At 33.5% G+C, this 115,343-nt stretch carries 90 protein-coding genes and 1 other RNA gene (2 of these 91 running past the window's edge); 52 read left to right on the forward strand and 39 right to left on the reverse strand.

All coding sequences use genetic code 11. The features are described 5' to 3' along the window. Positions 1-1,915, reverse strand: partial view of a dipeptidyl-peptidase 3 family protein gene (locus NNH57_RS09030; RefSeq protein ID WP_108807801.1) — the 5' portion only. It extends 137 nt beyond the left edge of the window; the window shows 1,915 of its 2,052 coding nt (coding positions 1-1,915); it begins with the start codon at positions 1,913-1,915; its stop codon lies beyond the left edge, outside the window. Positions 1,916-2,007: 92 nt separating this feature from the next. Between NNH57_RS09030 and NNH57_RS09035 the strand changes: the two genes are divergently transcribed. From NNH57_RS09035 to NNH57_RS09055, 5 genes are all read left to right on the forward strand, one after another. Next, positions 2,008-3,042, forward strand: a complete 1,035-nt coding sequence (locus NNH57_RS09035) for an SRPBCC family protein (protein ID WP_074408775.1) — start codon at positions 2,008-2,010, stop codon at positions 3,040-3,042. A gap of 148 nt (positions 3,043-3,190) precedes the next feature. Beyond that, positions 3,191-3,556 (forward strand): fluoride efflux transporter CrcB, encoded by a 366-nt coding sequence (crcB, locus tag NNH57_RS09040; protein WP_024772137.1) that lies wholly within the window; start codon positions 3,191-3,193, stop codon positions 3,554-3,556. Between the two features lie 41 nt (positions 3,557-3,597). Further along, on the forward strand, positions 3,598-3,936 hold the full coding sequence (locus NNH57_RS09045) for a P-II family nitrogen regulator (protein ID WP_074408776.1): 339 nt from the start codon (positions 3,598-3,600) through the stop codon (positions 3,934-3,936). A 321-nt stretch (positions 3,937-4,257) separates the two neighbouring features. Then, positions 4,258-5,367 carry a porin gene (locus NNH57_RS09050; protein ID WP_108807858.1) on the forward strand — a complete coding sequence of 370 codons (1,110 nt, stop codon included), beginning with the start codon at positions 4,258-4,260 and terminating at the stop codon, positions 5,365-5,367. A 173-nt stretch (positions 5,368-5,540) separates the two neighbouring features. Further along, the gene (locus NNH57_RS09055; RefSeq protein WP_074408777.1) at positions 5,541-6,653 is read left to right on the forward strand and encodes a porin; all 1,113 of its coding nucleotides are present in this window, start codon (positions 5,541-5,543) and stop codon (positions 6,651-6,653) included. Between the two features lie 50 nt (positions 6,654-6,703). Here the strand turns inward: NNH57_RS09055 and NNH57_RS09060 are convergent, their stop codons facing one another. Continuing rightward, positions 6,704-7,318, reverse strand: a complete 615-nt coding sequence (locus NNH57_RS09060) for a DUF1684 domain-containing protein (protein WP_082994958.1) — start codon at positions 7,316-7,318, stop codon at positions 6,704-6,706. Between the two features lie 134 nt (positions 7,319-7,452). Here NNH57_RS09060 and NNH57_RS09065 point away from each other — a divergent pair, with 134 nt between their 5' ends. Together NNH57_RS09065 and NNH57_RS09070 are read left to right on the forward strand one after the other, a co-directional pair. Next, positions 7,453-8,667, forward strand: coding sequence for an MFS transporter (locus NNH57_RS09065; RefSeq protein ID WP_074408779.1), 1,215 nt, complete (start codon positions 7,453-7,455; stop codon positions 8,665-8,667). Positions 8,668-8,692: 25 nt separating this feature from the next. Beyond that, positions 8,693-9,448 (forward strand): DJ-1/PfpI family protein, encoded by a 756-nt coding sequence (locus NNH57_RS09070; protein WP_074408780.1) that lies wholly within the window; start codon positions 8,693-8,695, stop codon positions 9,446-9,448. A 299-nt stretch (positions 9,449-9,747) separates the two neighbouring features. On the opposite strand, the gene NNH57_RS09075 is transcribed toward NNH57_RS09070, so the two are convergent. The 3 genes from NNH57_RS09075 to NNH57_RS09085 form a co-directional block, all read right to left on the reverse strand. Next, positions 9,748-11,169 (reverse strand): hypothetical protein, encoded by a 1,422-nt coding sequence (locus NNH57_RS09075; protein ID WP_074408781.1) that lies wholly within the window; start codon positions 11,167-11,169, stop codon positions 9,748-9,750. Between the two features lie 55 nt (positions 11,170-11,224). Further along, positions 11,225-11,758, reverse strand: a complete 534-nt coding sequence (gene sigZ / locus NNH57_RS09080) for an RNA polymerase sigma factor SigZ (RefSeq protein WP_074408782.1) — start codon at positions 11,756-11,758, stop codon at positions 11,225-11,227. A gap of 391 nt (positions 11,759-12,149) precedes the next feature. Further along, positions 12,150-12,614 (reverse strand): Lrp/AsnC family transcriptional regulator, encoded by a 465-nt coding sequence (locus NNH57_RS09085; RefSeq protein ID WP_074408783.1) that lies wholly within the window; start codon positions 12,612-12,614, stop codon positions 12,150-12,152. A gap of 250 nt (positions 12,615-12,864) precedes the next feature. Between NNH57_RS09085 and NNH57_RS09090 the strand changes: the two genes are divergently transcribed. Continuing rightward, positions 12,865-13,248: a hypothetical protein gene (locus tag NNH57_RS09090; RefSeq protein WP_074408784.1), complete on the forward strand. Its 384-nt coding sequence runs from the start codon at positions 12,865-12,867 to the stop codon at positions 13,246-13,248. A 43-nt stretch (positions 13,249-13,291) separates the two neighbouring features. Here the strand turns inward: NNH57_RS09090 and NNH57_RS09095 are convergent, their stop codons facing one another. The 3 genes from NNH57_RS09095 to NNH57_RS09105 form a co-directional block, all read right to left on the reverse strand. Continuing rightward, positions 13,292-14,839: an alanine/glycine:cation symporter family protein gene (locus NNH57_RS09095; protein ID WP_074409110.1), complete on the reverse strand. Its 1,548-nt coding sequence runs from the start codon at positions 14,837-14,839 to the stop codon at positions 13,292-13,294. A gap of 93 nt (positions 14,840-14,932) precedes the next feature. Further along, on the reverse strand, positions 14,933-16,051 hold the full coding sequence (locus tag NNH57_RS09100; protein WP_074408785.1) for a helix-turn-helix transcriptional regulator: 1,119 nt from the start codon (positions 16,049-16,051) through the stop codon (positions 14,933-14,935). 240 nt (positions 16,052-16,291) lie between these two features. After that, positions 16,292-19,726 carry a methylmalonyl-CoA mutase family protein gene (locus NNH57_RS09105; protein WP_108807800.1) on the reverse strand — a complete coding sequence of 1,145 codons (3,435 nt, stop codon included), beginning with the start codon at positions 19,724-19,726 and terminating at the stop codon, positions 16,292-16,294. 283 nt (positions 19,727-20,009) lie between these two features. Here NNH57_RS09105 and purU point away from each other — a divergent pair, with 283 nt between their 5' ends. Beyond that, positions 20,010-20,864 carry a formyltetrahydrofolate deformylase gene (gene purU, locus NNH57_RS09110; protein ID WP_074408787.1) on the forward strand — a complete coding sequence of 285 codons (855 nt, stop codon included), beginning with the start codon at positions 20,010-20,012 and terminating at the stop codon, positions 20,862-20,864. A gap of 67 nt (positions 20,865-20,931) precedes the next feature. Here purU and NNH57_RS09115 read toward each other — a convergent pair whose 3' ends face one another. After that, positions 20,932-22,395: an ankyrin repeat domain-containing protein gene (locus NNH57_RS09115; protein ID WP_132066078.1), complete on the reverse strand. Its 1,464-nt coding sequence runs from the start codon at positions 22,393-22,395 to the stop codon at positions 20,932-20,934. A gap of 200 nt (positions 22,396-22,595) precedes the next feature. Continuing rightward, entirely contained in the window at positions 22,596-23,552 is a 957-nt protein-coding gene (locus NNH57_RS09120; protein WP_074408789.1) for an MBL fold metallo-hydrolase, read from the reverse strand. Positions 23,553-23,681: 129 nt separating this feature from the next. Between NNH57_RS09120 and NNH57_RS09125 the strand changes: the two genes are divergently transcribed. Next, a complete protein-coding gene (locus NNH57_RS09125; RefSeq protein ID WP_074408790.1) occupies positions 23,682-24,395 on the forward strand; it encodes a DUF4197 domain-containing protein in 714 nt (237 codons plus the stop codon). 138 nt (positions 24,396-24,533) lie between these two features. After that, complete coding sequence (locus NNH57_RS26545) at positions 24,534-24,710, forward strand: Lacal_2735 family protein (protein ID WP_108807799.1); 177 nt, start codon at positions 24,534-24,536, stop codon at positions 24,708-24,710. Between the two features lie 122 nt (positions 24,711-24,832). On the opposite strand, the gene NNH57_RS09130 is transcribed toward NNH57_RS26545, so the two are convergent. From NNH57_RS09130 to NNH57_RS09140, 3 genes are all read right to left on the reverse strand, one after another. Continuing rightward, positions 24,833-25,618, reverse strand: a complete 786-nt coding sequence (locus NNH57_RS09130; RefSeq protein ID WP_108807798.1) for an ABC transporter substrate-binding protein — start codon at positions 25,616-25,618, stop codon at positions 24,833-24,835. Positions 25,619-25,934: 316 nt separating this feature from the next. Then, a complete protein-coding gene (pyrF, locus tag NNH57_RS09135; protein WP_108807797.1) occupies positions 25,935-26,747 on the reverse strand; it encodes an orotidine-5'-phosphate decarboxylase in 813 nt (270 codons plus the stop codon). 28 nt (positions 26,748-26,775) lie between these two features. Next, on the reverse strand, positions 26,776-27,984 hold the full coding sequence (locus NNH57_RS09140; protein WP_074408793.1) for an NAD(P)-dependent oxidoreductase: 1,209 nt from the start codon (positions 27,982-27,984) through the stop codon (positions 26,776-26,778). Positions 27,985-28,133: 149 nt separating this feature from the next. Here NNH57_RS09140 and ssrA point away from each other — a divergent pair. After that, positions 28,134-28,531: a transfer-messenger RNA gene (gene ssrA, locus NNH57_RS09145) on the forward strand. Between the two features lie 354 nt (positions 28,532-28,885). Here ssrA and NNH57_RS09150 read toward each other — a convergent pair. Together NNH57_RS09150 and NNH57_RS09155 are read right to left on the reverse strand one after the other, a co-directional pair. Beyond that, positions 28,886-29,206, reverse strand: coding sequence for a hypothetical protein (locus tag NNH57_RS09150; RefSeq protein WP_074408794.1), 321 nt, complete (start codon positions 29,204-29,206; stop codon positions 28,886-28,888). A gap of 217 nt (positions 29,207-29,423) precedes the next feature. Beyond that, the gene (locus NNH57_RS09155) at positions 29,424-30,125 is read right to left on the reverse strand and encodes a DsbA family oxidoreductase (RefSeq protein WP_074408795.1); all 702 of its coding nucleotides are present in this window, start codon (positions 30,123-30,125) and stop codon (positions 29,424-29,426) included. A 563-nt stretch (positions 30,126-30,688) separates the two neighbouring features. Between NNH57_RS09155 and NNH57_RS09160 the strand changes: the two genes are divergently transcribed. Next, positions 30,689-32,137 (forward strand): glycosyltransferase family 2 protein, encoded by a 1,449-nt coding sequence (locus NNH57_RS09160; protein ID WP_108807796.1) that lies wholly within the window; start codon positions 30,689-30,691, stop codon positions 32,135-32,137. Between the two features lie 75 nt (positions 32,138-32,212). Here the strand turns inward: NNH57_RS09160 and NNH57_RS09165 are convergent, their stop codons facing one another. The 4 genes from NNH57_RS09165 to NNH57_RS09180 form a co-directional block, all read right to left on the reverse strand. Further along, a complete protein-coding gene (locus tag NNH57_RS09165) occupies positions 32,213-32,566 on the reverse strand; it encodes a hypothetical protein (RefSeq protein ID WP_074408797.1) in 354 nt (117 codons plus the stop codon). A gap of 101 nt (positions 32,567-32,667) precedes the next feature. Next, positions 32,668-33,282, reverse strand: a complete 615-nt coding sequence (locus NNH57_RS09170; protein ID WP_074408798.1) for a response regulator — start codon at positions 33,280-33,282, stop codon at positions 32,668-32,670. Further along, positions 33,279-35,093, reverse strand: coding sequence for a sensor histidine kinase (locus NNH57_RS09175; RefSeq protein ID WP_074408799.1), 1,815 nt, complete (start codon positions 35,091-35,093; stop codon positions 33,279-33,281). The genes NNH57_RS09170 and NNH57_RS09175 overlap by 4 nt, the downstream gene beginning before the upstream one ends. A gap of 49 nt (positions 35,094-35,142) precedes the next feature. Further along, positions 35,143-35,835 carry a hypothetical protein gene (locus tag NNH57_RS09180; RefSeq protein WP_074408800.1) on the reverse strand — a complete coding sequence of 231 codons (693 nt, stop codon included), beginning with the start codon at positions 35,833-35,835 and terminating at the stop codon, positions 35,143-35,145. A gap of 473 nt (positions 35,836-36,308) precedes the next feature. Here NNH57_RS09180 and NNH57_RS09185 point away from each other — a divergent pair, with 473 nt between their 5' ends. The 8 genes from NNH57_RS09185 to NNH57_RS09220 all read left to right on the forward strand — a co-directional run bounded on the left by NNH57_RS09185 (position 36,309) and on the right by NNH57_RS09220 (position 47,755). Next, positions 36,309-37,520, forward strand: coding sequence for a caspase family protein (locus tag NNH57_RS09185; RefSeq protein WP_108807795.1), 1,212 nt, complete (start codon positions 36,309-36,311; stop codon positions 37,518-37,520). 57 nt (positions 37,521-37,577) lie between these two features. Then, the gene (locus NNH57_RS09190; protein WP_108807794.1) at positions 37,578-40,844 is read left to right on the forward strand and encodes a hypothetical protein; all 3,267 of its coding nucleotides are present in this window, start codon (positions 37,578-37,580) and stop codon (positions 40,842-40,844) included. 131 nt (positions 40,845-40,975) lie between these two features. Continuing rightward, positions 40,976-41,743 carry a hypothetical protein gene (locus tag NNH57_RS09195; protein WP_074408803.1) on the forward strand — a complete coding sequence of 256 codons (768 nt, stop codon included), beginning with the start codon at positions 40,976-40,978 and terminating at the stop codon, positions 41,741-41,743. Between the two features lie 236 nt (positions 41,744-41,979). Then, positions 41,980-44,232: a S9 family peptidase gene (locus NNH57_RS09200; RefSeq protein ID WP_108807793.1), complete on the forward strand. Its 2,253-nt coding sequence runs from the start codon at positions 41,980-41,982 to the stop codon at positions 44,230-44,232. Between the two features lie 152 nt (positions 44,233-44,384). Next, a complete protein-coding gene (locus NNH57_RS09205) occupies positions 44,385-45,014 on the forward strand; it encodes a Crp/Fnr family transcriptional regulator (RefSeq protein ID WP_108807792.1) in 630 nt (209 codons plus the stop codon). A 107-nt stretch (positions 45,015-45,121) separates the two neighbouring features. Beyond that, entirely contained in the window at positions 45,122-45,955 is an 834-nt protein-coding gene (locus tag NNH57_RS09210) for an alpha/beta hydrolase (RefSeq protein WP_199915411.1), read from the forward strand. A gap of 210 nt (positions 45,956-46,165) precedes the next feature. Further along, positions 46,166-46,789, forward strand: a complete 624-nt coding sequence (locus NNH57_RS09215) for a Crp/Fnr family transcriptional regulator (protein ID WP_074408806.1) — start codon at positions 46,166-46,168, stop codon at positions 46,787-46,789. A 72-nt stretch (positions 46,790-46,861) separates the two neighbouring features. Then, positions 46,862-47,755 carry a hypothetical protein gene (locus tag NNH57_RS09220; RefSeq protein ID WP_132066166.1) on the forward strand — a complete coding sequence of 298 codons (894 nt, stop codon included), beginning with the start codon at positions 46,862-46,864 and terminating at the stop codon, positions 47,753-47,755. A gap of 69 nt (positions 47,756-47,824) precedes the next feature. Here the strand turns inward: NNH57_RS09220 and NNH57_RS09225 are convergent, their stop codons facing one another. Beyond that, on the reverse strand, positions 47,825-49,123 hold the full coding sequence (locus tag NNH57_RS09225) for a S28 family serine protease (protein WP_108807790.1): 1,299 nt from the start codon (positions 49,121-49,123) through the stop codon (positions 47,825-47,827). Between the two features lie 143 nt (positions 49,124-49,266). On the opposite strand from NNH57_RS09225, the gene lhpI reads away from it, so the two are divergent. Further along, positions 49,267-50,226: a bifunctional Delta(1)-pyrroline-2-carboxylate/Delta(1)-piperideine-2-carboxylate reductase gene (gene lhpI, locus NNH57_RS09230; protein WP_074408809.1), complete on the forward strand. Its 960-nt coding sequence runs from the start codon at positions 49,267-49,269 to the stop codon at positions 50,224-50,226. Continuing rightward, positions 50,219-51,283 carry a proline racemase family protein gene (locus NNH57_RS09235; RefSeq protein WP_074408810.1) on the forward strand — a complete coding sequence of 355 codons (1,065 nt, stop codon included), beginning with the start codon at positions 50,219-50,221 and terminating at the stop codon, positions 51,281-51,283. The genes lhpI and NNH57_RS09235 overlap by 8 nt, the downstream gene beginning before the upstream one ends. 66 nt (positions 51,284-51,349) lie before the next feature. Here the strand turns inward: NNH57_RS09235 and NNH57_RS09240 are convergent, their stop codons facing one another. The 6 genes from NNH57_RS09240 to NNH57_RS09265 all read right to left on the reverse strand — a co-directional run bounded on the left by NNH57_RS09240 (position 51,350) and on the right by NNH57_RS09265 (position 61,669). Then, positions 51,350-52,570: a M24 family metallopeptidase gene (locus tag NNH57_RS09240; RefSeq protein WP_108807789.1), complete on the reverse strand. Its 1,221-nt coding sequence runs from the start codon at positions 52,568-52,570 to the stop codon at positions 51,350-51,352. Between the two features lie 24 nt (positions 52,571-52,594). Next, positions 52,595-53,887: an aminopeptidase P family protein gene (locus tag NNH57_RS09245; RefSeq protein ID WP_074408812.1), complete on the reverse strand. Its 1,293-nt coding sequence runs from the start codon at positions 53,885-53,887 to the stop codon at positions 52,595-52,597. A gap of 277 nt (positions 53,888-54,164) precedes the next feature. Further along, positions 54,165-55,748, reverse strand: a complete 1,584-nt coding sequence (locus NNH57_RS09250; RefSeq protein WP_108807788.1) for an aldehyde dehydrogenase (NADP(+)) — start codon at positions 55,746-55,748, stop codon at positions 54,165-54,167. Positions 55,749-55,831: 83 nt separating this feature from the next. Then, positions 55,832-56,761 carry a dihydrodipicolinate synthase family protein gene (locus NNH57_RS09255; RefSeq protein ID WP_108807787.1) on the reverse strand — a complete coding sequence of 310 codons (930 nt, stop codon included), beginning with the start codon at positions 56,759-56,761 and terminating at the stop codon, positions 55,832-55,834. Positions 56,762-57,018: 257 nt separating this feature from the next. Then, positions 57,019-58,455, reverse strand: coding sequence for a SusD/RagB family nutrient-binding outer membrane lipoprotein (locus tag NNH57_RS09260; RefSeq protein ID WP_108807786.1), 1,437 nt, complete (start codon positions 58,453-58,455; stop codon positions 57,019-57,021). Positions 58,456-58,459: 4 nt separating this feature from the next. Then, entirely contained in the window at positions 58,460-61,669 is a 3,210-nt protein-coding gene (locus NNH57_RS09265; RefSeq protein ID WP_074408816.1) for a SusC/RagA family TonB-linked outer membrane protein, read from the reverse strand. A 973-nt stretch (positions 61,670-62,642) separates the two neighbouring features. On the opposite strand from NNH57_RS09265, the gene NNH57_RS09270 reads away from it, so the two are divergent. Next, positions 62,643-65,717 carry a basic secretory protein-like protein gene (locus NNH57_RS09270; protein WP_108807785.1) on the forward strand — a complete coding sequence of 1,025 codons (3,075 nt, stop codon included), beginning with the start codon at positions 62,643-62,645 and terminating at the stop codon, positions 65,715-65,717. 69 nt (positions 65,718-65,786) lie between these two features. Here the strand turns inward: NNH57_RS09270 and NNH57_RS09275 are convergent, their stop codons facing one another. After that, on the reverse strand, positions 65,787-66,242 hold the full coding sequence (locus NNH57_RS09275; RefSeq protein WP_234423366.1) for an Lrp/AsnC family transcriptional regulator: 456 nt from the start codon (positions 66,240-66,242) through the stop codon (positions 65,787-65,789). 488 nt (positions 66,243-66,730) lie between these two features. Here NNH57_RS09275 and NNH57_RS09280 point away from each other — a divergent pair, with 488 nt between their 5' ends. The 7 genes from NNH57_RS09280 (at position 66,731) to NNH57_RS09310 (ending at position 80,831) form a co-directional block, all read left to right on the forward strand. After that, on the forward strand, positions 66,731-69,886 hold the full coding sequence (locus NNH57_RS09280) for a SusC/RagA family TonB-linked outer membrane protein (RefSeq protein ID WP_074408819.1): 3,156 nt from the start codon (positions 66,731-66,733) through the stop codon (positions 69,884-69,886). 107 nt (positions 69,887-69,993) lie between these two features. Beyond that, the gene (locus NNH57_RS09285) at positions 69,994-71,670 is read left to right on the forward strand and encodes a RagB/SusD family nutrient uptake outer membrane protein (protein ID WP_108807784.1); all 1,677 of its coding nucleotides are present in this window, start codon (positions 69,994-69,996) and stop codon (positions 71,668-71,670) included. 162 nt (positions 71,671-71,832) lie between these two features. After that, entirely contained in the window at positions 71,833-74,832 is a 3,000-nt protein-coding gene (locus tag NNH57_RS09290) for a GH92 family glycosyl hydrolase (RefSeq protein ID WP_108807783.1), read from the forward strand. A 79-nt stretch (positions 74,833-74,911) separates the two neighbouring features. Further along, positions 74,912-75,820: an ROK family protein gene (locus NNH57_RS09295; RefSeq protein ID WP_074408822.1), complete on the forward strand. Its 909-nt coding sequence runs from the start codon at positions 74,912-74,914 to the stop codon at positions 75,818-75,820. A 94-nt stretch (positions 75,821-75,914) separates the two neighbouring features. Continuing rightward, a complete protein-coding gene (locus NNH57_RS09300) occupies positions 75,915-77,213 on the forward strand; it encodes a sugar MFS transporter (protein ID WP_074408823.1) in 1,299 nt (432 codons plus the stop codon). 87 nt (positions 77,214-77,300) lie between these two features. Continuing rightward, positions 77,301-79,643 carry a GH92 family glycosyl hydrolase gene (locus NNH57_RS09305; RefSeq protein WP_074408824.1) on the forward strand — a complete coding sequence of 781 codons (2,343 nt, stop codon included), beginning with the start codon at positions 77,301-77,303 and terminating at the stop codon, positions 79,641-79,643. A 276-nt stretch (positions 79,644-79,919) separates the two neighbouring features. Then, positions 79,920-80,831 (forward strand): ROK family protein, encoded by a 912-nt coding sequence (locus NNH57_RS09310; protein ID WP_074408825.1) that lies wholly within the window; start codon positions 79,920-79,922, stop codon positions 80,829-80,831. Positions 80,832-80,880: 49 nt separating this feature from the next. Here the strand turns inward: NNH57_RS09310 and NNH57_RS09315 are convergent, their stop codons facing one another. The 4 genes from NNH57_RS09315 to NNH57_RS09330 all read right to left on the reverse strand — a co-directional run bounded on the left by NNH57_RS09315 (position 80,881) and on the right by NNH57_RS09330 (position 82,915). Further along, complete coding sequence (locus NNH57_RS09315) at positions 80,881-81,276, reverse strand: rhodanese-like domain-containing protein (protein WP_074408826.1); 396 nt, start codon at positions 81,274-81,276, stop codon at positions 80,881-80,883. A gap of 11 nt (positions 81,277-81,287) precedes the next feature. Then, complete coding sequence (locus NNH57_RS09320) at positions 81,288-81,605, reverse strand: rhodanese-like domain-containing protein (protein ID WP_074408827.1); 318 nt, start codon at positions 81,603-81,605, stop codon at positions 81,288-81,290. A 116-nt stretch (positions 81,606-81,721) separates the two neighbouring features. After that, on the reverse strand, positions 81,722-82,348 hold the full coding sequence (locus NNH57_RS09325; RefSeq protein ID WP_108807782.1) for a thioredoxin family protein: 627 nt from the start codon (positions 82,346-82,348) through the stop codon (positions 81,722-81,724). A gap of 39 nt (positions 82,349-82,387) precedes the next feature. Next, a complete protein-coding gene (locus NNH57_RS09330; protein WP_243721249.1) occupies positions 82,388-82,915 on the reverse strand; it encodes a TlpA disulfide reductase family protein in 528 nt (175 codons plus the stop codon). Positions 82,916-83,242: 327 nt separating this feature from the next. Between NNH57_RS09330 and NNH57_RS09335 the strand changes: the two genes are divergently transcribed. The 12 genes from NNH57_RS09335 (at position 83,243) to NNH57_RS09390 (ending at position 93,204) form a co-directional block, all read left to right on the forward strand. Next, positions 83,243-83,614, forward strand: a complete 372-nt coding sequence (locus NNH57_RS09335; RefSeq protein WP_328515239.1) for a MarR family winged helix-turn-helix transcriptional regulator — start codon at positions 83,243-83,245, stop codon at positions 83,612-83,614. 30 nt (positions 83,615-83,644) lie between these two features. Next, entirely contained in the window at positions 83,645-84,211 is a 567-nt protein-coding gene (locus NNH57_RS09340) for a YceI family protein (RefSeq protein ID WP_074408831.1), read from the forward strand. Between the two features lie 223 nt (positions 84,212-84,434). Beyond that, entirely contained in the window at positions 84,435-85,832 is a 1,398-nt protein-coding gene (locus tag NNH57_RS09345; protein WP_108807780.1) for an anthranilate synthase component I family protein, read from the forward strand. 242 nt (positions 85,833-86,074) lie between these two features. After that, complete coding sequence (locus NNH57_RS09350) at positions 86,075-86,647, forward strand: anthranilate synthase component II (protein ID WP_074408833.1); 573 nt, start codon at positions 86,075-86,077, stop codon at positions 86,645-86,647. Positions 86,648-86,735: 88 nt separating this feature from the next. Continuing rightward, a complete protein-coding gene (trpD, locus tag NNH57_RS09355) occupies positions 86,736-87,731 on the forward strand; it encodes an anthranilate phosphoribosyltransferase (RefSeq protein ID WP_108807779.1) in 996 nt (331 codons plus the stop codon). 67 nt (positions 87,732-87,798) lie between these two features. Further along, positions 87,799-88,320, forward strand: coding sequence for a hypothetical protein (locus NNH57_RS09360; protein ID WP_074408835.1), 522 nt, complete (start codon positions 87,799-87,801; stop codon positions 88,318-88,320). Between the two features lie 82 nt (positions 88,321-88,402). Next, a complete protein-coding gene (gene trpC, locus NNH57_RS09365) occupies positions 88,403-89,188 on the forward strand; it encodes an indole-3-glycerol phosphate synthase TrpC (protein WP_074408836.1) in 786 nt (261 codons plus the stop codon). Further along, complete coding sequence (locus tag NNH57_RS09370; protein ID WP_234423365.1) at positions 89,185-89,826, forward strand: phosphoribosylanthranilate isomerase; 642 nt, start codon at positions 89,185-89,187, stop codon at positions 89,824-89,826. Before trpC ends, NNH57_RS09370 begins: the two co-directional genes overlap by 4 nt. A gap of 28 nt (positions 89,827-89,854) precedes the next feature. Next, positions 89,855-91,036 (forward strand): tryptophan synthase subunit beta, encoded by a 1,182-nt coding sequence (gene trpB, locus NNH57_RS09375; RefSeq protein ID WP_074408838.1) that lies wholly within the window; start codon positions 89,855-89,857, stop codon positions 91,034-91,036. Positions 91,037-91,102: 66 nt separating this feature from the next. Continuing rightward, entirely contained in the window at positions 91,103-91,864 is a 762-nt protein-coding gene (gene trpA, locus NNH57_RS09380) for a tryptophan synthase subunit alpha (RefSeq protein ID WP_074408839.1), read from the forward strand. A 90-nt stretch (positions 91,865-91,954) separates the two neighbouring features. Beyond that, complete coding sequence (locus NNH57_RS09385) at positions 91,955-92,560, forward strand: hypothetical protein (RefSeq protein ID WP_108807778.1); 606 nt, start codon at positions 91,955-91,957, stop codon at positions 92,558-92,560. 53 nt (positions 92,561-92,613) lie between these two features. Then, positions 92,614-93,204: a DUF1287 domain-containing protein gene (locus tag NNH57_RS09390; RefSeq protein WP_408608252.1), complete on the forward strand. Its 591-nt coding sequence runs from the start codon at positions 92,614-92,616 to the stop codon at positions 93,202-93,204. A gap of 7 nt (positions 93,205-93,211) precedes the next feature. On the opposite strand, the gene NNH57_RS09395 is transcribed toward NNH57_RS09390, so the two are convergent. The 3 genes from NNH57_RS09395 to NNH57_RS09405 form a co-directional block, all read right to left on the reverse strand. Continuing rightward, a complete protein-coding gene (locus tag NNH57_RS09395) occupies positions 93,212-94,552 on the reverse strand; it encodes a flotillin family protein (RefSeq protein ID WP_373419398.1) in 1,341 nt (446 codons plus the stop codon). A 104-nt stretch (positions 94,553-94,656) separates the two neighbouring features. Next, positions 94,657-95,235 (reverse strand): hypothetical protein, encoded by a 579-nt coding sequence (locus tag NNH57_RS09400; RefSeq protein WP_074408843.1) that lies wholly within the window; start codon positions 95,233-95,235, stop codon positions 94,657-94,659. A 229-nt stretch (positions 95,236-95,464) separates the two neighbouring features. After that, on the reverse strand, positions 95,465-96,391 hold the full coding sequence (locus NNH57_RS09405; RefSeq protein WP_132065824.1) for an endonuclease/exonuclease/phosphatase family protein: 927 nt from the start codon (positions 96,389-96,391) through the stop codon (positions 95,465-95,467). A gap of 191 nt (positions 96,392-96,582) precedes the next feature. On the opposite strand from NNH57_RS09405, the gene NNH57_RS26510 reads away from it, so the two are divergent. After that, positions 96,583-96,870, forward strand: coding sequence for a 30S ribosomal protein THX (locus NNH57_RS26510; RefSeq protein WP_074408845.1), 288 nt, complete (start codon positions 96,583-96,585; stop codon positions 96,868-96,870). 14 nt (positions 96,871-96,884) lie between these two features. Here the strand turns inward: NNH57_RS26510 and NNH57_RS09415 are convergent, their stop codons facing one another. After that, entirely contained in the window at positions 96,885-97,538 is a 654-nt protein-coding gene (locus NNH57_RS09415) for a uracil-DNA glycosylase family protein (protein WP_108807775.1), read from the reverse strand. 224 nt (positions 97,539-97,762) lie between these two features. On the opposite strand from NNH57_RS09415, the gene NNH57_RS09420 reads away from it, so the two are divergent. The 6 genes from NNH57_RS09420 (at position 97,763) to NNH57_RS09445 (ending at position 107,779) form a co-directional block, all read left to right on the forward strand. Beyond that, a complete protein-coding gene (locus NNH57_RS09420; protein ID WP_108807774.1) occupies positions 97,763-100,912 on the forward strand; it encodes an RHS repeat domain-containing protein in 3,150 nt (1,049 codons plus the stop codon). Positions 100,913-100,917: 5 nt separating this feature from the next. After that, positions 100,918-105,528: a DUF6443 domain-containing protein gene (locus NNH57_RS09425; RefSeq protein WP_234423364.1), complete on the forward strand. Its 4,611-nt coding sequence runs from the start codon at positions 100,918-100,920 to the stop codon at positions 105,526-105,528. Positions 105,529-105,592: 64 nt separating this feature from the next. Then, positions 105,593-106,051: a hypothetical protein gene (locus NNH57_RS09430; protein WP_132065826.1), complete on the forward strand. Its 459-nt coding sequence runs from the start codon at positions 105,593-105,595 to the stop codon at positions 106,049-106,051. Positions 106,052-106,501: 450 nt separating this feature from the next. Beyond that, positions 106,502-106,651, forward strand: a complete 150-nt coding sequence (locus NNH57_RS09435; RefSeq protein WP_159099205.1) for a hypothetical protein — start codon at positions 106,502-106,504, stop codon at positions 106,649-106,651. Next, positions 106,651-107,127: a hypothetical protein gene (locus NNH57_RS09440; protein ID WP_108807772.1), complete on the forward strand. Its 477-nt coding sequence runs from the start codon at positions 106,651-106,653 to the stop codon at positions 107,125-107,127. The genes NNH57_RS09435 and NNH57_RS09440 overlap by 1 nt, the downstream gene beginning before the upstream one ends. Positions 107,128-107,398: 271 nt before the next feature. After that, on the forward strand, positions 107,399-107,779 hold the full coding sequence (locus tag NNH57_RS09445; protein WP_074408854.1) for a VOC family protein: 381 nt from the start codon (positions 107,399-107,401) through the stop codon (positions 107,777-107,779). Positions 107,780-107,909: 130 nt separating this feature from the next. On the opposite strand, the gene NNH57_RS09450 is transcribed toward NNH57_RS09445, so the two are convergent. The 3 genes from NNH57_RS09450 to NNH57_RS09460 are packed head-to-tail and all read right to left on the reverse strand — an operon-like array spanning position 107,910 to position 112,336. Beyond that, the gene (locus NNH57_RS09450; protein ID WP_108807771.1) at positions 107,910-109,568 is read right to left on the reverse strand and encodes an MBOAT family O-acyltransferase; all 1,659 of its coding nucleotides are present in this window, start codon (positions 109,566-109,568) and stop codon (positions 107,910-107,912) included. Next, positions 109,561-110,841, reverse strand: coding sequence for a GDSL-type esterase/lipase family protein (locus NNH57_RS09455; protein WP_082994943.1), 1,281 nt, complete (start codon positions 110,839-110,841; stop codon positions 109,561-109,563). The genes NNH57_RS09450 and NNH57_RS09455 overlap by 8 nt, the downstream gene beginning before the upstream one ends. Next, on the reverse strand, positions 110,828-112,336 hold the full coding sequence (locus NNH57_RS09460; protein ID WP_132065828.1) for a GDSL-type esterase/lipase family protein: 1,509 nt from the start codon (positions 112,334-112,336) through the stop codon (positions 110,828-110,830). Before NNH57_RS09460 ends, NNH57_RS09455 begins: the two co-directional genes overlap by 14 nt. Before the next feature lie 157 nt (positions 112,337-112,493). On the opposite strand from NNH57_RS09460, the gene NNH57_RS09465 reads away from it, so the two are divergent. Together NNH57_RS09465 and NNH57_RS09470 are read left to right on the forward strand one after the other, a co-directional pair. Continuing rightward, on the forward strand, positions 112,494-113,594 hold the full coding sequence (locus tag NNH57_RS09465; RefSeq protein ID WP_108807770.1) for a response regulator transcription factor: 1,101 nt from the start codon (positions 112,494-112,496) through the stop codon (positions 113,592-113,594). A 117-nt stretch (positions 113,595-113,711) separates the two neighbouring features. Continuing rightward, positions 113,712-115,010, forward strand: a complete 1,299-nt coding sequence (locus tag NNH57_RS09470; protein WP_108807769.1) for a TlpA family protein disulfide reductase — start codon at positions 113,712-113,714, stop codon at positions 115,008-115,010. A 142-nt stretch (positions 115,011-115,152) separates the two neighbouring features. Here NNH57_RS09470 and NNH57_RS09475 read toward each other — a convergent pair whose 3' ends face one another. Beyond that, positions 115,153-115,343 carry the end of a CDC27 family protein gene (locus tag NNH57_RS09475; RefSeq protein WP_074408858.1) on the reverse strand. It continues 532 nt past the right edge of the window, so the window shows 191 of its 723 coding nt (coding positions 533-723); its start codon lies beyond the right edge, outside the window; its stop codon occupies positions 115,153-115,155.

Here is a 115,343-nt window from a genome sequence, read left to right on the forward strand (position 1 = left end):
AACCACTATATGGTGCAGATGTAAATTGCTTGTTACGTTCTAATACTTCTGCATGCACTGCCTGATCAACTTTTACACCATATCCTTCTACCAATTCTTCTGCTGCTTTATAATCTCCTTCAGATTTGATACGTTGCGTCTCTCTTAATAAACGTCCAAAAATTTCGCGCAACTTAGCATAATCATTAATATTAAAGTAGGTTTTTCCTTCTCTACTTACTTTTTCGATGACATTATCTTTCTTTCCTTGCTCAAAAGCCCAGCCACTTACCCACTGGCGATTACGCATATGAGCTTCTTCTACATCATCGCCAAGGTTTAAACGAATCAATTGTGTCATTAATCCATTTCTAATATATCCATCATAAGCAGCTTTACCTGTCTTTTCCCAATCTTCAACTAATCCTAGTTCTTGTAATTTTGGATCCATTAAGTAGTATAACCCAACTAAATCAGCACGACCTTCTTCCATAGTAGAAGCATAGTTTTTTAATGTTTCTTTAGTTTCTCCTACTCCAGGATTTAATTTTCCAGATGCATGACCAACTACTTCGTGTAATGCCGTATGTAATTTATCTCCTAATTGCCCATATTTTTCTTCTAGTTCGAACTCTTCATCATCATGTACAAACTCTTTTAAACGTCCTGAACCACCAGCATTATTATAAGCACCAATAATATTTCCTAAGGATACAGATTTAGAACCAACAGCAGCTCTAATCCAATTTGCATTAGGAAGGTTTACTCCTATAGGTGTGCTTGGCGATGCATCTCCTGCTTCTCCCGCAACAGCTACTACTTTATACGAAACTCCTACCACACTATCTTTTTTATGAGCATCCATTAATGGAGAATTATCTTCAAACCATTGCGCATTTTCTGATAGTACAGACATTTTTTTAGACATATCAAAATCCTTGATCTGTACAATAGTTTCATAAGAACCTCTATATCCTAATGGATCATTATATACCTCAATAAAACTATTAATGTAATCTATATTACCATCAGTAGCTGCTGTCCATGCCACATTATAATCATCCCAGGTTTGTAGATTTCCCGTTTTATAATATTCGATCAATAATCCCAAAGCATCTCCCTGAGCTTCATTTTCTGCTACACCTTTTGCTTTTTCTAACCATTTGATAATTTCGTCGATTGCAGCTCCATATAATCCTCCTGACTTATATACTCGCTCTTTTAATTTTCCATTCTCTTTTACCAACTGAGAGTTTAAACCAAAGGACAAAGGTTTCTCTTCATTCGGAGATTTCATTTTACCATAAAACGAAGTAACATCGTTATTGGTAACGCCAGGCCCATAAAAATTAACTGCAGATAGCGCTACATTATCAACTCCTTTTGCTTGATTTACTTTTTTAGCATCTTGATCATTAAAAATCACTTCATATACCTCTTTAGATACTTCTGTACCTGTAGTTGCAAGAAGAGAGCTAAAATAATCCTGGCTAAATTCTGGCTTGATTTTATCATTACTATAATGGTGATGAATCCCATTAGAGAACCAAACTCGTTTTAGATACGTTTCAAAAGCTTTCCAGTCTGCATCACTCTTATTACCTTCATAAGAAGTGTAGATTTTTTCTAATGCTTTTCTAATAGTAAGATTATGACGGTAATTCTGATCCCACATAATATCTCTTCCACTTAACCCAGCCTTAGTAAGATAATATACTAATTTCTGTTCTTTCAAAGTAAGATTATCCCAGCCTGGTATTTGGTATCTTAAAATTTTAAGATCTGCAAATTGCTCTACAACATAATCAAACTTTTCCTCTGTTACCTCCTGCTTTTGTTCCTGTTGGTCAATTTGATCCTTAACACTTGGATCCTTTTTACATGCAATCATTAAACTAGTGATCGCTATAAAAAATAATATTCTGTCGAGTTTCATTTATTTTATTTTATTGTTTTGACAAATGTAACAAAATAAAAGGATGTTAAAATTGTTTATATTAGCTGACCAAACAATCTAAACTAACTAACATGAAAATAGTAAAATATTTATTTTTTCTATTATTATTAGTAATAATTGGCGGAGCTGTTTATGTTGCTACCATAGACGGTGAGTTTCAAGTAGAAGAAAGTAGAGTAATCGATGCTCCTGATGAATTGTTATTTACTACAATCAATGAGTATAGAACCTGGGATAAATGGGGGCCTTGGATGGATGAATCTGATGATTTTATTATGGAGTATCCAGAAAAAACAAGTGGTGAAGGTGCTTCTTATAGTTGGAAAAGCGAAACAGAAGGAGATGGTAAAATGGAGACCATAAAAACTTCTCCATTTACCAGCATAGATCAAAAAATTACCTTTATCACTCCTATGGGTGAAAGCAAAAGTGATGTGTACTGGAAATTTGAGAAAATTGAAGGTAAAAAGACTAAAGTAACCTGGGGTATGAAAGGTGAACAATCTTTTATGGAAAAAGCATTCTGGGCTACTCAAGATAGTAGTATATCGAAAATGCTAAAACCTATGTATGCTCGCGGACTCGAAAAACTCGATGCATTTACTGATGAAAAAATGAAAAAATATACGGTTCATGTAGATGGAATCACAGAACATGGGGGCGGTTTCTATATGTATAGTGCTACTGCTTCTTCAATAGCCATAATTCCTGAAAAAATGAAGGAAATGATCCCCGCAGTGGATACGTATATGAAACAAAACAATCTTCCGCGAACAGGAATGCCATTTACACTATATAACGAGTATAACGAAGAACAGGGAACTGCAATTTTCTCTACTGCAATACCAACCAGAGATAAAGTAGTTACGCCAAAAGAAAGTGCTATTCTTTGTGATTTTTTACCAAGGCAGAAAGTGGTTAAAACCACACTTAAAGGAGATTACAATAATCTAAAAGAAGCATGGGAAGCTGGTTATAAATATATTGCAGAAAATAACTTAGAACCCAATACAGAATCTGCAGCTTTTGAAGTATATCGGGTAGAACCAACATTACAACCAAATCCTGCTGAGTGGGTTACCGAAATTTATATTCCAATAAAATAACACCTTATAAACTGCATTCTATGATTTGATAGAATGCAGTTTATACATTAGAATATATAGAGTAATTAATTGATAGTATATCGTTGAAAACTCTATGCAAACATACATTAATGCTACCCTGGGCTTAAAAAAACAATAGATAAAACAGATGAAACAAATACTCTTGGTATTTATCGGAGGGGGCACAGGTAGCATCGCACGTTATCTTATAAGTAAATACCTTAATAGTTCTTCTACAGGAATCCCATATGGTACCTTTACAGCTAATATTTTAGGCAGTCTCTTTATTGGGATTATTCTCGGGCTAGCTCTTAAAAACAATGTAATATCACAAAACACAGTTACCCTTTTGGCAACCGGTTTTTGCGGGGGATTTACCACCTTTTCTACATTTGCTTATGAAAATCATGTGTTACTAAAATCTGGAGATTTTATCAATTTCATCATCTATGCTGCTGGATCATTTGTAGTTGGAGTTCTTTTCATATTTTTAGGGATGTTTATAGTAAAATAATACTATAAAAATAGACCAGAGATCAATTCTAATAAAGGCTTATGAAAAAAATTGAAGCAATTATACGCAAATCAAAATTCGAAGCTGTAAAAGAAGCTTTACATAAAATTGAAGTAAATTTCTTTACCTATTGGGATGTAACAGGTGTTGGTAATGAAAAGAAAGGCCATGTATACAGAGGGATCACCTATAATACATCTGATATACCACGTAGATACTTATCCATAGTGATCTCTGATGAATTTGAAGAAAAAACAATTCGTACACTAATTGATTCTGCCAAAACCGGAGAGGTCGGTGACGGAAAAATATTTGTATCAAATATTCAGGATGCTTACAGAATTAGAACTGAAGAAAAAGGCAATCAGGCATTATATTAAATTTTTAATGTATTAATCTCCTCAATACCTTTTACCTAAATATACCTATATCGTTTTTTTGATCACCTTCTACTTTCTAATGTATTTATTAAAGTCTTTTTAGATCAAAACAAGCACATATCATAAGAAAAGCTCAAAAACACGCTTTTAAATCCTTAAAATACACTAAAATAAAAACTATACCCTAATTTTAATAGGGTATAAATTACAAAATTTGTAAAAATATACATATATACCCTATTTTTTAATGGGTCAAATTTGTTTTTATATAGTTTTATCGTTCCAATTAAAAACTAATTATAACGGTAATCAATGTTTATTATGAAAACAAAAACCACCACATTTTTAAAAAAAGTAACTCTTTTTACTTTAATCTTATTAAGTTCCAAAGTTATTAGCCAGGAAGAAAAACCAGAACCAACATTAGATAAGTTATTATCTAAAATAAACTTATCAGGATCTATTGACGGATACTACAGGTACAATTTTGAAGCTCCTAATAACAACTCGGTAGCTCCAAAAACATTATTCGCAAACGATAATGGTTTTGCATTAAGTATGGCTAATACTATTTTGGAATATGAAGGCGAAAAAGTTGGGTTTGTAGCCGATCTTGTCTTTGGACCCAGAGGAGAAGATGCTGTATTTAATTCTGATGATTCTGCTCAAATTATTAACCAGTTATTTGTCTACTGGGATGTAACCGAAAGCATTAAACTAACCTTCGGTAATTTCAATACTTTTATAGGGTATGAAGTGATTTCACCAACTGGAAATTTTAATTATTCTACTTCGTATATGTTTTCATACGGCCCTTTCTCACATACTGGCTTGAAAGCAGATATTGCAATAAGTAAAAAATGGTCTGCTATGCTTGCTGTAATGAACCCTAGTGATTATACAGACAGTAATCCATTTGACACCTATATCGCTGGAGCACAAATAGGATATACCCTGAATAATGGTAGTGCTTTTCTAAATTTCAGATATGGTAATGAAGGAGAACCAGGAGAAGTAGGCCCTACTTTTCAGGTAGATCTTACTACAGGATGGGATCTCACACAAGATTTTTATCTTGGTGTAAATACAACCTATGTAACTACAGAACCACAAGAAAACGGAGATGCTTCTGGGTTTTATGGAGTAGCACTATATCCTCAATACAAAACATCTAAAAAATTCGCTATAGGAATAAGAGGAGAATATTTCTCGGTTTATAATGGTGGATTAACAGATGTAATTGGACTAAACACACAAGGTGATGGAGATGTTATTACAGCTACCCTAACAGGAAATTATACGATTGGAGAGTTAACGCTTAAACCAGAATTAAGAATCGATGCTACTTCTGAAGATTCCTTTTTAGATAATGATAGAGAAGCTACAAAAAGTCTTTCTTCTTTTGTGCTAGGAGCAGTATACAAATTTTAATATATCTATTTTATAGAGCAAAAGCGTCCTGAGCAATCAGAACGCTTTTTTTTATTAACACTCAGAACACTTTTGTTATTAAAGACACTTACAACTTTATCCTTTCGGGTTCAAATTCTTTTACATAGTTTTACACCCCTAATCAAAAACAATTACAACAATTACAATTAACTATGAAAGTAAAGATTATCACAGAGTTTTTAAAAAAAGTAGCTCTCCTTACTTTATTTCTTTTGAGCTTTAATGCCATTAGTCAAGAAGAAGAACCAAAATCAACACTAGGTAAATTATTGTCTAAAATAAACTTATCAGGATCTATTGACGGATACTACAGGTACAATTTCGCAGCTCCTAATGACAACTCGGTAGCTCCAAAAACTTTTTTTGTAGATGAAAGCGGTTTTGCATTAGGCATGGCTAATGCTATTTTGGGATATGAGGGTGAAAAAGTTGGGTTTGTAGCCGATCTTGTCTTTGGACCCAGAGGAGAAGATGCTGTATTTAATTCTGATGATTCTGCTCAAATGATTAACCAGTTATTTGTTTACTGGAATGTAACCGAAAGCGTTAAGCTTACCTTCGGTAATTTTAATACTTTCATAGGGTATGAAATGATTTCACCAACAGAAAATTTCAATTATTCTACTTCATATATGTTTACCTATGGCCCTTTATCTCATACTGGTTTGAAAGCAGATATTGCAATAAGTGAAAAATGGTCTGCTATGCTTGCTGTAATGAACCCTAGTGATTATACCGAAAATAACCCTTTTGATACTTACATCGCTGGAGCACAAATAGGATATACTCTGGATAACGGCAGTGCTTTTCTTAACTTTAGATATGGTAATGAAGGAGAACCCGGAGAAGTAGGTCCTACTTTTCAGGTAGATCTTACTACAGGATGGGATCTTACACAAGATTTTTATCTCGGCGTGAATACAACCTATGTAACTACAGAACCACAAGAAAACGGAGATGCTTCTGGGTTTTACGGAGTAGCACTATATCCTCAATACAAGACATCTGAAAAATTCGCTATAGGAATAAGAGGAGAATATTTCTCGGTTTATAATGGTGGATTAACAGATGTAATTGGACTAGACACACATGGTGATGGAGATGTTATTACGGCTACCCTAACAGGAAATTATACGATTGGAGAGTTAACACTTAAACCAGAATTAAGAATCGATGCTACTTCTGAAGATTCCTTTTTAGATAATGATAGAGAAGCTACAAAAAGTCTTTCTTCTTTTGTACTAGGAGCAGTATACAAATTTTAATATATCTATTTTATAAAGCAAAAGCGTTCTGATTGCTCAGAACGCTTTTTTTATTTATTCTCTGGATATTTCTTATATGCCTTAACACCTACAGGAATCTTTACATCGAGATGATTTGCTTCTGGTGGTATTGGACAAGAATACCTGTCATTATAAGCACAATAGGGATTATACGAAGTATTAAAATCAATAATAATATAATCTCCTTCAGGGATTTTTAAATCTATAAAACGTCCTCCTGCGTAACTTGATTCTTCATTAGTTAAATCTGTAAAAGGGAGAAATAAATAATTTTCAAATTCTGGCTGAGTTTTTAATCCTTGATTTTGATATATCTGTAATACATAAGATTTTTTCTGTAATATAAAGTGAGCCTCTCCATATTTGACATATATAGGTTCTCTTCCTGTAGTGGTTTTCATCACAAAAGGTGTTTCATACGGTGTACGAATAAATTTTGCACGGATACAAAAAGAAGTATCGATTTCAAAAAAATCAAGCGTTTTAAAACGTTCTAAATCTTTTGGTGTTAAAGGTGAAGTTTCTTCAGAAGCAAAATCCTTGTTAAGTTCTTCCTGAAAAGACAATATTTTTTTTATCGCTATAGAATCCTGAGCAATTATATTCCCAATAAAAAACACAAATAAAATTGATATCCTGAACACTTCCCCTTTGTTTTTTTGCAAAAGTACAATTTACAATTAGTTAACTAATTAATTTTAATAAAATTATGCTTAAATAATAGATAAAAAACTACTTTTATCTATTAATTGGATGTCTAATACAAATCACGAATACATTGCTAAAACTTTTACTTCATTATTTCAACTCTTTTTCTGGGCTATCAAAAGAGGTGTGGTGGTTAGCTCTGATCACTCTAATCAATAGAGCCGGGGCAATGGTCATCCCCTTTTTATCTTTATACTTAACCGATGACTTAAATTTTTCGTTGCAACAAGTAGGTTGGATTATGACCAGTTATGGATTAGGTTCTTTTTTAGGCGCCTGGTTAGGAGGTAAACTAAGTGATCAAATTGGTTACTACAAGGTCATACTTATTTCTTTGTTATTAACGGGTGTCTCATTTATAACTATTCAATATTTTACTAGTTTCTGGAGTATTTGTGTCGGTTTCTTTGTTCTAATTGCAATTGCAGATATGGCCAGACCTGCTTTTTTTGTAGCATTAAGTGCCTATAGTAAACCAGAAAATAAAACCAGATCATTAACTTTTATTCGACTTGCAATTAATCTAGGTTTCTCTGCCGGTCCTGCAATTGGTGGGCTAATTATAGCATCTATAGGATATTATGGTTTATTTTGGGTAGACGGGATTACTTGTATTATAGCCGGATTTGTGATGATACAAACGTTACATCCCAAAAAAGCAAAAATACAAGACAAAGAAGTTGTTGTCGAAAATCCGGTAAGCGCTCATAAGGACGGTATTTATGTCCTGTTTTTAATAGCATTGGCTTTATTTGGATTTATATTTGTTCAGTATTTTTCTACAATACCATTATATTATAAAGAAATACACCAACTATCAGAACAAAAAATCGGATTATTACTTGCTTTAAATGGCGCTTTGATATTTTTCTTTGAAATGCCATTAATTGCATATCTGGAAAAGACAAAATTATCTAAAATAGGGAATGTTATTGGCGGGTTTGTTCTAACAGGCATAAGTTTCCTACTGTTATTAGTTACTCCGTGGGCAGGAGTTTTGGTTATCGGAATGATTATCGCCACACTTGGGGAGATGGTTGCATTTCCATTTGGAAATGCTTTTGCTCTAGACAGATCAAAAAAAGGAAGACAGGGAGCATACATGGGATTGTATAGCATGTCTTTTTCTTTAGCTCATATTTTTGGTCATAACTCAGGGATGCAATTCATAAATAATTTTGGATTTGAAAACACCTGGATTTTTATGGCGCTGATTGCTGCTTTAGGAACATTTTTATTATATATCGTAAAACGAAAACTTAATCAGGAAAAAGTACCTGGTTAACCAATTATTTATAAAACCTATACCAATGAAAAATTTCTTTTTTACCTTTTGTATTATACTAATTTATAGTTGTACCCAAGTACAGCAAGAGAAACAACCTGGCACTATAAAAATAGAAGCAATAGAAGAGAAAAAGAGCTTTCCTAAATTAGAGCCTAACCGATATAATGTTGCTTTCCTTATTATGGATGGCACCTATAATACTGAATTTACGGCACCGTTTGATATTTTTCAACACACTCAATATCGTAAAAACATAAAACAAATGAATGTTTTTACTGTCGCAAATACAGACCACCCAATAACTACATTTGAAGGTGTAAAAATTATACCTGATTATAATTATGTAAAAGATTCTTTGCCTCAAATAGATATTTTGGTAGTTCCTAGTGCCGAGCACCATTTAGACACCGACTTAGATGATAAAGTGATGCTTGATTTTGTAAAACAAGTTGATAAAACTGCTTCATTTATGACCTCGCATTGTGATGGAGCATTTGTTCTTGCCAAAGCCGGAGTTCTTGATAATGTAGTATCTACTACTTTTCCTAGTGATATAGATCAAATGCGAAGTACGTTTCCTAACCTGGATATTAGAAAAGAAGTCCTATTTGTACATGACAAAAAGTATATAACTTCTGCCGGAGGTGCCAAAAGTTTTGAAGCTGCATTATATTTATGTGAATACTTATATGGTGCAGAAATTGCAAGGTCACTTGCAAAAGGATTAGTGATTGATTGGAATCTGGAAAAGGTACCTCATCTGGTGATCAATAAATAAAAATAATAAAAGCGACCTTATTCAGATCGCTTTCAGTATTTAGGGAAAATTACGTACTCTCTTTAGCTTCAAGATTCGGGGTCTTTAGACTAATGTCCTCACACTTAATTTATCCCTGATGTATTCCAAACTAATATTTTAAATCCGTATCGTCATACAGTTTAAAATGTTAATTCTGGACGACACATCAAGTATTTTTTACTATTGTAAATATAATGTAAAAAAATCATATATACCAAAAAAATGACGACAAAAAACACATAAATTCGATGAAATACACAAAATTTTATGATTTCAATTTATTTTGAAAAGAAGTATTTAGAATTTCCGAGGTATTTTTTTATTAATTTATTATACTTTTCAGACATTTTTAAGGCCAATGTCCCTTCTATGGTGTACAATGCGTTTAGATCTTTATATCCGTTTTTCAACATTTGTTCTAAATAAAACAAAGCTGTTTCATTATCCTGATCCTGGGCGCTTAATGAAATCACTTTTCGATACGATTCAAAATCTTTTTTATCGACTAGTGTACTTAATATATTAAGAAATAAATTTCCTTCCAGGTTTTCTTCTTCTTTAACAAGTTGGTTTTTATAACTATCAACCAGATACTTCACATACCCTTTCATTCTATAGGCCATATGACGAGCTAGTTTTTCTTTTCCTAAAATCAAGGTATCTAACTCTGACATTTGATACTTCCACCATCCTAGATTTTCAAATTCTTTTACTTCGATATCTTCTTCCATTGAAAGCAAATATGCTTCTCTAAGAAAATTTTCCTTGTTCAGGTATTTTGTTTCCAGCCGTTTCTGTTGCTTATACTCCTTAGTTTTTCTAATTTCTTTCTGCTTTTCTTTTAGATCATTAGTATTAAAAAAGGTGCCATATTTGAGTCGTATACGTTTTACTTCATCAAACGCATTTAAAAACTTATCTTGATTTAGATACAATTCTACTTGTTTCATTTCTCTCTTAAATAAATTCTTAACCCAAATAGAATCTTTTGGTATCCTTCCTTTATTCATTGCTCGCAATGTGAAATCCGAAAGTGCTTTTTTAATCTGTTTATTGGGCAATAATCCAGAATCTTTTTCATAAACATAAACATCGGCAGGAACCGCCCTGTTTTTTAAGTACTTTTTAATATTGAAAAAATCCTGGTACTTATGATTATTAACACTTACAATACCCTGGTAAGAAAAGTTTTTTTTGATCCTTATCCTCGAATCATAGAAATATGTATCCTCTATTGCAATTACTCCAAACACCTCATTAGGATATAAAGCAGCTAGCAAACTTGCCAGCTTTGCATCTTCTTGAACTCCTGCAATATAGGTTCTTCCTTTTTGAATCGGAAAAAGAGAAAAAATATGGTTTATAAAATCCGATACATATTCTACTTTTTTTTGTGCTTCTTGCTCTTCTAGGAAATTACTAATCGCAACAATATACCCTTGTTCTTCGGCTGCTTCTCTGTACAATTGTGCGGTTTTTCCTGTATTTCCCGAACTATCAAACCCCAGCAGCAAGGGCCAACTTTTATTTAAATCAAAAGATTTGGGTAAGTAAATACTAAAATGATTACCCGACGAAGGAATAATCAAAGAATCTGTAACAACACCCTTTTTGAGTGTAAGTGTATTTTGCCCATAGCTTATTAAACTTAGGCAAAGTATAACAAAAAAGAGGTACTTTTTGGAAAACAATATTGACACAACGCAATGATTTTATAACTAAATGACACAAAAAATATACCACTTAATAGCGTTTTTATCTACATATTTTACAATTTTCTTTCTCTTTAGCCTCTCCTACTAATTTTCCTTTATCATCAAGCTTATAATCACAACAATCCATATACCCTTGTATGATCATTTTTCGAGCACGTTGTATTTGTGATTTAATGGTTGATAAAGGAAGCCCTAATTGCTCTGCGATTTGTTTTTGCTTAAAACCTTTTACATCAGAAAGAAGTAATGGCTTTCGATATTTTTCTGGTAGTCTGTTTATTAATCCTGGGAGACAATCTTTTTCAGAATGGTTGGTAGTCTCTTCATATATTTGTTCTTTTATAAAATCTGTAGTCTGTTTATTTTTTTTTAAATAATCATATACTGTATTTCTTGCAATGGTGAACAGCCAGGATTTGATTTTAGAATGATCTCTAAGTTTATTTTTATTACTATGTACTTTTATAAAGGTCTCTTGTATCAAATCATCTACAATTTGATCATTTTTCACTTTACTTTTTATAAACAATCTAATGTCTTCATGATAGGTTTTCCAAAGATTCAAAGTTTCCATAAATCAAAACAGTAATACCCCTATTTCTACTATAAATAGAAATAGGGAAGTTATTGTTAACAGCTACATTCTGTACATTCGTATCCTATGCTAGAGCAATTAGAGCATTGTCCTTCTACGCAACTTGAACATGTACAGATACATTCTTTATTTTTCATAACGCTATGTTTTAATATGATTATATACCTATAGGACTAAAACAGATACAAAAAGATGCATAATTACCTCATAAATTTAATGAAATCTGATTTAGCATCATAAAAAAAACGTCTGAATGCATTCAGACGTTTTTTATCTTTTCCCTGTACTCTCTTTAGTTCCCCAAACTAATGTCCTCACACAAGATAAAGATTGTTCTTTATATACATATAATCAAATCTCATGCCATAAATTAGACATCTAGTTCTCCAAATTCGATATGACTAGTAATTGGGTTATTCTCTATAAGATTAGACAATATAATATGTGTTTTGACTTCTCCATAAGTGATCAACCTATCTATAAATTCTTGTAAATGTATTTGGTCTCTTAACACTACTTCCATAACTATATTTTCGTTACCTGTGATTCGATAACAATTCATGACTTCCTTAAATTCTGACACCTTTATCAAAAATGGTTTTAATCTTCCCATAAATGCTCGTAGTGTAATTATTGCTTTTAATTGATACCCAGTTTTGGTATATGAGACATCGGCAATATATCCTTTTAAAATCCCATAATCTTCCATCTTTTTTATCCTTTCGGCAACTGCAGGAGAACTCAAACCAACTTTTCGTCCTATTTCTGTATTAGACAGTCTTGCGTTTTGTTGTAAACACTTCAAAATATCCCAGTTTATAGCATCTATTTTCATTACAATATTTTTCAATTTTTTAGTGATCATATAGCATATGTACAAGCTCTCTTTTTCTATCGATATCTAAGCTTTTATACTATATATTACATATACTTACATCTCCTAATTATTATTTCATTTACAAAAATTTCATTTTTAAGCAAAAAACAACAAAAGTCCTTAATTACTAATGTAAATTAATCATTTAACTTTAAATAATAAAGAAAAAATACTAAAAATAACATTATTTTTGAGGTAACAAACTAATATGAGATTACAGCCCCGAAATAAAAGATTATACAAGAAAGCTCTTGAGATATTTACACTCTCGAGAAGCATTTCAAATTATCTTGTTCATGACTTGGCTGCATTACAAAATAATGGGAATGAGAATCCTCATATTTATTTTACAGGTGACATCATAAGACAATCAGATGCACTGGCTCCTAAAATAATTAAAGCCGAAAACCAAGTCTTTCAAGATGAGCGTATAAAACATGCTACTTCTCTGATACATATTACCAATAGGCTTTATAAAAATTGTGAGCGTCTTGAACAATCCGAAAGTAACGGAAAAGAATTCTTAATTCTATTGCGCAAAGAACTTAGAAAATTTAAACATCTGCAACGTTCCTGGATGATGAGTTTATAAAGTTTCCTCTTTATAGATTTTACCTTTTTTTCATTTTTCAATATTATCTAATCCTTTTGGCAATACTCTTTTTGTAGCGTTTTAATTCGTCTTTCACCTTAGGGCTTAATAAAAACAGGCCTATCATGTTGGGTACCATCATCGCAAAAATCATGGCGTCACTAAAATCTGTAACTGCATTTAGTGTAGCTGCAGCACCTATTACAGTAAAACAGCAAAAAATAGACTTATACAAGTATTCTGTACGTTTACTTCTTCCAAAAAGATAGCTCCAGGCCTGGTATCCATAATATGACCATGAAATCATAGAAGAGAAAGCAAAAAGTAATACTGCAATCGTAAGGAGATACGGAAACCATGAAACACCACTCTCTAATGCAGAGGCAGTAAGAAGGACTCCTTGTTCAAAATCAATTTCGGTACTTGTATCTACCTGCCCGGTTATAATTAATACCAACGCAGTCATTGTACACACAACCACGGTATCGATAAAAGGCTCGAGTAATGCCACAAGTCCTTCGCTTGCAGGGAAACGTGTTTTTACCGCACTATGCGCTATTGATGCACTACCAACTCCTGCTTCATTACTAAAAGCTCCTCGTCTAAATCCCTGAACCAGTACTCCTATAAAGCCTCCCATCACTCCTTCGGGATGAAAAGCACCATCCCAAATCGCTCTAAACGCTGCCGGAATAGCCGAACTATACAACACCAAAACTGTCAGGACTGCTACCATATAAATCAACACCATAAAGGGTACAATCTTATCGGTTACACTTGCTATTTTTTTGATTCCGCCAATGATAACAACCCCTACCAATATCGCCATGATAACTCCAAACACCCAACCTTGCCCATGCAACATCGAGTTATCCGAAATTATCACATGGTCAAACAATTTAAATGCCTGATTTACCTGAAACATGTTACCACCGCCAAACGATCCTCCTATACACATAACAGCAAAAATCACAGATAGCACCTTACCAAATTTGGCATATCCTTTTTCTCCTAACCCTTTGGTTAAATAGTACATAGGGCCTCCAAAAATTTTCCCGTCGCTATCTACCTCCCGGTATTTAACTCCCAGGGTACATTCTACGAATTTTGAAGACATCCCTAATACCCCAATAATAATCATCCAGAGTGTTGCTCCGGCACCACCAATAGACAAGGCAATTGCAACACCGGCAATATTACCCAGCCCTACTGTAGCCGAAACAGCCGTAGTTAATGCCTGAAAATGGCTAACTTCTCCTTTTACATTATTATCTTTATTTTTTTCTTCTACCGAAATGCTTTCAGTAGATAATTTATTTGTCTCCTCCTGATCCCAATTCTCTAAAGCATCGTATTTTCCTCGAACTACTTGTATTGCAGTATAAAAACTTCTTACATTAATAAACTTAAAATATAATGTAAAATATCCGGCTCCTAATAACAATACTACAACTACCCAAGGAATCCCTACAGTTTCTGTGATAGGAATTTCGGCTAGAATTGCATCGACAAACCAACTGGTAGCATCACCAAAAATACGATTGATATTTTCATCTAAATTTTGTTCTGAAATAATACAAGGAAATAACATAGTAAAATTTTTAAAGCAAATTGCTCTAAAAACTGAAACCATAAAAGGTTAAGTAGTATTCAAAATTTACGACCAGAATGGTTAAGCATACGGTTACGTATCATCTTTTAATGAAGTATACTGAAGAAAACTATTAGCCTTTGCAAAAGCAATTAATTGCTCTTTACCTCCTGCCCCGCTTATATTAAGCATCTTTTTTATTTGATGAATATGGGTCTGAAATCCATCTGTACTAATATGCATTTCCTGCGCAATTTCGGTATATGATTTATAGTTCCCATAATACGCCAGATACCCTAAAACCTCTTTTTGTCTATCAGAAAGTTCTATTTTTGAGGTTGCTTTTATCGTTTTTAGGTTAGTTTTTAATGTTTTGATCGTATCCAAATGACTTTCGTTTGCCAATAGTAATTGTTCTTTTTCTTTTTCGAGTTTAGCTTTTTGAATTTCCAGTTTTTGAGCCAGACTTTGCTGTTGTTCTTTTTCTGAAAGAAATTTCCAACTGTATAAAAGAATAGAAAATAAAAGAATAAAAAGAAATTTGAACGAAATAGCAGTAATACTACCTAATACTCCCCAGAATTGCTGATCGATAAATTGTAAAACTCTATCCTGCGGTATCATACGATGGCAAACAGCGATTACAATTAAGACAAATAATGCAAAAGTAGGTAAGTACATAAATCTCATCTGCCGTCCAACAAAAGCTTTATTAAGCTCATATAGTAGCGAAATAGCTACCAAAATAGAAATAGGGATATCGATCAACCAAATAAAATTATTACTAATCTCGGGATTACCATAGGAAGATGCGATAAAAACAAAAGTGATCATTCCTAAAACACCGCAAAAGAGCCCTATAAATTCTCGTACACTAAAACGTTGTACCAATCGCACTACAATACCTGGTTTTTGAGGATGTTCTATTGAAGGAAGGGATAATAAAATAAACAATGAGTTTGCTAAAGAAACCAGTACTCCAAAATAAATCAGGATTTTATTGGTCGAAGGCCATTGTAATCCTTCAACCATAATCAAGTTAACCAAGGCTCCAAGACCCCAAACAAATATTGCCAGTCCAAACCACTTGATTCCATGAATAGCTTTTTTATCAGCTCCACGAAGTTTTTCTTTGCTAAAAATACGTTGAATTACTATTGCCGAAATAAGGCACACAATTGCAGTTACTGTATATTCTATGGTACTAAACACGAATTAGATTTTTATACCAAATTTCAAAGTTAAAATGGTATTACTCATGCCTAAAGATATTGAAATTTTGATCATTATTAATCTTTCTTAGATAAACCCTAAATAAATCGAGTATTGAATTGAGTTCATCTAATGCTACAAACAATAAACCTCACAGGGATACTGAAACAAGCTAAGTATCTCTGTGAGGTTTTGTTAAAAGAATTCTATATTATGCTTTGTTCTTACGAGTTAAGCAACTTACATATTTCGTCTATACTGCCCTCCTACTTCAAACAGTGCTGATGTTATCTGGCCTAAAGAACATTTTTTACATACATCCATTAAAGCTTCAAAAATGTTCTGATTACTGATTGCTTTTTGTTGCAGGTTTTTTAGTAGTTCTGCAGTAGTGTCAGCATTTCCTTTATGCAATTCGTTTAGCATTTTGATCTGATATTGCTTCTCTTCCTCTGTTGCACGAATTACCTCTCCTGGTGTTACCGTTGGTGATCCTTTAGAGCTTAAAAATGTATTTACTCCAATAATCGGAAACTTTCCATTATGTTTCAATGTTTCATAATACAAGCTTTCTTCTTGTATTTTACTACGTTGATACATTGTTTCCATCGCCCCGAGCACTCCTCCTCGTTCTGTAATTCTGTCAAACTCTACCAATACTGCTTCTTCAACAAGATCTGTTAGTTCTTCTATAATAAAAGATCCTTGAATCGGGTTCTCGTTTTTAGCAAGCCCCAGTTCTTTATTAATGATCAATTGTATTGCCATTGCCCTACGCACAGATTCTTCTGTTGGTGTGGTAATGGCTTCATCATAAGCATTGGTATGCAATGAATTACAATTGTCATAGATCGCATATAACGCCTGAAGCGTCGTACGAATATCATTAAAATCAATTTCCTGAGCATGTAATGATCGACCCGAGGTTTGAATATGATATTTCAACATCTGGGCTCTAGAATTCGCTCCGTATTTATCTTTTAAAGCTTTTGCCCATATTTTTCGCGCTACACGGCCAATAACTGCATATTCTGGATCGATACCATTCGAAAAGAAAAAAGATAGATTAGGTCCAAATTTGTTAATATCCATTCCGCGGCTTAGGTAATATTCTACATAAGTAAAACCATTTGCCAATGTTAATGCTAACTGCGTGATTGGATTTGCACCTGCTTCTGCTATATGATATCCAGAAATAGATACCGAATAGAAGTTACGTACTTGTTGATCAATAAAATACTCTTGTACATCTCCCATCAAACGCAATGCAAATTCTGTAGAGAAAATACAGGTATTTTGCGCCTGGTCTTCTTTTAGTATATCTGCTTGCACTGTACCACGAACAGTGTTTAAGGTCGTAGCTTTAATTTCATTATATACATCTGCAGGCAATACCTGATCTCCTGTAACACCAAGAAGCATTAATCCTAATCCATCATTACCTTCAGGGAGTTCGCCTTGATATTCTGGACGTTCTACACCTTTTTTGGCATATATCTTTTTGATTTTTGATGCTACTTCGCTCTCAAGATTCTTTTCTTTAATATATTTTTCACAGTTCTGATCTATTGCAGCATTCATAAAGAAACCTAATAACATTGGAGCAGGGCCATTAATGGTCATACTCACCGAAGTCATGGCATGTGTTAAATCAAATCCAGAGTATAATTTCTTTGCATCGTCAAGACAGCAAATCGACACTCCTGCATTACCAATTTTACCATAGATATCGGGTCTTTGATCAGGATCGTTTCCATAAAGTGTTACCGAATCAAAGGCTGTAGAAAGTCGCTTAGCGGGCATTCCTAAACTCACATAGTGAAAACGTCGATTGGTACGTTCGGGACCTCCTTCTCCAGCAAACATACGTGTTGGATCTTCTCCGGTACGCTTAAAAGGATATAACCCTGAAGCATAAGGAAACTCACCAGGTACATTTTCTTGTAAGCACCACTTCAAGATATCTCCCCAGGCTTCATATTTTGGTAAGGCCACTTTAGGAATCTGACTATGCGACAAAGACTCTGTATGGGTTTCTATTTTAATTTCTTTATCTCTTACTTTAAAAGCATAAATAGGATCTTTATATTTTTTGATCTTAGCAGCCCATCCTGTAATAATTTCCCAATTATAAGGGTCAAGATTAAGTTTTACTCTATCAAATTCTGCCAAAAGTAATTTCAAAAATGATGCATTATCCTCATTTTTTGCACTCTGAAGGCTCTCTTCACCAATTCCATTCTTAGACAAAGCAATAGAATCGACATTAGCAACGCTACAGATCGTTTTATAAATACCATATAATTTTTGTGCAACTTCTACCTGAGTATTTGCAGTTTTATCATATGCTCTGTTATTTTCAGAAATTTCTGATAGATATCGTGTTCTACTTGGCGGAATAACAAATATCTTTTCAGACATTTCTTTAGAAATATGAAAATCAGATTTTAATTCTGCTCCTGTCTTCTCTACAATTTTATCCATAATTTCTTTGTAGAGTGTATTCATTCCCGGATCATTAAACTGCGAAGCAATAGTCCCGAATACTGGTAATTCATCTTGTGGAATATCCCACAATTGATGATTACGCATATATTGTTTTTTTACATCTCGCAATGCATCCAAAGAGCCTCTTTTATCAAACTTATTGATAGCTACCAGGTCTGCAAAATCCAGCATATCTATTTTCTCTAATTGTGTTGCAGCACCAAACTCTGGTGTCATTACATATAAAGAGGTATCACTATGTTCTAAGATTTCGGTATCAGACTGACCGATTCCCGAAGTCTCGAGAATGATAAGATCAAATTCTGCTGCTTTAAGCACTTCTATAGCTTCTGCTACATACTTAGACAATGCCAGATTAGATTGTCGTGTAGCCAGAGAACGCATGTATACTCTTGGAGAATTAATCGCATTCATTCTAATTCTATCTCCAAGTAGTGCTCCTCCCGTTTTACGTTTAGAAGGATCTACAGAAATTAATCCGATTGTTTTTTCAGGAAAATCAATCAAAAACCGGCGAACCAACTCATCTACTAATGATGATTTACCGGCACCACCCGTACCAGTAATACCCAGAACAGGTGTTTTAGATGTTTTATTTTTTATATGAATTTGATCTAAAGTATCCTTAGCGACTTCAGGAAAATTTTCTGCAGCAGAAATAACTCTGGCAATAGAACCGATTTCTTTTTCTGCCAGATGCTCTACTTCTCCGTTAAGACGATCTCCTATAGGAAAATCCGCTCGCTCTACCAGATCATTGATCATCCCTTGCAATCCTAATTCTCTTCCGTCATCAGGAGAGTATATACGAGTAATCCCATAATCCATCAGTTCTTTGATCTCTTCGGGAAGGATTACTCCACCACCTCCGCCAAATATTTTAATATGAGTTGCTCCTTTTTCCTTTAGCAAATCATACATGTATTTAAAATATTCGTTATGCCCTCCTTGATAAGAAGTCATCGCTATAGCATTAGCATCTTCTTGTATGGCACAATTCACAACCTCTTCTACACTGCGATCGTGGCCTAAGTGAATGACTTCTACCCCTGTAGACTGGATAATACGTCGCATAATATTAATAGCGGCATCGTGTCCATCAAATAATGAAGCTGCGGTAACTATTCTTACTTTATTCTTGGGTGTATACGGTGTTTTTTGTTCCATTGATAATAAAAAGTGGTTTTAATGCTGCCAATTTACGAAATATGCATCAAAAAGGATTATTTTTTTAGAATTATATAATTTATTTAACCTATCTAATGCTTTCATTATTTATAGTTCAAATTTAATATTAATTATCCTAGTTTTCTAAAAATCATACATTGATCAGGGCAATACAGTATAAATTCATAAGAAAATAAGGGTTATTCATAAAAGTTAATAAAAAACAATTTCAAAAATCAGTTCAATAATAGTAAGTTTATGTCTTGAGAAAACACAAGTCATAATGAAAAAAACAACCCTATTAATTAATTGCCCCGACAGAAAAGGAATTATTGCAACCGTCACCAATTTCATTCTGGCCAAAAAAGGGAATACTATATATATAGAACAGCATGTAGATCGTGAACTAAGGGAGTTCTTTATGAGATTAGAATGTGAATTTGATGAAGATGAAGAAAAGCTAACACTATTTAAAGAGTCCTTTACTACACATGTTGCAGAAAATTATAATATGCATTGGGAAATGTATAATGCCGAAAAAAAGCCTCGAATGGCTCTTTTTGTTTCTAAATATAATCATTGCCTTTATGATATTTTGGGAAGATATGCCTCTGGAGAATTAAAAGTACATATCCCTATTATTATAAGCAACCATGAAGACCTTAAGCCTATTGCTGATGCTTTTGATATCCCATTTAAACATATCCCAGTAACAAAAGACGCCAAAAAACAGGCTGAAGCACAGCAAATAGAACTTCTTAAAGAATATAAAATTGATTTTATAGTTCTGGCGAGATATATGCAAATTGTTTCTTCCGATTTTATAGATCAATTTCCTTATAAAATCATAAACATACACCGTTCTTTTTTACCTGCTTTTCCTGGAACAAAACCATATCATTCTGCTTACGAAAGAGGTGTAAAAATCATTGGCGCAACAAGTCATTATGTAACTCCTGATCCAGAAGGCGGGCCTATTATCGAGCAAGAGATTGCACGTGTATCCCACATTCATAATGCTGATGATTTTATGCTTAAAGGCCGAGATCTCGAAAAAATTGTATTATCGCGAGCCATTAAACATCATCTCGAAAGAAAATTGCTAGTTTATAATAATAAAACTGTCGTTTTTTCTTAAAGTGGAAACGCTATTAAAATATACTTCTGTTTCGAAGCACAGAACATTACAACCAGGAGACTGGTTTTTATAAATATTTACGCTGCTTTAACCATTTTACCATTTTAGGATTGATTTCATGTCTTGGTAATTTTCTAAGCGGTTTGATCTTTGCGCTGTTCTGTATAAGAAGGGTAACCATCTCTGTATGACTATATAATACAGCAATACATAGTGGTGTTTCTGTATATGAACCAGTGTGGGTCCCATGTTCAATCGGTACCTTATGTTCTAGTAATACTTTTGCTGCTTCCAGAGCATTTTCTTGTGCCGCTATCATCAAAGGTGTTTTATGAAAGTAATTTGGTGTGTTAGGGTCTGCACCATGATCTAATAATAATTTTATAACAGTTGCATTATTTTCTTTAACCGCAGATATAATTGGTGTTTCACCTAAACCAAACACATTTGTGTTCTGAAGATTGATATCTGCACCAGCATCAAGAAGTATATGTATTAACTTGACATTATTTTTAATGACTGCCATATTCAACGCAGAAAACCCTAATTTAGAAGCAGTATTTACATCTACTCCTATTTGTAGTAAATGCTTCACTAATGGAGTATCTTCTTGAGCACAAGCCTCTACCAAAGATATCTTCTCTATCCCCTCAATAGTATCTATTTTGAATTCTTTAGCATTTTCGGGTGTTTCCTGTTGTATCTCTTCCAAAAAATCTTCTTTAAGCCCGATAGGTGTTTTTATAACTTCTTCTGAAGTCTTAATTTCTTTTACAGAATTCGAAACAGAATCTGTTATGCCATTCTTTTTAAGATACTTTATACTTTGCTTGAAATATTTCGCTATAGTTTTGTTTAGAAATTTAGCATAGTCAATAGATTCTCCTCGTTTAATTGATAAATATGCCATCGCATAAGCAATAACTTGTTCTGGTAAATACCCTTGTTTACTCATTTTCCAGTTGCTCCCAATTCCTATTTGTTGTGAAGAAAAATTAAATTTAGAGTTTCCAATAAAAATTCCAAAACCACATACTATGGCAAGAAGATCTGTGAGATACTCGTCATTATCCTTAATCCATTGTTCTCCTAAAAGCAGTTGATGCGATAATTCGTGAGCTATTGTAGCAATTAGAGTTTCTAAGTTATTAAGCTGATCGGTGGCTATAAAAATCGTAGTAACATCATTTAAATTCTGATACATCCCTGCCGCACCTTTCCATCTCCCATTGATATCGGCTGGAGTTGTAAGAATTCTACCATCTTCCATTTTTACTGCCCCATCATTGAATAATTTCAACTGAATACTTATATCCTCTATCCCCATTAGTTGCATAACCTGATTCAATACAAACTTTGCATCTAATAGAGTACCTTCAAACTTCTTACTAAAATAAGGATGAGTTGGTAATATGGTTTCTATTTTTAACTCTCGTTCTGCTAGATTTTCTTCAAGAAATGTAATACTTTCTTCTACCCATTTTTTATCTTCTGGAGTAATAGGCAATTTCAAGTTATTTTTCCAAAACATATATAGTTTTTCACTTTATAAATTATCTATAAAGATAAAACGATACTCAATAATAACATCCCCCATTTTCAGTGATTTTATATTTCAAATTTTAATACTAATATTTATAGTTTTTCTATTTAGAAAGAATGTGTTTTACCGATCAATGAAGGTCTATAGAACAAAATAAGCAATCACTTATAACAATAATGCTGTAGTTTTTATAGCGGAAAAACATCCTTGGTATTTGCAAAATGATACCCTTGTTCTTCTAGAGCTGTTCTTCCTTCATATTTTTTTTGAAGTACGGGATTCGAATGATTAAAATGAATGAATATTATTTTTGATTTCACTTCTTTTGGTTCATTTTTAAATAAAGCAATGGTTTCTTCGATAAAAGGGTGTGGCACCTCAGACATTGGCCTTGGGATTTCTCCGTTTTTAAAGAAAGTGGCATCAATAAAAGCATAATCCACTTGTTTAACCTGATCAACAATATTTTTCTCCCAAAGAGACCACTTATTAATATCCGGGATAAATAATGCTCTTTTATTATTTCCGATAATTTTATATCCTACTGTTTCAGAATATTCATCCCTATGAGGCACCAAAAAAGGAATGACTTGTATAGCGTTTGTTAAGGTAAGTGTAGAATCTGCTTGTGTAGGTTTAATAGCGATATTCTGCAAAGAGACTAATTGCGACCAAGGGCCGTTAGTTTCTAAAAAAGATTGCATTCTTGGCATTGCATACACAGGTATTTTATTTGCTCCCATGGCTTCTCTGCCAAAATGCATCAATCCTGTATAGTGTCCTATATGGGCATGTGTTAAAAAGACTCCATCAATAATAGCATCATTTTTTAGATGTTCATTATCTAAGATCGCTAATTGTTCTGGCATATCTGGCGTTGCCTCGAATATAAATTTTTTATGGTTTTTCTTATCAATTACCCCCAATGCAGTAACCAATTCTTTATTTGCCAGGCCTTTTTGAACGGCTATATATTCGCTTGTATTGTTAATATGAGGAAACCCTCCGTCCTGCGCAATTCCTAATACAGTTATGTATTGATCAAATTCATTTTGTAGAACAGATTGGCTTTTTATCGATACTTTTTCATTTTTACATGAAATAATTAGAATAGATAGTATTAAAAAAATTAAATTTGGTTTCATCTGGCTACATTTATTAATTTTTAAAGGTCAGGTAAAATTCGCAATGCGTAATTATGATTGAATATCGACCTAATCATAATAGCGTATTACATATAGTTATAATTACAATCTCAAATCTAATAAGAAATCATGAAACAAATTTTTATTATACTCGCTATCTTTTTATTATCAAGTTGTGCAGAATTACAACAAGTTGTAAATAACCTTCCGCAAACTACCGGAGGTTTTGGATTAAGCAATATTGATATCTCTAATGGATTAAGAGAAGCTTTAGATAATGGTATTGATAAGCAAGTCACAAAACTTACTCAAAAAGATGGTTTTTATAGAAATCAACTTGTTAAAATTCTTCTTCCGCAAGAGTTACGAAAAGTAGATAAGACGTTAAGAGATATTGGATTAAGCAAACTTGCAGACGAAGGGTTAAAAGCAATTAATCGTGCTGCAGAAGATGCTGTAAAAGAAGCAACACCTATATTCGTGGGTGCTGTAAAACAAATAACGTTTAATGATGCCAAACAAATACTATTAGGTAATAACAGGGCAGCTACTCAATATCTTGAGAGTAAGACTCGTAATCAACTATATCAAAAGTTTAATCCTGTAATCAATAAATCGTTTTCTAAGGTTGGCGCAGACAAAATTTGGTCTAATATCATCACAAAATACAATGCTATACCTCTTACAAACAATGTTAACCCAGACCTCACCGATTATGTAACGGGCGAAGCTCTTAAAGGGGTATATGCTATGATTGCAGTAGAAGAACAAGAAATCAGAACTAAGCTTAGCTCCAGAACAACTGATTTATTGCGACGGGTATTTGCTCTACAAGATCGATAAAAGCATAAACAAGTCTCTTAATTGTTGATTAAGAGACTTGTTTATATTTATCACAATTTTAGACTACCTTAACTGATTCTTAAGAAACCGCCTTTTTATTATCGAGTATCTTTGCATTATTAATGTAAGAGAAGAAAAATGTTTGCCTGGTTAAAGAACAAAACTGAATTGCAAAAACTACAGTATACCTACTGTAAATTAATAAAAAGCGCTTATAAATTAGCACTTACTGACCAAGAAAAAAGCGATCAACTTCATCAAAAAGCTGATAAAATCTTAATTCAAATAAAAGAAATTGAAGGGCAATCTTCCTGATGAATATTTGATACTTACTCCTAAAACTGTTTAGTACTGTTATTTAAACATAAAGTATGGGCTAATTTCATACCAATACACTTCATGGATGGTATAGAAATAGTTGTCATGTACAGAATTTTCTATACTTCATGAAGTGTTCTAAAATACGTAAAAGCTTCTGCAAGTCGAGACCCATACCATGAGAAATACTCTCCATCAACCAAAATAATCTTTGCAGCGGTTGTATTTTTCAATTCATCGATATGCTTTTCTGAAAAAGGATATGGCTCTGAGGATAACATGATCAAGTCTAAATCTTGTATTGTGCTAAGTTCTTCTTTTGACACTTCTGGGTAACGATCTTTACCCCCAAAAACATTTACGAAACCATTTACTTTTAGCAGATGATCTACAAATGTGTTTTTACCGGTCACCATCCATGGATCTTTCCAGATAAAATAGGCAACTCGTTTTTGGGGCATCCCAGACACAAAATTGTCAAAAGACTCTTTTTCTAATCTTATTTTAGATATTAATGTAGTTGCTTCCACTTTTTTGTTAAAAATATCTCCATATTGCTTAATCATTTCTATAGCTTCCGATATAGAAAAAATATCTGAAACATGTACAGGATATTCTTTTTCAAGATATTCTACTATTTCTCTTGTATTCTCTTCTTTATTACAAAGAATAATATCAGGATTTAGCTTTTTAATTTTTTCGTAATTGACTTTCTTAGTCCCTCCTACAATAGCTTTTTGATTTCTTATCGTTTTTGGGTGAACGCAGAATTTAGTAATCCCCACAATATGATCTGATACTCCTAACGAAACTAATAACTCGGTTTGCGAAGGCACTAAAGAAATAATACGCTTTGGATATTTTAGAAATTCAATTCTCCTCCCTAATTGATCTGTACATATCATATCGCTGGTCGTGTTACATTTTATGAATTCTTAAAAATTATAAAAAAAATCATAAATACTTAATAATTAGATACTTAAAAATAGGATTTTAGAAATTATCTTCTTATCTTAGAAGATATTAATATTAAAATTTTGGGGCTATGAGTTCAATATTACTAAATGTTATCATTTATGGTATAATGGCATTTTTCGTTATTTTTATTGCATACGGGCTTTACGGGTATGCAAAACATGTTTTTAACGCCAATAGACGTTAATTCTATCCTTTTGGAAAGGAACAAGAGTATACACTATTCTTGTTCCTTTTTTATTTTTATTATTTCAGGATATTTTCCATTTGTTTTTGAAGCTCAACTGCTTTTTCTGCTGCTGCTTTGGCATAATCAGTTCCATCTGAAGCATATATAATACCTCTAGAAGAGTTGATTAACAGTCCTATCTGATCATTCAATCCGTATGTACATACTTCTTGTAAATTTCCGCCTTGTGCGCCTACACCGGGAACCAAAAGAAAACTATCTGGTATAATTTTTCTAATTTCTCCAATAAACTCGGCTTTGGTTGCACCAACTACATACATTAAGTTTTCAGAGTTTTTATATGATTTAGAAACTTCTAATACCTGCTTATACAATTCTTTTCCCTCTACATTTTTTGTTTGAAAATCAAAAGCGCCCTGATTAGATGTCAATGCCAGTAAAATCGTGTGTTTATTTTCGAAAGCTAAAAAAGGTTCTACAGAATCTTTACCCATATAGGGGGCTACGGTTACAGAATCAAATTCTAAGTCTTCAAAAAAAGCTTTGGCATACATTGTACTTGTATTACCAATATCTCCCCGTTTGGCATCTGCAATCGTAAAAACCTCAGGATAATTTGCATTTAGATAGGTAATCGTTTTTTCGAGAGATTTCCACCCTTTAATACCGTATGCTTCATAAAAAGCAGTATTAGGTTTATAGGCAACAGCAAGATGGTGCGTTGCGTCTATAATGGCTTTATTAAACTCAAAAATAGGATCTTCTTCATTTAATAGATGCTTAGGGATTTTATTTAAATCCACATCTAATCCTATACATAAAAATGATTGTTTTGCATGTATTTGAGCAACCAGTTCCTGAGTTGTCATATTAATTGTATTGATCTATTGATTAACATTATTCTTTACCCTCTACATAATCCTGAAGATAACTATATCTTTCAGTTAACTTTCCGTCTTTGGTCATTCTTGCTCTTTCGAGAATACCATCTTTATCATCATTAAAAAATGCAGGGATTACATATTCTAAAAACATGTCTCCAAATCCTGTACTGGCATCTTTTGGTAATTCGCATGGCAAATTATCAACAGCCATGACCCCGATTGCATTTGGATCTGTAGCATCGATTTCGGTTTCGGTTTGTGGGTTATAGCCATATATCGGATCTGCAATTGTAGAAGATCTAATTGTAGAGGCAACCGGCCCATCGATATCACATGAAATATCTGCTACCAATTTGATATTAAAACTTTCGGATTTTGCATCTTCCCTGGTAAAAATATAAGGTGCTCCGTCTCCAAAGAAGTGACCTGCAATATACATATCACTTACTTCTGCAAATCGCATGAAATCTCCTTCATATTCTTGTGGGTTGGTATAAAAATCACCCTTGTCTATAATACGCCCGTCTTTGCGTTTATTATAATCCAACACATCAATTTGAACATAAACAGGTTCATCAAACGTAGCATTCAGGTATTCGTCTATAGCAACTTCTCTGATATTCATAGCATCGATAATCTCTTTGGCTCCACCTCCTACTTTTCCGTTTCCGGTAAGTACAATCTTTATATTAGGTAGCTCAATTTTCGATAATTCAGACTCTAATGCTTTTTGATCGTTCAGTGTTTCGGCCTTTGGTAAGGTAAAAGTATCAAACTTAAGTCCCCAGGCTCTAAATCCATTATATGCACCAACGATCCCAGCGTATTTTCCAAATCCTATTAACCTAAAACCATTTTGTCCTACAATAACTTCATGGTCATATAGCTCTATATTCTTTTCGAGAATTGCCTTTAGTAAATCCCTGTTATACGATTGCTTTTTGATCGTATGTGAAAAGAAAAAATATTTTTTATTGGGTAATAAAGCGGCAATAGGCACTTCTTTTACACCAAGCAGTACATCACAATCTGACAGATCATCAGAAACGGTAAAACCTGCTTTTTCATACTCAGAGTCATCAAAAACTCTAACACTAGAAGGTTCTACAATAAAAGAGGCTTGAGGAAATTTGGTCACTACTGATTTTAGGCCATTTGGCGAAAAAACGACACGACGATCTGGCGGGTTTTTTCGCTCTTTAATGACACCGAACTTAGTCATATGAATTGGTATAAATTTTGTACTAAAAAACGAGGGTAAAGATATGATAATTATGATTATATTTGCTGCCCGAAAGTATTTTTGGTCAAATTGAGAGCATATTTTGTTTTCTAAAGAAATATAATGATCAAATTTCGGAAAATACTACTGGGGTCGACTGGTTTTGACAGCGAGATTAATAAGGTAGTAAGCACGTCGAGCGCTGAGATATAGCTCGTAAATATCATATTTCACTTTTTTAAACGGCGAGAATAACTACGCCCTAGCTGCATAATCTGAATTCTAGTAGGATAATGCCTCGGTCTACAAGGTAGACAAGCAGGATACTCTTCAAAAGCCTTGGTTTATGGCGTTTGGTTTTGAGTATCGTAAAAATAGACCTAGAAATTATAGGATCTTGATATAATTTCGAAACTTAATTGAGAATAAGCGGTAAGTTGGCGGTTTTTGGTCTTTCCTATCGACGAAAATTAAACAAAAACTAAACGTGTAGAAAGCTATTGTATTACTTGTTTGGACGAGGGTTCGAATCCCTCCGACTCCACTACAACCCTGCCAAATGGCAGGGTTTTGTGTATCCGGGGGATTCGGCCGACACGCCAACTGGCTCCTTCGCTGCAAATGTCCTCAGGACATTTCCTAATCGCTACAGCCCTCTCAGACTCCACTACAACCCTGCCAAATGGCAGGGTTTTGTGTATCCGGGGGATTCGGCCGACACGCCAACTGGCTCCTTCGCTGTAAATGTCCTCAGGACATTTCCTAATCGCTACAGCCCTCTCAGACTCCACAAAAAACTCCCAAATCTATAATGATTGTGGGAGTTTTAAATTTTAGGTAACAAAATCGATAACTAAAATAGTATATCTTATCAACGTTTGTTATCAGGACAAAATACCTTCTACTTATCCATTAGTATAATGTCATCATTTATACTAGACCAATACTCTAATGAATGGATAGATGAAGTCGAATTCAGGTTTTTAATTTTAAATACCTTTTTTAATCGATACTCTACTCCGTTTAGTATCATTTCTCTTTCATTACTTTTTTCATTTTCAAAATGAGTCATCTGCATTATAATGTATTTTTCTTTCTCTATATGTAAGAACGATAAATCACCTTCTCTATAAAATTTAGATACATTTACCTGTGTCTTTCGCTCTTGGCTATAACCACATAAGGATATTAAAAGAATAAATACTATAATTAGGTTTCTCATTTGTTTATTGAACTTTAGTTTTTTAATTATTTTCTATAAATTTCTACTCAGTCATGAAAATATAAAAAATCCTATAATTCCCCATTCATTTATCGTAGTTTTATTCAATCTCTTCTCATTTTTTGTAATACCTGCGTATTTTTATCAGAATCTCGAATTATTTTTATTGCTTTTAGGTAACCAATTTTATCAGTGATTTTTTGACGAATACATAATATTAGTTACAATTACCATCCAAATCACACGCATCTCCTTTTGTAATTTCTAAAGCTGGGTTTTCTTTTTCATACTCACTCCATGCTTTTTCTATTACTTGTAAAAATGCTTCTGGAGATTGAGCCCCAGAAATTCCATATTTATTATTCAAAACAAAAAATGGCACTCCGTTTACGCCAATATTCTTAGCCTCCATCTGATCTTGTCTTACATTGTATGTATATTCGTCAGAAGCCAACATTGTCGCTGTCTCTTCTTTATCCATTCCTATAGAACCTGCCAAATCTGCCAGGTATGTTATATCGTCTATATTTTTACCTTCTACCAAATATGCACTCAATAAGGCCTCGCCCATAGCTTCTGCACAACCTTTGGTTTTTGCAAAATGAATCAATCTATGTGCATTAAGAGAATTTGCAGTTACCGCATTTTCTATATGAAAATCTAACCCCACTTCTTTTGCCATTTGAGTTGCATTACCAAATAGTTGCTCTGCATTTTGTCTCCCCATTCCCTTTACATCTGCATAATAATCTATAGTACCTATATGAGGCTGTGTTTTTAAATCTGGATCTAACTCAAAGCTTTTCCATTCTACTATTACATTATCTTTATGAGCAAAACGCTCCAATGCTGTTTCGAATTTCTTTTTTCCGATATAACAAAAAGGACATCTAATATCCGACCAAATACTAATTTTCATTATGTTTCTTATTTAATTTCATAGAATAAAGTCATTTTGACTTTATTTAATACGGCAATAAATCGAATTAACCATTTTACAACACATAAAACAATCAAAACCAACACTATACCTAGTATATAATGAACAAATATATAATAGTAAAAGAAATAATGATGTATAAACTTGTGATAAAATATAGCTAAAAATCTCACTACGTAAAGTACATTCTAATCAGAGTAATAATGTATCATACATTTTATTAAAAAGCCCTCTACTAACCTCTCTTTTTCTTTGTAACTGAAGATCCTTTTTTGAATAGAGTTAAAAACAATTTAACCAATGAATCCACTTAAATAGATGACGATTATATTGATCTTTCTCACATCGATATATAAGTTTTTACTAACAAAAGCACATTCATCACACTTAATTTCATGCAATAATGACGTATAAATACACACAAGTGTGTAAAATCTCTACACCCAGTAAATTAGAGTAACCACCTAAACACTTGTTATTCAAATCCTATCTAAAATGGCATCAATATTGTTTTGTCTCACGAGGAATTTAAGAAAACATACATGAAGCAATCAACATCTTGCGAATCTTCGGAGACAATAACACCTATAAACACCCCCCTTACTCTTCTAGAAAAATTTATCTCAAAAATATCATCACCTCTCATTCTAATAGCAACATTTCTATTAATATTTGGAGGAGCATCTTTATTTTATTTCTTACAACCTTATTTTGAAAAAGTGTATTTAGAAAGAATGAATACCGTCTGGGGAACTCCCTTAATGATCACTGGTATCGTGCTACTTACTCTTAAAATTAGTTTTTTAATGTATATACTGTTTTTATACCTACGTTATAAAGTCATTAAACCAGTATCATATAACAAATTACCTTCTTGTACAGTCATCGTACCAGCTTATAATGAAGGAGAATTGGTTTATAAAACCTTACTTAGTCTTGCTGAAAGTGATTACCCTAAAGAAAAATTACAGTTGATTTCTATTGATGACGGAAGCCAAGATAATACCTGGCAATGGATGCAAAAAGCTAAAGAAGTATTAGGTGATCGTGTTTCGATTTACCAACAACCTAAAAACAAAGGAAAAAGGCACGCATTATACCGTGGATTTAATTTAGCAACAGGAGAAGTATTTATAACTGTTGATAGTGATTCTATAGTTAAAAAAGATACGTTGCGTCTTATGGCAAGTCCTTTTGTTGTAAATAAAGAGTGTGGGGCTGTAGCAGGAAATGTACGTGTATTAAACAAAGAAAAAGCTGTAATTCCACGCATGCTAAATGTGAGTTTTGCCTTTAGTTTCGAATTTATCCGTTCTGCACAAAGTAGATTAGGTTCTGTATTATGTACACCAGGTGCTTTATCTGCTTATCGCAGAGAAGCAGTCTTCAATTGTCTTCAAGACTGGATTAATCAAACTTTTATGGGGGAAGTTTCAAAAATTGGCGAAGATCGCGCAATGACTAATATGATTTTGAAACAAGGTTATAAAGTATTTTTTCAGCGAGAGGCATACGTTTATACCAATACTCCAGAGCGCTACAAAAACCTATCAAAAATGTTTATCCGTTGGGAGAGAAGTAACATTCGTGAGAATATTGCTATGAGTAAATTTGCCTTTACAAATTTTAGAAAAGAATCCAAAATTGGTACCAGAGTACTACTCTTAAACCAATGGTTAAAAATGATAGCTGCCTATCCAGCTACGTTGTTAATGTTATTTTTTATATGTACTTATCCACTATTATTCCTTAGTTCTACATTAGTGAGTATACTGGTTTTTTCGAGCATACAAGCTTTATTTTATGCCAAAAAGCATACTATATCTGAGTCTTTTTGGGCTTATCCATATAGTATTTTTTATGCCTTTACGCTATTTTGGATTACTCCTTATGCAATAGCTACAGCTGGTAGAAGTGGTTGGTTGACACGAGACTTAAACGAAGAGGAATTAAAGAAACAACAGGTTGTTACAGTAACACTTAGTAATTAGTATGTACAACTAGTTGTATTTGTTACAATTAGTTTAACAAATACAACTAAGTTAAAACTTCAACTTCTTAAAGTTTTACACACTTTTAAAATAATCTTTCGTTTTAAATGGTGCTGGACCAGATTTAGCTGTAAGAGGGTGAGGGTCATCACCAGACGGTAGCCATCCCAGTACTACTTTAACTAATTTCTTTAGTACCGATGGAAATGCAAAAGCTACCACCAGGTAATGCCAATTTTCACTCCCTTCAAAACTATCTACCAAAATGGGAGTAGCAAACGTAAATAGTGCTATTGCAACTAAAGTTATTATCCAATAATCAATAGATTTTGTAATTTTTACTCCTTCACCTAGTTTCTGTTTTAAGTCTACCCAATGTAGTACTTCTTGAAGGCATGCGCCTAAAAAACATGTTATATAAATACTCATAATTTCTATATTTTAGTATAGCTAAGCTATCACCATTGATTGAAAAAAAAAATCCCCATTAGTGGGGATTTTCAATTCAATTCTGTGATTAATACGAGGATTCAAAAATCATATTTCCTTTCCAGGGCAAACCTAAGTAACTCCCCTGCTCCATTGAGTCCTAATTTTCGAATCATATTCTTACGATGCGTATCTACTGTGCTCTTTCCTATAAAAAGTTGATCTGCAATTTCATGTGACGTCTTACCTCTGGCAATTAAGCCCAAAATTTCCTTTTCACGAGAGGATAAAACACTTTTGGAGGTATTCTTTTCGGCAGAAGGCAGATGGATTTTCTTATCAAAATAGGTTTTTCCTTCTGCAACTGTACGTATGGCTTCTAAAACTATTTGTAAAGGAGAGTTTTTTAGGATATACCCTACTGCTCCAGCTTCTAACATCTGCCGGATTGCTTCTTCCTGATCAAACATCGTAAATGCAATTATCCTGATTTCGGGATACTTATTTCGAAGAAGTTTGGTTACTGTAATCCCATCCATTTTTGGCATTCTGATATCACAGAGTACTATCGAAGGAATATCTCTTTGAATAATTTCTAGCAAGGCTTCTCCATCATTAGCATAACCTATCACCTTGATATCGTCTTCATATTCAAGATAAGATAGGATTCCATCTATAAGTGCCTGATGATCTTCTGCGATAACTACCTTAATCATAATGGTATATCGATTATAATGGAAGTGCCTTTTCCAGGAGTACTATCAATTGTAAAATTACCTTCCAAATGTTCTATTCGTTTTTCAATATTATATAGACCAATCCCTTCAGAAGAGGCCTCTATTTTTGAGAACTCAAAACCTTTTCCGTTATCTTCGATTAAAATATTTAAACTTTCTTCATGCTTTGTAAATTGTATGCTTCCGGTAGTTGCTTCTGCATGTTTAACAATATTTGTCACCAGTTCCTGGATAATTCTAAAAATAGTTAGCTCTAAAGAATTTTCCATCCGTTCTTCCATACCAAAATTATGAACTTCCAACACTATTGTATTTGTTTCTGAAATGGACCTGGCCATCTTCATCACTGCTGGAATTAACCCTTGAGAGGCAATAACTCCAGAATTTTTAGAATGAGCCATTCCTCGTATTTTCTGATATGCTTCTTCTAACAACTCACTCGCTTTTTCTAGAGAATTATCTTTTTTATCAACTTTAATGTTTTCAAAATAAAGCCTAACTGTAGCCATCAAACTTCCTAAGTCATCATGCAACTCATTTGCTACTCGTTGTCGTTCTTTTTCCTGCCCTTCAATCATGGCATCAATACTTAACAGCTCCTGTTCTTTTAGTAATGTTGCTACTTTTCGCTTTTGAATCTCACGTTCTTGTTCTGCAAGCTTTTGTTTTTTTGAAGTATTTTTTTGAAGCAAAATAGCTACCAGGCTCCCCAAACCAATAACTACCAGAGCTATGATCAGGAAATTTTGATTTTGTTTTGTCTTTTGACGTTCTTCCAATAGCTGTCTTTCTTTTTTTTCAGTCTCATACAGGACATTCATCCGAGAAATTTCGAGAGAGTTTTTTCGATATTGTAATTGATATTCTGCATCAAGTGACTTATTTAGTGAAACATAAGCCGAATCGTATTGTTTTGATCTGGCATAAAAATCTGCCTTATATCTATCTATATAAAAAAAACTTTTTAGCGTGTCTCGACTATCAATATAGCTACTGGCAGAATCTAAATGCTTGAGCGCATTATTTAAATTTCCCTCCTCACTATCCATAACTCCTAATCGTATAAAAGAGCCAAAAGCCATATATTTCAAAAATGGTTTTTTGACATGAGGGATCACCTTGTCATAATAAACTCGTGCATCTTTGAAATTCCTATCGAAACCATAATAAACAGCTTTTTCGTAATAAAATTTTGTAAGAAGAACATCACTTATCTCATTTGTATTTGATACCAAAAGAGCTAGTTTATTAAGGCTAGAAGAAGATAATTGATCTATCTCACTTATCGTTTTTGAATCTAAAATAGAGGTATATAGGAGAAACCAAAACCTATCAATATCATCTTCAATCAAATTTTCAAAATCTGATAAATAAGAAATATACTGCTGATTGCTTTGTAGGATTTCAGAATGATACAATTCTAATAAACCAAGAAGAAACTGTTTTTCTAGTGGTTTATATTTCATCTTTTTTGCAAGAACATATCCATCACTAAAATACTGATAAGCTTTTGCTTGCATAGGGTGATAATACAATTCTTTGTAGCCTTGCAGCAGTAGATATAAACTGTTATTAATTTCGGTAGAGTCTCCTAATTGTACACTATCATAGTACGATTCATTCGTTGTTTGTCCAGCATCATATAGCAAATCCAACAAAACTGTTAATAATTCTGATGCTTTACCATCTGGTACAGATGCTATATCTTCTTTCGCTTCATTCAATTCCAAATTTTTAAGATGATAGAAGAACGTATCGAAATCGGTTACATCTTTTTTAGCATGCCCCATTAAACAGAGCATACTAAAAAAGGTAATTATAAAATGAGTATTTTTTTTTCTAATATTTAGCAATACTTTTAGATTTAGGGCACCTGCCTCCAGGAGCTTTAGGAATAACTTGTTTTTTAGTAATCAATATACCAGAGTGATACGTAATGCTATTTGCTCTTGTTTCATCCTTCCTTTTTAGGGTCGTAGGAGTACTTAGCCATCTTCGCAACTCTCCATCAGAGTCATGCGGGATAAAATCTTCTATAGTATCGTCGTCTAATCGCAACGTTCTTTTTCTATTATATAAACCATCTCGCTCAAAAAATTCAGAATCATGTACAAGACTATCTCCTACTCCTGTATATGGTTTAACATCTATAGGATCTAGAACTCTCTGAAAATCAATTCGGTCCGAATTTTTAACAGGTACTGCTTCATCAAAACCATAATATTTTAAAATTCCTGATGGCATCATCGCCTTAATTTTAAATCGTATTTCGATCCCATCATCGGTTATCATAGGATTACTTACTCCAATAATCCCCAGGTTTATCATTCCTTTATAATTTACTAATTGCAGAGCAATTCCTTTCAATTTAAGGACGTTTGGATCGGTTCTATCCATATCAAATGCTCCAAATACAGCAAAAAAAGTTTGATACAGCTGTGATGCATATACTAATTGCATTCGATCTTCATCTGCCTCGTTAAGGCTTATTGTCAATGTTAAGTCTAAAGGGTTTAGTTGTTTTGTATTCATTTCTTAATTTTTTTGATTATTTCCCAAAAATGCAAAAGGAATACGCTTTTAGAAATACCCAACTATGGGGATTTTTACATTTTGAATATACACTGAAAATAATTTAATATCCTGTTTAAGTACTAAAAAATTACTTCTTCTCTTTTTTAGAAATAAATATCATCTCAAAATACCCATAAGTAGGTATTGAAATGCATATCAGCATTATATAGTTTTAGCATACCAAATAATCATAATGATTGGCACATATAAATTGGGAAAGGAATATATGATCAACAATCATTGAATTATTTGAAGTAATGAATTTGGGAGAATTAGGAATAGAAATCAATGTATTGATTTACTAGAATAAAAGTAAGGGATTCTTTTTTAAAACAGCAACAGTTGTACACTCCATTCAAATAAAGAAACTTTAGTAAACATCTTAGAGAATACGCAGAAAATTAAACTAAATAACCAAAACGAAAAATATCATGAATTTAGAAAATGCACACGCTTTATTAATAGGGGTTGGTGGAGATCTTCCGATAACCATAGATGATGCCAATGCTATTGCAAAAGTTTTAGGAGACAGTAACAAAGCGGCTTATGATCCAAAAAATGTTATTCTTTTAACAGAAAAAAATGCTACCAGAGAAAATGTCTTGTCCGAGCTTCAAAACATAGTAGAAAAAGTAAAAAATATCGAAGATGCTACCGTAGTGATTTTCTATTCTGGACATGGTGGAAAATATAGAGGCTCTAATGGTAGCGACTATTACCTGTTAACCAATGGTTATGACCCTTATGATAGAGATAATACTATGATTAAGGGGGATGAATTTTCTGAATTAATAAATAGTATAGAAGCTAATAGGCTCCTGGTGATGTTAGACTGCTGTCATGCCGCAGGAATAATAGACGAAAAACCATTAATCAAACTAAAAAGTGCCGATGAACAAATTGTTAATTCTAATATAGAAATACTAAAGAAATTAAAATCCGGAACAGGAAAGGTCTTTATTACCTCATGTGATGATGATGAACAATCTGTGATTCTACCTGATTCAAAAAACAGCTTGTTTACCGAAGTCGTTCTAGAAGCCCTTGAGGGTTATGCCAGTAATGGCGAAGAATATGTGGGGATTATAGATATACTTTATTATGTACTAAGACAAATTCCTAAAAGAATTGAAGCTTATAATCATATACAAAGACCTATAATAAACAAAATAGATGATTTAAGCTCAGATTTTTTTATTTGCAAGGTAGCTAAGTATCTACAAACTGATGAGTTTAGGAGTAAATCAAACCCTGTAGATAAAAGCCAGTTAGAAAAGTTAGCAAACCAATTCAACATCGAAAACTGTAGCGAGCTTATAGTTATCTCTAATAATGGTGATCCTATAGAAGTAATAGAAGATACCACCCTAAAGTCGAAAACACTCAAAGAGATAGAATCTTTAATAACTCAAGGAGAAACAGAAAAGGCAATATCACAATTTGTAGACATCACAAAAACACAATTAGTTGATTACAAGAATCAGTCACATTTATTGGCATATAAATATAATGTGCTACTTAATGACAAAATGATGGATGGTATTGATGATCAAACATATAGGAAAGAACTGACAAAAATTGCACAAGCCCTACATTTTTTTATTGAAAAAGCAGAGAAAGATCTCAATTCTCTTACAGAATAAATCTTTTTAAATCATTAGTAACAAACTCGCAGTATTAAACCTTTAAACCAAAGTATTATGAATCTTCTTCTCACATCTATAATCGCTTTTTTAATCTGGTTGTTTTTAAAAAAAGTAACAATCCCCTGGACTCTTAACAGGAGTTTCAAGTATAAAAAATTTGGGGAACTTTCAAAAATTGGACGACTAGCTGCATTTGGATATATAAAAAAGCTCTCTTTTATTGCTTCGATAACTTATTTTTCTATTTGGTTATTTCTAAAAACGGTAAACCTATTTACGCATTTATTCAAGGATTCTTCTGGAGCAATCGATAACGTACTTAATACGTTGACATGGTCTGAAAGAGCTATTGAAAGCATAGACAATCGCAAGTTTTATTTTTTATTAATCATCCTGTGTATTGTGGTGATTGCATTGATTATCAGGAATGCCAAACAGTTTGGAAAATCTGTGTATGTAGAATTATATGAGAAATATCAACGAGGAGAACTTGCTTATGAAGCCCCTTCACTAAAAATGGATGATATATCAGATAGTATTGCTAAAGCCGAAGAAGAGCATAGACGAATCTCTTCGATAAACCCTGATAAATTAACCTCAAAAGAAAAAGAAGAAATAAAAAACAATCTGGAATATCTTAATAATATCATATGGGCGCTGAAGCATCAATTGAAAGAAGAAGACATAAGACGTCGAATTATACCAAGTATAGAGAAGGTCGATAATGCTTCGACCTCAAAAAACTCTTTTAGGGAAAAAATAGTCCTCTTTTTTAGTAGTAAAGGTTTGATAAATTCCCTGTACCGAACTAGTAGAGCCATAAGTTCACTAGGTCTGGTATTCATTTTATTATCCTTTATGGTAGCATCTTCACCTATTATCACTTCTGATACTAATAAGGCGGCTACCAAACTTGCAGAACTTCAACTACAGACGCACCAAAGTAAACTTGATAAGGAATGGAAAAAAATAGTTACTCCAAACAATACACCCCAAACAGATAATGATAAAGAGTGGAATGAAGAAGATGAAGAGACTGTAAATCAAACTAGTATCCTTTTTGAACGGCAAATTGCCAAAGTGTTAGCCAAAAATGCTGATAATGTAACCAATTCGACAGATGCTTTCAAAATAAGAGCTAATACAGTACGAGAAAACATCCTAAAGACCTATGCCACAAAAACGGATGGGACTCCCAAAAAGGGGTATAAAGTATATGAGCAAAAAACGAAAGGAAAAAGATCTAATGCTAAGTATGCAAAGAAGTATAGTAAAACGTATGCCGAGAACATAAACCCCAAAGAGCCTACCACAGATATAGGAAAGCAGTTTAAAAAAACGCTTAAAAAAGATGTAAAGTCTAATAGGCCATTATTAGAACAATTAAAGATAAAAATAAAGAATTATCAAGGTACTTTTAGCAAACCTGCAAGTATAAGAGAAGTGACTAGTTTAATTTTTGGGGAAAGCTATGAAGAATTTTCAGGTGAATTGGGTCGCTTGTTACAATCACAAAATATCGAAGCAAAACTTGGACAGGACTTAGCAGAGCATATTGGCAATAAAACAGTTAAAAACTGGATTCAAAAACAAGGGAAACAATTTCCAATTGATTTAGTAAATAAAACCGTAAAAGAAGCAGTCAATAATATTTCTACGCCTAATATCCAGGCAGATCAATTTATGGCATATGCAGTTGAAGATTTAGACTTCCCAAAAGCAGAAGATATTGCTGTAAACTTATCAGAAGAACATAAACCTTCTCTTTCTCATAATCAATTGAGCAACACAAAAATTAATAGTTCAAAACAAGCCGTTAAAAAATTAGCAAGTATAAACCCTGAGCAAGGTCTGCAAATAACAGAGTCCCTGGCAGACTTAAACTATTATTTCCCAGGGCAAGTAAGTGCAGATCTCGGCTCGGCTGCAGCCCAGGTTGTAGGTGAATTATCAGGAAATATCGCATCTCTTGATGCTTCAGGAAGAAGTTCTATAAATTCTCCCAGATCTACTTCCAGAAGAAGCGTAACTCGAGCCAGAAGCTTTAAGGCTTTAAAAGGCTTTCGTAGAGTTGGCGGTGTACTGATCGGACAGGCCCCTACCAATACCGGAAAAACCGATGTTAACTTTACAGATATCAATTGGAAAACTAAGGGCAAAAAACTAGAGATATATCTAAAAAGAGTAGATGGTAAAGTACTATTTGCTGGCAGCTATGATAAAGATATTGTACAACAGGCCTTAAGTTATGTTGCCGATGGGAGACCCATAGCTGTAACCATGGTACAGGCCAATCCTTTACCATTTTTTAAAATATTATTGCACCCTTCACTGGTAAATACAGATTTAGGCTGTAAAGCAATTGGACTAGACAAGTTCGTAGATAAACATGCAGGAGCCAATTCTAATACTCAAATTGAAAAAGCATTAAAATCCTATGATTACCAGAAACTCTTATACCACTATATAAGTTTGCAAATCATTACTATGCAAAATCAAGAAGCGAGACTTGCACTATATGACAACATAATCGAGCTTGAAAAAATGCTACGAAGTGAGTGGACAAACATCTATACGATGCTATCTGATGGGAAAATCTTAAATGATCCCAATCTATCTTGTATGAAAAACAAGCCCAAGTATTTTAACCAAAATGTTGTGCAATTAATTCAAACAGCTGTTGAAAAATCGAATGGAAACTTTTTTATGTTTAAGTACTATGTAAGGCAGAATGATATCGATAGTAACTCAGAATCTCTTATTTTATGTAAAACAGAACTTTGGTCGGGAGTTCGCGAACTCCCATACAAAGTAGACAAGGAACTTTCTTTTTTAAGACCTCAAGACACTAAGAATGCTCGATTCTTCCCTCTTAGTTTTATTTGTCAAATCGCTTATAATCCAATATCAAAAGATAACTCACGAGATGAAGATATTATAGACCCCTGGGAATTTCCTCAACTCAAAGCTTCGGGAACTATCGAACGGATGGTTTGGAATGGAGTTCAATATGATTTTTCGGATCGTATTGTATTAAGGCGGATGCAGTCTTTTTCGTTAGTTCAACGATTATTTAGAGTTATCTTAAACGGAGATCTGGGAAATTCTTTTCCTGTAGAAAAACTAGCTATCCTGGCAGAAGAAACACAACATAACATCAAAACTTTACCCACTCCTACCTGGAACTCAAGTGGAATGACATGGGAAATTGCAAAACAGTTATACTATAACAATGCGAATGCCGAGGAATTAAAAAATTTAAAACAATTATGGTATGCCCAAGAAGCTAGTGCCTATAAAAATAAGTTTCCTTGTAATTAATAAACAGCTTGCTTAATAATAAACTCGGTTATTATAGAGACCTAATAACTGAGTTTATATATATAAAACTACAAAAGGACATAGACATAATATCAGGACGATAACTATCTAAAAACAAAAACACAAGTCCAATGAATTTTGATACCGCAAGAAAATTAATTATCAATAACAAGATAGAAGAAGCTTTACAGGTTTTGTTGGATAAAGGTAACCCTGAAATAAAAAACAAAATTACGCTACTAGGGTCTCAATACAAGGCCTGGGAAAGTAAAGATGTTATGGATATTGGAGCTCCTATCGAAGAACGTAACCGAATTGTATACGAAATTCTTACTTTGACCACCGAGGCTGAAAAAACAACGGTTACGGGCCAAAAACTTAAAAAATTAAAAAATCTTGCTACAGTAGAAAAAGAACTCTCTGCAACTTTTGAAAAGATATCATCATTACGCAGTAAAGGGGCAATCGATCTTTTTATGGAATGGTTTAGAAAAACTAATCCAGAAGCTTATAATGCTGTATTAATCGAAGAAAAAAACCTCGGAAAAGCGACCAACCTTAATACTATTCTTTCCGCTTTAAATCTAAACGAATTTATCCTTGAATATGGGCTTAATGCACCAGCAGATCAAATACAGGAGTATATTTCCAGAAAAAATGATGAAATTCCTAAGTTTTTCCATGGTTGGATGGACTATAATAAACAGAAGAATTACAAAACAAAAACACTGGTTAATGCTATCCCAGAAAAATTCAAAAAACATAAGATGTTATTATCTGGCGTGCTTGGCAGTTTTACAGGTACACTTGCATTTAACATCATTGAAAACTATCTGAATGACATTTCAGAGGATGACGGGCCTGAAGAATCAGGAATGGACGATGACGATGATGATTAGTTGGTGATCATTATAATTGAATACTTTGTATGCATTACACTACATAAACATGTACAAATTAGATGACGAGCACGAATAGCTTAACATTATTTTCTCATGATTTTTGACAAAACAGCATCAAAAAAGGTAATATAGTATCATATTTAGCTAACTTATAGTGCAAAATCCATACGATATCACTATATCTTTGAGAAATCACCAAATTAGATATCTCTTTAAAATTAAACTTCCGATTAATGATACATTGTAATACGATCAAAAAGATTTGCTGCATATTCTTTGTTATACTAAATGTAAGCATCTTATCTGCTCAACAATCAAAACTTTCACTAGAACAAATCTTTAGTAGCAGAGATTTTTCTTCAGAACGATCAAAAGCCTTAAAATGGTTTGAAGGAGGGGATTCCTATACCACATTAGTAGCTTCTTCAGAAAACAAAGGGTATTATGATATTATTAAAACAGATACCAAAACAGGAGAGCAAAGTATTTTAATTCCAGCAAAATGGATGATTCCTGAAGGAAAAAATACTCCGCTTCGTATAGAAAATTATGCATGGTCTACCGATAAAAATAAAGTCTTATTCTTCACCAACTCTTCGAGAGTATGGAGATATAACACCAAAGGAGATTATTGGGTATTAGACTTAAAAACAAAAAAACTGACCAAACTGGGGGGTGCAAAAGCAAAATCATCTTCGCTTATGTTTGCCAAGTTTTCACCAGATGGAAATAAGGTAGGATATGTAAGAGAACACAATATTTATGTCGAATCACTTACCGATAGAAATATCACTGCATTAACAACAGACGGAACAGATAAGATCATTAACGGAACTTTTGATTGGGCATATGAAGAAGAATTCTCATGTAGAGATGGTTTTAGATGGAGTCCTGATGGTAATAAGATTGCATACTGGAGGGTCAATGCCAGTAAGATTAAGAATTTTCTTATGATCAATACTACAGATTCTATCTATTCGTATACGATACCGGTACAATATCCTAAAGCAGGAGAAAAACCATCTGAAGCAAAAGTTGGAGTCGTTAATGCATCGGGAGGAGTTACAACCTGGATGAAATTACCAGGAGATGCCAGCAACCAATATATTCCCAGGATGATTTGGAAACCAGATTCTAAATCATTGCTTCTGCAACACCTCAACAGGGCACAAAATCATAATAAAGTAACACTTTGCAATGCTTTGGATGGAAATACTCAGGTAATTTATGAAGATAAAGAAACGGCCTGGTTAGAAGCGGTAGATGATTTTAAATATCTAGAGGACGCCAGTACATTTACCTGGGTAAGTGAAAAAAGCGGATGGAAAGCTCTTTACCTTGTTAAAGATGGTAATGAAACCCAGATATCTCCTACCGATTCAGATATGATTAATATTGAATTAATCGACGAAAAAAATGGATGGTTATACTATATGGCAAGTCCAGAAAATGCTACACAAAGATACTTGTATAGAACCAAACTCAATAAAAAGGGAAAAGCAGAAAGGCTATCACCCAAAGATCAACCGGGAACCCATCGATATCGTATTGCTCCAAACGGAAAATTCGCTCAGCATACCTATTCTAAATCTGGCTTTCCTCCTACTACCGATATTATTTCTTTACCCGATCACAAAGTGATTAAAACTTTGGTCTCTAACCAAAAACTAAAAAAACAAATAACAGCTATAGATCATAATCCACAAGAGTTTTTTAAAATCTCATTAGATGATGGTACATCACTAGATGCCTATATGATCAAACCTCTAGGATTTGACCCATCAAAAAAATACCCTGTGTTATTTCATGTATATGGCGAACCTTGGTCTCAAACCGTATTAGATTCCTGGGGCGGAAGTAACTATTTATGGCATACCATGCTATCCCAGCAAGGGTATATTGTAATGAGCATTGATAACCGAGGCACTCCTGGTCCTAAGGGAAGAGAATGGAGAAAATGTGTGTATGGACAAATTGGTGTTCTTTCTTCTTCAGACCAGGCTCAAGGAACAAAAAAAATTATTGAAATGTTTAATTTTGTCGACCCTGATCGCATTGGTATCTGGGGATGGAGCGGTGGTGGTTCTATGACCCTTAATGCTTTATTCAGGTATCCCGAAATTTATAAAATGGGAATGGCAGTAGCCCCTGTATCCGATCAAAGATTATATGATAATATCTACCAGGAGCGATATTCGGGAATACCACAACTCATGCCCGAAAGTTATGAAAAAGGATCCCCGGTTAATTTTGCCAAAAATCTTAAAGGAGATTTATTACTGATTCACGGGACAGGAGATGATAATGTTCATTATCAAAGTATAGAAGTACTGGCTAATGAACTTATTCGTCATAATAAAATATTCTCTATGGTATCATATCCTAACCGATCTCATGGTATATACGAAGGAGAAAACACCTCCAGACATTTACGAGAAACACTAACCCATTATCTTAAGACAAATTTACCAGGTGGAGGAAAATAGAGAGCTGTATTCGGTTTACATCATCACGCTCAACATAAGCTAAACTATTATAAGGCATAATAATTATTCTAAAATAGATGTACTGTAAGTATATGTCGCTTGTATATATTTGCATTAATTAAGGTAGTACTAACTATTTTTTACTCATAAAAATGATCGAGTTCGAACAGTTATTTAAAGGCTTGAATATTGTAGAAGAAAAACTGCAAGAACATATTCTTAAAGAAGGGGTACTACAAACAGTACCAAAGGACACCTTTATTGTAGAGCAGGATAAATATATCAAGTGGTTAGCTATTGTAATTTCGGGAAAAGTAAGAGTTTGGCAAGAAAATGAAGAGCGCCAAATTTTATTGTATTATGTAAATCCGATCCAGACCTGTGTATTGTCGTTGTCTGCTACGTTTAGGGATTGTAAAAGCCTTGTGCATGCCAAAACAGAAATAGAAACTACACTTATTAAAATTCCGGTGCGTTTTGTATCCGAATGGAGTTTTATGTTTAAATCCTGGAATACCTTTACCACTAACTCTTTCATTATAAGTTATGAAGATTTACTACTTTCTTATAAAGACCTGGCCTTTAAAAAAATAAATGAAAGATTAATAGACTACTTAAGATCCGAAGCTAATAGAAATAATTCCTCAATCATACAGATTTCACACCAACAATTAGCCAAAGAAGTGGGTACTACCCGAGAAGTAGTTTCAAAAATCTTAAAGCAATATGAATTGGATCATATTGTAAAACTACAATTCAAGAAAATAGAACTTCTTTCCTAACATCTTCAGAAAAAAATAAAATGTATTAGGCCACTTGTATCAAAAGGTACAAGTTTAAGGCTGTTTCCACATATACATTTGTGCCATAAGTAATACGCTAAAAATTTATGAAACGAAAATTAAAATTAGTTGCTGTTTTCCTAATCGGAATAGTAACATTTAGCAATGGTGCAAACAACAATGTAAACGCAAAAAAAGGTAACATTATGGAAACAAAAAAAGAAATTTATGTATTGGTACACTCTGCCTGGCTAGGTGCCTGGCAATGGGAAAATGTATCTTCAAAATTAAGAAATGAAGGGCATATTGTAATTACCCCGGATCTTCCCGGGCACGGAAATGATAAAACACCTCCTGCCACAATTACAATGACAGATTATGTAAAAGCAATTACTAATATTCTTGACAAGCAAGAGCAACCTGTAATATTGGTTGGGCACAGTTTTAATGGTATTACAGTGAGTAGGGTTGCAGAAGTACGACCCCGAAAAGTAAAAAGCATTGTCTACCTCTCTGCATTTTTATTGCCCAACGGAGGTTCTTTTTTTGATGCAGCCCAAGGAGTAGAAGGTTCGGTAGCTGTAGATAATTTCTACCTCTCTGAAGATAAAACCTATGCTCTGGTAGATGAGAGTGAAATTCAAAATGCCTTTGCTCATGATATCCCTAAAAAAGCTTTTGACGGAGCTAAACCCTATATTGTTCCTGAACCCTCTGCCCCGCTAATGTATGAGTTAGAAGTTACAGATGGTAACTTTGGGCGAATCCCAAAGTACTATATAGAATGTACAGAAGATCGCGCTATACCCATCGAAGTGCAAAGAGCAATGTATAAAGGAAAAGTAAAAAAAATATTTACTTTACGCTCTAGTCATACTCCGAATTTCTCTCAACCAGAAAACCTGGCCAATATTCTTTTAAAAATTAAAGACGAAGAATAAAAGTCTCTAAAGATATAGAAAGCGCAAATCATTAAGGTTTGCGCTTTTAATCGTTAAATTAATGATGTCATAAATCGGTAAGGTTTTAAAACCATTAATGACTACTTTTATCATCGCTCAGAATTGACTTTCAGATACGGTATAAATTAGAAATATCAGTATCATGAAACTTTGAAAAACTACTCTTAAAAACGAAAACATATTCAGATTATGTTAGATCACGTATTTCAAAAACTACACATATCAGAAGAAGAACTCAAAAAAGAGCTTCGGGAAAAAACTTCTATTTCAAAGCATCAAAAAGGTGAGTTTCTAATAAAGGAAAATAAATATATCAAAGTTCTGAAAATTGTAATCAGCGGAAAAGTTAGAGTGTATCAGGAAAATGAAGAGCGGGAAATCCTTATTTACTATTTGGGGGATATGGAAACGTGTACCCTCTCTTTATCTGCCTGTTTTGAAGATTGCAAAAGTACCGTTAATGCTATTGTTGAAGAAGAATCAATGGTATTAAATATCCCTGTGAGATTTGTAAACGATTGGTGTTTCACATATAAATCCTGGAATCGATTTACCATAAATACATTTAGAGATAGCTACAACGTACTTATTAATAACTACTCAAAACTTGCTTTTAACCCCCTTAGAGAACGTTTACTCGAATATTTAATGTTAGAATCTGACAATGCTGTTTTACAAAGATCGCATCAACAATTAGCTAGAGAATTGGCCACTACAAGAGAAGTAATTTCGAGGCTTTTAAAAAAATTAGAAACAGAGGGAATCGTTACATTAGGAAAACAAGAAATTAGAATTCTAAAAAAAGATACCTAGTGTGATAAAAGTCACAAGTATGGCATGCATTCTACTGCTTTCTTTGTACTTAGAATTTTAAAAAATAAACAAATGAAAGTAGCAAAAACAATAGCACTATGTTTGATTCTGGTTATTTCTATTGCCTGGATACAACATAAGCCAACCGAAAAAAAGGAAATTGTAAAACAATCCTATGTAGAACATTCTCCTACAGCACATCACGAAATAGCATTAGAAGTACTTAATGCCAGTAAAGAATGGATAGCAGCATTTAATGAAGGAAAAAGTAATATCTGCATTGAGGGCTATGATACAAAAGCCGTGATGAGTGCCCAACCCTTTGGTATAAAAAAAGGAACTCAGGAAATAAAAGATTTCTGGCAACCTTTTATAAAATCAGGAGCGACAAATTTAATTTATACAGATCTAAGTATCGAAGTCGTTAATACAACAACTGTATTATTATCTGCAAATTGGAGCATGAATATAGGAAGAGGTGTTATTTTTCAAGAAAAGTGGGAGAAAAAAAATGGTAAGTGGGTGCTCACTTATGATGATTTTGAAGTATTAGAACAATTTAAAACACCTACAGAAAATAAAACAAATCCTATTGCAAGTCATCAAATGCTAGAAGCTGTGATCAGAACATCTATAAAAATCACTAGAGGGTTTAACACACAAAATACAGAAACATTTACAAATGGGTATCTTAAGAATGCTACGATGAATGCCATTCCTATGGCCAAATTATTACATGGTAAACCTAAGATTACTCAGTTTTGGGAAAAATTAATTACCTCTGGTGCAAAAAACCTAACCTACCACAACCCCACATTTAGTGTAGTTTCTCCAAATGGAGTTAACATCTCTTCAGATTGGTCTATGAATATCGGGGAAGGAAAAATTTACCAGGAGAAATGGGTAAAAAAAGATGATGCATGGATGCTTAGCTATGACGAATTTCAAGTTTTAAAAATGTATTAATTCACCATCTGTTATTATTTTTTTAAGCCTGTAGCATGCTACAGGCTTAAAATTTATTGCAAATATAGCTTAATCATCCTTGGACAACCACGTTTGTAACTTGTCATAGATTTTTCTTTGATCTTCTTTTGAGAAATTTTTAATCCTGGTACTATGACTTCCTTTGGGCAATACCATTTTTAAGGCATTTACATGAGGTTTTGGAGTAGGTGAACACGCTCCCCAGGGGTCATACTCTCCATAAATGTAAATAATATGATCTCCTTCATTCTCTACATAATTCCTAACTTTCTTAATATAATCCTTATCATATACCATAAGAACATTTTTTGGAGCAAATCTCATATTAGTTGGTTGTTTTACCACTTTAATTAAATCCTGTACGGGAGTACTATCAAATCCGTAATATCCAAGTTCTATCATATGTTGATAATAAGAAGGTAACAGGTTGTGATATGTTTTATCATTATAGAAGCTAATTCCTACCACTTTATTAAGATAAGTAAACAAGGTCGCAGCATCGGCATTCCCATTAGGGATTTCATCACACTTACCTCCCCACTGCCAGAAAGAAAAAGGAAATTCTAATACTGCATATTCAAGAGCCTCTTCTGAGGGTACTTTTGTAAAACTCATTTTCTTTTTTCTCGAATGCTGATCAATTTCTTTCAAAAGAGCCTCTCTTTGAGTCAACAATAACCGTTGAAAATTAGTAATCTTAGTTCTGCACTCTTTGCTTCCAACAGTAGCAATATGTTCTTCTGTTCTTGGGTCTTCTCGAGTATTAATCAAAGGAGCAACATAAGAAACTGCAGCATCCATATCTTTTGGGTACTGCGATTTATAAATCAATACGGTCTCCCCTCCTTTACTTATTCCTGTAGAAATCCATTTGTTGGTATATATTTTTTTAAGTTTGGTAACCAGAAGATGATAATCCTGAATAGCCTGATCATTAGTCAAATACTTCCATGGAATTGGATTAGGTCTTGATTTTCCATAAAACCGATATTCTACCATAACCTGATTTGCCTTTAACAGGGTACTCAACTCATATGTTCGATGTTTTGCAGAATACCCTTCGGTAACTAATACTGTGGGCTGCGAATAATCAGAATGAGAGATATATACATAATGATCAAAAGTTCCTGCATCTGGATTGTTGTGATCTAATGGCTGTTTTAATATCAATCGGTACGATTCTGTAAAATGATCATTCACCTGTATTGCACTTATATCTGCCGTAGGGAACAAATTCCTTAATTTTTGCTCAAAAGATATCTCAGTGGTAGGTGGTAACGAACTTTTACAAGAAAAAAGAGAAAGATTAACAAGAAGTAATACTAATATATACTTAGTTCGATTCATAAAATAAATAATTTTTAATATTTTAAAGATAGCTTAAAAGGGCACTGATTTAATGATACTATATTACCTAAGAATGGTATCATTTTAATAAGATTTGAGTTAGTATGTCATTACGAATTGGGATTTGTTTACATTTATAACCTATGGATACAATTGTTCAGATCAATACCGATTTTATTGAAAACAACACGAATTTTAATGAGCTAATTGCTGAATTGAAAAACAAATTTGCATCAAATTCTATTCTGGTGCCCATGCGTCATCATCATGATTTCCCAAACCCTGTGGTTCAGGAAGATTCTACACTATTGTTGATGCCGGCCTGGAATCCTGGTAAAGAAGCAGGAGTAAAAATCGTAACGGTAAGTCCAAAAAATAGTCAGTTTGATCTACCTTCGATCCAAGGTACATATTTATATATGGATGCCATCAAGGGTACCATAAAAGCTATAATGGAAGCAAAAAGTTTAACCGTAAAACGAACAGCTTCGGCATCTGCCCTGGCATCATCGTATTTATCTAAAACTGATGCTTCTTCCTTATTAATGATTGGAACAGGAGCGCTCTCTACGAATTTAATTAAAGCCCACGCCAGCATAAGGCCCATTAAAACAGTCTATATCTGGGGAAGGAATTATGAAAAAGCTAAAAAAATATCAATTGAATTAGAAGGAGAAAGTTTTGATATCCATGCTATACCTACAATCGAAGAAAAAATTTCTGAAGTAGATATTGTATCCTGCGCAACATTATCCAAAACTCCTTTGGTTTTGGGTAAATACTTAAAAACCGGGCAGCATGTAGATTTGGTTGGAGCTTACAAAAAAGATATGCGCGAAGCTGATAATGAAAGCATAAAAAAAGCTACGGTCTTTGTAGACACTTATCAAGGAGGGCTTAAAGAAAGTGGAGATATTGTTATTCCTCTTAAAGAAGGTATTCTAAAAGAAGAAGACATCAAAGCTGATTTATTCGAACTCTGCTCTGAGACTAAGCAAGGAAGAACCAGTGATAGTGAAATAACTGTTTTTAAATCTGTAGGGCATGCCCTCGAAGATTTAGCAGCAGCTACCTATTATTATAATCAATATACACATGAGTAAAACATATCTAAACATTCTAAAAAATACTGATTTCAACCCAAAAAAAGATTGGTTACAAATCAAAACCATCGATATGCATACAGGAGGAGAACCACTTCGAGTGATTATTGATGGGTTTCCCGAACTGAAAGGAAATTCGGTATTAGAATACAGAAGATATTGTAAAGAGCATTATGATCACTTACGTACCTCACTTATGTTTGAACCTCGTGGTCATGCCGATATGTACGGATGTATCCTACTCCCTCCTAATGATGATGATGGGGATTTTGGCATTTTGTTTATACACAACGAAGGATATAGTACTATGTGCGGTCATGCTATTATTGCGATTTCTACATTGGCTGTAGAAATGAACTGGATCGATTATCAAGAAGGAGATAATGCGATAAAAATTGATGCTCCCTGTGGTCGAATCATCTCTTATACGCAAGTAAAAAATGGAAAAGTGACCGGAGTTCGTTTTCATTGCGTTCCCAGTTTTGTAGTTGGATTGGATAGAAAAGTAAAGGTAGACGGTATAGGAGAAATAATTTATGATTTAGCATACGGAGGAGCTTTTTATGCATATGTAGATATGGCTAAAAACAACTTTGATTTTGATTTAACTTCAAATTCATATAGAACATTGATTTCCAAAGGGATGGACATAAAACATACCGTAATGGAGCAAGATTCTAATATTTTACATCCTTATGAAGAAGATCTTAGTTTTTTATATGGTACCATTTTTATTGGAGATTCTACAAAAGAAAATATTGATAGTAGAAATGTATGCATTTTTGCTGAAGGAGAAGTCGATCGGTGTCCTACAGGATCGGGAGTTTCTGGCAGAATGGCAATTCACAAAATGAGAAATGAAATACAGTATGGAGATACGATGACTATAGAAAGTATCACAGATTCTGTATTTAAGGGTTCTGTTATTTCTGAAGAAGAGTACGGCCCCTATAAAGCAGTAATACCACAAGTTGAAGGAACAGCACATATCACAGGAATGCATACTTTTATGATCGATCCTGATGACCCTATGAAAAACGGATTTATTTTTAGATAACAAACAAAACTATCCTAAAGTATTATCAATAATACTTTAGGATAGTTTATTATAGTTCTATCTCTGTTATAGAGATAATCCAAAAGGATCATCAATAGAGTGCGCTGGTTGTGTAAACCATTTTGGTCCTTCTTCGGTCATATAGATATGATCTTCTAATCTAATTCCAAACTCATCGGGCACACATATCATAGGTTCATTACTAAAACACATTCCTGATGTAAGAATTGCATCTTCATGTCTTGCTATATATGGCCATTCGTGAATATCTAATCCGATTCCGTGGCCGGTGCGGTGAGGCAAACCCGGTAATTTATAATCAGGACCAAGACCTTTGGTTTCTAATGTTTTTCTTGAAGCATTATCTATTACAGCACATGGTTCTCCTAATTGAGCAGAAGCAAATGCAGAGAGTTGAGTTTCTTTCTCAAGATTCCATATCTTACGTTGTAACTCATTAATCTCACCATATACATATGTTCGGGTAATATCTGAAATATAATCATGAAGGACACATCCTGTATCAACCAATACTATTTCGTTTTCTTCTAAATCTTTTGGTGCTTTTACACCATGAGGGAAAGAAGAATCTACACCAAACAATACGATACAAAAGTATGACCCCGAAGGAATACCGTATCGTTTATGAGCTTCATTAATAAAATCAGTAACTTCTTTAGCACTAATCCCAGGTTTCAGTATTCGTGCTGCAGCTTGTTGTACTTCCATCGTAATATCCATTGCAGTTTGCATGATGGCAATTTCTGCTTCAGATTTTATCATTCTGCACCCTGCTGTGATTGGTTTGGCATTAATTAGATGATAAGCAGATTGTTCTTTTAGGATTCCATCAATAATAAAAAAGGGTGTTGCTTCATCCATAGCCACATCCTTACCACTAATATTTTTCTTTTTAAGAATATTCACAAATAAGGTATATGGACTTTCATGTTCTTCCCAGCAATGAACAGGGCCTTTTATTAACATAAAATCCAAAATAGTTCCTTCTTCAAATTTAGGACCTATATAATGCATCTCACCATCAGGAAACAGTAATGCTCCGACCATTCGCTCACTCGGATTCCATCGCATTCCTGTAAAGTAAAATAGATTTGTTCCTGCATGCAGATATACTACAGGAATTCCCTGCTTTTTCATAAGATCGCAAGCTTTATGTATTCTGGCTTGAAATTCTTCTTTTTGAATGGGTTTAGCAAGATGAGCTTTTGGCTGTATTGCATTTAATTCTTTTTCGATAGAAGAACCGCCTATTCCTAATGCATTCATAATTTATAATTTTGTAATTAAATACTACGCTGTCATCGACTTTTCAATTTCATCAATTTCAATAGGCATAGCTTGTGTGAGATTTGTATTTCCAGTTTCTGTAATGAGGTAATCATTCTCTAGGCGACAACCTATTCCTTCTTCGGGAATATAGATACCAGGTTCACAAGTAAGTACCATCCCCGGTTCTAAAGCCCTGGAATACAGACCTACATCGTGAACATCTAACCCAAGATGATGTGCTGTACCATGCATGAAATACTTTTTATACAAAGGTTGATCCGGGTTTTGAGTGGCAACTTCAGAAGCATCGAGAACTCCAATTTTGATCAGTTGCTCTTCGACTAAACTGGCCATTTGTTTTTCATAATCTGCTGGGATCACTCCCGGCTTAAGTAATTTACTCCCTTCCTTTAAACAATGTAACACTGCTGTATACACTTCTTTTTGTCGATCTGAAAATTTACCATTTACAGGAATACAACGTGTGGTATCACTATTATAATTACCATAGCAAACTCCAAAATCCAGGAGTATCATATCGCCATCCTGGCAAGTATTATCATTGGTATTATAATGTAATGCACAAGCATTTTTTCCTGAAGCTACAATAGGCTTAAAAGCATGTCTTGTCCCTCCATTTTTAAGGAGTGCATACGTTAATTCTGCTTCTAATTCATACTCTTTACAGTCTGGTTTTACTGTGTTGAGCACTCTATAAAAACCTTCGATACTAATATCTGCAGCTTTTTGTATCTGCACAATTTCTTCATTTGATTTAACAGGGCGTAAAGCTCTTGTGATTTTGGCGGCTCGATGATACTGGTGCAAAGGGTATTTTTCTTTACACCAGTTAATCATTCGATCCTGTTGTGTTTGTTTGTTATATGTAATTCGCTTTATGTGCTCGTTATGTCCTAAATAAAAACCATCTGCTTCGAAGGCCATTATTTGAAGTGTTTTTTCAAAATCATGTGCCCATTCTATTCGTCGGATTCCTGAAATCTGACCAGCTTCTTCTTTGGTTAATTTCTCACCATCCCAGATTTTAATATGCTCACTCGTTTCTTTTATGAACAAAATCTCCCTATTTTCTGGCTTATAAGCATCTGGATATAACACCAGTATTGTTTCTTCCTGATCTATTCCTGATAAATAAAATAAATCATTGTTTTGGGCAAACCCCATAACATCATCTGCATTGGTATGCTTGATATCATTAGACGTGAGAATAGTGATCGTATTCTCCAGAGTTTTGGAAGTAAAATTATTTCGATTCTGTATAAAAACGGTATTTGGTAAACTTTCGTAGCGCATATTAGAAATTCTATCCGAATAAAATGGTTAATAGTTGTTTTCCTGTTGCACCTCTTCTTGTTTCGTTAGTAAAGGTACAGCCGTCAATTTATAAGTTGTTTTATTTATTTCATTCTTTTTTCTGTTTTTTTTGTAAACAAAATTCATTTCTATGCCCTATTCTTTTATACGTTTAGACCAAAAGGGTATGATAAAGAACCATACCCTCTTGATTATAAACTTAACAATACCAACATTTAAACAGATTGCTATTAGGTTATTGTTCTAGAGTCAAAACTTACACTTTCTCATTAGAATGAGTTCCATCTACAGTTCTGATGATTTCATCAGGATTTTCATTTTTAAGTGCATTTGGAAGCAATTCGTTTGGCCAATCCTGATAGCTAAACGGTCTTACCCATCGCTTTATAGCATTTGTTCCTACGGCAGAGAATCTAGAATCTGATGATGCCGGATATGGGCCTCCGTGTGTCATAGAAGGACAAACTTCTACTCCTGTAGGCACTCCATTAAAAATTACACGTCCAACTCTGTCTTGAAGTGCATCAACGATGTTACCTAAGTTTTGATACTCTGATTTTTCTGCCAGGATAGTTCCTGTTAATTGTCCTTCGAGATTATTAATAATTTCAACAAGTTCTGCTTCGTCTTTACATCTAACTACTAATGAAAAAGGGCCAAAGACTTCCTGATGCATTTTTGGATTAGTTAAAAAATCAGCTCCAGAAACAGCAGAAATTTGAGTAGGGGCAAAATTAGGTTCTACTTCTTCGGTTAAAGAAGCTACGACTTCTACGCCTGATTGAGAAGATATGGTCGTTCTATTTTCTACATAATCTCTTTTTATATTAGGATGTAACATACACTGGGGAGCTATCGCAGTACTTTTTTCTGCCAGGTCCTTGATAAAGTTTCTGGTATGATCACCATCTATTGTCAGGATTAGCCCAGGATTTGTACAGAACTGACCTGTACCCACTGTAATAGAATTAGCATATGTAGTTGCAATTTCGTCTGCTCTTTTGGTAATTGCTTCGGGTGTAATAATTACAGGATTAACACTTCCCATTTCTGCAAAAACAGGGATTGGTTCTTCTCTGTTAGCAGCCAGATTAAATAAAGCTCTTCCTCCCGAGATACTTCCTGTAAAACCAACAGCTTTTACCTTTGAATGTTTTACCAGGGCAGCTCCTACTACTCTTCCGCTTCCGGTAATATTTGAAAAAACGCCATTTGGCATTCCTGTTTTTTCGGCTGCTTTGATGATAGCAGATGACACCAGTTCTCCTGTTCCGGAATGCATGGCATGTGATTTAACGATTACCGGGCATCCTGAAGCTAGTGCACTGGCTGTATCTCCTCCTGCAGTAGAAAATGCCAAAGGAAAATTACTCGCTGCAAATACTACTACAGGTCCTAAGGGAATATTAGTTTTTCTAATATCTGGTTTAGGTGCAGGTGTTCTGTTAGTATCTGCCAAATCGATTGTATTTTCTCGCCACTCTTCATTAGAAACCAATTCTGCAAAAGAACGTAATTGGAAAACTGTTCGACCTCTTTCTCCTATTGCTCTTCCTTCTGGCAATCCTGTTTCTGAGGTATATGCCCGAATCAATTCATCATCTAAAGCCAAAATCTCATCTGCAATAGCATGTAAGAATTCTGCTCTTTTAGCTCCTGTAACATTTCTATATTCTTTAAAAGCCTGATGTGCTAGTTCTGTCGCTTCATCTACTTCTTCTAAAGTAGCCTCATAAAATTCGTATTCGTTCTCAATATTTAGTTTTGGGTTGAATGTTTTACGAGAAACGGATCCTGTTGCCGATAATCTATTTCCTATATAATTTTTTCCGGTTATCATATATTGGTTAATGGTTTTAGTGTAAAATGAATTAATAATAAAATTGATTAAAATAAAAACAAGGTATTTGGGGCAAAAAAAATCTAACTCACTACAGCATTTAGTTCTTTATACTCTGGTAAAGTAGGTCTTGTTTTTAATCCATTTTCAATAATACTAAGGACATTTTTACGTTCTTCGCCAACAAGTGGTAATCTTGGTGCACGTACATTTTCGGTACCGATTCCCGTAGCTACTTCTGCAAGCTTAATATTTTGTACTAGTTTTGCATTGATATCTAATTCTAACAAAGGCAAAAACCATCTATATATCTCAAGTGCTTCTTTAATTCGTCCTGCTTTTTGTAATTCGTAAATAGCAACGGTTTCTGCAGGAAATGCATCTACAAGTCCGGCAACCCAACCATCTGCTCCCATTAAAAGGCTCTCTAAGGCTAGAGTATCAACACCAGAAAGGATTTTTAGGCGATTTCCGAATTTATTTTTGATTCTTGTAATATTAGATATATCTCTTGTAGATTCTTTTACAGCTTGTATATTATCCATTTCTAATAACTCTTCGAACATATCCAGAGTTACTTCAATTTTATAATCTACAGGGTTATTATACACCATAATTGGTAACTCTGTACTTTTAGCTACTTCTTTAAAATACACTACTGTTTCGCGATCTCCTGCTTTGTAACGCATTGGAGGTAACATCATTAATCCCTGAGCTCCATCTTCTTTTGCTTTTGCAGCTGCATCGATTGCATTTTTGGTGGTTTGCTCTGCAATGTTCATGATTACAGGAACTCTGCCATTAACAATGTTAACCGTCTTTTTTACCAAAGTTCTTTTTTCCGCATCACTTAATGTACTAGCTTCTCCCAGCGTTCCTCCCAGAATAATTCCGTGAACTCCAGCTTCTAGTTGAGCATTGATATTAACTTCAAACATATCTAGGTCTAAAGTATCCTCATTATTGAATTTAGTTGTTACTGCTGGCATTACGCCTTTCCAATTTATAGCCATAATTGTGGTTTAATATTTCGGGTCAAATATACCATGAATTTAAAGTGCAAAGTACCTAGAAATTATCCATGTATGGTACTAAATTAACCTACATAACGTTGAATATTGATTTTTTGATTAATATTCATTCAGATTATAAAAAAATGAAACTGTGTTTTTAATATTGCTTTATAAATGAAATTCCCTCTCAATTGACAGGCTAACTTGTCTATTAAGAGGGAAAGGACTATCACAAATTAAAAATGAGTTCTATATCTCTAATTCACATCCCAGAATATTTTGGTACTTAATTCATCTCCTCCAATATTTGAAGCAGCATTTGTTACATTGGTACCATTAGTGTTATATTCTCTAATGGGATATTTTATTCTTCTCGGGATAGGATTACCTTCTGAACTATCATTCAAATTAGGGAAACCTAATCTTCTATAACTCGACCATCCTTCGAAACCTCTATTATAAAAAGCGATCCATTGTTGAGTTCCTATCTTTTGTCTATAGTTTCCAGTTGCAGTTGTGTAAGCTACATTTGCTTCTGCCAGATAGGTTGTTGCATCACCAGATGAACCTCCCCAATACGTAATAGATGCTGTAATGGCATTATTATAATGATTTTCTGCATCTGCCGGAGATCCAACCAAAGAACGTTCTGCAGCTTCTGCCAATAAAAATTCTACTTCTGCATAATCAAGCAATAATCCTTCTAGATCTGGTTGGTGAAATGCAGTACCAATATGTGTAAAATTATCAAACACATTAAGGTTTCCTAGCACTCCTCCAACATAAGGAGTAAGGTTATTATCAAAATAAGCAGATTGTCTTGGATCATTAATCGGTTGCATAATATCTACTATTGCTTCTGCAACAACATAATCTTCTCTACCACTATTTACAAGAGTTTCCCATATTGGATTTGTATTAGGTGTTGTCGATTCGTAGCTTAATGAAGCGTTATCGTTATTAGATGTAAACACCCCAGAATTAACTGCCTCTGTTGCTAGTGTTCCTGCTTGATTAGCATCTACATCAGCAATCCTAAGTGCTAAACGTAACTTTAAGGAATTTGCAAATTTTGTCCATTTAGAGACATCTCCTTGATACATCAAATCTGAATCACCAAATGATTGTCCGGAAGCATTAAGGTTACCAATAGCAGTATTTAACTGATTTATAATATTAGTATAAATATTCTGATCATTATCATATATCGGGTTTAAGATATTTTCATCTAAAGACAGAGCTTCTGAGTAAGGAACATCTCCAAAAAGATCTACCAAGACATGAAAAGTATATACTTTCAAAATTTCGATAATCGCTAATCTATTTTGTTTATCTATTTCAGTAAAACCGAATATTTCTTCTTCGGGAATTAATCGAGCCGCTTCGTTAAGGTCACTTAGAACATCTCTATAAAGTGTATTCCAATAATTTTGTGGAAAACTCTTAAGATCTTGAAAATTAGTTTCTGGACCTATAAAACCTGTACCCGCCCAATATTGAGCATAAAATTTCAAATGATTATCAAAAATACTTTGAGTCACCATTTGGTCAACCAAATTTCGTTGTCCATTAGTAAATAATGTTGACGAAGGAACGTCTGAAATCTGTTTATCGCTCACATTAAGATCATCTACCTTACAGGAAAAGATCATAAACAAGCAGAATAGTATGGTTAAAATTTTACTATTTTTCATTTTTTTAGAATTTTACTTTTAGGTTAAAACCATATTCTTTAGATGTGGGATATGCAGAAGATTGAAACCCTTGTAAGTTACCTGCACTTAATCCTGCTTCTGGATCAGAATATGGAATGTTTTTGTCAATAATCCATAGGTTTCTACCAATTACAGAAACCACTACATCATTAATAGGTAGGTTATCTAATAATTTTGTTGGTAGTGAATAAGAGAATATCACTTCTCTTAATTTTACAAAAGAAGCATCATAAACATCCTGTTCATCTGTTGATCTGTAATAAATAAATGGGCTATCAAAACTATTTACCGGAGTTCTCACTGTATTAGGAGTCCCATCTTCTCTAACACCAGGGGCAATTATTCCTCCTCCATCGGCAACAGCATCTCTTACAGGATTACCTAAATCATTAAGTCCTGCGGTTTCAGGAAATATTCCCGTAGCATATCCATAGGTATGATCAAGAGAGTAGATATCCCCTCCCTTTTGCATATCAATTAAGAAACTAAGCGAAGCATTTTTATACCTGAACGTATTGTTGATTCCTCCATTCCAATCTGGAATTATGTTACCAATCACTCCATTTTCTTCATTAGTCACGTAGTATCCGTTTTCATCAACAACTCGCTGGCCATTAAGATATTTAAAACTAGATCCTCTAATCGTACCATAAGGTTCTCCTACAGTGGCATTAATAGAAACGTCTTCTTGTAATGTTCCTGATAAACTTAAATTATCAATTCCATCCAATAATGAAACTACTTCACTTTTATAGGTACTCCAGTTTACATTGATATTCCATTCAAAGTTTTCGGTTTTAATTGGAGTTCCAAAAAGACTAACTTCATATCCTTTATTTTCTATTTCACCAGCATTTACAATTTTCGAATTAAATCCTGTAGAAGTAGATATATCTAATGGAAGAATTTGATCTTTACTATTTGTTTGATATGCTGTTATATCAAACCCAAATCTATTCTTAAAAAGCTTCATTTCTAATCCTGCCTCATAACTTATAACGGTTTCATTCTTAAGTGTAGGATTGTTTTTATTATTTGGCAATGAGAAAAGAGATTGTCCTGCAAAACCATTAACAAAAGTATATACATCGTCTACAAGAAGTACACCAGCACTATTACCCACTTCGGCATAGTTCAACCTCAATTTTCCGAAATTTAACCAATCACTTGTAAAGAGGTTAGAAAAAAGAAAACTAGTAGAAATTGATGGATAAGTAAATTGTCTTTTACCATCTGGTAAAGTTGATGATCGATCTATCCTGTAGGTTGCATCTAAGAATAATATATCATCATAACCAAATGATGCACTGGCATAATACCCATTAACCCCCATACTAGACTTTCTTTCTATAGGTGGCGCTATTGGATTTACCGAATTGGATAAAGAGTAAAATCCAAAAGTATTAAGTCCTCCATTTGTTTGTGCAAAAATAGAACTTCTATTTGTTCTGGTAAGGTTCATCCCCAGAAGTCCTTTAAAATTAAGTTTTTCAGTAATATCAAAATTAAAGTTCCCTATCATATCATAGTTCATTTCTCTAAAAAACCCATTAAATCTATTATAATTAGATGGATTGAAACTAGAAACGTTTACTCTTTCTTCTCTTATTTCATCAAACCTATCCATAGTTACTCTTCCCAAAATATCAAACCAATCATTCACTTTATATGTTAGAGCTACGTTTCCAAAGACACGATCTCTACCGTCTGTTTGATAATTTTCATATAATGTCCAATATGGATTATCCCAATATTGTGGTCTTGGAGCATAAGGATCGTCACCTGTACGTGCCGATGATCGTATATTCCAAGTAGCATTTCTTCTTAATCTAAAATACGCATCTCGCTGCTCTCTTAAATCAACATTTGTTTGGTACCATTGTCGCAATCCAGGTAAAACACTGTTTTCGTCATATCCTGTTGCGAATCTACCTCGCCCGCTATTTTTGGTATATGTAACCTTTGCTCTTGCTGTGACTTTATCTGTCAACCTATAACTTCCACCAAAATCTACCGTTTGCCTTTTAATTAAACTGTTGGGTAAAATACCTGTTTGTTCTACATTGGTAAATCCTAATCTAAAATCTCCTTTGTCTGTAGCACCATCAACACTAATACTGGTTGATTGCAACAAACCTGTCTGAAAAATAGAAGTAGGGTCATTTTTTGCTGCTACCCAAGGTGTAGGAGTACGATAATTAGGATTTTCTGGAAAAAAAGCTCCCCATTGGTATACTGAGAGATTAGGGTCAAATCTTGGTCCCCAAGAAGCATCACCTCCTGTATCTACAACATTATCTAAAATACCATCTCCGTCTACATCTTCCTGTACAAAAGAAGCTCCATAACCTCCCCCGTATTCTTTTTGGTATCTCGCAAATGTCTTAGGATCAAATTTACTAAATGTAGTGTTTGAATTAATTGTTATCCCTAACCCTTTATTTTTAGCTCCTTTTTTTGTTGTGATTATAATTACTCCGTTTCCTGCTCTAGATCCATATAATGCAGAAGCAGCAGCTCCTTTTAAAACGTTTATAGTTTCTATATCATCTGGATTAATATCTGACGCTGCATTACCATAATCATATCCTCCTCTACCCGCTGTAGAGTTTCTAGAATTGTTAATTCGATTACTAATCGGAGTACCATCAATCACAAATAAAGGTTGGTTATTACCAGTTAAAGAAGAATATCCCCTGATGATTACATTGGTTGACCCTCCGAAATTATTATTTCTAGAAACAGTAACTCCAGCAAGTTTACCAGACAATGAATTTACAAAGTTTACACCTTTAGCTTTGCTAATATCTTCTGATTCTATCTGTTGAGTTGCATATCCCAAAGATTTTTTAGATCTACTTATACCAAGAGCTGTTACTACAATTTCATCTAGTGAAGTAGCATCTTGATACATAATCATATTGACTGTAGCCTCATTTCCTACCAGTTTTTCTTCTGTTTTAAAACCCAGATAAGAAAAAACAAGTGTTTGACCTGCTTCTACCTGCAAAGAGTAATTACCATCAAAATCAGACAATGCGCCAGTTGATGTTCCTTTGACTAGAATATTTACTCCTGGAAGAGGAATCCCAGAATCCTCTGTTATTTTACCGGATACTGTTTTTTCTTGTGCAAAACTTATTGTACAAAAAATCAGCATGAGTATAACCGAAAGATTAATTTTTGTGTTCATTAGTTTGTTTTATTAAATTTTAAAATTATTTGACGGATCTTTTGGCGTTTTCCCAAGTGCCTGACCCATAATTTTGTAGAAAGATTTAAGCCTTAGAAATACAACTATAATTAACTTTTAAAATGTTATTTCTACCTGCCTTTTCTTAGTAGCCTCCTTTATAATGTCTTAGAAAGAAGGATATGGGATTTTAGTTTTGTTTACGATTTTTGTAAAGTTTAGTTTCCAGACTTTTATCAAAAAAAGCTTGGAAAACTGATTTTTGTCTACTTTTTTTTCCATATTATTTTAAGATTGATTATTTCGAAGCGAAATATATCTTAGAGTTATGGTATTACCATCATTTGGATTAATAAAGTATTATATATGGATATTTTAGTACTAATCTTTACATATTTTTCTTTGATTTTAACAAACCAATGAAGATTATACAATCACTAAAAACTCTAAAATTAGATGCAGATTCTTATGAATAGTAAAAGAAGAAAATACTGTTCTAAATGAAACGAATGAATACGTTTCTGAAGAATGCTCTTCCATATTATAGGAGATAAGAGATACTATATCATAGCATATATACGCATAGTATAATCAAGTGTTTACCCTCTATTTTGTTAAAAAACAATCCCGATTTACTTCTTGCATAAAGTAGCATGATGCAATTTTTAGATTGACCAAAACCGTCTAAAAAAACACCAATTCAAAAGCTCTATGTATCGATAATCCTAAGAAAGTACTTTTATATTCTATACTTATCCTATAGAGATGTTATTTTTTTGACATAAAAAACACTTTATAAAATGAACATATCTTCTTTTAAAAAGAAAAAAGACTAAAAAAAACTAAAAAAGAATAAAAATCACTGAAATTAAGCGTAAAAAATGAAAACATACCCCAATACTGTAATTTTATTGCAACTAACATTTATTAGTTTTTATACAAAAAATACTAATAAAAAAACACAAACTTCGCAATGAAAAATTACAAAAAACACATGCTTTGGATAAGCATGTTATCAACAATGGTATTTGTATTCAAAATGAGTGCACAACCTCTACATCAAACTACAAATAATGAAAACAATACCTTTTCTTCTCAAAGTAAGCAAGCCTGTATTTGGGGGAATGATTTTCTTACTCCAAGAGTAGAATTTAGAGATTTTGATGGATCAACTATTGGATCACAAGTATTTAACCAAGTGATTCCTAATGCAGAAAGCTATATGAAACAACGCTGTCTGGATGTAGCTAAAATCCTGTATCGTAATTCTGCAGATGCTCCAAAATTTAGACTATTAAAATTCAACTTAAAAAATGAAGATTTTGTAGCTCATAAATTTGGAGATGGTGATCAAATGACCATAGAAGTGAGCACACAACATCTGGCAAAAATCTATAGAGATTCGGGGAACAATTCGCAGGTTATAAAAGATGAAATCGATGGGATACTATTTCACGAAGTAACTCATGGCTATAATTACTCCCCTACTACAGGAGGAACATATGACGGATCTTCTCCTTTTTGGGCATATACAGAAGGTATAGCAGATGGAGTAAGAATATATGCAGGATTTCATCAAACCAGAACTCCAAATGTAAATGATTCCAGGAAATGGTTAGGTGGATATACTACAACAGGTTTTTTCCTGCAATATGTTACGCTAAAATATGATAAGAATTTTATCTATAAATTTAATAAAGCAGCTAAAGATTTAGGAAACTCATGGTCTTTTGATAATGCTTTTAAAGACATCCTTGGAAAAGGTGTAGAAACGGTATGGAATGAATACAAAAACTATATCAATAATGGTAACACTCTTGATTACGACGGTGATTATCCATGGAACCTAGATTGCGGAGGTAGCAATGGAGATCTAACCGACATTACTAATGACGGTGGAACAGTTTCTAGTCAATATAATGATTCCCCATCTAACGAAGGTATATCAAAACTAATCGACAATACTATCAATTCGAAGTATCTAACCTTTAATGCATCTGCATGGGTACAGTATAAAGCCAGTACATCCTATATTTTATCTTCTTACACTTTATCCTCTGCAAATGATGCTCCAGAGAGAGATCCGAAAAACTGGACTTTACAAGGGTCAACAAATGGAAATTCCTGGCAAAATATTGATCAAAGATCTAATCAAGATTTCCCAAATAGAAATCAAAAAAGAAGCTTTACTGTTAACTCTTCTACTGCTTACAAATATTATCGATTATCGATGAGTAATAACAGTGGGACTATTCTACAATTATCTGAACTCGAATTGTTTGGAAAAGAAAAAAACACACAACAACTTCCTATAGCTGATTTTAGAGCAAATAAAACCAACATAAAAGAAGGAGAAAGTGTGTCTTTTACTAATTCTTCAACCGATGCTACTTCATATAATTGGACATTTGATGGAGGTAGTCCATCTAGTAGTACACAAACTAATCCTGTAGTGAAGTATAATAGAGAAGGAACCTATTCGGTAACTCTTAAAGCAACAAACGGAGATGGGTCTGACACAGAAACTAAAACCTCAATTATTAAAGTTTCTTCAAATGGAGGTGGAGGAGAAATTATTGACATCACTAATGACGGGGGAAACATTTCTGATCAACATAATGATTCTCCATCTTTTGAGGATATATCTAAATTGATTGATAATAATCCTAATTCTAAGTTTTTAACTTTTAATGCTTCTGCATGGGTACAATATAAAGCAACCAAAAGTTACACGTTATCTTCATATACGATAACCTCTGGGAACGACGCACCAGAGAGAGATCCTAAAAGCTGGACTCTGCAAGGGTCTACCAACGGAAGTTCCTGGCAAAATATTGATCAAAGATCTAATCAGGATTTCCCGAATAGAAATCAAAAAAGAAGTTTTCAGGTAAGCACTACTTCTTCTTACAACTATTATCGATTATCAATTAGAAACAATAGTGGAACTATTCTACAATTATCTGAACTCGAATTGTTCGGAAAAGAAAGTTCTACCGATGGAGGTTCTTGCTCATGGGGGAATGATTTTCTTACTCCAAGAGTAGAATTTAGAGATTTTGATGGATCAACTATTGGATCACAAGTATTTAACCAGGTGATCCCTAATGCAGAAAGCTATATGAAACAACGCTGTCTGGATGTAGCTAAAATCCTGTATCGTAATTCTGCAGATGCTCCAAAATTTAGACTATTAAAATTCAACTTAAAAAATGAAGATTTTGTAGCTCATAAATTTGGAGATGGTGATCAAATGACCATAGAAGTGAGCACACAACATCTGGCAAAAATCTATAGAGATTCGGGGAACAATTCGCAGGTTATAAAAGATGAAATCGATGGGATACTATTTCACGAAGTAACTCATGGCTATAATTACTCCCCTACTACAGGAGGAACATATGACGGATCTTCTCCTTTTTGGGCATATACAGAAGGTATAGCAGATGGAGTAAGGATATATGCAGGATTTCATCAAACCAGAACTCCAAATGTAAATGATTCCAGGAAATGGTTAGGTGGATATACTACAACAGGTTTTTTCCTGCAATATGTTACGCTAAAATATGACAAGAATTTTATTTATAAATTTAATAAAGCAGCAAAAGAGTTAGGAAACTCATGGTCTTTTGATAATGCTTTTAAAGATATCCTTGGAAAAGGTGTAGAAACGGTATGGAATGAATACAAAAACTATATCAATAATGGTAACACTCTTGATTACGACGGTGATTATCCATGGAACCTGGATTGTGGGGGTAGCAATCGAAGCAATCTTCAAACAGTAGAAAACAAAAATCCTGAAGACACATTCAATTTAAAGTCATATCCTAATCCAGTAAAAGATAAATTGCTTTTTGTAAAACCACAAAACCTAAAAAACACCTCTTTACTTTTTGAAATTTATGATACTCAAGGCGCTCTAATTTTTACAGAAAAAACTTCGGGAAGCGTACTAAGTCTAGATCATTTAGAAAGTAAAATGTATTTTATAATTGTAAAACGATATGGAAAAACCATATATAGAAATAGATTTATAAAGCGATAACACCGGTTTATACTATACCATAGTTAATTAGAATTATAAAACACCTGCTACTTTATTGTGCAGGTGTTTTTATAAATAATATTCTGAAGTATGCTTAATCACCTTTAAAGAAAAAGTAGTATTCAGGACTCCGATATTATCAATTTTTGATAACTTAGAACGCATAAACTCATGATATTCTTCTAAGCTTGGCATATTTATTTTTAGTAAAAAATCTACCTGTCCTGCCATATGAAAGCACTCTTGAACTTCTTTCAGATTTTTTATTTGATTTTCAAACTTATCAATAAATGATTCTCCATGAGATTGTAGAGACACCTGGCAAAATGCTGTAATGGGCAGACCAACCATCTTCTTATTCACAATTGCAACATATTTTTCTATATACCCTTTACTTTCTAAACGTTTTATCCTCTCATATATAGGAGAAACAGTTAAGTTCAAAAGATTCGCTATTTCCTTCGCAGTTTTTTTAGAATCTCTTTGAAGGATACGCAAAATAGTTTTGTCTGTATTATCTAACATTTCCATATTATTTATATAATTACACTATTCAGATAAAAATACTTTTATTTTATAATAATAAAGCTTTTTTTATTACAATTATTCATTTATTCAATCTATTTAACTAAATATACTCATATTTAAGAAACAAATCATAAACTTAGTTAGAAGTGAATTTTATATCAAATTAACATTTTGAACACATTAAATCTGTATAAAAGCACATATATGTTCATTTTTATTAAAACAGAAGTAGAATTTTAACACGAAAAAAAACTTAATAACACAATAATACACATTACAAAAAGACAAAAAAACTTTATAAATAAATTTTCACCATAAAAATCACTAATATTTATACCAAAATACAAATATTAGTCTTCATATTATAAATTTGAAAACAATAATCCTCTTAAACATAACGCATTGTTAATCTTTTAGAAACGCCAATTGATTAAGAGTTTATTAGAGAAATCAGCAGTCAAATTATTAACTAAACCAATTTTAATATGAAGAATAAATTAGGATATCTATTTTTTGTGCTTACCTTCATGTCATTTACCAATATGGTTACCGCCCAGGAAATTACAATTACTGGAAAAGTAACAGATAATACGGGAATGTTATTACCAGGGGTAAACATTATTATAAAAGACTCTTCTACAGGAACACAAACCGATTTTGACGGAAACTATTCATTAACAGCCTCATCAGGAGACACATTGTTATTTAGTTATCTAGGAATGGAAACTCAAAGTATTACGGTATTAGATTCGGGAGAACACAACATCTCCATGCAAGAGAGTTCTAACCAACTAGAAGAAATTGTAGTTACCGGGTATTCAAAACAATCGGTAAGAAATATAACCGGATCTGTTACTGTAATCAAAGCAGAAGATCTCGCCGCCACTACTCCCGTCGATATTGAGCAATCTTTGCAAGGATTAGCTTCAGGAGTTACTGTAGGTTCTGAAGGAGGTCCTGGAGGATCTGCAATGGTAAGAATACGAGGATTTGGAACAATTAACAACAATGACCCTCTTTATGTAATTGATGGTACACCAACAACTACAGGAATTAACCAGTTAAATCCAGCAGATATTGAATCTATGCAGATACTAAAAGATGCGTCCTCTTCTGCTATTTATGGATTTAGAGCTGCTAATGGGGTAATCCTTATCACCACCAAAGGAGGTAAGTATAATAGCAAAACTAAGTTTACATTTAACACAAGTCTAGGAATTGACAACGTTGTAAAATCTGCTTTTCCAGATTTATTATCTCCTCAGGAGACTGCAAATGTTATTTGGACCCGTTTTAATAACGATGGCTTTGCTCCTTCTCACCCTCAGTATGGTAACGGAAGTACTCCTGTATTGCCAAACTATTTAACCCCCGCTGGAGCAGATTCTGCAGATCTATCCACATATGACGCTCAAACCAATAAGATTACCAGAGCAAATAAACAAGGTACAGATTGGTTTGATGAGTATTTTAATGACGCTTTTGTTCAAAATTATAATCTGGGATTATCTGGAGGGTCTGAAAACGCAAAATTTCATGTCGGAATGGGTGCACTAAAACAAGAAGGTGTAGCCTTGCATACTTTCTACAACAGATATGTATTAAGAGCAAATTCAGAATTTAAAATAACTGATAATTTCAGAATAGGAGAATCGTTTAACCTTTCTTATTCTGACAGAGTTGGTTCTGTTGGAAATCAATCTACCGGAGGAGATATTTCTTTCTTATATAGAGCACAACCTATCATTCCTGTATACGATATTGCAGGTAATTATGCCGGCCCACAAAGTCCGGGATTAGGTAATGGTATTAACCCTGTAGCCAGTGCAACCCGAAACAAAAACAACCTGCAAAGAAGCTACAGAACAATTGGTAATGCATATGCAGAACTAGACTTTTTAAACGATTTTACTTTTAAAACTAACATAGGACTAGACTACAACAATAACAATAGTTCTTTTTATGTTTTTCTTAACCCAGAAGTTGCAGAACCAAATTCTGTTAATCGATTAATAGAAAGTAACGATTATACCATCTCTTCTACATGGTATAATACCCTTAGTTATTCTAAAAACATAGGAAACCATTCTATTAACGCCATGTTAGGAACAGAATCTAATAAAACACAAAGAAAATTCCTAAGTGCTTCAAGAACTGATTTCTTTACCGACGAACTAGATTATAGATATTTGGATAGAGGAACCGGTTCTAGAGATAATAATGGTAGTGGGATTAAAAGTGGATACTTCTCTAGCTTCGGAAAAGTAGATTACAGCTACAACGATAAGTATTTATTATCATTTTCTCTACGAAGAGATGCTACTTCAAAATTTGCTCAAAACAAAAGATCAGATTATTTCCCTTCATATAGTGCTGCATGGAGAATATCTAGTGAAAATTTTATGAAAAACCTATCGTTTATAAATGATCTTAAAATAAAAGCTGGATACGGAGAATTAGGAAACGAAAGTATTCCTCAAGGCAGAATTTTTAGTCAATATATCAATAATGATAATAGCAATTATGATATAGGAGGAAACAATTCTAATGTAACACCTGGATATAGCTTATTCATATTTGGAAACCCGGATTTGGAGTGGGAAACAACGACAACAAAGAACATCGGAATTGATGGTGTTTTACTTGATCGAAAATTAACATTCAGCTTTGAGTACTATAATGCATTAACAAAAAAATTATTAGTTCAGGATCAAGCCAATGTAACTCTTATAGGTCTTGCTCAGGCTAAATACATCAATGCAGGGTCGGTAGAAAATAAAGGGTTTGATTTTTCTCTGGGATATAACGACCAAATTAACGAAAATCTAAAGTACCACGCTTCAATAAATATCTCTACTTACAAAAACACAGTAAAAGAATTAGGAAACAATCCAAATTATTTCTTAGAAGGAAATTTAGCGCGAGAAACCAGGCCTTCTAGAACACAAACTGGTCATCCTATTGCTTCATTTCATGGTTTTATTATTGATGGTATCATCCAGAACGACGCAGAACTTGCAGCTACTGGTGATTACCTAGGAAAAGAGATAGGAACATTTAAGTATAGAGATGTTAATAATGACGGAGTGATTAATGACGACGATAGAGATTTTATAGGAAATCCTCATCCTGATTTTACATATAGTTTTAATTTGGGGGCAGAATACAAAAATATTGACTTGGGAATATTCTTCCAGGGAAGCCAGGGGAATGATATTTATAATTTCACTAAATTCTTTACAGATTACAACAGTTTTCCCGGAGCAAAAAGCAGAAATTATCTGAACTCCTGGAGCCCCTCTAATACAGGTGCTACTTTACCTAGACTTTCTAATAACCCCGCAGAACACTATTCTAGTGCTAGCAACTATTATATAGAGGATGGGTCATACCTTCGCCTTAAAAATATTCAATTAGGGTATAGCTTACCAGAACGATTAACATCTAAACTAAATATTTCGAAATTAAGGTTTTTTGTACAAGCCAAAAACCTATATACCTGGACCAAATACTCTGGATTAGATCCTGAAATCAACTTACAGCAATACGGTGGCGATTCTGTAAACCTGGATATCGGTATTGATAGAGGTGCATATCCCGTAGCAAGAACCTTTATACTAGGTGTTAATCTTGCTTTATAAATAAAAAACGAGGTAAAATTGAGCACAGACAAACAAATGAAGATGAAACCAATGATGATCCTATTGCTCATTCTACACAATAATCAAAAAAAATCAAATATAAACAGATGAAAAAAATAATCTTATTTGTATTCGTTACGTTACTAGTGATTTCTTGCGAGAAAGAACTAGACATCGAACCACAAGGATCTCTTGTTGAAGGAGTAATAGAATTTAACAAAGAATGGGTCGACCAACAACTTATCAGCGCCTATGCTATTTTGGATGGAAACCCTGGTTATTTCTGGGCACCTGCATCTAACTGGGCTCTTGGAGATGTAGCCTCTGATGATTTTCATAAAGGTTCGTCTATAGATGATCAGCCTCAATTGAATGATGTTGAGCGTTTCTCTTCGGGAACAACAAACATTTATCTATCCAGAAAATGGGAATCTTTATTTGAAGGTATTTCCAGAACAAATCAAACGATAGAATCAATTACCAAAGCTATAGAAAAAGGGACTCTAGAAGAAGATTTAACAGTTCTGGGTGCAGAAGCACGTTTCCTAAGAGCACATTATCATATGGATGCAAAAAAAATATGGAACAATATACCTTTTATGAAAGAAGGACTAACCACTACTCCATCTAATGATACCGATATCTGGCCACAAATAGAAGAAGATTTAACATATGCAATAAACAATCTTCCCGAAAGCCAGGATGATGCTGGTAGAGCTACCTCATGGATAGCTAAAGCATATCTGGCAAAAGCACATATGTTTCAAAATGATTATACCGCAGCAAGGCCAATTTTAGATAATATTATTAATGAAGGACCGTTTCAATTGGTTCCTAATTATCATGATAATTTTAATGCTGAAAAAGACAATAATTCAGAATCTGTATTTGCTGTTCAAAACTCTGTAAATGACGGAGGAGATGGGTTTATTAATGGTAATAGGGGTAATAGATTAAACCACCCATATGCTCCTGATGCTCCTGGTGGGGGATGTTGTGGTTTTTTTCAACCTAGCCAAAATTTGGTAAATGCATTTAAAACAGATGCTAATGGTTTACCACTATTAGATTCTTTTAATGACTCTGATATTACTAACGATCAGGGAATCACATCGGATCAACCTTTTACACCATATATCGGTAATCTAGATCCAAGATTAGACTGGACAGTAGGTAGAAGAGGTATAGAATATTTAGGTTGGGGAATTATGCCCGGATCGAGATGGACACGTGATCAATCTAACGGAGGGCCATATGTTGGTAAGAAACATGAAATATTAAAATCTCAGGAAGGCTCAATGTCTGCCGCTGGATTGCCACAATACAATGCGATTAACACACCGTTAATAAGATATTCTGACGTATTATTATGGAGAGCAGAAGTATATGCCCAGGATGGTCAATTAACCGATGCCATGAATCTTGTAAACAGAATAAGAGCTAGAGCTGCAAATCCAGATGGATTTGTTAAAAACCCCGACGGAACACCAGCTGCAAACTATGTAATCAATGAATACACATCATTTCCTGACCAGGAATATGCCATTAAAGCGGTTCGTTTTGAAAGAAGATTAGAATTAGCCTCAGAAGGACATCGATTTTTTGATCTGGTACGTTGGGGAGTAGCTCCACAGGTATTAAACAAATACATTAGTGAAGAATCTTCAAAACGCGTTTACCTTAATGGAGCTAGTTTTACTCAGGGGAAAAGCGAATACTACCCTATTCCCCTCGATGCGATAAACTCTTCTGGAGGAACTTTAAAACAAAATTCCGGATATTAATCACAAACCAAGTTCTACTAATAGATTTGTTTCATTAGTTATTTTTTGTTTTAGATTGTAAAGACAGAATCATTCATACAGATTCTGTCTTTCACATGTTAATTCATCATACATTTTTAACACCCAATGTAATTCAACCACAAAGTTCAAAATAAATGAATTATGAAATTGTTTATGCTTAGAAGAATACTCTTAACCCTTATGATTGCAGGATTAGGCATTCATTGTACAAATAAAAAAGAAGTAAAAAAGCCGGCAGATTACGTAGATGTTTTTATCGGAACAAAATCACCTGGACATACATTTCCTGGCCCTATGCTTCCTTTCGGGATGGTACAATTAAGTCCTGATACCAGAAATGATCATACTAGTTGGCCTGCCTGTGCAGGATATGATTATACAGATACTTCAATTATAGGGTTTACCCATACGCACCTATCGGGAACAGGAGTTCCTGATTTAGGTGATATTCTATTCATGCCTACAACAGGAGAAGTACAATTTAAGGCAGGAACTCCAGAAAATCCAGATACAGGATATCGTTCTAGATATAATCACAAAAATGAGTTTGCCGAACCTGGGTATTATTCAGTTGTGCTGGATGACTACAATATAAAAACAGAACTAACCACAACAAAACGAGTTGGAGTACACAGATATTCATATCCTAAATCAGAAAAAACCAGTATCATTATTGACCTAGAACATCGCGATCCGGTAATAGAAGCAGAGTTCGAAATCATCAGTAAAACAGAAATTGCAGGGTATCGAAGGTCAAAAGCATGGGCCGGCAACCAACGTCAGTATTTTGTTGCACAATTTTCAAAACCTATCACATCCTATCAAATTCTTACTGGAGAAAAAACAGTAACTACCGGCATCAAATTTAGCAACAAGAAAATAATAGCAGCTCTTAATTTTGACAGTTCTGGAGATCAGGTTATTGCGAAAGTAGCATTATCTGCAGTAAGTATTGATGGTGCCAGGAAAAACCTAAAAAAAGAATTACCACATTGGAACTTTAATGAGATTAGAAAAGAAGCAAAAAAAACCTGGAATACTTCGTTAAGTAAAATAGCAATATCCGATAGCAACGAAGATAAAAAAGAAATATTCTATACTTCTTTATATCATAGTCTTTTGACCCCTAACTTATATAACGACATTGATGGTCAATACCGGGGAATGGATGACAACATACATACTGCAAAAGGGTTTAATAATTATACGGTTTTCTCTCTTTGGGACACATTTAGAGGTCTGCACCCATTATTAACAATTATAGAGCCAGATGTAACCCGAGATATTGTTGTTACCTTACAAAAAAAACACGAACAATATGGTGAAATCCCCATGTGGGAATTGGCAGCAAATGATACGAGGTGTATGATAGGGTATCACGGGGTTTCGGTTATGGCAGATGCATACTTAAAAGGAATAACCGATGTAAACGCCGAAAAAGTATTAACCGCTATGATAGAAAGTTCTAATGTAAAAAAAAGAGGTATTAACTACTATACCGAATTAGGTTTTGTACCTTCAAACAAAAGCAGTCAATCCGTTTCCAAAACGTTAGAATATGCATATGATGACTGGTGTATTGCGCAAATGGCTAAAGCATTAAACAAAACAGATATCTACAATGAATACTCTCGAAGAGCTCAATTTTTTGTTAATCTATATGATCAGCAAACAGGCTTTATGAGACCTCGATATTCTAACCGAAAATGGTACGAAGATTTTAATCCTACATCTGTCGAAAAAACGTATAATTTTAATTTCACCGAAGGGAACTCATATCAATACAGCCTGTTTGTTCCTCATGATATAGCAAGCATTATTGATTTAGTTGGTGGTGACACTAATTTTAATCAATGGCTAGACAACCTTTTCTCTAAAAATTTTGATGAAGAAATTAGCAAAGATTCTGATGTTTCTGGGTTGCTAGGTCAATATTCTCATGGAAACGAACCCAGCCATCACCTCGCTTACTTATACAACTATGCCGGTAAGCCCTGGAAATCACAGCAAACTATTCATAAAATATTAAATGAAATGTATACCTCTGAACCCGATGGGCTCTGCGGAAATGATGATTGCGGACAAATGTCTGCATGGTATGTATTGAGCAGTTTAGGGTTTTACTCTGTTACACCGGGGGCTTCAGAATATGTTATTGGAAGTCCATCTTTTGAAAAGGCCGAAATTCATCTCGATAACGGAAAAACTTTTACAATACTGGCTCATAATGCCAGTGAAAAAAATATCCATTTTTCATCCTTGAAACTTAATGGCAAAGAGTATCCTAACACATATCTAAAACACGAAGATATTCTAAAAGGAGGAGAATTAGTTTTTGAAATGACAGATATTCCCAATAAAGATTGGGGTATTGACCCATCAAACAGACCACTATCAGATACAAAAAAAACAGTACATATACCTTATCTGAAATCTGATCACACCACATTTTTAGACACCAAAACAATCGTTTTAGATTGTGATACAGAAAATGCCAATATATATTATACAATTGACGGTAGTGAACCCACAGAAAATAGTATACGATATAACTCTCCTTTCGAGATAAAAAAATCTACAGAACTAAAAATTAAAGCTTTCAAAAATGATTTAATATCTAGTTATACAACAACATTATTTCTAGAGAAACTAGAGAGTATAGACCCGAAGAAATTAAAAATCAAACTTAAAAACGGGCTTTCATATAAATATTATGAAGGTATTTTTCGATCTGTTTACGATTTTCTACAAGAAGATCCTATACAAAAAGGAGAAGTCTCAACTATCAATATAGAATCCCGTTTACGGGATGAATGGATAGGTTTCGAATTTGATGGATTTATCAATATCCCAAAAAATGGTGTATATAATTTTGAAATTGCAGCAAATGATGGTGCCCAACTACTAATTGACGGCAAAGAATTATTTGAAAGTGATGGAAGAAAATCATTTAGTTTTATTCAAAAAAACGATATCATTTTATCTAAGGGACTACATGAATTTACTATACGGTATTTTCAATGTTCAGATAATATCGGTCTAAAAGCATTATGGAGTGGTCCTGATTTTGAGAAAATAGAAATTAACACTTCTCATCTTTATCATATCATTGATCAAAATAAAAACAAATCTAATCCATAACTTTCGAAAAGATAATAAAAGTAAACTTAACCGTTGGCAACATAAGTAACAACTAACAAACAAAAACATAGAATAAAAAATGATATTAGGAGTAGATATAGGAGGTAGCCATATTACTGTAGCCCGCATTGATACCAAAAACCACAAAATACCAGATTCTAATTTAATTTCAATAAAAGTAGACAGCACCGCCCAAGCAAGTGAAATTATTGATCAATGGATTTATGCTTTACAAAAGAGCATAGACGCTCTTGATAATGAGCCTCTTAAGGGAATATGCATTGCATTACCAGGCCCTTTTGACTATCATCAAGGAGTTTTTGCCTATAAAATGAAGAATAAATTCACTTCTCTTTTTGGTATAAATATTAAAGAAATAATTAGTAAACGATTAGCACTATCAGACACTATGCCACTACGATTTTATAATGACGCAGCCTGTTTTGGTATAGGAGAATTCTGGAAAGGAAAACTTAAGTCTACCGAAAAAGCACTAGCCATAACTTTAGGTACCGGTTTCGGAGCTACCTTTTTATTACAAGGACTCCCTATACTTTCTGGAGATGGTGTTCCCGAAAATGGTGAACTATACAATATTCCTTTTAAAAATGGAATAGCAGATGAGTATTTCTCTACCCGATGGTTTATCAAAAAGTATAAGGAAGCAACAGGGATTACGATACGTGGAGTAAAAGATCTAATTACTGATGCTAACTCCAATCCGTATACAGATCAAATATTTAATGAATTTTCTAGAAATTTAGCCACCTTCCTGTCTCCCTGGTTAAAAGAGTATAACGCAGATGCTGTTGTAATAGGAGGAAATATATCTAAAGCTTGGAATTCTTTTGCAGAGAACCTAAATACAGAACTAAAAAATCAGGGATGTACCACCAAAATATACCAAAGTGAATTAAAAGAAAAAGCTATTTTACTAGGTGGAGCACGTCTGGTTAACAATATATTTTATGAGAGTCTCTGTTTTTAGAGTTGTATAAACCGAGCATATTGGCAAAAAATTAAATTATAGTAACCAACAATATTAAAAGATAAAACAAATTATAATCTAAAAAAACACTATTTTGAAAAACAGTACAACATATAAAAGTGCTTTTATATTTTTAACTTCCTTATTCTTTTTATGGGGGTTTATAACAGTACTCGTCGACTCTCTAATCCCGAGACTTCGGGAAGTTTTTACTTTAAATTACTTTCAAGCTGGATTAGTTCAATTTGCGTTTTTTGGAGCCTATTTTTTATTATCAATCCCTTCTGGGTTTATTCTATCTAAAATTGGATATAAAAAAGGGATTATATTAGGTCTGTTAACCTTGGCAACAGGATGTTTATTATTTTATCCTGCAGCATCGTATCGCGAATTTAGTATTTTTATGTTAGCATATTTTGTAGTAGCAAGTGGGATTACTATTCTACAAGTCGCTGCTAATCCATATGTAGCTGTATTAGGCTCTGAAGAAGGTGCTTCGAGCAGACTTAACTTATCTCAGGCCTTTAATTCTTTAGGTACTACTATTGCTCCGGCTATTGGAGCTATGTTTATTTTAAGTGACAAAGTTAAAAACCCTCAGGAAATTGCTGCTTTAAATACCTTAGATAAAGAAAACTATTATATTTCTGAGGCCGCTGCGGTCCAATCTCCTTTCATAGGAATCGCCATATTTGTAGCCATCCTGGCCTTTATATTTATATTTATCAAACTTCCTAAGTTAATAAAAAGCAGCCCAAAAGGTGGGTATGTAAAAGTTTTACAAAATAAATCTTTGGTGATGGGAGCTATTGGAATATTTGTATATGTTGGTGCCGAAGTTGCGATAGGTAGCTATCTAATCAATTATTTTTTAGATATGAACCTTGCTTCTCTAATCAAGGAGAGCACATTTATGAGGAGTATTTCTGAAGGGATTTTGGGATCAGATAGCCAAACACTAGATAATAAAGCAATAGTAGGTGCTTTTGTTACTTTTTATTGGAGTGGTGCTATGATTGGTCGGTTTATAGGAGCACATCTAACCAAAATTATAAAACCTGCAAAGGTTTTAAGTTTCTTTGCTATTGGAGCTATTCTACTGATTCTAATATCTATGTCAACAGCAGGTTTTATAGCGATGTGGAGTATTCTGGCAGTAGGACTATTTAACTCTATTATGTTCCCAACTATATTTTCTTTATCTATAGAAGGATTAGATGACCTAAAACCACAAGCATCTGGTGTTTTATGTACTATGATCGTTGGTGGCGCAATAATCCCTCCCCTATTTGGATTACTTTCTGATCAAACAGGGTTTAAGACCGCACTGATCCTTGTTTTAATCTGCTATATTTATATAGTCCTTTATGGTAGAAGAAAAGCTAATGTTTAACACGTAAAAAATAAACTCTCATCACTCTATACTAAAATTTTAAAAGCTAAAACTTTTATTAAAAGTGAACATAAAAATCATATCGTAATGAAACATCTATCAATTATAATAGCAGCGATACTTTGCTTTTCTTCATGTAAGAAAGATTCTACAAGTCCTGTAGCCGAGGATTCTGTACCAAAAACTATCAAAAAGACAGGTTTTACAAAATATGTCAATCCATTTATTGGTACTAGCAAAATGGGGCATACTTATCCGGGAGCAACAGCACCATTCGGAATGGTACAGCTAAGTCCTCAAACGAATTTTGAAGTAATGTTTAATGAGGATGGTAGTTATAACAGAGAAACTTATGAATATTGTGCTGGCTATCAACACAGAGACTCTACCATAATAGGTTTTTCTCACACCAATTTAAGTGGTACGGGACACTCTGATCTAGGAGATTTTTTGGTAATGCCAACAACAGGGAATTTAGTACTCGACCCCTTAAAAACAGCTGATGGTTCTAAAGGGTTTTATTCTACGTTCTCTCATGATCACGAGTATGCTTCACCGGGGTACTATAGAGTAAAGCTAAAGGACTATAATATTACGGCAGAGCTTACCGCTACAGAACGCGTAGGATTTCATCAATATACGTTCCCAGAAACAAAAGACGCACATATTATTTTGGATTTAGTTTATAATGTTTATCATCATGATGATAAAAACGTATGGACATTCTTACGAGTAGAAAATGATTCTTTAGTAACCGGGTATCGTCAAACCAAAGGATGGGCAAGAACCAAAAAAGTATTTTTTGCCATGCAGTTCTCTAAGCCTTTTAGTAGTTATGGGCACAAAAAATACGATACTGTAAAATACGATGGGTTCTATCGTCGTTTTGAGCAACAGGAAAATTTTCCTGAAATGGCAGGGAAAGACATTCGAGCATATTTTAATTTTGACACAAAAACCAACGAAAAAATCAATATCAAATTTGCATTATCCTCTGTTAGTACTAACGGAGCATTAAAAAATCTACAGTCTGAATTGCCAGGTTGGGATTTTGAGAAAACGAAACAGAAAACCGAGAATAAATGGAATAATGAATTATCAAAAATAGAAGTAAAAACAATTACCGAAGCAGACAAAACCACTTTTTATAGCGCCTTATATCACACTATGCTTAGTCCAATTATTTATGAAGATGTAGATGGTAGTTATCTTGGATTGGATCAAAACATACATACTTCCGAAAATTTTACAAACTACTCGATTTTCTCGCTGTGGGATACGTATAGAGCCTTACATCCTTTGTTTAATATTACACAACCCAGTCGTAATAATGACATGATCAAATCAATGCTTGCTCATCAAGAACAAAGTGTACATCATATGTTACCGATCTGGAGTCATTATGCTAATGAAAACTGGTGTATGATAGGCTACCACGCAACTTCTGTAATAGCAGATGCTATCACCAAAAACGTTGGAGATTTTGACAAAAACAAAGCTCTTTCTGCATCAGTAAGCACTGCCAACGTACCATATTTTGATGGCTTAGGAGAGTATATCAAATATCAATATGTCCCCGATGACAAAAGCCACTCTTCGGTTTCTAAAACATTAGAATTAGCTTATAATGATTGGTGTATTGCACAGATTGCAAATAGTACAGGAGATAAGAAAACTACAGATCAATTTCTAAATAGATCAGAGTATTATAATAATGTATATGATCCAAAAATTGGATACATGCGTCCTAAATTATCTAATGGTAAATTCAGGGAAGAATTTGACCCTTTAGATACGCACGGGCAAGGGTTTATTGAAGGAAACGCATGGAATTATGGTTTATATGTACCTCATCAACTAGAAAAAATGGTAAAAATGATGGGAGGAAACGAACAATTTAGTCAACATCTGGATTCTTTGTTTACCATGAAATTAGAAGACAAGTATATAGAAAAGCACGAAGACATAACTCGAGACGGAATTATAGGTAATTATGTACATGGTAATGAACCAGGTCATCATATCCCTTATTTATATAACTGGACAGGGAAACCACACAAAACCCAGGAACGTGTTCGTATGATCATGAATACTATGTATGGCCCTACAGTAGATGGGTTGTGTGGTAATGATGATGCTGGGCAAATGAGTGCATGGTATATATTTAGTAGTTTAGGGTTTTACCCCGTTACACCAGGATCCCCCAATTATGCAATAGGGAGCCCACTGGTTAAAGAGGCTGTACTACATCTGGAAAACGGAAAGGATCTAACAATCATAGCAAAAAACCAAAGTAAAGATAACATCTATGTAAATCAGGTTACGGTAAATGGTAGAGTAATCAATAACACTACTCTTTCCCATAATGATATTATAAATGGTGGAGAGATTATTTTTGAAATGCAAAGCACTCCAAAGACTATAGAATAACATGTATTATAAGTTTTTTTTATAGCATTAAATATCTATATAAGGTATACCGTATTTTGTCAAATTTTATATAAGAATTAAAAAGGCAAGGTGGATACTATACCTTAGTAAAAAAATAAAAGAGACCCCAAGGCTTTGACTTGGGGTTTGCTATGCGATACAATTTACAGAAAGAAGAATAATTAATAATAATCAAAGCAAAAACTATTTTAAATTGTAATTTTAACGACTAACTATTTTTTAGTTAGTATTACTTAAATAGACTATATATAACAAATGATATTAGGAGTAGATATTGGAGGTAATTATATTACTGTAGCCGGAATAGACACCAAAACAAACAAATTATCAGAAGCTAATCTAGTTTCTATTACTGTAGATAATACCGCTGAAGCTGATGAAATATTAGAGCGATGGTTATTTGCAATACAGAAAGTTATAGATACTCTTGCAGATGACCCTCTAGAAGGAATTGGTATTGCTATACCCGGGCCATTCGATTATTATAATGGAATTTTTGCTTTCAAAATGAAACAAAAATATACATCTCTTTTTTGCACAAATATTAAAGAAATATTGAAGAAAAAATTGCAATTATCTGATGATATCCCGATACGATTTTACAATGATGCTGCTTGTTTTGGTATTGGTGAGGTATGGAAAGGTAAGCTTAAATCAATCCGAAGAGGATTAGGGATAATATTGGGTGCTGGTTTTGGGGCTTCTTTTTTGTTTCATGGACTTCCGATCCTTTCTGGAGATGGAATTCCTAAAGATGGAGAGCTGTACCACATCCCATATAAAGATGGGATTGCAGATGATTATTTCTCTACTCGGTGGTTTATTAAAAGATATAAAGAGATTACAGATACAACAATTGATAATGTTAAAGAACTTACGGAAGCTTCCTTAGAAAATGATGTTGCAGTACAACAAGTTTTTAATGAGTTTTCAGAAAATCTAGCTGAATTTTTAAGTCCCTGGTTAAAATCTTACAATGCAGAAGCAATAGTTATCGGAGGCAACATTGCTAAAGCATGGCCCTTTTTTGCTAATGAGCTAGAGAAAAAAATAAATGCTCAAGATTGTATTGTAAAAATACACAAAAGCGAACTTCAGGAAAAAGCAATATTATTAGGTAGTGCAAGATTGGTTAATGACACTTTCTATAAAGGGCTCGCTTTTTAATACAACATCTCTAATGTATAACTTTTAGATCAGTATAAAAGAATGGAATTTATTTGATTACTTTTTTCTTTTTAAACTTCCATTCGGTAATACCACCATCGAGATCATAGATTTTAGTAAATCCAGCCTTTTTCATATAGTTAGAGCATTTATTACTTCTTCCTCCACGAGCGCAATATACAATTACAGGTTTTGTTTTATCAATTTTAGAAATTAGATCTTCAAAATTTTCATCTCTAAAATCAATATTTACGGCTCCTTCAATATATCCCTGGGCATACTCTCCTGGTGTTCTTACATCAATAAGTTGTACTTTACCCATCTCTAATAGTTCATCCATTTCTTCAACAGTAATTACTTCTACTACAGAATCTTCTTCAGCCTGTTTACAATTAAGCAATACTGAAGCAATAAAAAAGACTACTAAAAATGATTTGATCTTCATAAAGTTGTATACTACTCTTCTGCGATTTCGCCTTCCCAATTCATAAAACCACCTACCAAATTATATGTAGTCTCGAATCCCATTTGATTCATTAACATACATGCTTGAGCACTACGTGCACCAGAACGGCAGTATACATAATAATTTTTGGTTTTATCTAGTTTTCCTATTTCATCAAGAAAACCTTGTCCCTGACGAATATCTACATTAAGCATATTAGGGATGTAACCATCCTCTACTTCTTCTTCTGTTCTTACATCTAAAATTACTGCATTATTGTCATTAGCAATTTGTTCTTGCCATTCTTCTTGGGTGATATCTTCTGCCATTATAAAATGTGTTCTACTAAAATTGGACTTTTGTTTTTTATTCCTTACAAATATAAAGAGTAGTTCATTAATTGTAGTAAAACTATACCTTCAATTTATTAAAAATTAGAAAAATATTATGCTTTAATGCTACAACCTATAGCTTTTGTAACTTCTACAGGAACTTTTTCTCCTTTTAATAAAGCATTTACAGCATCTTCGACATATTTCTGATCGGCTGCCGATGCATCTTTATAATTATTATCAATAGCCCCTATATACCGAACAATATTACCTTGGGGTGTTTTCTCCAGAACATAAACATGCGGAGTTTTTGTAGCTCCATACTGAGGGTATATTTTTTGTCCATCATCAAACAAATACGGAAAAGTAAACCCTTTATCTTTGGCTCTTATTTGCATATTATCAAAACTATCATCTGGATAGGCCTTTGGGTTATTAGGGTTTATAGCTACAACAGGATATCCCTTTGTTTTAAAAGTAGCATCCAGTACTATAATTCTATCTTCGTAAGCCACCGAGTACGGACAATGATTACATGTAAAAACCACAATAAATCCTTTGGCGTCTTTATAGTCTTCTAAGGACACTAATGAATTGTCTACATTTTTAAGTTTAAAATCTGTAGCAACATCTCCAATCGAATATCCTTTATCAATTTTAGCACTAGATACTTTATCCAATGCAAATGCACTTATTGCTATTACAAAAGCTACTCCAACCAGAATCTTTAAAGTTTTCATTGGTTTATTTTTTTATTACTCTTTGGTTCATATAGATGCTTAAAGCATTTTTTTAAGCTCTTTTTCTAATTCATTATAGGTAAAAGATCTTTCATAAAAATTACTATTTCCATCTTTATATATTACTGTTGCCGGAATAGAGCCCGACCATTCAGTACTAACTTCAGGAATCCAACTATTTGCATCTGGATCATCTAGTAATATGACCTTACTTCCAATTTTTTGTTTTTTAACAAATGGAATTAACTTACCTTCTACTTGACTCGGCAAATCCAGACTTACCAAAATCACCTCAACTTTATCTTTAGGATACCTACTGTTGATCAACTCAAAATAAGGTAACTCGGCCACACATGGTTTACACCAGGTAGCCCAAAAATTAATCACTCTTACTTTTCCGTCATTAATATTTAATAATGGCCTAAAGCTTTCAAAATCATATACAGGTATTTCTACACCTTTACTTTCGAAAACGTCTGTTGCATCAAGAGCCACAGTCTGTTGCTCTCCTTTGCAGTTAGCAAAAAGCACAATAAATACGGTATATAAAATTAATCTCGACATCATACTAATGTATCAAAACCATTAATTACGTAAAAGAAAATTAACAAGGTTTCTATATTTTATCTAAATATTTTCAGAATTTTTCACAATTGTTTAACTCAATAACGATACTTTTCTAAATCACAATAATACTATTAAACCTGATCTCAAAACTTGATTTTAACAAAGAATTAATAACATTTTACAATTTTTGAAATAAAAATTAGCATACATTTGTATAGACAAATATTGTAGATACAATTGAATATAGAAAAGATCATAAAAACAGAAATTGAACTTCCGCTACCTAAAAAAATCGTAATAAATTTATTATATACGGAAAACTGGATAATGGACAAAATCAATATCGAATTAAAAGCGTTTGATATTTCTCTTCAACAATTTAATGTACTACGAATCTTAAAAGGACAAAAAGAAAAACCTGCTAACCTCTCTACTATACAGAAAAGAATGGTTACCAAAATGAGTAATACAACTCGATTGGTAGATAAGCTTATTAACAAAGGCTATGTAAAACGTGCAATCTGCGAATCTAATCGAAGAAAAGTTGAAATCACCATTACAGAGCAGGGAAAAAAATTTTTGGATAAAGTAAGTCCTATAATGGATGAATTTGAAAACAGTGTTACTTCAAATTTTTCTAAAGAAGATTTGATCCAATTAAATGAATTATTAAATAAACTTCGATATTCTAACTCATAAATAACAATAACTATTAATTTTTAAACAATCATGAAAACTAGACTTAAATTATTATTCTTAGCCATTGCAGTAGTTGCAACAACATCTACTTTTGCTCAAAAAAAAGAAATCAAAACTTCAGAAAGTACAATTAACTGGACAGGTAAAAAAGTTACAGGATCTCATACAGGAACACTAAATCTATCAGAAGGTTTTTTAGTATTTGATGGCGATAACATTACAGGAGGTGAATTTGTAGTAGATATGACCTCACTTGCCGTTACTGATCTTGAAGCTGGAAAAGGAAAAGAAAAACTAGAAGGACACTTAAGTTCTGATGATTTCTTTGGAATAGCAAATCATAAAAATGCAAAATTAGTGGTTAAAAAAACAAAAAAAACAGATAAAGGTTATACAATAGCCGGAGATCTTACCATTAAAGGAAAAACAAATCCTATCAAATTTATTCTAGCCGTAAATGGAGGTACTGCATCAACGACACTTAAAGTCGACAGAACAAAGTATGACATCAAATATGGATCAGGAAGTTTCTTTGATAATTTAGGTGATAAAGCGATCAGCGATGAATTTGAATTAGCTGTAAGTTTAAAAATGTAATTTTTTATTGTTCTTAATTATAATTAATTTATATATTTGACCCAATAAATAAAAAATGAAAACAATCTTAACAAATAATTGGTGGTGGTCATCTCAAAACGAAAACGTCGTGAGATAGATCCTATCATTGTGTTAAGTAAACATATCAAAGGCTTGTCGAATCACGACAAGCCTTTTTTTTGTTCCCTAAACAGAGATTGTATTTAAAAATTAAAAACGCAAAATGAATTATAAATTAACCACACATTTCAAACAAATTCTGGCAGATACATTTACTCCAGTAAGTGTTTATCTAAAAATTAGAGATCGTTTTCCTAATAGCTTATTATTAGAAAACAACGATTACAGAGGTAGTGAAAATAGCTTTTCCTACATCTGCTGTAACCCAATCGCTAATATCAAAGTAGAAAACGAAACTATTTACCAATCCTTTCCCGATAAGAGTATCGAGGAAACACCTATTACTGATTCTACTAATATTGCTGAAGTTGTTGAGCAATTCGGCAAGAAATTTGTAACCTCAAAAAGTAAGTTCAAATTCATTAACAATGGCCTTTTTGGTTATATCTCTTATGATGCGGTTCGATATTTTGAGGATATCTCTATTTCTAAAAAAGAAGATGGTTTACATATCCCCGACATACAATACACAGTATATCAAAACATTATTGCCATCAGTAATTTTACCAATGAAGCCTATATTTTTGCTCATTGTTATGAATCAGAAAGTAATATTACCGAAATAGAATCCTTACTTAAAGTCAAAAATTTTGCCTCCTATAATTTCACTACAGTTGGTGATACTACCTCTAATCTTAACGACGAACAATATAAAGAGCATGTTTCTCTTGCCAAAAAACATTGTCATCGTGGAGATGTATTCCAATTAGTACTATCCAAACGTTTTTCACAAAAATTTAAAGGAGATGAATTTAATGTCTACAGAGCATTACGTAGTGTTAACCCTTCGCCCTACCTGTTTTACTTTGATTATGGTGATTTTAAAATATTTGGTAGTTCTCCAGAGGCACAACTAGTCGTAAAAGGTGATACTGCAGAGATTCATCCCATTGCAGGAACTTTTAAACGTACAGGTAATGATGAGCAAGATGCAGAATTAGCAAAAAAACTATCTGTAGATGAAAAAGAAAATGCAGAACACGTGATGCTGGTAGACCTGGCCCGTAATGACTTAAGCAGAAACGGAAATCATGTTACCGTAGAGACCTATAGAGAAGTTCAGTTTTATTCTCATGTGATCCATTTGGTTAGTAAAGTTACCAGTAAAAAGCACAAAGACACCTCTACTATGCAAATAGTAGGAGATACGTTTCCGGCAGGCACACTAAGTGGTGCACCAAAACACATGGCCATGCAGCTTATAGAAAAATATGAAAACGTAAATCGCGATTTCTATGGGGGAGCAATTGGTTTTATGGATTTTTCGGGAAACTTTAATCATGCCATCATGATTCGTACATTTCTAAGTAAAAATCACAAATTACACTGGCAAGCAGGAGCCGGATTAGTTAACGAATCAAATGAAGAAAACGAATTACAAGAAGTATATAATAAATTAGGCGCATTAACAAAAGCATTAAAACTTGCAGAAGAAATATAAGGGTGTTTCCCCAATTACTCGGGGTCGGGCTATTCGCGCTACAAGGTAGCCAGCTGCTATCCCTAACACAAAAAAGCAATAAAGAGATAAAGTAACAAAGTGTAAAACCCTGAAAAGAAGTCAGAAGTCAGAAGTCAGAAGTCAGAAGTTAAAACTTTGAAATGTAAAATATAAAACTCGGAAGTACAAAATTGATTATATAGCCAACTTTGCTTCTATAAAACTTAGAAACTAAAAAAACAATGAATACAAAAATATTAGTAATAGACAATTACGACTCATTCGTATACAATCTGGTTCATTATCTAGAAGATCTTGGTTGTGAGGTGGTCGTAAAACGTAATGATCAATTACGATTAGAGGATGTAGATGCATTTCAAAAAATCTTATTGTCTCCCGGTCCTGGAATCCCAGATGAAGCGGGATTACTAAAAGACATTATCCGTAAATATGCAGATACCAAAAGTATCTTTGGAGTTTGCCTGGGGCAACAAGCGATAGGAGAAGTTTTTGGCGGTAGCATCACCAACCTCAACGAGGTCTATCACGGTGTGGCAACCAATGTAACATTATCGGTTACAGATGAACCTCTTTTCGAAGGGCTTGATACCAATTTTGATGTAGGGAGATATCACTCCTGGGTAGTAGCAGATAAAGATTTACCCGATTGCCTGCAAGTGACTTCATATGATAAAAACGGACAAATCATGTCCCTGCGTCATAAAGAATTAGACGTTCGAGGAGTGCAATTTCATCCAGAATCTGTATTAACTCCCGATGGAAAAAGGATATTAGAAAACTGGGTTAATAATTAATACGTAAAGATAAAATATACTAACTTAAATACTACTCTATACAAGCTTGTTTTCCTGTTTAGAAAGCAAATGCCAGAGTAAAAGGCTTATGAAAAACTTACTCAACCGATTAATCAATCACGAAACCATCTCTAAAGAAGAAGCCAAAAGTGTTTTGGTTAATATCTCTAAAGGAGAATATAATCAAAGTCAGATTGCTTCATTTCTTACCGTATATATGATGCGTAGCATTACAATCGAAGAATTAGAAGGGTTTAGAGATGCCTTACTAGAGCTTTGTATCGCAATAGACCTTAGCGAGTATAATCCCGTAGATCTTTGTGGTACCGGTGGTGATGGTAAAGACACTTTCAATATATCAACACTTTCTTCTTTTGTCTCGGCAGGAGCAGGAATTAAAGTCACCAAACACGGTAATTACGGAGTTTCTTCAACATGTGGTAGTTCTAATGTAATGGAGCATTTGGGGATTAAGTTTAGTAATGATAAAGACTTTTTAAAACGTAGTATCGATGAAGCAGGGATTTGTGTATTGCATGCCCCATTATTTCATCCTGCAATGAAAAATGTTGCTCCGATACGTAGAGAATTAGGAGTAAAAACGTTTTTTAATATGCTTGGACCAATGGTAAATCCAGCATTTCCAAAAAATCAAATCGTAGGAGTTTTTAATCTGGAATTAGCAAGGATGTATGGGTATTTGTATCAAAATACAGATAAAAAATTCACCATTATCCATGCGCTGGATGGATACGATGAGATTTCGCTAACCGGAAACACAAAAACAATTTCTAATACAACCGAAGGAATGCTTTCACCATTAGATTTTGGGGTGCCAATACTGAAACAAGAAGATATTTACGGAGGAGATTCTATCGAAGCATCTGCTGCTATATTTATGAATATCTTAAGTGGTAATGGTACCGAAGCTCAAAATAACGTAGTCTGTGCCAATGCAGGAATGGCTATCGCCACTGTAGAAGGTCTCGAACCAAAACAAGGATTCGAAAAAGCAAAAGAATCACTACGTTCTGGAAAAGGATTAATAGCACTAAAAAAAGTTCAGGAATTAAGTAAGAATTAAAATAATTTATCACTCCAGTACTTCTGCTGGGATTTATAAATGCATCAAAGAAATTCAATGTAATAAAATGAAAGTCGAAACATATAAAATCGCAGGTTGGAAAGAGAAAGAAACCGGGCTACTTATTAGCGAAAATGAAGATTGGATTTTGGTTAAACATATACCCGTAGACTATGTGATTGACGGATTTAAATTGTATAGAAAAAAAGCTGTAAAAAAGAGAAAATCTAAAACAAAAGAAGGTAAGATTTCGAGGGTTTTAAAACTCAAAAATATTAAAACAGATGTGCCAGATGGGTTTAAATTCGGGAACACACTTGAAATACTTCAATGGTCTGAGAAAAAACATGGAGTCTTCGAATTTCAAGACAATGAAGCAGAAATATTTTACGGAAAATTGAACCAAACAAAAGAAAACATATTTAACATTGATTTGGTAAATTCTGATGGTAGTATCGAAAAAAACTACGATTACGATTTTTTAACAGATGATATCACGGCAATTACATTCGAAACCGATTATTTTGAATCTGTTCGATTACTAATGAATGATGAACTAAAAAAAGAAAGAAAACTAAATATTGTTTAGTAAGCACAACATTTATTATATGCCTCACTAAAAAAATAAAGTACTAAAATGAATGTAGCCAACAAACAACCATCAACCATAAATGAACATACTAGATAAAATAATAGCAGATAAATATAAAGAAGTTGAACTCAAAAAAAGTTTAATTCCTATCAAACAATTAGAGAACTCTGTTTTGTTTGACCGTCAAACAAACTCATTAGTCAAAACTTTACAGAATAGTGATACTGGTATCATTGCAGAACACAAGCGTAGATCCCCTTCAAAATCTGTGATTAATCAAACCGTAAGCGTACAAGATGTAGCACAGGGGTATGAAAATGCAGGAGCTTGTGGGATGTCGGTTTTATCCGACGGTAAGTATTTCGGAGGATCGCTGGAAGATCTTTTACTCGCCAGAGCCACGGTACAAATGCCCTTGCTACGTAAAGAATTTATCATCGACGAATATCAATTAGTAGAAGCCAAAGCTCATGGAGCCGATGTCATCTTATTAATCGCAGCCGTTTTATCACGCGATGAGATCAAATCTTTATCCCAGTTTGCTAAAAGCTTATCTCTCGATGTATTATTAGAAGTTCATAACCAGGATGAATTACAAAAATCAATCATGCCATCTTTGGATATGCTGGGCGTAAATAATCGAAATCTAAAAACATTCGAGGTAAGTACAGATATTAGTAAAACACTAAGTACTCAAATTCCCGATGATTTTGTAAAAGTTTCAGAAAGTGGCATTAGTACTATTGAAGCAATAAAAGACCTAAAGCAATATGGATATAAAGGTTTTCTTATCGGTGAAAACTTTATGAAAACCGAAAACCCCGGAGCCAGTGCTGTAGAATTCATAAAAGACCTAAAGAAATGAAACTGAAAGTCTGCGGGATGAAATATCATGAAAACATAGAAGCTGTTGCAGTGCTAAAACCAGACTATCTTGGTTTTATTTTCTATGAAAACTCTCCCAGAAATTTTGAAGGAGAAATTCCAAAACTACCCTCGACAATTAAAAAAGTAGGGGTATTTGTAGACGCTTCTATAGATTTTATTGTAGAGAACGTAAAGCAATATGACTTCAAAGCTATTCAATTGCACGGAAACGAACCCGCAACATATTGTCAAAACTTAAAATCATCATTGACTGGGCACACTAAGCCTGTCGAAGTATGGAAAGTCTTTTCGATCAAAGATGAGTTTGATTTTGACCGTTTACAACCCTATGAAGGTATTGTAGATTATTTTCTCTTTGATACCAAAGGAAAAGAAAAGGGAGGTAATGGATATACTTTTGATTGGAGTGTCTTAAAAGGATACCCCTCTTCTACCCCATTTATTTTAAGTGGTGGTATTGGACTCGATGAAATAAAAGACCTTTTATCTTTTCGCGAGAGCCCCGAATCTAAATATTTACACGCTATTGATGTAAATAGCAAATTCGAAAGCAAACCAGGGTTAAAAAAAGCAGAAAATCTCGAAAAATTTATAAAGCTTGTTATTCCGACATAAACGTAATGACAACCAAAAACAATAAAAAATGAATTATCAAGTAAACGAAAAAGGATATTATGGAGATTTTGGAGGAGCATATATACCCGAAATGCTTTATCCTAATGTCGAAGAATTACGAACTACCTATCTCGATATTATGAACGAACCTTCTTTCAAAAAAGAGTTTGATCAATTATTAAAAGACTACGTGGGTAGACCTTCTCCTTTGTATTTTGCTAAACGTCTTTCAGAAAAACACAATACCAAAGTATACCTTAAACGCGAAGATCTAAATCATACCGGTGCACATAAAGTAAATAATACGATTGGGCAAATTCTTGTGGCAAAACGATTAGGTAAAAACAGAATCATTGCAGAAACAGGGGCAGGACAACACGGGGTAGCTACAGCAACAGTATGTGCACTTATGGGTATTAAATGTATTGTCTATATGGGTGAGATTGATATTAAACGACAAGCACCCAATGTAGCCCGAATGAAAATGCTTGGTGCAGAGGTAAGACCTGCTAAATCAGGAAGTAAAACTCTTAAAGATGCCACCAACGAAGCGATACGAGACTGGATCAATAACCCTGTCGACACACATTATATTATTGGCTCTGCTATAGGACCTCATCCTTATCCAGATATGGTAACACGGTTTCAATCTATAATCTCAGAAGAAATCAAGTGGCAGTTAAAAGAAAAAGAAGGTAGAGAGCATCCTGATTATGTAGTAGCCTGTATTGGTGGTGGTAGTAATGCTGCAGGGACATATTATCATTTTTTAGAAGAACCAAGTGTTGGAATTATTGCTGTAGAAGCTGCCGGAAAAGGAGTACATAGTGGCGAGAGTGCCGCTACCTCTCAATTAGGAAAAGAAGGAATTATTCACGGGTGCAAAACCTTGCTAATGCAAACCCCAGATGGGCAAATTACAGAACCTTATTCTATTTCTGCAGGACTGGATTATCCTGGTGTTGGACCATTACATTCTCATCTATATAAAACCGCACGCGGAGAGTTTTATTCTGTAACCGATGATGATGCCATGGCTGCGGGATTAGAACTATCGCAGTTAGAAGGGATTATTCCTGCAATAGAATCCTCACATGCCTTGGCAATTTTTAATGATAAAAAATTTAGACCCGAAGATATTGTTGTCATAAGTCTTTCTGGTCGTGGTGACAAAGATCTTGACACCTACATAAACTATTTTAAATTATAATAATTCAGTAGTACGTACATTGTAATGGGCACAAATTATTAACTACTCAATACTCAATACTAAAAAATGAACAGAATACATACAGCATTGAAGCAAGATAAAAAATTACTATCTATATATTTTACAGCTGGATATCCATCACTTCATGATACTATAAAAATCATACAAGATCTAGAACATCATGGAGTAGATATGATCGAAATCGGATTACCCTTTAGTGATCCTTTGGCAGATGGGCCAACGATACAAGAGAGTTCGACCGCAGCTCTTAAAAATGGTATGACTACTCAACTTCTATTTGAGCAGTTAAAAGACATTCGTAAATCGGTTAGCATTCCCTTAATCATTATGGGATATTTTAATCCTATGATGCAGTACGGCATAGAAGATTTTTGTGCTAAGTGCCAGGAAATAGGTATCGACGGATTAATTATTCCCGATCTACCTGTTAATGAATATCACGAAAACTACCAGGAAACTTTTGAAAAATATGGCTTGATCAATGTGTTTCTAATTACTCCGCAAACTTCAGATGAGCGTATTCGATTTATAGATGATGTATCTAATGGGTTTATCTATATGGTAAGCTCTGCCAGTACCACCGGAGCCAAAAGTACATTTGGTGATACACAACAGCAGTATTTTGAACGTATCGAAGCTTTGAATCTAAAAAACCCACAAATCGTTGGTTTTGGAATCAGTAATAATGAAACATTTAAGCAGGCAACAAAAACAGCTAAAGGTGCTATCATTGGCTCTGCTTTCATAAAACATTTAACCCATAATGGAACAGATAACATTAGTGATTTTGTAAAAAGCATTCGATGATTTTGTATCTTTCTAATCAAAAGATTAAAATTCTAAGTGCAAACATAGCACTCTGTGTTGTTAATAATCAAGTAAACCGATAGATACTAGATGTTAAAACGATTGTTTAAAATATTACTTGCATTAATAGTCATTATTGCAATTGGAGGAGGGTACCTTTATTTTCGTTTACACAACACTATAGAGAATGTTCTTGAAGCACAAAACAATTGGCGTAGTGAAGTTCTGGAGTTTCCATTAATATTTGCTGGAGATATAGAATATGAAGGTGAAGAACATATTCGATTTGCACCGGGGTGGGGTGAAAAAGATAGTGAGGATTATTTTTCATATGTTTTTTTATGGATGATTAATGAAGACCCGAATTTAAACGCTTCAGATTTAGAAAACATAGTGAATATATACTTCGATGGGCTTATGAATACTGGAGCAATCACTAACTTTAATTTCTTTAAAAAAATTCCTAAAACTCAATCTTCCTTTCATCAGACTGATAAAAATACATTTGAAGGTTCAATAGAATTGTATGATGAGTTTTTTAAAAAAGGAATAATTGTTCTGAATGCTAAAATTAAAAGTGAATACTGTCCAGTAAAAGAGAACTATTTAATTTGGTTTTATTTATCTCCCCAAGAAAAGAATCATCAGATTTGGGATCAATTCACAGAAGTACATCTAAATATTAAGTGCCGTTAAATTAGAACTATTTACATCACTATATATGATATACAACTTATAAGAGCTAATTTATGATTACAAAATATCGTATACTTTTTTTATGTCTTTTCATGCTTTTTGTTCAATTTAATTTTGGGCAAACCGATTTTAAAGAGCAATTGTCTGATGCTGCCTTAGCATTAACCAAAAACAAAGTTACATACGACCCTGCCTATTTCTCTATCGACTATCCAAATGGTGATGTCCCTGGTGACAAAGGAGTGTGTACAGATGTAGTTATTAGAGCTTATAGAATTTTAGATATTGATTTACAGAAAGAAGTACATGAAGATATGCGTGCTAATTTTGGGCTATACCCCAAAAACTGGGGATTGTCTAAAACCGATAAAAATATTGATCACAGAAGGGTACCTAATCTAATGAAGTTTTTTTCAAGATTTGGAAAAACAAAACCAATAACTAATACCCCAAAAGAGTATATCCCTGGTGATATTGTATGTTGGAGTCTGGGAGGAGGATTAACCCATATTGGTTTGGTAGTAAACAAAAAATCTAGCGACCAACAGCGTTATTTAATCGTTCATAATATTGGTGGCGGACAAGTAGTAGCAGATTGTCTATTTGATTATAAGATTATTGGTCACTATAAGTATGAGAAATGAAACATCTTTATTCCTTGTCCTTGGCATTAGTATCTTTTTTTATTTCAGAATCCAGATTTTCTTTCTCTTCTCCTTTTAAGTAATTAGGCAATTGCATCCCTGCCATATTAAACATTTCTTGTAAAGGTGGTACTGCCTTATACATCCCTGAAATAAAGTTGGAGGTCGAAGTTTTGCCGTCTTCTCCATTACCATTTTCCCAAACGGTAATTTTATCTATTTTAATATTTTTAATTGCTTCTGCTTGTGTTTTAACTAGCTCGGGTAATTTATCCGCTATCAATAATAACACTGCTTCTTTAGGATCATTTCCTGCAGCTTTCACAATACGATCTAACCCTTCTGCTTGTTTAGTTAAAATTTCATACATCCCTTTTGCTTCAGCTTCTTTTTTCATAAAAATTGCATCCGCCTCTCCTTTTGCAATTCGTCTAATTTGTTCTGCCTCTGCCTCTGCATCAATTTCAATTTTTTTCTTATCAATTTGTGCAGGGACAATGATATCTGCGCCTTGCTCTGCTTCTTTACGTTTTGCTCTAGCATCTTCAGCTATTTTCTCAGCTGCATAGGCTTCTTCTAATGCTTTTGCCGATTGTACTTTTTCTGAAGCATTAGCTATTCTCTCTGCTTCTGCTTCACGAGCTCTCCTATCTGCATCAGAATTAGCAACCTGAATCTTTGCTGTATTTTCACCTTCAACCGCTTTTGCATTTGCCGCAGCAACTTGAACTCTTTGGTCTTGAACAGCTTCTGCTTGTCCTATTGCCCCATCTCTATCTTTTTGAGCTACAGAAATAATAGCATCATTAATAGCTTTTGCTGCAGCTTCTTTTCCTAAGGCTTCGATATATCCAGACTCGTCATGTATATCTGTAATATTTACATTAATTAGTTTTAAACCTACTTTCTTCAATTCTGCTTCAACACTATGAGTAATATGTGATAAGAACTTATCTCTATCTGTATTAATTTCTTCAATATCCATGGATGCAACAACCAATCGTAGCTGACCAAAAATAATTTCTTGTGCTAATTCTTGAACAGCATCTAAGCTTAGTCCCAATAAACGTTCTGCTGCATTTTGCATTATAGTAGGTTCTGTAGAAATACCAATAGTAAATCTAGAAGGTACATTTACGCGAATATTTTGTTTACTCAATGCATTAATTAGATTTACTTCTATCGAAATCGGAGTTAAATCCAGAAACGAATAATCCTGAATTATAGGCCATATAAATGCCGCTCCTCCATGAATACATTTAGAAGAACTCTCCCCGCCAGTTTTTCCATAAACCACCAACACTTTATCAGAAGGACAACGCTTGTACCTTCTGAACATAGAGAACATAAAAACAACAAAAATTAATATAACTGCTGCTACTAAATATATACCAGTAACTCCAGCTTCAGCAAATAATGAAAATATATTCATTCGTATTTTATTTAAAATTTTTAGTTAGATAATTTTTCGACCAATAGTAATTCTGAGCCTATAATTTCAACAACTTTTACTATAGTAGAAGTTTTCAAAATTTCTTCAGAATCTGTTACTGCTTCTAATTCTCGTAAACTACCTTGTACTTTAATCTGAATTTTTCCTATACTCGACCGATTTGCTCCAATTGGTAAATATACTTCGCCAATTGCTCCAATAGCATTTTTAATTTTCAATGTACCAGATTCAGCCATTTTATGCATCCAGAAAAACAAAAGAGAGGTTAGCACCATCATTAGTAATCCTGCAAAAGAAGAAATAAAGATTGTAACAATAGTAGATAATTCGTTATCAACACATAAAATACCCGTCCAACCAAAAATGGTAAAAAAAGCAATTACATTTTTAAATGTGAAAAATTGAAAACCTACACCTCCATCATCTGCATCAATATCAGAAATATCTGCTTCCATATCCACATCACTAGCTCCAATAAAGGTCAAAGCAAAAATAATCAGGAATATAATAGAACCTAATATTGCTATAATCCAATATGCTTGCTCGAAGGTTGACATACCTTCAAAAAATTCGTTCATAGATTTCAGAATTAACAGGCATAAATCTACTAAAAAAAATCAAGATTTAGTCATGATAAGAATATTAGAGATGTTAATTTATGAATCCAATCTACATAAATAAGAAGAATAAAAAATGAAGTAATGTTAGATTTCAAACTCCTCTGTCACTAGATTAGACAATAATGAGAGACATAAAAAACATAGGTTTCATTTTTCATTTCTAAATCATTACACCAATCTATCCTGTTTATTTATATACTCCAATTAAAAGCGCATGATCTGATATGCTATAATATTCTTTTTTCAGAAAAACCGGTCTAATCGCTTTAGCACTCCATATTTGATCTATTTCGAATAAAGGAATACCATATGGCCATGTTGCTGTGAATCCTTTAGAAACCTTATGAAAACTATTCAGGCTATCTTTAAAATCACCAAAATGTACACTTTCATAAGGTGTATTAAAATCTCCTACAATAAAAGACGGATTATTTTTTATTGTGAATTCATAGATCGCATGTAATGCCGATTTTCTATTCATAAAAGGTACTGCATTAACATCTGCAACCAGTATTGATGTTTTTTGATTTGCAAGAGTAACAGTAATATAATTAAACTTAAAACTCTCGTCTTTACAATGATACCCGACATCATCTATCTCTCCTTTTACTGCTAGTACCATCCCTCCCTTCAGTTTTTGAATACTATATGATGGAAATGTATTTTTAAACCACATCACATCCTTATCGGTCAACTCTTCGGCTTCTACCAATGCTATAAAAGACGGTTTTTGTTCCTTTGTTTTTTTGATAATAATATCCATCGATCGTTCTCCCTTTCTTGCAATATTCCAAAACAATATACTCTTATCTTTATCAGAAAGTTCTGGTGGTGATTGTGTCTTATAGTAGGTAGCAAACCAATACAACGATACACATAAAAAACACCCGATTAAAGAGTACAATATCTTTTTCTCCCTAAAAAACAATACACATAGCACTAAATTTTTGATCAGTAGAAATAGCACAGGACATGCATAATATATAATATTGATAGGATATATAGTATCCTTAAGAATAAAGTGAATAAAAATGAGTATACCATAAAGTATAAGAAGAAGCTTTCTGTTCGAAATAGTATACCTGCGTTTCAATGTTTTTCGCAAAGGACTCATCCTTACTTTTTTGATTCGCTCGAAAATAGTTTTTTTTATCGAAGTAGGTTCAAGATGTAATAGACTTTCTAATACATAATCCAACTTAAACCTACTTCATTCAAAAAAAAATATTATTTTTCATTTTTCATTTCTAAATCCTTACATTAGTAATTCACACCTAATCAATTATTTAATATAAAATCTAATATATGGGTAAAGGAGATAAAAAAACACGTCGCGGTAAAATCATTATGGGAACGTATGGAAGATTAAGACGTCGTAAAAAATCAACTGCTATAACAGCAGTAGCAAAACCTAAATCAACCCCAAAACCTAAAACATCAGCTAAAACTGAGCCAGCACCAAAAGCTGAGCCAGCACCAAAAGCCGAGACAACACCAAAAGCCGAGACAACACCAAAAGCTGAGTCAAAACCAAAGGCCAAACCAGCTGCAAAGAAGACTACAAAGAAGAAGGCCGACGAAGAATCTGAATAACGTTTAAATCCGGATTAAAAATATTTTTGATATTGCATTACCCTAAAATCAATAGTATTGAATTTAGGGTTTGCTTTTTTTAAAGCCTTATATTCCTGTAAACTCCCTATAGATCGATTGGCAGCTCCCGATGGTGCGGTAAGAGATACTGTACTAATTATCCTGCCTTCTAAACTAAACCGATGTATTCTGGGAATATCGTTTGATACCAACTCTAACTTAAAATCATATGCTTTTAGGTGTTTTCTAAAAAAATATTCTGGGCCATTTTTACTATTGCCTCCAGTAAAAAGCAACGTATCTATTTGTGGGTATTGTTTTAAATATGATATGATATCCCTAAGCGTACTATTTTGCATTCCCAAATCTGATGCATCGATCTTTTCTCGCTCACAACTATGTACAATATCACAAACTCCTATTCCTCTAGAGGTTAAGAAATCTTTTCTTTGATCTATTGCTTTTTGAGTGGTCTCAAACTTTAAACTCAAATCAAATATGCTATCCAAAACAGGCCATAGCAAACCACTTATACTACCATAACAAAAATTAACATCTCCTTTTTTTAATTCTCCGGTAGTAAACCTTGGTGGTGGTAATGTTCCTACAATTAGTTTGGTAGCTCCTTTAGGGAAAAACGGTTCGTATGGGTGCGTATGTAGAAACAAATGAATTACGAATTATGGATTAATGAATCACGAAGGTAGTAGTATTATTTAAAAAGTAAAAGAGGAAGTTGATCCCGATATTCAAACACTTATAACCTCTCGACTATCGACTTCAAAAAAAGCTATTATTTTTTTCTCAGTCCCGAAAAATGAAACTGGCGCGCTTTAATATTGCATTGGGAATATGATTAAAAAACCAAATCAGTCACTACAAAATTACTTTTATGAAAAACACTCTTATTTTTTTAATTGTTTTTTCTATTGGTTTATGTGCCAAAGCGCAAACTAATATAGAAGAAACACCTTATAGTTTACCGAATATCGTGCCTGCGGCTCCCGATGTTCATAATTTTCAGAAATATGGAGATGTTCCGGTGGGATACTATACAGGTATTCCGCAAATCAATATTCCATTGTATGAAATCACCACCAGAACAGGAGTATCTGTTCCTATTAGTTTAAAGTATCATGCGGGAGGAATCAAAGTAGATGAAAAAGCTTCACGTACAGGTTTAGGGTGGAGTTTACAAGCAGAAGGAATGATTTCTAGAACCGTAAGTGGATTACTTGATTTTACAGGAACCTTTACCAAACCTAATCTAAATACATTTAACCCCAATGACTCGGCTAACAATTATAGTGATTATCTGTATGCAAATTCTGTTATAAAAGGCGAATCTGATAGTCAACCGGATATCTACTCCTATACTTTTTTAAATACATCGGGTAAGTTTGTTTTTGACAAAGACAAAAACCTTCATTTAATTCCCCAGAAGGCCATAAAGATTACTCCTAATGAAAGCATAAATACATTTCAAATTACAGATGAGAATGGTACTGTTTTTACTTTTGATCAAATAGATCAATCTTATGTTACCTCTACTTGTCCTGCATCTCTAGGTGTTATTGAGAATCAATTTAACTCAAGTTGGAAATTACGTAAAATACGAACTACTGATGGTGAAGAAATTAATTTTACATATCGAACATTTCAGTACCAATATATGTACTCCAGGGAATTTACCAAATATATAAAAGATATAAATCAATTTGGATGCCCTAACAAAGCAGATAAAGGCTGTCAGAAAACCATACATCATACAGAAGCTGTATTAGAGAAGATTTCTTTTAGTAATGGGACCGTAGATTTTATATACTCAGACGATACCAATTACCCTATTGCAGGTAGTAACATAAGAAAAGACCTTCCAGGAAATCATGCCCTACGTAAAGTAATCATAAAGGATTTTTTAGGAAATGAGGCAAAAAGTTTTGAATTACAATATGATTATTTTAAAGCACAAAATAGTTCTACAAATGCAGATGACTACCGTCTAAAACTCATAGCGCTTGAAGAAATAAATGCTGATAAAAAACATCAGTTTTTGTATAATGAGAGTATAAAACTACCCAGACGTTTTAGTAATTCACAAGATTATTGGGGATATTATAATGGACAAGGTAGTCAACCTTTATACCCTACTACATTTTATGGAGGACAACTTCTGCTAGGAGGTGATCGTGAGGTCTATCCTGAATATGCAAAAGCTGGCGCACTACGACGTATTGTATATCCTACAGGGGGGTATTCTGAATTTGAATATGAATCCAATCAATATTTTTCATCCACAGGAAAAAATGAATATAACATAGGTAGTACTCTAATTGCTTGGGCGAATGGTTCTAATTATAATTCAAGTCAGAATTTTCCTTTTACCATTCTGGAAAAGTATGAAGGAATCAAACTTAAGGTAGACAATACATGCGAAAATACAGAAACTGTATTCGATGATGCCTGTTCCTTTAAAGTCTTTAACAGTAATAATGAACAGGTTTCTTTTATAAGAGAGGCTGGAGAATACAATTTTGGATTGGATCCCGGTAGTTATACTATAAGATTCGAGTATTTGGGAGATACCTGTAATTGTAAAGCAACCATGAGTTGGGTAGAAAATGAGATTGTAGGGGCAAATACAAACGTCCTGGCTGGTGGACTTCGTATTAAAAAGCTAAAAAATTATGATGGTATTAAAACAGAAGAAACTCAATATGCATATACTCAGGAAAACTCCACTCGATCCAGCGGTATTATCCAGGGGAAACCTATATTTTCTTATGTGATTACAGAACCTAATCCCGATGCAACTTTAGGAGCTTGTACTTACCTATCTATACATTATTCTTCTATCTATCCTATAGCCACTGCTTCAGGAAATTCTGTAGGGTATACCACAGTAACCACGAGTAAGCATAATAACAATGAGAACGGTAAAACGGTATATACATTTACCAATGATAGTGACATTATAAACTCTGGACTACAAACCCCTACTCCTATTACTTCCTTCGACTGGAAACGAGGGTTGTTACTCAGTACTACAATGTATGACCATACAAATACTAAAGTATATGAAGAAATTAAGGAGTACGACTTTGACTATAGTTTTATCAATAATTCATCAGAGAGCTATCGATTTGATAGTGTAATCAGTGGGTTATCTATTATAGGAGGAAGAATCCCCGGATCTCCTCCTAATGGTCCCAATACCCAATTTAGTTGGTCTACATATCATATTACAAGTTCTTGGGTAAAACCAATTACGACTACAAAAAACTATTTTTCCCCAGCAAACTATACACAACGTGATCGCTATTATTATGATAACATAAATCATTTACAGCTAACCCGTGTAGAGACAGAAGGTAGTGATAACAATAAAGTGGTACAAAAAACAATATATCCTCTTGATATTACAAACCCTACACAAGCAGAACAAAAACTTATCGATCAACATCGATTAACAGAGCCTATTCGTGTAGAAACCACAAAAGGTAGTTCAAAAACAGTGATTCAAACCCTTTATAATGACAACAAGTGGCCCGGCTTGGTGCTTCCTGAATATATACAAAGTAAAAAAAATAATAATGTTCCTGAGAATCGGATTGTATACTACAAATATGATGATAAAGGAAATCCATTAGAAGTATCGCAAGCAAATGGTACTCACATCATCTATATCTGGGGATATAATGATACCTACCCTATAGCCAAGATCGAAAATACGACCTATACCGATATGCCGACAGCTATTGTTGATCTTATCAACCAGATCAAAACGGCAAGTACTACTGAAAATTCTGAAGCTGCTGAAACTTCAATCAGGGAATTGTTTGATCAACTAAGGGAACATCCCTATTTCAAAGCTGCACAGGTAGCATCTTATACCTATGATCCGTTGATTGGTATTACCAGTATCACTGATCCTAAAGGATATCTGATGACGTATCATTATGATGCTTTTAACCGATTAGAATTTATAAAGAATGCAGAAGGAAATCTAGTTTCTGAAAACAAGTATAACTACAAAAACTAAGGATGATGACCACAAAACAGATATATATATGTACAATAGCAATGTTTATAGGATTTATAGGCGTCGCACAATTCGGAGGTGGAGATGGATTATTGTTCCGTGATGCCGATGCCGATGGTTATGGAAATCCAAATCTTACAATTTTTGATGATGGGGGTAACCATCCTGGGTATGTAACTAATGGGGATGACTGTAATGACAGCGATCCACTTATTAATCCCAATAAAGCGTGGTATATAGACAATGACGGGGATGGTTGGGGTAGTAACTCGGTCGCTAAAAGACAATGCTATAAGCCTTCGGGCAATTATGTAGATAAAAGTGGGGATTGTAACGACAGTAATGCTTCAATACGACCAAGAACCTTTTATCGTGATAATGATGGTGACGGGTATGGAGTGAGTAGTGGAGTTATTACCAGTTGTAGTTCTGCAAGTAATCCACCTTCAGGATATGCCAATAATCCTGATGATTGTAATGATACTAATGGAAGCCTACATCCTAATACAAGATGGTCATATGATGGCGATGGCGATGGTTGGGGAGGTAATGATATCTATTACATTGGTTGTTCAAGACCTAATGAACCTAAATACGCCGAATACATCCTACAAGGAGGAGATTGTAATGACGGGAATGCAGCGATACATCCTAATACGGTTTGGTATAAGAATAGCGATGGAGATGGTTTTGCCAGCGATAAAAAAATCCAATGTACTAACCCCGGAAGTGGATATAGCTTAACGGTAAAACCATTAGGAGATTGTAATGACAATAACGCTTCAATACATCCTAATACCGTTTGGTATAAGAATAGTGATGGGGATGGTTTTGCTAGCAATAAGAAAACCCAATGTACTAACCCTGGTAGTGGATATAGCTTAACAGTAAGGCCACTGGGTGATTGCAATGATAATGACGCTTCAATTCATCCCAATACGATTTGGTATGCTGATAGTGATGGAGATACCTGGGGGGATAAAAACATAACCAAACAACAATGTACACAACCATCTGGATATGTAACCAATGACGATGATTATGATGATACTACCATAAATATAACCAATATTCAGCCACAGTATTTTTATAATGATGCCGATAATGATGGATTTGGTGACCCCAATGATGGAGTGTATTACAGTGTGCAACCTTCGGGGTATATCTTAAATAATCAGGATAGATGCCCTGGAGTTTATGGAGAACGACTGGGATGTATAATAACTCCTCACCTGTTAACCTTATCTGATGAAAATTATGTATTTACCAGGGTATATCAAGAAGAAATGTCATCACCCAGCCAAATCAAATATAATAAAGAGGTTATCGAAAGTGTTACCTATTTTGATGGATTAGGAAGGCCCTTACAGCAACGTTCTATAGCTGTATCACCAGATGAAAACGATATTGTAACTCATGTAGCATATGATGATTATGGTCGACAAGACAAACAATACCTGCCTTTTGAAACTAATACTACGGTGGGGAGTTATAAAGATGTAAATGTAAATGCTGATATCAACTCGTATTATAAAACTACCTATGCAGATGATTTTGTCGGAATAGATGCTAATCATAATGATTTTAATGCGTATTCACATAGTATTTTTGAGAAGTCACCTCTTAATAGGGTGCTAGAACAGGGAGCCCCAGGTACAGCCTGGAAAGCAGATCGTACTAGTGATACAGATCATACGATCAAATTTGATTGGAGTACCAATGTAGCAGATGAAGTAGTGTATTTTAGAGTAAACTTCGCAAATCCAGGAAATACAGAAGACCCTAATCTGGTACAGGATGGTTTTTATACTCCCAATAAGTTGTATATCACCATTACCAAAGATGAAAACTGGACTTCTGCAGATGGGAATCTACATACTACCAAAGAGTACAAGGATAAACAAGGTAGAATTGTCTTAAAAAGAACCTTTGCTTCAACAGGCTCAGCAACAGGGGCATCGAGTGCAGTCGAGGCGCATGATACGTATTATGTATATGATGATTTCGGGAATCTATCATACGTTATCCCACCTAAGGTAACTACAAATGATGATGTATCAGATATTGAGCTTTCAGAATTATGCTATCAATACCGATATGATAATCGCAATAGGCTTATCGAGAAGAAAATCCCTGGTAAGGATTGGGAGTATATTGTGTATAATAAACTAGACCAGCCTATTCTTACTCAGGATGCCAGTTTAAGACAAGAGAATTCTGGTAAACCCTGGGATCAATGGCTATTTACCAAATATGATGCGTTTGGAAGAGTAGTATATACAGGATCAATAATCAACGGAAGTACCAGAAAGGTATTACAGGGCAGAGCTAATGCTTCGACTGATCCACTTTACGAAGCTAGAATTACTGCTCCTATAGCTATTGCAGGAACATCATCATATTATAGTTTGAATACGTATCCAAACAGGGGATTATATAAAGTATATACGATCAATTATTATGATGATTATACTTTTGATATTGCAGGATTGAACGACCCAGGAACGGTATATGCCGAAACTACCTCTGATCGAACCAAAACACTACCTACGGGAAGCAAAGTACGGGTGTTAGAAACTAACGATTGGATTACCACGGTTACTTATTATGATAAAAAAGCAAGGTCTATCTATATAGCCAGTAAAAATGAATATCTTAATACCACTGATATTGTAGAAACCAAACTGGATTTTGTAGGTAAGGTAGAAGAAACTACTACTAGACACAAGAAAGGCAATAATGCTGAAATTGTTACTGTAGATCGTTTTGAATACGATCATGTTGGTAGATTAACAAAACAAACTCAAACTATAGGAAATCAGGAAGAAACTATTGTTGAAAATACTTACGATGCTTTAGGGCAATTAGAACGTAAAGAAACAGGAGGGGGATTACAAGAGGTTGATTATACCTATAATGTACGTGGTTGGCTTACTAAGATCAATGATCCCGATATAGCTCTAGGCAACAAGCTCTTTGCTTTTGGGATTAATTACAACACCACTACAGAAAACCTGGGAGCAACGGCTTTGTATAATGGTAACATTAGTGAAACCACCTGGAAAACAGCAAATGACAATACCAAAAGAGGATATGGATACCAATATGATGCCCTTAACCGGCTAACAAGTGCGATAAATACAGATGCTAATAGCTTGGCAGGAGTATCTTATGATAAGAATGGTAATATTACATCTCTAAAACGTAAAGGTTCTGCTTTTGATTTGCTTACTTATAACTACAGCCATAACGAAGTAGGGAATACATTATTAAAAGTTACCGATGCGGGAGATAAAACCAAGGGGTTTATCGATAGCAACACAACCGGTGATGATTATGCCTATGATGCCAATGGTAATATGATTTTGGATCAAAACAAGGGGATTACCAGCATTACTTATAATCATTTAAATCTCCCTAAAACAGTAACTGTAATTAATACTTCGCATACCGGAAATATTACCTATATTTACGACGCCACTGGGGTAAAATTAAAAAAGATTACCACAGAGGGAAGTTCATCAATAACAGAATATGCCAGTAATTATGTGTATAAGAATGGTGTGTTAGAATTCTTTAACCATGCGGAAGGAATCGTAGAACATGAAGCCGATGGATATAAGTATGTCTATCAGTTTAAAGACCATTTAGGGAATATCAGACTCTCATACAAAGATGCGGATAAAAATGGTACTATAACGCAAAGTGAAATTGTACAGGAGAAGAACTACTACCCCTTTGGGATGACTCATTCTGGATATAATACTACACTACGAGGGAGAAATCATAATTATGGTTTTGTAGGGAAAGAAGAGCAGGAAGAACTAGGGTTGGATTGGATGGATTATGGAGCTAGGAATTATGATGCATCTTTAGGGCGTTGGATGAATATTGATCCTTTAGCAGAAGTTTATTATGGAATGAATCCTTATGGTTATGTTTTTAATAATCCTGTACAGCTTTTTGACCCTGATGGGATGCGTGTTAAATATGTTAGACAGGAAGGACAAAGTCGTAAGGAATTTAGACAAGCTAGAAGGGAATTCAAACGTACAAACAGAAGGTTAAGCAGAGATTCTAAGACTCATAAACAGAATTTTAAAACGCTTAAAAAATCTAAAAACACCCACTCTATAAGTTTTAATCGCGGTAAAGGTTCAAGTGTTGAACGAGTTGGAGCTAAGAATAGAGAAACAGGGAATGATACTAATGTCAATATAGATTTAAATCAAGAATCAGATGGAGATCAAGGGAATGAATTTGTTATAGCCCATGAGTTATCTCATGTAGTTGATGATGATAATGGTTCAAGTAGCCCTATTGAAGCTGATATAAACATACTTAACGATAGCCCTAGAGCAATTACTCAAAAATCATTGGACGCAAGCAATCAAAATAAAGAAATTAACGAATCTAATGCTTCACATGTAGAAAATATAATAAGAGGAGAGGTTAGTAATTCTAGAGGAGTTAAAATACCTTTAAGAGCAACATATACTATAGGAGTTGAGTCTTTTAACTTCGGACAGTATGATATAAAGTCCAAAGTTATTAATGTAATAAAAAAGAATTATGATTATTATAAAAAATCTAAGAGTAAAACTGATAAAAAATAGGTTTTTGGTTTTGTTAATTATTCTGATTTCTTGTGCTTCTTCTAAAAAAGAGGTTATTAAAAAAATGAAATCAGATTGTTATGTGACAAAGGCTGACTCTTATAAGCTTCCAAAAGAAATTAACGAATCTACAACTAGTTTAGTTAAAAGTTTTTCTAATTCCAATTATGAATTACAAATACTACATATAAAAGTAATTCAAGGATATGATTATAAGGTTAATAGTAGAATAATTTATTTTAAGAATGACAAGTTTTTTATAAAGGATGATAAAGGAGATGTAAAAGAAATTAGTAACCTTAAATTTGAAATAGTCTCTGAAAAACTAGATCAAATAGACAAACAGAATTTTATAGCTGTTTGTGATAACAATAGTTCGTCTAAAGAAATAAACCAGTTTTATCTTAAACAAAAAGATAAAATTACGTTTAGTTTTATTTTTACAGGAAAAGGATTAAATCAAATTGATACTGATTTATCAAAAAATGAAGTATCATTTATTAAACTTTTTACGCAAGATTAATAATATTTAAAAAAGTAACATAGGTAATGTCCCAAACTGGTGCTTTTGAGAAAAAGCATGTTTTTAAAACTGATTACCCCTGCTGCTCCTAGCGTGTAATTGATCGCCCCGCTCCCGCTAGCGTCTCGCTAGTGGCGTCAAAGATTGGTGGGTAAGAATACAAAAATTAGAAAAACCAGTTACAATAATGTAACTGGTTTTTATTAGAATTACAATATTCTAGTTTCATTTTTTGAAACTGTACTATTATATTTTAGCAAGATGAGCAGGAATTATAAACTTTATAATACATCTGGATTATATTTTGTTAGCTTCGCTATGGTGTATTGTAAATATAGTAGTGTAAAAAATTATTAGGATAACTATAATACAGTGTAGAGATTGATATTTTTTGCGTTATCTAAACTGTAGTGCCACTAGCGAGACGCTAGCGGGAGCGAGGAAAATGGAATGTCAAGTATTACCGTTGTAGGTATTGTTATTAATGAAGCAGCTGCAGCTAAAGCAGCAACAGAATATATAAAAGCCGGATATAATATAAATACTAAAACTGTTAATGGATCAACTCTGTTAACAAGAACAAAAACACTTAAGAAATAATGGATAATTTATATAGATATGAACGAATTATTAAAAAATTCGAGGAGCTTTATGGAGATTTAGAAAACCTAAAGACAAATAATGATAATTTGCATACAAGAGTCTTCTATACAGATATAAAGTTATTTAGAAATAATCATGGGTTTAAGTTACTATCTATGGAATTACCTGTTTTAGAATGTCAATTAGACAACGGTAATTATGTTTTAGCCACAACTAACTCATTATTTAGTATTTATGACAATATTAAATATGAAATGAAGTATTCTGACTTTTCTAAAAATGATAAGAAATATTTTTCTAAAAATGGCCAAATAGCAGAAGGAAAAACAAGAGTTTTTAAGTACTACCTAAAGGATGGGAATGAATTTTTGTATGAAATAGATTCTTTGTATCCTGCGGATATTGTACATAATAGACTTGTTTTAAGTATGCAATTTGGAAAATATGATTCCCCCACTGCTCCTAGCGTGTAATTGATCGCTCCCGCTATGCCTCTTGGCTAGTGGCGATGATGAGTGAGCGATATGAGTAAGAAATAAATTATACTAAATCCACAGCATTAGTATTGTGGATTTTTTTGATATTTTGTAATACAAAATATCAAAAAATTAGAGGTTTAAGATCTAAGTATATATTATATAAAAAAGACCAGATAGCACTATTCTATATATTACTTTTGTACTAATAATAACCTCTTGTTACGATAAATCAAAAAATATCGTTAACCAATTATAAAATAATGAGATGACAAAGAAATGTAATCCAGTTGTTTATTTTGAAATCCCAGTTACAGATATTGATAGGGCTATTAGTTTTTACAAATCTGTATTTAACTTCACTTTTGAAAAAGAAATTATTGATAAAAATGAAATGGCTTTGTTTCCATTTGTAGAAGAAAACATCGGAATTTCGGGAGCATTAGCAAAAGGAGAAATCTACAAACCAACACATAACGGAGTTGTAATTTATTTCAATACAGAAAACATAGACAAGACCTTAAAAATTGCAATTGAAAGTGGTGGACAAATGTTGTATCCAAAAACATCAAATGGAGACCTGGGTTTTGTTGCAGAATTTGAAGATAGTGAAGGAAATAGAATTGCTTTACATCAACCATTAAATTGATATGAAAAAAAACAATTTGATCGCTTGGATATGATAGCACAGAAATGCTTTCTGTGCTGGGTACGAGTAATAATTCAAAGAATATAGGAATAAAAACTCAAATCCTTCCTCTACTCTAACACTTCACTGTCTAAAACTGGAAATAAATAAAAGGTTGAAAATCGGCTGCATAAGTTTGGTAGCAGACAATTGCTACAGCTATCACCACTACAGCTTTAATAACCATATTGCTTTTAATAAATGCGTTTTCTATCCAACCTTTGGTGCGATACGGTAACCAGTGGGTAACATATCCCAAAAGCATAACAATAAATACAATACGATACTCCCACAATACAGCCAGGGCATTCTGCCAATCCATATTAGTGATCACTTGCTGATAAAAGCGATCAATATGATCCATACTGTTTCCTCTAAAATAGATACGGGTAAAGGTAATAAACACAAAAGTCAGTGCAATTCTCCATAGCAAGACATACCAGGCCTTAGATTCTGCGTACGGGCTTATTTTACGCCAATATTTGTATGCTACAATTCCGATACCATTAAGTCCGCCCCAGATCACAAATTTCCATGAGGCACCATGCCATAATCCACCGACCAACATGGTAATCATAATATTAACATTTCTATTAAAATGCCAGGCCAATCTGGGTGAGAACAATGTAATAATAAGCATAGCACCAATTCCCGAAGCAGCCAACAGCGCTATCGAATAATCAGATATCGCAAAAACTCCTAAAAATGTAAAAATCAGTATAAATGTGTAGGAAAAAATAGAGCCATTACGATTACCTCCAATAGGTATATATAAATAATCTTTAAGCCAGCTGGATAGCGAAATATGCCAACGTCTCCAGAAATCGCCACAGTGAATCGCTTTATACGGTGAATTAAAATTAACCGGTAGTTTATAGCCCATAAGCAGTGCCAACCCAATAGCAATATCGGTATACCCAGAAAAATCACCATAGATTTGTAGTGAATATCCAAACATCGCCATGATATTGGTAAAACCAGAAAACATCTCGGGAACATCAAATACCCGATCCATAAAATTGGCTGCAATATAATCGGCAAATAACATTTTTTTGATCAAGCCCTTTAAAATCATAAAAGTTGCCTGGCCAAATTCTTTTTTGGTAATCGTAATTTCTTTTCTGATCTGAGGGACAAAATCAGCAGCCCGTACTATTGGCCCAGCAACCAACTGCGGGAAAAAACTAACAAAAAATCCAAAATCAATAATAGATGTTAAAGGTTTGATTTGTTTTCTATAAATATCTACACTGTAACTAATCGTTTGAAATGTGTAAAAAGAAATCCCTACAGGAAGAATAATCTTATCTACTGTAAAGTAATCCACCCCGCTCCAGGTATTAGTCCATTGCGCTAGGTAATTAATAACTTCGTAATCGGTCTGAAAAAGGAAATTATATGATTCTGTAAAGAAATAAGCATACTTAAAATAACAAAGTGTTCCCAGGTTAATAATCACACTTATAGCAACCAATGTTTTTTGAAGTAGCACCGATCTACTTTTATAAATAGCTCTACCTAAAAAGAAATCATTGACCGTACTAAATAGTAAAATACCTATAAAAAGACCACTGGTTTTATAATAAAAAAGTAGACTTATAGCAAAGAGATAAGCGCTTCGCAGATTTTTTTTGCTATACACTATAGCATAAATAAAATATATTACTGCAAAGAAAATCCAGAAGTTCGCTTGTGTAAAGATCAACGGAAAATCTTCTGAAAAAGAAAATATGTCAATAAGTCTATTCATTAATTACCTGATTCAAAATAGAGTTTGGCTCTAATTGCAATTCGTTTTCCCATGAATGCGCTAGTGCCTGTAACAAAAGATCTGCTTTTATACGATATCCCATAACCGTAAAATGAATACGATCTCTAGGCATTAGTTTATTTGCATACCAATCTTTTGAAGAATTAAAACCTCCCATAATTTCATAAAAATCCCAAACTGCCATTTTTTGCTCTTTTGCCACTTCATAGATAATCTTTTGAGCAATTCTGGTTCTTGGGTTTGGAAATTTCTTTTTATAATACGAATCATTAGGTACAGTAAGTAATACAGCACAATCGGGATTAGCCTTTTGTATTAATTTGATTAAATCTGTATAGTATGCTTTATATGCGTCTGGATTAAAATCGGGGTGATATGCATCATTGGTACCAATAGATACTATAAATAAATCTGGTTTGTAGAGCAATAACTGATCATCAAAAAAGCGACATCTTTTATAATACGAAAAACTACCTCCATTTACCCCAATAGAAGTATATTGAATTCCATTATTATCGTTCATCAATTCGATACCCATCATCAAAAACTCGGCTTTTTCTTCATCTTTAATTTTGCGAATACAAAACTCAATTTCTTCAACACTTTTATGTAATGTATATTCTATAAAATGTGCCTCTTTATTTTCTGTAATTGCTGATACTAGCGAATCTTGTTTGAAAGATATTTCATAGTCATCACTCCAATTATCATAAAAAATTCTGATTTTATTAAAATCATACATCTTTTCATGATAATTATTTCCATTCGCTATTATTTTCACATTGGATATACTGTCTTTAAAAACGGCTGTTACTCCCGATAATCCCCAGGCTACACTATCTTTTCGAACCGAACATCGATATCCTTTCCATTCGCCATCATACTTTACTCTATAATTACCAGGATTATTCGTTTTGGCAATACTAAACGGATAAATAAACCCTCGTTGTCCTTTTGCAGTGGGGCTCATCATCTGAAGGTATGATCGCAGACGATTCGAATAAATATCTGCTTGTATATGAGATCCCCCGATATGAAAAACGTGCAAATCTTCTTTTCCACCTTTTGCAATGGTGTCTAATTTGCGGAAAAGTGTTTTAAATGCCGGTGAATTTTCTGCCATTTTTATGGTATTGGCTTTCCAATTCACAAAAGGGTATTTATTTTGTATGGTATCTATAACATAGGTTTGTGCCATCAAGGGCAATGTTAAAAGCCATACATAAAAGAATAATTTGTTACGTGTCATCATGGTTATTAGGTTCTTTGAGGTCAAGGTATAGGGCTGTAAAAAATAGTTCTGAAATTATTTTGGTTCCTTTCCAGGTAAAATGCATATAATCTTTGGCAGTTAATTTTTCGTCTACCCATAATTTCATTGCTCCTTTTCCCCCCATAGCATCATACATACTCCAGTAGGCTACATTATTTTCCAGGCAAGTTTTCATTAATTCAGCATTAAGATACGGCAATAATGGGTAGGTTTCCATTTTACCGTTTACCGGAAGACACATATCTGTTGGTCCTATAAATAAAACGTTGGTATTTTTTGCTCGTCTTCTAATCCAATTTATTTGTCTGGCAATTCGTTTAGTATACTTGGTTACATCGGTAGAATCTTTGAGATATGGCATCGTATTACCCCCATATTGCATAATAACAATTTTGGGTCTTAATTGCCTCATCATCTGGCTATAGATAGTCGCATTAGAGCTTGTAAAAACAGTTCCCGAAGCACCACGCATCGCTACATTATCAATTTGCACTCTAGATCCTCCATCCAACGTTAATCCATAAAAATCTGCGCTCACCTTGCCTTCCAGTTCAATTTTAAGATCTGTAGGTGCAGTCGCTGTTCTTATTTTATATTGATGGTATTTACCATCTGCAATCAAATCGTCTTGCTGAATTAAAACTCCACCATTATATACCGATACTTTGATCGGAAAGTTACAATTACCATAATGCAAACCAATATTGGTAAAATACCTGAATTTTGCATATGCTTTCTTAGACTTCCCTATTTTTACAGAAGCTTTGATGATTGGTAAAGAATCAACCATAGTACTATCCGGAAGCTCTTTTTGATATGCTGTAAAACGAGAAGCAGAAAGATATGCACCATATTTTCGCTGTGAAAACTTTTTTTGGGTTGGATCAAAAAGTGCATAACGTTGCCAATTTTCGCTTGGTTCTATAATAGCACTTATTTGATTATACACAGGTAACACAGGAAGAAACCCGGGACCGCTACCCCCATACATCCCCTGAAGCCTGTTACGAAGATATCCTGTAATACGATCTCCTTCGATCTGAGAATCACCATAATGTATAATTCTACACGATCTGGAAGATAGTTTTTCTCTCAACTCATCTGCAAAATCGGGGTTACTCTCGGGATATTTGATCCTAACAATGCGAGTTGTATCAATTTTTGAGAAGTCAGGAAGCTTTTTGATTTCCTCTGTTAAGGCAATATCTTTTTTACTTTCATCGGTTTCGATATCCAGAGGAGTTACAATCTGAGTAACCTCTAGAATATCTTGCCTTGTAAGTGATGAGTCTTTTTCTAATCCCAAAAATGTAGTATATGTAGGGTATTTAACCGAAACCCCTTCATACGAGAACCCATCATCTTGTGTTTGAGTTTTTTGAACTCCTCCTTTTTGACTTAAAAACATAAGTCCAAATAATACTCCTAATACGAATAGGATAAATAATGATATTTGAATAGGCCTGATTCTCAATGTTTCCCGGGGATATTTCTACTTTTTAGTAAAAATAGAAAGATTTTAGAAACTACCAAGGTGATAGATATATAAAGATGATTCTAATTGTATACATTTATGACAATAAAACGTTAAGAAAACTAAATATCTTATAATTTTCTATAATTACTTCAGCATGAAGAGCAGACATCTTGTTTACATCATTCTATTTTTTTCAAATCAATTTATCTGTGCACAGTATGAAATTTCTGGTCAGCTATCAAATTATAATGAGCTTTGGCATGATAAAATTTATATGGCGTACATAGAACCAGGCGAAAACCACAATATTGCATCTTCCCGTCAAATTATTAATTCTACAACACTTGATACGTATGGGAATTTTGTTTTCAAAGGAAATAATTTACCACCAGAAAACAGTTTTGTAAGAATTTACCTGGTAGAAAGCGAAGAAATTGATGTAATGTTATCTCGTAAACCTAAAAATCATATTTTACTTATTCTTAACGACAAATCAAAAATACATATAGAATCTTCAGATTTTAGTTCTAACCCTCTTGATTATATAATCACAGGGGATTTTGAGAAACAAAATAATAAAATAAAAGAGCTAGAATTATCGCTCTACAATATAAATAACCAAGATTCTAATCCTTATCTAAAATCAGAAAAAGGGAAAAAGTTAATTGCAAAAAAAAGAAAACACATTATTAAAGAATTCTGTAAATCAAACACGTATCCGCTTGTAAACATATTTGCCGTTCAAAAATTAAATATTGAAAAAGATTACACAAATGATTCCGATTTTTACAAAGAGCTTCTTTATAAGTTAAAGAAAAGTAATAAAGAAACATTTGCCTATGTTGAGGCATTTAGTAAAAAAATAGATGTAATTGGATATAAGACTAATAAGGCCGAACACAAAGCTGATAAATACAACTTTTCTCTATTTAAGGATATTGCGATTATTCTCCTTTTCTTATTCGTAATTATCTTAATTATTTACATTTTTAGTCTGAAAAAGAAAATTGCCTCAATATCACCGACCCATATTCAACCCAAAAAATATGAGTTTACAGATTATAATCAATTAATTAAATCACTCACCAGGCGCGAAAAAGAAATATTAGAACTTATCATCCAAGATTATCAAAATAAGGAAATTGCCATCCAACTTCATTTAGAAGTTTCTACTATTAAATCTCACCTATCAAAGATGTACACCAAACTTAATGTTAAAAATAGAAATGAACTTAAAACAATATTAGCCTCTTAATTAGAGAAGATAACTAGTCCTTTTTTCATACTGGTATTAGTTCTTTTTTAGTCTTATTTAAATGTTTGAGCTCTGGGTGAAGCTATACTTTTGTTTCAACTTCAAAAAATAAGATTAATGAAAAAAATCACAATTCTTTTTAGCTTCATTATCACACTAAGCTTAAGTTGTACTAATGATAGCGCTAAAACTTTGCCCCAAGACACTAGCATAACCTCCCCAAGAAAGGCTATCGAAATCTCATTAAAAGACATTTATAACAAGCCAGATCTTGTAATACCTACAATTGCATCTCTTAAAGGAGAAGTTATAATTTTAGATTTTTGGGCTACCTGGTGTAGCCCATGCATCGCAGAATTCCCTAAGAACAATGTATTATACAATAAATACAAAGACAAAGGAGTAAACATCATTGCCATTACAAATGATCCAAAAGAAAAATTAGAGAATTTTCTAAAAAATGTTGATCTTGATTTTTGGATTGCTAGAATAGAGGACAAACAAACCCTTAAGGATTATGAGATTCAATCTTTCCCTAGTATTGTAATTATCAACAAAAAGGGTGAAATCGTTCATCGAGGCAGACGCATTACTGAAGAATTAATAGAAGAGGTTTTAACAACAGACACCATTGCTCTTAAAAAACTAACAGAACCAAAAATGAACAATGACTCTAAATTGTCGGGAATATCATTTGCTGGTGGTTTTTATCCAGGTGAAGATCCTGTTTATATTGATTTAATAAAAAATATAAATGCAAACAAAACTGAAGCATCCCGTAAATTAGTCGACAAAGCAAATATTAGAAGTTTTGTAATACGCAAATCACCATATCAAAAAAGTAATATTGCTGGCTATAGCTCAAGGAATAGTTCTGTCGGAATTACGATTATAGGTAATGAGTTAACCAATATTTTCAAAATAATTAATAATATTCCTTCAGAAATTCGAATACAAAATAAATCCAAGGACACTTTTGCTTATGACATCATATATTCTAAAAATGAAAAAGGAAATGATGTAAAAAAAGCATTTAAAGAAATACACGAAGAGTTATTGAGTTATTTAGATATCAAATTTAAAAATGTTGAAAATGAACATTTAGTAAACAAATTAACGGCTACTCTTCCCAATCAATATATTATCACAAAAGATGAATTAGAAGAAGGAACCTCAACACTTTACACTCCTATTCAACGACTCTTACCACTTTTTGAAAACACATCTAAAGAGTTTTTCACTTCTGACATTGACTTAAAAGACAAATTAGTCTACACCTACGGTATAAAATTAAACGAAATCAAAAAAGTTACCGATCCCATACACGAAATTAAACTACTTCTTCAAGAAAAAGGAATTATAATAACAAAGGAAAAAGAGCATATTGAAACTTTTGAGATTATCGATTCGCAATAATTCATTTTTTTCTTCAAAAGAAAATTTTAAGAGAGCTTTCAAAAAGCAACTCGTAACACACTAGCCCCATTAGATTTTATAACCTCACAGGTTTTGAAAACCTGTGAGGTTATATATTTTTATATTACAATCTAGAGTATGTCTAAAGAGAAGAAGCTAATTTCTTTACATCATTTACTACTCCCTGATATTTACTTCGATTGGGTTTTGACATGTGTCGAGATTCTGTCAAAATTTCGGATAGAATTTCTTTAGCTTCTTCATTTTTTCCTTTTTCTACCAAAAACTGAGCAAATATATATCGTTCCTGATAATTAGAATATCGTTGATCAA

The organism is Aquimarina spinulae, from assembly GCF_943373825.1.
GTDB classification, from domain to species: domain Bacteria; phylum Bacteroidota; class Bacteroidia; order Flavobacteriales; family Flavobacteriaceae; genus Aquimarina; species Aquimarina spinulae.

Bases quoted from the DNA above. Each gene is read 5' to 3' on its own strand.
- NNH57_RS09160 (WP_108807796.1), top strand. From the start codon at position 30,689: ATGAAGCAATCAACATCTTGCGAATCTTCGGAGACAATAACACCTATA.
- trpC (WP_074408836.1), top strand. From the start codon at position 88,403: ATGAACATACTAGATAAAATAATAGCAGATAAATATAAAGAAGTTGAA.
- NNH57_RS09370 (WP_234423365.1), top strand. From the start codon at position 89,185: ATGAAACTGAAAGTCTGCGGGATGAAATATCATGAAAACATAGAAGCT.
- NNH57_RS09055 (WP_074408777.1), top strand. From the start codon at position 5,541: ATGAAAGTAAAGATTATCACAGAGTTTTTAAAAAAAGTAGCTCTCCTT.
- NNH57_RS09470 (WP_108807769.1), top strand. From the start codon at position 113,712: ATGAAAAAAATCACAATTCTTTTTAGCTTCATTATCACACTAAGCTTA.
- purU (WP_074408787.1), top strand. From the start codon at position 20,010: ATGAAAAAAACAACCCTATTAATTAATTGCCCCGACAGAAAAGGAATT.
- NNH57_RS09425 (WP_234423364.1), top strand. From the start codon at position 100,918: ATGACCACAAAACAGATATATATATGTACAATAGCAATGTTTATAGGA.
- NNH57_RS09190 (WP_108807794.1), top strand. From the start codon at position 37,578: ATGAATCTTCTTCTCACATCTATAATCGCTTTTTTAATCTGGTTGTTT.
- NNH57_RS09070 (WP_074408780.1), top strand. From the start codon at position 8,693: ATGAAAAATTTCTTTTTTACCTTTTGTATTATACTAATTTATAGTTGT.
- NNH57_RS09125 (WP_074408790.1), top strand. From the start codon at position 23,682: ATGAAACAAATTTTTATTATACTCGCTATCTTTTTATTATCAAGTTGT.
- NNH57_RS09165 (WP_074408797.1), bottom strand. From the start codon at position 32,566: ATGAGTATTTATATAACATGTTTTTTAGGCGCATGCCTTCAAGAAGTA.
- NNH57_RS09385 (WP_108807778.1), top strand. From the start codon at position 91,955: ATGTTAAAACGATTGTTTAAAATATTACTTGCATTAATAGTCATTATT.
- NNH57_RS09345 (WP_108807780.1), top strand. From the start codon at position 84,435: ATGAATTATAAATTAACCACACATTTCAAACAAATTCTGGCAGATACA.
- NNH57_RS09240 (WP_108807789.1), bottom strand. From the start codon at position 52,570: ATGAATGCATTAGGAATAGGCGGTTCTTCTATCGAAAAAGAATTAAAT.
- NNH57_RS09035 (WP_074408775.1), top strand. From the start codon at position 2,008: ATGAAAATAGTAAAATATTTATTTTTTCTATTATTATTAGTAATAATT.
- NNH57_RS09195 (WP_074408803.1), top strand. From the start codon at position 40,976: ATGAATTTTGATACCGCAAGAAAATTAATTATCAATAACAAGATAGAA.
- NNH57_RS09200 (WP_108807793.1), top strand. From the start codon at position 41,980: ATGATACATTGTAATACGATCAAAAAGATTTGCTGCATATTCTTTGTT.
- NNH57_RS09185 (WP_108807795.1), top strand. From the start codon at position 36,309: ATGAATTTAGAAAATGCACACGCTTTATTAATAGGGGTTGGTGGAGAT.
- NNH57_RS09210 (WP_199915411.1), top strand. From the start codon at position 45,122: ATGAAACGAAAATTAAAATTAGTTGCTGTTTTCCTAATCGGAATAGTA.
- NNH57_RS26545 (WP_108807799.1), top strand. From the start codon at position 24,534: ATGTTTGCCTGGTTAAAGAACAAAACTGAATTGCAAAAACTACAGTAT.
- NNH57_RS09120 (WP_074408789.1), bottom strand. From the start codon at position 23,552: ATGAAACCAAATTTAATTTTTTTAATACTATCTATTCTAATTATTTCA.
- NNH57_RS09250 (WP_108807788.1), bottom strand. From the start codon at position 55,748: ATGATAACCGGAAAAAATTATATAGGAAATAGATTATCGGCAACAGGA.
- NNH57_RS09310 (WP_074408825.1), top strand. From the start codon at position 79,920: ATGATATTAGGAGTAGATATTGGAGGTAATTATATTACTGTAGCCGGA.
- NNH57_RS09260 (WP_108807786.1), bottom strand. From the start codon at position 58,455: ATGAAAAATAGTAAAATTTTAACCATACTATTCTGCTTGTTTATGATC.
- NNH57_RS09420 (WP_108807774.1), top strand. From the start codon at position 97,763: ATGAAAAACACTCTTATTTTTTTAATTGTTTTTTCTATTGGTTTATGT.
- NNH57_RS09050 (WP_108807858.1), top strand. From the start codon at position 4,258: ATGAAAACAAAAACCACCACATTTTTAAAAAAAGTAACTCTTTTTACT.
- NNH57_RS09315 (WP_074408826.1), bottom strand. From the start codon at position 81,276: ATGAAGATCAAATCATTTTTAGTAGTCTTTTTTATTGCTTCAGTATTG.
- NNH57_RS09170 (WP_074408798.1), bottom strand. From the start codon at position 33,282: ATGATTAAGGTAGTTATCGCAGAAGATCATCAGGCACTTATAGATGGA.
- NNH57_RS09430 (WP_132065826.1), top strand. From the start codon at position 105,593: ATGAAATCAGATTGTTATGTGACAAAGGCTGACTCTTATAAGCTTCCA.
- NNH57_RS09340 (WP_074408831.1), top strand. From the start codon at position 83,645: ATGAAAACTAGACTTAAATTATTATTCTTAGCCATTGCAGTAGTTGCA.
- NNH57_RS09130 (WP_108807798.1), bottom strand. From the start codon at position 25,618: ATGATATGTACAGATCAATTAGGGAGGAGAATTGAATTTCTAAAATAT.
- NNH57_RS09350 (WP_074408833.1), top strand. From the start codon at position 86,075: ATGAATACAAAAATATTAGTAATAGACAATTACGACTCATTCGTATAC.
- NNH57_RS09360 (WP_074408835.1), top strand. From the start codon at position 87,799: ATGAAAGTCGAAACATATAAAATCGCAGGTTGGAAAGAGAAAGAAACC.
- sigZ (WP_074408782.1), bottom strand. From the start codon at position 11,758: ATGGAAACTTTGAATCTTTGGAAAACCTATCATGAAGACATTAGATTG.
- NNH57_RS09105 (WP_108807800.1), bottom strand. From the start codon at position 19,726: ATGGAACAAAAAACACCGTATACACCCAAGAATAAAGTAAGAATAGTT.
- NNH57_RS09335 (WP_328515239.1), top strand. From the start codon at position 83,243: ATGGACAAAATCAATATCGAATTAAAAGCGTTTGATATTTCTCTTCAA.
- NNH57_RS09440 (WP_108807772.1), top strand. From the start codon at position 106,651: ATGGATAATTTATATAGATATGAACGAATTATTAAAAAATTCGAGGAG.
- NNH57_RS09280 (WP_074408819.1), top strand. From the start codon at position 66,731: ATGAAGAATAAATTAGGATATCTATTTTTTGTGCTTACCTTCATGTCA.
- NNH57_RS09395 (WP_373419398.1), bottom strand. From the start codon at position 94,552: ATGTTCTCTATGTTCAGAAGGTACAAGCGTTGTCCTTCTGATAAAGTG.
- NNH57_RS09400 (WP_074408843.1), bottom strand. From the start codon at position 95,235: ATGAACGAATTTTTTGAAGGTATGTCAACCTTCGAGCAAGCATATTGG.
- NNH57_RS09245 (WP_074408812.1), bottom strand. From the start codon at position 53,887: ATGCGCTACGAAAGTTTACCAAATACCGTTTTTATACAGAATCGAAAT.
- NNH57_RS09290 (WP_108807783.1), top strand. From the start codon at position 71,833: ATGAAATTGTTTATGCTTAGAAGAATACTCTTAACCCTTATGATTGCA.
- NNH57_RS09455 (WP_082994943.1), bottom strand. From the start codon at position 110,841: ATGATGACACGTAACAAATTATTCTTTTATGTATGGCTTTTAACATTG.
- NNH57_RS09275 (WP_234423366.1), bottom strand. From the start codon at position 66,242: ATGTTAGATAATACAGACAAAACTATTTTGCGTATCCTTCAAAGAGAT.
- trpB (WP_074408838.1), top strand. From the start codon at position 89,855: ATGAATTATCAAGTAAACGAAAAAGGATATTATGGAGATTTTGGAGGA.
- trpA (WP_074408839.1), top strand. From the start codon at position 91,103: ATGAACAGAATACATACAGCATTGAAGCAAGATAAAAAATTACTATCT.
- NNH57_RS09155 (WP_074408795.1), bottom strand. From the start codon at position 30,125: ATGAAAATTAGTATTTGGTCGGATATTAGATGTCCTTTTTGTTATATC.
- NNH57_RS09320 (WP_074408827.1), bottom strand. From the start codon at position 81,605: ATGGCAGAAGATATCACCCAAGAAGAATGGCAAGAACAAATTGCTAAT.
- NNH57_RS09285 (WP_108807784.1), top strand. From the start codon at position 69,994: ATGAAAAAAATAATCTTATTTGTATTCGTTACGTTACTAGTGATTTCT.
- NNH57_RS09095 (WP_074409110.1), bottom strand. From the start codon at position 14,839: ATGTTATTTCCTTGTATTATTTCAGAACAAAATTTAGATGAAAATATC.
- NNH57_RS09225 (WP_108807790.1), bottom strand. From the start codon at position 49,123: ATGAATCGAACTAAGTATATATTAGTATTACTTCTTGTTAATCTTTCT.
- NNH57_RS09235 (WP_074408810.1), top strand. From the start codon at position 50,219: ATGAGTAAAACATATCTAAACATTCTAAAAAATACTGATTTCAACCCA.
- NNH57_RS09115 (WP_132066078.1), bottom strand. From the start codon at position 22,395: ATGTTTTGGAAAAATAACTTGAAATTGCCTATTACTCCAGAAGATAAA.
- NNH57_RS09180 (WP_074408800.1), bottom strand. From the start codon at position 35,835: ATGAATACAAAACAACTAAACCCTTTAGACTTAACATTGACAATAAGC.
- NNH57_RS09390 (WP_408608252.1), top strand. From the start codon at position 92,614: ATGATTACAAAATATCGTATACTTTTTTTATGTCTTTTCATGCTTTTT.
- pyrF (WP_108807797.1), bottom strand. From the start codon at position 26,747: ATGACAACTCAGGAACTGGTTGCTCAAATACATGCAAAACAATCATTT.
- NNH57_RS09255 (WP_108807787.1), bottom strand. From the start codon at position 56,761: ATGGCTATAAATTGGAAAGGCGTAATGCCAGCAGTAACAACTAAATTC.
- NNH57_RS09150 (WP_074408794.1), bottom strand. From the start codon at position 29,206: ATGAGAAACCTAATTATAGTATTTATTCTTTTAATATCCTTATGTGGT.
- NNH57_RS09045 (WP_074408776.1), top strand. From the start codon at position 3,598: ATGAAAAAAATTGAAGCAATTATACGCAAATCAAAATTCGAAGCTGTA.
- NNH57_RS09330 (WP_243721249.1), bottom strand. From the start codon at position 82,915: ATGATGTCGAGATTAATTTTATATACCGTATTTATTGTGCTTTTTGCT.
- NNH57_RS09220 (WP_132066166.1), top strand. From the start codon at position 46,862: ATGAAAGTAGCAAAAACAATAGCACTATGTTTGATTCTGGTTATTTCT.
- NNH57_RS09085 (WP_074408783.1), bottom strand. From the start codon at position 12,614: ATGAAAATAGATGCTATAAACTGGGATATTTTGAAGTGTTTACAACAA.
- NNH57_RS09215 (WP_074408806.1), top strand. From the start codon at position 46,166: ATGTTAGATCACGTATTTCAAAAACTACACATATCAGAAGAAGAACTC.
- NNH57_RS09175 (WP_074408799.1), bottom strand. From the start codon at position 35,093: ATGGGGCATGCTAAAAAAGATGTAACCGATTTCGATACGTTCTTCTAT.
- NNH57_RS09465 (WP_108807770.1), top strand. From the start codon at position 112,494: ATGAAGAGCAGACATCTTGTTTACATCATTCTATTTTTTTCAAATCAA.
- NNH57_RS09435 (WP_159099205.1), top strand. From the start codon at position 106,502: ATGTCAAGTATTACCGTTGTAGGTATTGTTATTAATGAAGCAGCTGCA.
- NNH57_RS09445 (WP_074408854.1), top strand. From the start codon at position 107,399: ATGACAAAGAAATGTAATCCAGTTGTTTATTTTGAAATCCCAGTTACA.
- NNH57_RS09270 (WP_108807785.1), top strand. From the start codon at position 62,643: ATGAAAAATTACAAAAAACACATGCTTTGGATAAGCATGTTATCAACA.
- lhpI (WP_074408809.1), top strand. From the start codon at position 49,267: ATGGATACAATTGTTCAGATCAATACCGATTTTATTGAAAACAACACG.
- NNH57_RS09305 (WP_074408824.1), top strand. From the start codon at position 77,301: ATGAAACATCTATCAATTATAATAGCAGCGATACTTTGCTTTTCTTCA.
- NNH57_RS09140 (WP_074408793.1), bottom strand. From the start codon at position 27,984: ATGACTAAGTTCGGTGTCATTAAAGAGCGAAAAAACCCGCCAGATCGT.
- trpD (WP_108807779.1), top strand. From the start codon at position 86,736: ATGAAAAACTTACTCAACCGATTAATCAATCACGAAACCATCTCTAAA.
- NNH57_RS26510 (WP_074408845.1), top strand. From the start codon at position 96,583: ATGGGTAAAGGAGATAAAAAAACACGTCGCGGTAAAATCATTATGGGA.
- NNH57_RS09205 (WP_108807792.1), top strand. From the start codon at position 44,385: ATGATCGAGTTCGAACAGTTATTTAAAGGCTTGAATATTGTAGAAGAA.
- NNH57_RS09450 (WP_108807771.1), bottom strand. From the start codon at position 109,568: ATGAATAGACTTATTGACATATTTTCTTTTTCAGAAGATTTTCCGTTG.
- NNH57_RS09265 (WP_074408816.1), bottom strand. From the start codon at position 61,669: ATGAACACAAAAATTAATCTTTCGGTTATACTCATGCTGATTTTTTGT.
- NNH57_RS09325 (WP_108807782.1), bottom strand. From the start codon at position 82,348: ATGAAAACTTTAAAGATTCTGGTTGGAGTAGCTTTTGTAATAGCAATA.
- NNH57_RS09295 (WP_074408822.1), top strand. From the start codon at position 74,912: ATGATATTAGGAGTAGATATAGGAGGTAGCCATATTACTGTAGCCCGC.
- NNH57_RS09405 (WP_132065824.1), bottom strand. From the start codon at position 96,391: ATGAGTCCTTTGCGAAAAACATTGAAACGCAGGTATACTATTTCGAAC.
- NNH57_RS09090 (WP_074408784.1), top strand. From the start codon at position 12,865: ATGAGATTACAGCCCCGAAATAAAAGATTATACAAGAAAGCTCTTGAG.
- crcB (WP_024772137.1), top strand. From the start codon at position 3,191: ATGAAACAAATACTCTTGGTATTTATCGGAGGGGGCACAGGTAGCATC.